The organism is Marinomonas sp. TW1 (assembly GCF_001625355.1).
In the GTDB taxonomy this organism is placed as follows: domain Bacteria; phylum Pseudomonadota; class Gammaproteobacteria; order Pseudomonadales; family Marinomonadaceae; genus Marinomonas.
Genome location: NZ_JSEE01000008.1, coordinates 57,672 through 173,014, shown reverse-complemented (window position 1 = coordinate 173,014; position 115,343 = coordinate 57,672). Strand labels below are relative to the sequence as shown.

The following is a 115,343-nucleotide window of genomic DNA, read 5'->3' as shown; positions in this document are numbered from 1 at the left end:
ACCACGGCGAAACTGGCGACCGCTTGTTCGGTGGTACGATTGCCTACGGACTGTAAGGGCATATTTTGCAGGGCTTTGATGGTCGAGGTAATCACAGTGTCAGACCCGTCCACCAACCATTGTCCAACGGGACGTGTAAACACCTGAGGCGCGATTTTTTGCCCAGAATAATAATTAGGGTGTTGTACTAGGCGGCTGACAAAATCGCTTGGTAGATAAAGAACCGCGCGGACTTCGCCGGTGACTATGGCTTGCTGTGCGCTGTTAATGTTTGGGTATTCTTGTTGAAAATCGATGCTTTGGCTGGCTTCCAAGTCACTAATTAAAGCGCGACTTTCACTGCTTTGACTGAGGTTTACCACACCTACTGGAATGTGTCTGGCGTCTGTATTAATGGCATAACCAAATAACAGCAACTGTACCAATGGAATCATAATCACCATGCCAAAGGTCATCTTGTCTCGCGACAGTTGTTTAAGCTCTTTGCGTAAGACGGCGTAAATCCTAACCCACATGGCGGCCTCCTGTGCTGACCACAAACACATCTTCCAGATTTGGGCGTGTCATGGCGACCTGATGTTGAGGGCACAGTTGCCGCATGAATTCTAATGGCGCGGCTTGGTTGTCCTTTACCAACACTCGTAAGTAAGTACCGACTTGCGCGGCAGAAAGCACACTTGGATGTTGGGTTAATTGTTGTTTAAGAGGACGCAATGCGTCCCCAGACACTTCAATCACACTGGCAGGCAGTTGGGCCATGAGGTCTTGAGGTGAGCCATCGGCACGTTTATGGCCTTTCTCGAGAATCGCTAAGGCATGACAACGTTCTGCTTCGTCCATGTAATGGGTGGACACTAGGATGCTGGTACCTGAGGCACTTAAGTCAAACAAACGTTCCCAAAATTCACGACGATTTTCTGGGTCGACCGCTGACGTAGGCTCATCAAGAAACAGCAGTTCAGGAGAGTGTAAGGTGGCACAAGCTAAGGCTAATCGTTGTTTTTGCCCGCCACTCATAGAGCCTGCATGTTGTTTGTGTTGCGCCGTGAGATCGTACAGAGCCAGCAATTCATCAATGCGCTGTCGAGCGCGTTTACCGGTAAAGCCGTATATAGCCGCTACGAACTGCAGGTTTTCTTTGACACTTAGGGTGTCGTATAAAGAGAATCTTTGCGTCATATAGCCCAAACGACGCTTGAGGTTTTCTTCATTGCCTTTTAAGGATTCCCCTAAAATGTGAACTTCGCCGCTGGAGGCTTCTAATAAGCCTGTGAGTAAGCGAATTGAAGTGGACTTGCCGCAGCCATTCGGACCTAGAAAGCCGTAAATACAGCCTTTGGGAATGCTCAAATCCAGTTGATTAACGGCAATATGTTGACCAAACTGCTTACTCAATCCTTTGGCTTCAATAGCGAGCTGGGTCATGGAATGCGTACCTCCAAGCTCATGCCTGTGGCGAGGTGATCCGCATCATTCAGCCGCACATCGGTCAGGTACATCAAGCGATCTCGATCCCTTTCGTTGAGGGCATAAAAAGGCGTAAAGGCAGGCGTGGCTCGGATATGACTAATTTGCCCTGTTAAAGGAGCGGCTATGCCGTCCACATAGATGTTCACTTGACTGCCTACTTGAACTTTATTGAGTGCCTGTGCAGGTAAATAAACGCGAGCATAAACGCGTTCACTCGATAACAGACTGACCAGTTGCGTGCCATTGGAAACGGTTTCCCCTACGTGCCAGGGTAAGCTATCAATAATGCCATCGTGATTGGCTTTAATGGTTAAGTCCAACAGCACTTGCTGTTGCCAAGTGACCGCAGCCAAAGCATTGGCGACGTCGGCTTGCGCGGCCTGAATGTCTTGTGACTGAGCGCCATTTTGTAACTCGTCTAGTCTTGCTTGTTGAGCTGCCACGGCGGCGCGTTTGGCTTCTAACTGACTCTTTGCTGCGTCTAAATCTGCTTTTCCTATGGCTTTTTTACGAAACAACTCGCTGCTTCTTTGATAGGCTAACGTTGCATTATTGCTCTCAGCTTGTGCCACATTCCGTTCCGCTTGTGCGGCGGCAATCTGTTCATCACGCGTACCCGATAAGAGTTTGTTGAGGGCCGCTTGAGCTTTGGCTAGTTCGGCTTGGCGTTGTTTGAGCAAGGCTCGTGCTTTGCGATCATCGAGTTGTATTAGGGTGTCGCCAGAGTGCACCGTCTGCCCTTCGTTGACCCAAATTTGGCGGATGGTTTCGTTGGCAGTCGCCGACAACAAAATGCGGTCTCTTTCTAGAGTGCCCATGGCGATATGTTCCGCTTCTTGCTGGCAAGCGCTTAGGGTAGATAGGAATGCAAGAGAGATAAGAATACGGCACACTTTCATTGGTCTTCTTCCTCTTGTGGGTTGAATAATCCATGTTGTAATAAAGCATGGTTATGTTCGGCGAGCTGTAACAGCCAGTCTTGGGACAATTCAATGCCAAGCCCTTGCTGAATGTACTTGGGGGCCAGCAAGGGAAAGATCATCAGGCTCAACAGGCTTAGACGAATCCACTCAGGGTTCAGCGCGGGGTTGACCTTATGTTGCTGACGCAGTTGTTGCGCCCAGTGTTGTGAACGCAGCAAGACTTCATCAAATATGTTGGCCAGTATGCTGAAGGCATCGCCACTATCATGATGATTAAAAATTTCTTGAATCAATCTTGGCAAACTTGGATTGGCCGACATCATTCGATAATAAGTTTGCATCAAGGTGAGCGGCGTTAAATCTTCTGCATTGTGGTGGCGCTGACGAAACAAATTGAGTATGGGAGACAGGGTGTCTTTTACCATGGCTTCGAACAGGTTGGCTTTAGAGCCAAAGTAATAACGGATCATGGCCGCATCAACGCCTGCTTGTTGGGCGATATGACGGGTGGAAATCTTACGGTATCCATAACGACTGAAGCTTTCTCGTGCAGCGTCTATGAGCGCTTGGCGTGTATCTTGCTGATCCCCTTTTGGGCGGCCTATCTTACTGGTCATGAAAAGTCCCTGTTGTTATTCATCACTTGATGAATATAGGCCTTTTCGGTGCACTGTGAAACGAATTAAATTCCTCGTATCGCTTGCTTTTGAGGAATTTGTCCACACACTAAGAGGCAAGATCAGACTTGCTGTGCTTCATACTATGAGGCGATGGAATTGGATAATTTGACTATGAATAAATTGGTGTCTTTGTTGTTAAAAGGCTTGGTGGCTGTATTGCCGATCGGCTTAACGCTTTACCTTATCTATTGGTTACTGTCGACTGGCGAGGCGTTGGCGAAACCGCTGATCTTGCTGTTTATCCCAGAGGATTACTACTTTCCAGGTGTTGGCTTAACAATGAGTTTGGCGACCTTGGTATTGGTGGGTTTGCTGGTAAATCTATACGGCATTCGCTATCTGGTGAAACTCAGCCATAACCTGTTGGAGCGTATTCCTTTAGTGAAGTCCATTTATGGTGCCTTTAAAGACATGATGATGGTCTTCAATTTGTCTGAAAAAAAGGACATGAAAAGCGTGGTGTCCTTGGAGTGGAATGGCGCACAGGTGATTGGTTTTGTGACCGGTGAACAAACTGGAAAAAAACTGTTTCCTGATCAAGGGTTAGTGGGCGTGTATGTGCCGCTGAGTTACCAAATTGGTGGCATTACCTTGTATATCGCTCGTGACCGATTAACAGAGCTTGATATCGGAGTAGAGGAAGCCATGCGATTGACATTAACCGCAGGTGTACAAAGTCAGAAAGGGACCTCTGAGTAAGGTGATTATGCTTGATCTCTTGGTGATCTGGGGGAATTTCATTATCATGCTTTTCTTTTTGAATTGAGTGGGTAGTCATGAAGAAAAATGTCATGGTGATTGGCGCCGGTCCAGCCGGATTAATGGCGGCAGAAACAATGGCGGCGGCCGGTCATCAGGTTCATGTATACGATGCCAAACCCAGTGCCTGTCGGAAATTTTTATTGGCGGGTGTGGGGGGGATGAACATTACCCATTCAGAAGCCTATGACGACTTTATTCAACGTTACTACGACAAAGCTGAATGGTTATCCAGTGCGGTACGACAATTTGATAACCAAGCCTTATGTGACTGGATTCATGGCCTAGGAGTCGACACCTTTATAGGCAGTTCCGGCCGCGTCTTCCCAACGGATATGAAAGCCGCGCCTTTACTTCGACAATGGTTGTCGCGCCTGCGTGAAGCGGGTGTGGTATTTCATATGCGCCACAAAATGGTATCGCTAAGTTCGGGTCGAGCGACGTTTGATCACCAAGGTGAGACGGTCATCGCTGATGCGGATGCGATTGTTTTAGCGATGGGGGGCGCCAGTTGGCCAAAACTCGGTTCAGACGGTGCTTGGCAATCTGTACTCGCTGAACAGGAGATTACCTTATCGCCTTTGCGCAGTGCCAACTGTGGTTTTTATAGTCATTGGAGTGAGCATTTGCGTAGCAAATTTGCTGGCAGTCCATTAAAAGGCGTGGCTTTTTCCATGACCCTAGCCAACGGTCAGACAGTCAGCAAAAAAGGTGAGTGCATCGTCACCCAAGATGGCATGGAAGGCAGCTTAATTTACGCTTTTTCAAAGTACCTGCGCGATGACATTGAGGCGCAAGGAGAAGCCAGTTTGTCCATCGATTTACTGGCTGACATCAGTGAGCAGCAGCTGGTGGCCAAGTTGTCCTCTCGAAAAGCCAAAGAATCTTTTAGTAAGTACCTGAAACGCTGCGTAGGCTTAAGTGGTGTTAAAGTAGCTTTATTGCATGAGTTGTTTGCTAAACAGGCGTTATCTTCGCCCAAGGCGTTAGCGCATGCCATTAAACATCTACCGGTTTCTTTTTATCAGACCAAACCCATTGCTGAAGTGATCTCCAGTGCCGGTGGCGTGTGCGAAGCCAGTCTCGACGACGACTTGATGTTATGTCAGATGGAAGGTGTGTTTTGCGCAGGTGAAATGCTGGATTGGGAAGCACCAACGGGTGGTTATCTGCTAACGGCCTGCTTTGCAACAGGACGCCTCGCTGGACAAGGTGTGTGCCGTTGGTTGACAACAAGGCGCTGATAGTCCTACCAGCATTGCATCCTAGAAAAACGCCCAGCATGGCTGGGCGTTGTTGTGTCCATTTAGGTTTAGTTACTGTACTGCAACGCGGGTTCACCAAAGGCGTATTGCACACCAATGGACGCCACATTGTCTAAGTAATTGTCTTCAATGTCTTTTACCAAACGAAAGTCGGCGCGTAGGCTAACATCTTGGTTTAGCGCGTATTTCACACCACCACCGGCATTGATCAACAAGTTAGTGCTGGCATCTGTGCCATCCACATCCGTTAAACCTACCCCAGCCGCTAAGTAAGGCGTTAAGTCCACTTGAGTGAATTTAGGCAAGCTATAAAGACCGTCGACTCGATATTGATCCAAGTCGTGATCACGGCCACGTTTTCTTGCATCAGAGTGCAGGTAAGTGGCTTCGATTGCTAATGGACTATTAAATTGGTAACCAAGGCCAAGAGCGTAAGCATGATCATTGCCTGCATCACGATCGTTATCTGTATTGTAGAAGCCAATACTTGGGGTCAAGGTGAAGCCGGGTTTACTCGGCTCGGCATAAGCCATCGTGGTTAAAGTAGAAGCCATTAGGACTCCGCTGAAAAGAGTACGCTTAGTAAATGAAATCGCCATGTTAATTCTCCTAATGCACTGAATTTAGGAACACAGATGGATGCGCTGCGTTCCGCTTCAGACTTTAGGTTACGCCCATTGAACGAGAAATAAAGAGAGCGAAAAACTAATAAAAACAAAGGGTTGAACTCTATTTATGTATTCCTGACAGAGGCTTTACTTGGCGAGAGAGTTATTTAGCTAAATGGGCAGCAAGTTTGCGTTTAAGGTGTAGGAATTCGGATTTAAATTACAAGAATTTTGCAGTGGTACAGACTTTTTAGAGCGCCATTTAACGTCAATTAGGGAGGAGGGAAATGAATAAAGCGGACAAAAAAAAGCCCAATCTAAGATTGGGCGTGCCTAAATGCGAATCGCTCTGTGGCAATCATTGGGAAGCTTGAATGCCGGTGATTTAAGCCTGATTGTCCGAGATCACAGCGACAACACGACGGTTTGCTTGACGATGCTCGGCCGAGTCATTGTCGAACAATGGCTTATCTTCACCGTATCCGATGGCGCTCACACGATTTTCAGGAATGCCGAAGATTTCCACTAATACATCGGCAATGGCATTGGCTCGTTCTTCCGATACTTTTTGGTTGTAACTGGCGGCACCGGTATCGTCTGTGTGACCTTCAATGACCACAGTGGTATTGGGGTTTTCCATTAGGAACGTGGCCAGTTTTTCAACTTCTGGGTAGAACTTCTGCGGGACCTGAGTTTGGTTACTGGCAAACTGAATATTCAATTTAATGGGTGGTTGTGCTGCGACAACGGCAGCTTGCTCGGACAGGCTTGGTTCCGTGCCGTCAGCCGTCACTGGTGGCTCAGGTAATGGCTCTTCTTGTTCTACCGTGTTTTCCATTGGCGGGTTGTCTTCAGTGATCACAGGCTGCTCTATTTCTGTGATGGTTTCAGGTTCATTTGCTGGCGTTGTATCAGCCATTTCATCTGTTGCTTGATCGACATTTTCGTCATAGTCGATAGGTTGAAAATCCATCTCCTGACTGGCTTCGTGGTTCCCTTTATGGCCAAACGTCATTTGTAAGCCAATAGAAGAGACCTTGTCGACGTGATGATCTTCGACGTCATTTACTAGACGAAAATCGGCGCGTAAAGCAAGCGAATCATTGATGGCGTATTTCAAACCACCACCGGCATTAATCTCCACATTATTGTCTGCGTTGGTGCTAAAGTCCGTTGTGCCAACCCCTGCGGCTAAGTAAGGTGTCAGATTATAGCGAGAGACATTAGGCAAGTGGTACAAACCATCCAAGCGATACTGATCTACGTCGACTTTATTGCCGGTTTGAGCTGATTCTGTGTCAGCATTGAGGTAAACAAATTCGACCGCCCAAGGGTTGTCGAATTGGTAGCCTAAGCCTAAAGAATAAGCGGTGTCATTTTCTTCATCGCGGTCATTGTCCATATCGTAATGACCAATACTTGGGGTGATGGTGAAACCAGATTGCGGTTGTGCCAAAGCGATGGATGAAAAAGAAGCGGCAGCGACTAAGCTGCTGATCAGTGTGCGTTTTGCAAAAGTAAAAGACATGGTTTATCTCCTGATAAGTGTCTGGGGTGTTGGGTGCTTATTGACAATAAGCGTTGTGCTTTTTTTCAGAATAAGCGGGTTTTAAACGCCAGAAAAGACACCCCGTAATCGCTTGAAAAGCCTTTAATTACAGGGGATTGCACTATCATGACGGAGAGTTTACTTAACAGGCATTTTCAACACGTTGAGGTAGAAAGTAAGGTCAGTAATTGGCTAGGAAGGATGGAATTTATTACAGGAATTTTGCACTTAAAAAAGTCGAAAAATGCTATCCGTCGCATTTTTCGGCCAGACTATTAAGTGTCTTGGATTAAGGCGTGATGGGCTCCCACGCCAGCCATCACCCCAGCAGCGGATGCAAAAGTGGCATTTTGCATGGGGTTAACCGTATCTCCTGCAGCGAACAACCCCGTAATATTGGTTTGTTTCATCTCATCGGTTTTGACTACTAACCCTAACGGGCCTTCTTCAAATTCACAGCCGAGTTGCTCGGCTAATGAACTGGCCATATGGGTTTTAGGGGCCACAAAAATGCCACCAATCTGAATGGTGCGACCATCGGCGAGATAGAGACTGGTGATTTTGGGTGGTCGACCAAGGACTTCAATCACTTCAGTACGTTCTATGGTAACGCCGCGTTTGATTAGTAAGGCTAACTGCTCCTCATCTGGCTCAAACTGACCTTGGGTGAAATAGGTGGTTGGTCCCCAGTCTGGCAGCATAGCGGCCTGATGAATGGAATGAGGGCTGGTGGCGATGACGCCCAAGGACTGATTTCTTAACTCATAGCCGTGGCAATAAGGGCAGTGGGCAACAGTGGCTCCCCAGCGTTCTCGTAGGCCGGGAATATCGGGTATTTCATCTTTTAGACCGGTTGCCAGAATCAACTTTTTGCTGTGTATCGTCTGACCATTTCCTAAGGTGACATGAAATAGATCGTCTAGTTTTAAAGCGGTTTTGGCCGTGTCTTCAATCAGGGTCACTGTGGGGTATTTTAGTAATTGGCGCTGTGCTTCTTGTTGAATTTGATGAGGGGATACGCCATCCAGTCCAAAAAATCCGTGAGATTGGTTAGCAAAACGATTACGTGGTTCGCCAGCATCAATAACGGTGATCTTTCTTTGCCCGCGAGCCAACTGCATCGCGGCAGATAACCCCGCGAAACTCCCCCCAATGATAATAACTTCTTCAGACATGCTTTTATCCTCAGTCAAATTTATTTAAGAAACATCATAAGTTACATGAAAATACAAAGTCAACACATGAAACTTTTAATGTTTCGTGAAATCTTGAGGTAGAATGCTCACAGATTTTAAGGCCGAGGTAAGTCATGAGAAAAGACAGTCGTTTATCACGTATGTTGCATGTACTGATTCATATGGATCGTTTGGGAAGTCCTGCGACATCGGAACGCATTGCCAAGATGCTAAACACCAACCCTGTCGTCGTAAGGCGCACCATGGCAGGATTACGGAAACAAGGCTATGTCACCTCTGTCAAAGGGCATGGTGGTGGTTGGTCTTTGGCGATGCCGTTGAATAAGATTAGTTTGCTGGATATCCACAATGCACTAGGTGAAAGCTCTGTGTTTACTATTGGATTGTCTGATGAATATACCCATTGCCCCATTGAGCAAGCCGTTAACAAAGCCATTAGTGACGTTTTAATTGAGGCGGAGTCTCTGTTGTTAGAGCGTTTTGGTGAGGTTTCGTTGGACGTTCTAGCGGAAGGCTTTACTGACTTGCCGTCCCCTTCTTTTGCTAAGGACGAGGGGTGTTAAATGACATGCATATGCAGTCTGCGCCTTGTTGGCAACTGTGGCTCTTATTCTGCCTCGAACCCGCTTAACGACTGCTGACATAAACTAACCATTGTGCTGTTTAGCATAGGGAATAACAGGTATAGGCTGTAAAGCATGCCTGTTTGTGTGTGATTTTAACGAAGGAGAAGCGCGTGGAACTCTCAAATTTTCCAATTTTCTATGTCGATGATGTGCAAACCAGTGTGGATTTTTATCGTCCACTTTTTGAGCGAGATCCAGTGGATCAGCAAGACAGTTTTGCGCTTTTTGTCAGTGAGTCAGGTAATAAATTTGGTTTGTGGGCTTGGTCTGATGTGGAGCCGAAAGCCGATAGCGTGGTGTCTGCAAGTATGGAAATTGCTCTTGAAGTCAGTAATCTGATAACCCTACAAATTCACTACCGTAAATGGTCGGAGCTGGGTGTGGAAATTATCCAAGACATGAGCGTGATGGATTTTGGTACCAGCTTTACCGCACTGGACCCTGATGGACATAGACTCAGAGTCTTTTGTTACGAAAAATAAAATACGAGCAATAAGGCCTGAAATAGCCACTTAAGTGTGGGCTTTTTTTATACCAAAATGAAACGTTTAAAGACTTTAGATAAAAACTATTTCGTATTTGGAAATTATGGATTAACTGAACGCATATTGAACAGCTGGGGCCCCGAGCCTAGACTGAGGGCAATTCCATTGGTTCTTTTTCAATCAGTTTGAACCCATTAAACCCAGTTACGAGGTGTTGTTTATGTTACCGACTTATTTTATTTCTCATGGTGGTGGTCCTTGGCCTTACATGCCTGACATGCGCGCTATGTTGGCAACGTTGGAAACGGCCTTAGCTGACATGCCGAATCAGTTAACCGAGCAGCCAAAAGCCATTTTAATGATTTCCGGACATTGGGAGACCAAAAAGCTGGCGGTCCAGTCGAGTCCGGCTCCTGGCATGGAATACGATTATTATGGTTTTCCAGAGCATACTTACAGCGTTAAATACGCCGCGCCAGGCTCTCCTGAGGTAGCGGCTCGAGTTGCAGAATTGTTGTCAGCGGCAGGCATGCCAGTGGATTTAGATGATAAAAAAGGCTACGACCACGGAGCCTTTACGCCCATGGAGATCATGTACCCTAATAAAAACATGCCACTGATTCAGTTATCCCTGAAGAATAACCTAGATCCAGCCGAGCATTTGGCCATCGGTCGAGCGTTGCGCCCACTTCGTGAAGAAGGTGTGTTGATCGTGGGCAGTGGGTTGAGCTATCACAACTTACGTTTGTTTGGGGCACAAGCGAAAGTCCCTTCGGCTCAATTTGATGAGTGGCTACAAACGACCTTGATGTCTTCTTCTCCCGAGCAGCGTCATGAGCGTATTGTGGCATGGGATAAAGCACCGCAAGCGCGAGTATGTCACCCTAGAGAAGATCACTTTATTCCGCTCATGGTGGCGTTAGGGGCTGCGGAAGAGGCTGAAGCGACAAGGGTTTATCATGATAAAAATGTGTTTGGTGGCGTCACAGCATCCAGTTACCGTTTTGATTGAAGACGCGGTAATGTGACGGTTTTGTTTTTTATTAGCATTTGTTCATGCAAGATCGGATCGGGTTTTAAACTAAAATTACGATTTTTTACACAGACTTTTCTTTTAAATCCGCACAAAACGAAGAAAGCTCAGCTATGGTTACTGGTGTTATAAACAATGTTCGCAAGGAGCACGTCGATGAAGCAGGAAACAGATAAGGATTTAAAGCACCTAACTCAATTGCTGGAAGACCTTGAGCAAATATCCTTAGACGATATTGCTAAATTCCCAGAAGATAAGCAGCACCTGATGGCTGAAACCATTGAAAACCTTCAAGACCAACTAAAAGAAGTGGTGAATGACAGTAAGCTTTTGCACTGATCTGACCGTAGGCGGTTAACGGGTAAGTAAAACATGACAAGGTGCGACTGAATTAGCGAATGCAAGATTAGAAATGAAAAGACCGGCAGGAAGCCGGTCTTTGTGTTTTAGGCGTTAGCTTAACTTATTCCCAAGAACGCAGTAGTTCGTCGTAAGATACCGTGACACCTTGTGGTTTCTCATTCGACAGTTTCGCTTTAGGTGAACCCGGCTGGGCCAACCAATACGCTTCGTCACGAGGCGTATTCAGTTTAGGGCCACAGTTGTCTTGTACTTTCGCACGTTCCAGACGTTGCATCACTTTATCCTGTGCCGCTGCAAGACCATTCAAGGCTTCTTGTGGCGATGCTTCACCACTGGCGGCTTGTGAAATGTACTGCCACCAAAGCTGTGCTAGCTTAGGATAGTCTGGCACGTTAGTACCTGTTGGTGACCATTCTTTACGAGCAGGCCCTTTATAGAACTCAACCAAACCACCTAGTTTCGGTGCGGCTGCGGCCATTTCAGGTGAGTTGATGTCTGACTCACGAATTGGCGTTAGACCCACCAAGGTTTTTTGTAGCGAGACGGTTTTAGACGTAGTGAACTGAGCATACAACCAAGCCGCTAGACGACGATCATCCGGCGTTGAGTTCATGAAGGTCCAAGCACCAACGTCTTGATAGCCTTTTTTCATGCCCTCTTCCCAGTATGGCCCAACTGGCGACGGCGCCATACGCCATTTCGGAGAACCATCTTCGTTCACAACAGGTAGGCCTTTTGCGGTCATGTCTGCAGTGAAAGCGGTATACCAGAAGATTTGCTGAGCCACGCCGCCTTGAGCAGGTACTGGACCGGACTCAGAGAAGGTCATGCCTTGCGCTTCTGGTGGCGCGTACTTACGTAACCAATCGACGTATTTCGTTGTGGCATACACGGCCGCAGGACCATTTGTTGCGCCACCACGAGAAACACTGGAACCCGCTGGGTGACAGCTTTCTACACGAATACCCCATTCATCAACGGGCAAACCATTTGGAATGCCTTTGTCTCCGGCACCCGCCATAGAGAACCAAGCATCGGTGAAACGCCAGCCTAGAGATGGGTCTTTTTTACCGTAATCCATGTGACCGTAAACCGGCTCGCCATCAATGGTTTTCACTTTGTCGGTGAAGAATTCCGCGATGTCCTCATAAGCAGACCAGTTCACTGGTACACCTAGGTCATAGCCATAAATGGATTTGAATTTTGCTTTCAAATCGGCACGTGCAAACCAGTCTGCGCGGAACCAATATAGGTTGGCGAATTGCTGGGTAGGCAGTTGGTATAGTTTACCGTCAGGTCCAGTGGTAAAAGACAGACCAATGAAATCGTCTAGGTCCAATGTTGGTGACGTATAATTTTTTCCGTCGCCTTTCATCATGTCAGAAATCGGCACTACTTTACCGTAACGAAAGTGCGTACCAATGAGGTCTGAGTCATTAACATAAGCATCATAGATGTTACGACCGGATTGCATTTGGGTTTGTAGTTTTTCGACCACGTCCCCTTCTTGAATCAAGTCATGGTTTACCTTGATGCCCGTGATTTCTTCAAAGGCTTTGGCTAAGACTTGTGATTCGTATTTGTGGGTAGTCAGAGTTTCGGATGCGACATTAATTTCCATACCGCGAAACTTCTTCGCGGCTTGAGTAAACCAACTTAACTCATCAAGTTGCTGCTGTTGGGTTAAAGTGGAAACTGAAAATTCGTCCTTCACCCACTTTTCCGCTGCATCTGAATACGCATCTGCCCATAGGCTAGCTGAGTGCAACATAACAGCAAAGGGCAAGGTGGCCAGTGCAATTTTTTTCTTATTGTAGCGCATGATTTACCTCAACAATTTTAGTTTTTTGGCTTCCTGCCAAGTTTTCCATAAGGGCAACCGTTAACCCCAGCGCATTAGGATGATCATCCAAAGAGCGCATAGGACGGTTGCTATCGCAATACTCACACTTGTTAGTGCAACAAATGCAAGGTGGATAAAAGCACTGCTTAGCAGGCCAATAAACAAACGATCTCCTCGGGTGGTGGCCAGTGGTAAAAAGCCACGGCGCTCCACACTAGGTGAGATGATTTGCCAGACGGTCATGCTGACCAAAATGGCCGCAATCCCGATAAAAAACAGAGCGGTTGGTAGTGTCCAAGACATCCAAGCCATGATATTTCTCCTTACACTCGACCAAGGGCAAAGCCCTTAGCGACATGGTTACGAACAAAGTAGATAACAAGCATGCCAGGAATAATGGTGAGCACACCGGCGGCGGCCAACAGCCCCCAATCCATACCGGAGGCGGACACCGTCCGCGTCATAATGGCCGCAATGGGTTTCGCGTCTACGGAGGTTAAGGTTCTTGCTAGCAAGAGTTCGACCCAAGAGAACATAAAACAGAAGAAGGCGGTTACCCCAATGCCTGAACGGATCAAGGGAATAAAGATGCGCACAAAAAAGCGTGGGAAGGTGTAACCATCAATGTAGGCGGTTTCGTCAATTTCTCTTGGCACACCACTCATAAAGCCTTCTAAAATCCATACGGCGAGCGGCACGTTAAATAAGCAATGCGCTAGTGCAACGGCGATGTGGGTGTCGAACAAACCAACCGACGAATACAGTTGGAAGAACGGCAGTAAGAAAACCGCAGGGGGCGCCATACGATTAGAAAGCAGCCAAAAAAACATGTGCTTATCGCCGATGAACTTATAACGACTGAAAGCGTAAGCGGCAGGCAGCGCCACTAAGAGACTGATGATCATGTTCATCGACACATAGAAAATGGAATTGACGTAGCCCATGTACCAGGTCGCATCACCAAAGATTTTGGCGTAATTTTCTAGGGTGAAATTTTCAGGGAAGAAGGATAGCCCGCTGAGAATCTCGGTGTTGGTTTTAAAGGACATATTGACGAGCCAATAGATTGGCAAGAGCAATAGGACAATGTAGAGCACAAGACCGAAACGACCACGCCATTGGGCATGTCGAGCCTTACGTTCGGCGGTGCTATGAACCGGTGCTTGCGTATTAGAAGGTGTCATAGTAGCCCCTATTTATCTTTCTGCATGTTCATGATGGTGGTATAGAAAACCCAGCACACCAACAAGATGATTAAGAAGTAAACCAGTGAGAAGGCCGCCGCTGGGCCTAGGTCAAACTGACCAATGGCTTGCTGCACGAGCGCTTGGCTCAAAAAGGTTGTTGAACTACCTGGACCACCACCGGTTAAGACAAATGGCTCGGTATAAATCATGAAGGAATCCATGAAGCGCAATAACACACCGATAATCAGCACATTGGTTAGCTTGGGTAGTTGGATATAGCGGAACACCGCCCAACGTGAAGCACGATCGATACGCGCCGCTTGATAGTAGACTTCTGGAATGGCTCTTAGGCCTGAGTAGCAGAGTAAAGCGACCAAAGGAGTCCAATGCCAAACGTCCATCAACACAACGGTTAACCAAGCGTCAGTCGGGTCCGATGCGTAGTTGTAGTCAACGCCGATGTAACTCATGAAAGCGCCAAATAAACCGATGTCAGCACGGCCGAAAATTTGCCAGATGGTGCCAACGACGTTCCAAGGGATCAACAAAGGAATGGCCACCAAAATGAGCGCAAGTGAAGCGCCTTTTCCTTTCGTCGGCATCATCAGCGCCACACAGATACCGAGTGGTATCTCAATGGCTAAGACCGTGAAGGAATAGATAAACTGACGTAATAGAGCATCATGCAGACGGCTGTCGAGCATGACTTGTTGGAACCACTCGGTGCCAACAAAGTAGCGCGTTGATGGGTCAAAAATATCTTGTACGGAATAATTCACCACCGTCATCAAGGGGATGATGGCGGAGAAAGCCACAATTAAGAAAACGGGCAGTACAAGAAACCAGGCTTTATTATTTTCGACTTTAGTTTGCATCTTGTGTCTCCTGTTTAGGCTCGACTAGATAGTCATTGACATACACCTTGGTCCATTGCTCAGGGAAGCTGACGTAGACTTGTCCTGATGGGATTTTCTGGTCTTCGCTGAGTCTCGCTTTCATCATTTTTCCGTTAAATAGGAAAGACAAAATTTTGTAGGTGCCAAGGTCTTCTACATAGTCGACTTCTACCAAGAAGGCATCATCACTTTTGCCATCCCAAACGTGTACAAACTCAGGACGGATTCCCAGAGTGACTTTATTAACTTGCATGTCAGAAAGTTGCGAAAGCATGGTTTGGCTGGCGGTGATGTCATATTCACCAAAACGAATCGCAGTAGTGCCATCGGTTTGCTGAATCAGATCGGCCTCGAAGAAATTCATGCCAGGGCTGCCAATGAAATAACCCACAAAGGTATGAGCCGGATTTTCAAATAGCTCTCTTGGGGTGCCAAACTGCACAATTTGGCCGTTATACATGACGGCAATTTTATCGGCGAAGGTAGAGGCTTCTAGCTGATCATGAGTGACGTACACCATGGTGATGTTAAACTGCTCATGAATTTGTTTGAGCTTACGGCGCAGTTTCCATTTCAGCTGAGGGTCAATGACCGTGAGTGGCTCATCAAATAAAATAGCGGAAACGTCATCTCGTACTAAGCCGCGCCCCATTGACACTTTTTGCTTTTGGTCAGCAGACAAACCTTTGGCTTTGCGTTTTAGCTGTTCCGTGAGTTCTAGAATTTCCGCCACTTCATGTACTTTCGAGCGTACTTTGTATTCTGGAACGCCAATGTTGCGTAATGGAAAGGCTAGGTTGTCGTACACGGACATGGTGTCGTACACCACAGGAAACTGAAACACTTGCGCGATATTTCGCTCTTCAGGTTTGAGCTCATTGACGCGTTTACCATCAAATAAGACTTCCCCCTCTGAAGGCTCCAGTAGGCCTGAAATAATATTCAATAAGGTGGATTTACCACAGCCAGAAGGCCCCAGCAGAGCGAAAGCTCCGCCTTGTTCCCACACGTGTGTCATTTCTCGAATGGCGTACTCTTTTTGACCATCTGGTTTTTCGCCATAGCTGTGGGCGAGTGAATTAAGCGTAATTTCTGCCATGATTATTGCTCCCTCATACGTGCTGGAGAATGCACCATTTTACCTTCACTATCAAAGGCATAGAGTTTATGGGTGGGGAAATAGACCTTAATGTCTTGATCCACTTGGTATTCATGAACGCCAGACAGGTGAAGTACCAAATCAAAATGCGAATTGTGAACGTGTAAAAAGGTCTCTGAGCCACTGATCTCGGCGAGATCGACTTTGACAGGAAGCTCTAAGTCGTCATCTGAATGGGGAACCAAACCAATGTGTGAGGCTCTCACTCCGAATTTATAGAGACCTGGCGTTAGGCCCCTTAGGTCACTGTTTAGGCGGAAGTGAACAGTTTCATCAAAGGTGACTTCTTCCTCACTGACGCGACCAGGCACCAGATTGATCGGCGGTTCGGAGAACATTTCGGCGGTGATGATGTCTTTCGGCTGATGATAAACCTGCGCCGTTGGCCCCATTTGCAATAATTTGCCTTCGTGAAGAACGGCGGTGTTGCCGCCAAGGGCAAGGGCTTCGTTGGGTTCCGTGGTGGCGTAGATGGCAATACAGTTACGCGCTTTAAACAAGGCCCTGAGTTCTTGTCTCAGTTCTTCGCGAAGTTTGTAATCTAGGTTCACCAGAGGTTCATCAAATAGAATGATTTGTGAATCTTTTACTAAGGCCCGAGCCATCGCTGTTCGTTGTTGCTGTCCACCAGACAGTTGCAGTGGTAATCGATCTAGAAAAGGGTCGATGCGCAACATGGTGGCTGTTTCCCGAACCCTTTGATCCACCTCAGCTTCATCCATTTTGGCGAGTCGCAAAGGTGAGGCGATGTTCTCGTAGACCGTAAGATTGGGGTAATTGATGAATTGCTGATAGACCATTGAGATATTGCGCTCGCGAACAGGGAGTCCGGTTACGTCAACACCGTTCATAAGAACGCTTCCTGTGGTAGGTCGATCAAGACCTGCCATCAGTCGCATTAACGTCGTTTTACCAGACAAGGTGCGCCCAAGTAACACGTTGAAGGAACCTGGCTCAAGCGTCATGTTGACCTTGTCTATCCAAGTTTCACCCTCAACAACGCGCGAGACATTTTGCAGCGTCAGAGACATGTTTAGAACCTTATTTGTTGTTATTGTTTTCAATGCCGCATGTGTTCAGTGTGAATTGCAAAAGTGAACATGCAAGCTTTGTAAGGACTAATACAAAGCTTGTGCCAAAATACTAAAATTTCTCTTAATGTTTTTAACTTTATGAAATATAAGGAAAAATAATCTGACCTTTAAATCAAGATAACATGTTCATATGTGAAAAAGACTGTTCAGAGGTGTTCAAAGTGTTTAGAGTGGGGAAGAATTGTGAACACCAGATGAACACATTAGCGTCATCTGAGTAAGCTCTAAATAACAATACGGAATGAACTTGGCGAATGCCCCTGACACGTCGGAGCTGGAAATGCCTGAGCAAGAACAACAACAAAAGATGTCATCCAATGCCCTAGCTGAAGGGGCTCAAGTCACTGAAAAAACTCATAAAGAGCAAATTCAAGCCTCTTGGTATCGGTGTGAGCAGTTTGGTTTGGAGCATGGTAGTCGACCGGACTTTGCGAGTTTACCAAGGGGGGAACTGCACGACCTAATGGACCAGCATCGCAGTCTATTAGAGACCACTGAAAACGAAGTATTGCCTTATTACGAGAATATCTTAAGCAATTCGGCCTGTATGATCGTGCTAGCCGATCGCCAAGGCCATGTTTTGAATACCTGGGGGCAACCGCGTTTTGGAACGGCTTCAGAACACGGTCTTGTTGGTGGTAATCAGTGGAGTGAAATTGGTGTGGGCACAAACGCCATCGGCACGGCCTTGATTACTGGCCAAGCCATTCAGGTTGGTCGTGATGAACACTACCTAAGAGCGAATCGCTTCATGGTGGGCTCGGCCTCCCCTATTTATAATACTCAAAACGACTTAGTTGGTGTGTTGGACATCTCATCGGACGCTTATCTGCCTCAGGATCATACCTTTGGTATGGTGAAACTGATGTCTTTGAGTGTGGAAAATCGGCTTATTTTTTCGGCTTTTCAACAAGAACATTTTATCCTCAGTTTCAATACCAATGTGACCAGTTTGGACAGTCATTGGTCAGGTATTCTGGTGCTGGATGAAAATGGCACCATTGTGTCGGCCAATCGGCGTGCCGAAGTGGTGTTGGCGAGGGATTTGGCGCTTCTGAATATTCGTCAGATTTTTGATATTGAAATGCGAGAAATTAAGCATCACCCGGCCAGTTTGCCATTAAAACTGGTGGCGCTGGGGCGTTATCAGTTTTATGTCAAAGTCATACCGCCAGTGCAACAAATTATGCGTGTACCAGATTTTCGTCAAGGCTCTGGGTATGTTCCTCCCACCCCTAAAGATAATAAAAATACTATGCAAAACAAGGGAAAAGATTTGTCTTTTATGGACTTGGAAAGTGCCGATTACGCTCGTCATGATGTGCCGCCTAATGTCATTCCATTAGCCGAATTACAACATGGAGATGCCCATGTCGAGCGTTTAGTGAAACAAGCGCATAAGATCATGGAAAAGGACATTCCGATTTTGATTCATGGTGAAACGGGAGCGGGCAAAGAGATCTTCGTACGCAGCTTGCATTATCACAGCTCTCGTCGTGAAGAGATGCTGGTGGCGGTGAATTGCGCGGCTATCCCGGCTGAATTGGTTGAATCTGAACTTTTTGGTTATGAAAAAGGGGCTTTTACAGGGGCGCAAAATAAAGGCTCAATTGGCCTGATTCGACGAGCCCACAGAGGTACGTTATTTTTGGATGAAATTGGTGAAATGCCAATGGCGGTGCAATCGAGATTATTACGAGTGCTACAAGAAAGGGTGGTGACACCGCTAGGCTCAACCGAGGTGTATCCTGTGGATATTAAATTGATCTCAGCCACGAACCGAGCCTTAAAGGCAGAAGTGAAAGATGGTCGCTTTCGACAGGATTTATATTATCGTATTTCGGGTTTAAACATAGAGTTGCCCCCGTTACGTGAACGACAAGATAAGGTGAAATTGATCGCCTATTTGCATGCAAGGTTAAGTCAAGAAGAACCGAGTCCTCCTTTATCAGATGACATGTTGGCTTTGCTTGAGAAGCACCCTTGGCCTGGAAACATGCGCCAATTAGCGCATACGTTAAAGGTTGGGATGGCCATGGCTGACGGCGACGAGTTGGAAGAGTGGCATTTACCCGATGATTTTTTTGACGATCTGATGATTACGTCTGCAGAAGAGACTGAGAAGAGTGACGCAAGTGCTGTAGCAGAACCGCTTGAGCAGCTGATCCCACGCTTATTGGATGAGCACAAGGGCAATGTGTCACAAACCGCGAAAGCCGCGGGCGTGAGTCGAAATACTGTGTACAAATACACTAAGCTCAAGGCACCAAACTAATGAGGCACCAGTAAGGAGATCGACTTGCCTTTCCAAAAAGGATGAGTCTTGATACCTTGTGAGAGTCAAAAAGATGATTTTGTTTCAAGTGGAGGCTAAGTTTGCTGAGTCGTTCTGTGTTGTTGATTTTATTCACCCTGTGGTTAGCCGGTTGCGCTTCGACGCAGGATAACATGGCACGTTTGCCGATATTTCAGGCTTGGCATGATGGTGAACAAGTGGCTTACATCACCACAGATGTTTCTGATCGTAAGTTAGCAAAGGAAATGCAGGCGAATTATGCGCCGCGTTTACGGGATGCGATTCCTCGTTACCCGAAACCACCTCAAGTTAAAACGGTACTGGAACGGGTATATGGCTTTCCAAATAAAGAGCAACAAAATGTCTTTGCGTCGGCGCCTGTCCCATTAGGTTATTTAAGCCGAGATCGCCATTATTCACCACTTTGGCTCATGTACTGGGTGGTATGGAATAACCCAAAAGAAGCTTATGAATTGACCTCGGAAGAAGCGGTTTTGGCGGCTGAAGAGGCTGGATTCATTCGTATTGAGCGTAGCGATATTGTGGTTAATTGCCCTGTGCTGCCATTTTTGCCGGAATAATTCGTCGCTAACCTGTATATTCTTAATATGAGCTGAAGATCTCTATAAGGTATGTGTATATCTGACTTGTTCGCTTTATATTTATAAACTTTTTGTACAGTCTTTTGTTGGTAGTTTGTTACTTATATGGCATTATTTGTGCCGTTACACTTTATTACAAAAGGTTGAGATACACGATGGATGGTACATATAAAAGAGGGATTTATGCTTCGTAAGTTGAGTGTGCTATTTCCCTCTAGTAAACAAGTCCTATTTTCCTACGCCTTTATATCCGTTGTTTGCTCAATATTGCTTTTCTCCTTGGGTTTGTATTTTTACCTCTTGAAAGACATCTATACTCGAACGGACCTCGCTAAAGCGGCATTAGATTCGCACATGGAGGCGATTTTTGTTGAGCTTAAAAGCATCACAAATGACGCGGATCTTTCATGTAATGCAGAAAGTATTAAGCAGTTGCGCAAAGCAACATTTTATTCCCCTACTTTTAAAGAATTTGGTCTGTTCAATTCGGATTACCAAGTATTTTGTACCAATCTAGGGCCAAGAAAATTCAAGATTTTTAACAGCATTGCTCAGCGCATTGAAGCCAGCCCAGCCCACAGAACTGTGTCACTCGTTAAGTCACATACATTAGGAGACAATGCATTTCTTGTGTTCTATAAAGGCGAGAAAGGCATAGGGGTAAATGGCTTAGCGCCACCGCAGCGTTTAGGAAGCTATGTTGATCGTTGGCTGACATCAGGTTATGCCTATCAATTAACGTTGGGCAAACAAATGGTCGTATCCAATAGTGCGGATATTGAAGGCTCGATATTGGATAAACAGGTTCGTACACTGGATGATTGGGCGATGAGTTTGGCGGTGTACTTGCCAGAGCGTTATTACTGGCAAATATATCAGTCAATGTGGCCCTTTATTTTCCTTTTTAGCGTCTTCTTATTTGTTTTACTCAGCATTTTGCATTGGAGCTTTTTGTATTATCGGCGCTCGTTACCACAATGTATCAAAAGAGCCATTCAAAACAATGCCATGGAAGTGTATTTCCAGCCGATTGTGTCTTTAGATGAAAACAGAACCTATGAACTGGAGGCGTTAATTCGTTGGCATTCTCCCTATCATGGTCAGGTCTCTCCATTATCCATTGTTGAGGTGTCTGAGCGGTTAGGATTAATTGATGAACTCACTTGGATGGTGATTCGAAAAGTGGGGGTGTTCTTTCGTGAAAATGCGGATTTACTCAAAGACATTCGTATCTCAGTGAACGTTGATCGGCACAGTTTAATTCATGAAGACTTTGCTCCAACGTTGGCTAAAGTGATGGACGAATGGCCTGAATTAAAGGGACGGCTAGGGTTAGAGGTGACGGAAACAACGGCGCTAAACTCCATTGAGCTGCCTTTAATGGTGAGTCGTTTCGAGCACATAAAAGCCTTAGACATTCGTTTGTCAGTGGACGATTTCGGTACGGGTTATGCGGGGTTAGATTTTTTACGACGTTTCCCATATGACACACTAAAATTAGATCAAATTTTTATCGCGAGTTTAAAAGAAGATCAATTTACCCGACAGGTCTTAACCTCCGTCACCAAGTTAGCGAAAGAGCTGAATATGGAAGTGGTTGCGGAAGGCGTGGAAAGAGAAGATCAGTTGGAGGCGGTAAGAGAGTTAGGGGTTGAAAGAGTGCAGGGGTATTATTTCTGTCGACCTTTGCCGATTGATCAAGTCATAGAGTGGTTGATGGACGATCAAGCGAGAAAAAGCCATTTGTAGCATTGTATTCCGCTTTGCCTTCTCTTACTCTTTGCTACCTTTTATTTTCAGAGAGCGATTCGCATGGCGACCTTGGTGTTTCGATTAAAATATGTTCCTGAAGAAGAAGCCGACGATATCCGTCAACTTCTCGCGGAGCATGATATTGAGTTTTATGAAACCAGTGCGGGTCGTTGGCAAATATCCATGGCGGGGATTTGGGTTAGAGATAAACAGCAGGCCGAACAAGCACGCGTTCTCATTCGTGAAGATCAGCTTGAACGCAGTCGCGATATGAAAACCCCAAATATCGGTGAATATCTATTGGGCTATTTTCAACATGCTCGTCAAAACCCAGCAGAAGCCTTGTTCACTCTTCTAGCCATAGGTTTGATTTTGAGTGTCTCAATCCTACCTTTCCTATTGTCGTCATGATTTTAACGCTTTTTTAAATGTGCTTTTAGTTGCATTGGCGCGCTGCGAACGAGCGCTCATTTTGAGCGTGTTATAAGGTGCTTCTTGCCAACTGAGGAATTCGGTTATACTTAGCGTTTAGCAATCAACAACGGCGATTCTGTGGCTCATAAAAGCAAGCATACAAAGGGTAAACGTAGTAACAAATTAGAGTTGCATCCTCGCAATCCTCACCGTGCGCGTTATGATTTTGCCTTGCTGGCGGACTCTTGCCCCGAATTATCCCATTACATTCAGCTTAATAAATATGGCAATGAATCGATTGATTTCGCGGACCCAAATGCGGTGAAAACGCTTAATCGTGCTTTGTTGAATCATTTTTATGGGGTGGCGTTTTGGGATATTCCAATGGGCTTTTTATGCCCTCCAATCCCGGGTCGTGCCGATTACATCCATTATTTGGCTGACCTTTTGGCGTCCAGTCACGAGGGTGTTATTCCACGTGGTAAAAATATTAAAGTGTTGGATGTCGGTGTTGGTGCAAATTGTGTGTATCCGATCGTTGGACATCAAGAATATGGCTGGCAATTTGTGGGTTCTGATGTGAATCCCATTGCGGTGGCCACTTGCTCAACCATTATCAAGTCCAATGCTTGTTTGAAAAATGCAGTGAGTGTTCGACAACAGGCGTCGGAGAAAGCAATCTTCGATGGCGTTTGGCAGACCGATGAGCGTTTTGATCTAACCTTGTGTAATCCCCCGTTTCATACCAGTGAATCGGCCATGCTTGAAGAGTCTCAGCGTAAGTGGCGTGGTGTCAAAGGGGCGTCAAATACAGCTCGCACAACCCCCCCTCAAAAAACCACGCTGAATTTTGGCGGAACGGCACCGGAACTCTGGTGTGACGGTGGCGAAGCGGGTTTTATCGTGCGTATGGTTAAGGAAAGCACTCGCTATCGTGATCAATGTTTTTGGTTCACCTCGTTAGTGGCTCGACAGAGCAATTTGGACACCATCCAAAAAGCCCTCAAAAACGTTGGAGCAAGACAAGTTAAGGTGATTGAGATGGCTCAAGGTCAAAAAATCAGTCGATTTGTCGCCTGGAGTTTCCTCGCAGACGACCAAATCGACTATTGGCGAGATCAGTATTGGCAGTCGTAGTGGCCAAGTATGATCTCCACGTCATTTTTCTGAGTCTGGTTACAGAGCCGTGGCGATTTCAGCGGCGAGACGAGCGTTGTTAAACACGAGCTGGATGTTGCTGGCGAGACTGTTGCCACCAGTCAATTCAGCAACACGTGCTAATAAGAAAGGTGTCGACTCTTTACCACCGACACCTTGCTCTTCCATTTCCGCTAAGGCTTGATTGATGGCCGAATCAATGGCCTCTTTGTCCATCGCAAATTCTTCTGGGATCGGATTGGCAATCACGGTACCGCCGTGTAATTGCATGTCCCATTTCGCACTGATGAATTGTGCAATGTCTTTGGCACTTGCCATGTTGTAATCCACCGTATGATCACTTTCACGAGTATAGAACGCAGGCAAGACATCCGTTTTATAGCCTAGCACTGGTACCCCTTGAGTCTCTAAGTATTCGCGAGTTAAGGCCAAATCCAAAATCGACTTTGCGCCAGCACAAACGACCGCCACATTGGTCTTAGCCAGTTCTTGTAAGTCGGCTGAGATATCGAAAGTCTGTTGCGCGCCACGGTGAACGCCGCCAATGCCGCCTGTAGCGAAGACTCGTATGCCCGCCATGGCGGCAATAATCATCGTTGCCGCAACGGTAGTGGCACCGTGTTGCTGCTGAGCAACCACAAAGGGTAAATCACGACGAGAGCATTTGGTGACGGATAAACCGGCTTTCGCCAAAGTGTCGATTTCATCGCTGCTGAGTCCGGCTTTAAGGCGGCCATCGATGATCGCGATGGTCGCCGGAATAGCGCCATTGTCACGAATGACTTGCTCCACTTTTTTGGCGGTTTCTGCGTTCTGTGGCCAAGGCATACCGTGAGAAATAATGGTACTTTCTAAAGCGACAACGGGTTTGCCGGAAGCAATGGCTTCAGCGACTTCTGGGTGAATATCAAGAAATTGATTCATAGTGTTTGCATCCATTGTGTGACAGTTTGAATACTGAGTTCAGGGTGATTGGCGTGAGGACTTTCTAGGGTGATGGCGGCACAAGCCAAGGCAAAAGAAAGTCGTTGTTCTGTTTGTTCGAATTGTTCGCAAGCGGTTAAATAGCCAGCAAGCAGGGCATCGCCTGCACCTGTATCGCTGATTGGTGTCGTTGGGTAGCAGTTTTGCTGATGATGTCCTGATGCATCACAGAGCAGTAAGCCTTGGCTTCCAAGGCTCAGCAGAACGGTTTGGACGCCCTGTTGTCGTAATGCCAGTGCGAGTTGTTTAGGGTCTTCTTCTTGGCTGCTGAGAATGGCTCTGGCTTCGTCCTGATTGACCTTGAGGACATCCAGATGTGCGAGAATAGGCAACAGCTTTGGTGCTTTCGTTGCAGAGACCGCATCGGCAATGAGACTGGCGTTAGTGGTGTGTTGGGCTAGCCAAGTGATGCATTCTTGCGATAGATTGGCGTCTACGATAATGCGTCTCGCACCTTGTAGTAAAGCCGTTTTAGCCGCGAGTCGACTGGTTTCTAATGTGTCGATGATACGCATATCGGCAATCGCTGCTTGCAACTGACCAAGTTCGTTACTGATGGCTAAATACGTACCGGTTGGTAAGGTGTCATGGCGAATCACGTGGTGAGTATCCACCCCGCTGGTGCGAGTCTGCTCGATTAACCAGTCGCCGCGTTGGTCTAAACCAATAGGGGCAATCAGATGGACTTTTTCACCTAGGCGAGCTAGGTTTTCCGCTATGTTGCGGCCAACTCCGCCGGGACTTTGGTTGATTCGACCAGGGTTAGAGTCTTGCGGTAACCATTGAGAAAGACTGTTGCCGTTGATGTCGACGTTGGCGCCACCAATGACCACATAGGCATTTTGTTCAGCTAAAAGGTAGCCTTTACCTAAAATATGGCCTTGTCTTGTCAGCTGCATAATATGACTGGCGACTGACTCACGCGTCATATCGAGTCGATCAGCAAGCGCTTTTTGTGAGGCCAACGGATCTTGTTTAATCGCTTCATAAACGCGCAGGGTTTGTTCTTTCATAATTCATCTTTAACAAAAGTTGAAAATAATAACTTATGTTAAAGCATTGCCAATGACAAGTCTTTTTGTCCGCAGTGGCATAAATATATGATAAGCCCTATTATTCAGACTCGTTAAATGTGGCGAGCTATTTGCTTTGATATTCAAAGGTATCACGCTAGATCAACATGAGGATGTAAGGTGTTCAGCAGCTTTCAGGCGCGATTGATTTTATTTGTTTTGGCTTTATTGGCTCTTGCTCAGTTGGGAACCGCGCTGGCTGTTTTGTCGTCTCTAAAAGAGGATAACTATCGACAGGGTGTGCAATCGATTGATGTGTCTCGAAATGTCTTCGATTTGTTATTAGAAGCGAGGGCAGAGCAGCTTACCAAAGGGGTTGAAATTTTAACCTCAGATTTTGGTTTTAAGCAGGCGGTTGCCACTAAAGAAACGGGCACCATCCGTTCTGTCTTACAAAATCACGGTGCACGCATCAATGCAGATGTGTCTCTTTTGGTCTCTCCGGCGGGTGAAGTCATTACGATGACACAAGAGTTAAATGCCAGTGAGGTGGTCGCGGACCTGGTCTTTGCGGCAAGACGTTCTGGTGGCTCGTCGATCAGTACCATGATTGCGTTTGGCGATCTGGCTTATCAATTGGTGCTAGTGCCAGTGAGATCGCCCAACATTGTGGCTTGGATCGGCATGGCGTTTCTACTTGATCAGTCCTTGGCAGAAGAGATTAAAGGTGTTACTGGGCTTGATATCAGCTTTGTTTATAAAACCCAAGATGAACAAATTCTTTTTGGTGGTACGACCTTACCATCCGCCGAAGGACGGCGTTTGTTGAGCGAAATAGAAACCATCGAAGAGGCATTACAAGACCCGACGTTCTCTAACGATGAGAAGTACTTGTCACTGGCGGTCGATCTGGGCGTGAAAAACCAGTGGGGCATGATTCATTTACCTTATGGCCCTTGGAAAGAAAGTTATAACTCCACCCGCAACCAATTGCTGGGTATTTTTGCTGGTGCGTTAGCCTTAGCGTTGCTGATGGGGCTGGCGTTGGCGCGTAATATGACGCGCCCTATTGGTCACTTGGTTGAATTTGCAACCAGTATAGGGAAAAGCGTACAACAAGCTGAGTTGACCTTGCCAAACATGACGGGTGAGTTTGGTGTTTTGTCCAACACCATGAAAACCATGCAGCATTCCATTTTAATGCGTGAAGAGGAGCTGACCTATCGAGCTTCCCATGACATGTTAACTGGGTTGAATAATCAAAGTGCTGTTGAGCTGTACCTGCAAGAGACCTTACCAGCAAAGGAAGGAGGCCTATTATTATTGAACATTCGTCGTTTTCGCGACATTAATAATATGCTGGGTTTTGATCTGGGAAATATTTTGCTCGGTAAAGTGGCGAATCGACTGCAAGACTGGGCGCATCAGGCTGATATGATTGCGCGTTTAGGCGACGATAAATTTTTATTAATTTTTCAGCGTAACATTACCGCTCAAGATTGCTCTGATCTGAAAGAGGTGATGAATGATGAACTTGAAATCGAGTCAGGTTCAGAACTTCGTATTGACGTGAGTATTGGTGTTTTACCACTAGAGCAAGCAACAGAGAGTGTGAACGCGGCGTTAAGACGACTGGATATCGTCGCTGAAAAGGCGAAGGAAGAAAGTGATGGCTGTGCTTTCTACCAAGTGGGTGAAGATGAAAACCACCGTCGTCAGTTAACCATTATTCGTGATCTCCCTGCGGCGTTAGAGGCAAATCAATTGTTTGTGGTATATCAGCCTAAAGTTGGTTTAGCACAAGATGATTGTCACGAAGCTGAAGCCTTGATTCGATGGATTCATCCTGAATTAGGTTTTATTCCTCCTGATGAATTTATTGCCTTGTTAGAGCATGCCGGCAGCATTCAACTGTTGACGAAATGGGTACTTAATACGGTATTGATGCAGTTGAATGACTGGTGGCAACAAGGTCATACAATTCGTGTCGCCATCAATTTATCAGCACACGATTTGGTGGATGAAGAGTTACCCTTAATTGTCTCGCTTGCATTGGAGGCCAATCAGTTACCAGTGAATGCATTAGCATTAGAAATTACTGAAAGTGCTGTTATGACGGACAGAAACAAGGTCATTAGTATCTTGCAGGCACTACAAAATATGGGCGTTCATTTGGCTATTGATGATTTTGGTACCGGCCAGTCTTCGTTAGCCTATCTACGAGATTTGCCTGTCAATGAAGTGAAGATAGACCGCGCCTTTGTGCAGCACATTGATACCAACAAAGGGGATGCTTCCATTGCCCAAGCCAGTATCAATTTGTCGCACAGTTTGGGATTTCAGGTGACGGCTGAAGGCGCTGAAAACCAAGCTGGGGTGGCACTTTTAAGAGAGCTTCACTGTGATAAAATACAAGGATATTTTTATTCTAAACCATTAAAAGCCGCCGACTTTTTTGCTTGGCGTGCAGAATTTAATGATAAATCGAATGGATCAGTTTAACTGCTAAGGTGGAATCCGCTATGTTGCTTTTGATACGGATGGCATTGCTATTGGTGTTGGTTATATTGGTAACTTTGTTGGGCATTGTTTTTTGTTTATTGACCTTAAAATCCAAAAATCGTGTGTATCACCTTAGTCGAGTCTTTGCGTCGGTTGGGCCTCTATTTGGCCTGACGGTAGAAGGTCGTGTGTCTGAGGCGGCTAAAAAAGTGCCTCAAGCTGTGTATGTCGCTAATCATCAAAACAACTTCGATTTGTTTACGTTAGCGAAGGTGGTGCCAAAAGGCATTGTGACGGTCGGTAAAACCAGTTTACTCTGGATTCCTTTTTTTGGTTTGTTGTATTGGGCCAGTGGTAATATTTTAATCAATCGTAATGATCGCAAAAAAGCCATTGCCACCATAGATCAGGTGGTGAGTGGTATGAAGCGGACTGGCTTTTCCATTTGGATGTTCCCCGAAGGCACGCGCAGTCGAGGACGGGGTTGGTTACCTTTTAAACGTGGGGCATTTCATGCGGCAGTACAGGCTGGTGTGCCTATCATTCCTGTTGTGTGCAGTAGTACACATCGCCAAGTAACGTTAAATCGACTGAATAATGGCAAGGTCATTGTGGAAATGCTGGACCCAATCGATACCACTGGCTTGCATGAAACGGATGTCATCAACATCATGACGGATTGCGAGCAAATAATGCAGGCGACTCAACGACGCCTCGATGATGAGTTAGCTAAAGCGGATTGAGTCATCGCTGAGTTTTGATTGCAGAGCGTGCGTTAAAGTGTCCTCCATTTCGTTTTTAAGGGGATGGGAGGCTTGATACCAATCAGGGTGTTGTCTGGCTTGTCGCCAGAAGTATTGCAGCTTTTGTAAAAAGTCGTTGTCCTGAGAATGATCTTTGCTGAGTTGAAAGAGCTGCTGTGATGCATGTCCTCTCTGGTGCAAATGGCGAATGGCGTCCAATCCGCGTAAACTCAATAGTGTTAAGGTGCTGTTTTCTAAACACAAAAAATGCTTTTTGGTTAATTTGCTTTTAATGGTGTCTTGGTAATGTTTGGCGGTTTTCCAGCCTGCTCCTAAAAGAGCGCCTACACTGGTGGCGGTACCGAGGGTCAGTCCTGCAGACATCATATCAATGCCAGCACCAATGGCTGCGCCAGTCAGTGCGCTGGTGCCGGATTCAATCCCCCATTCTTTCAGTACTTCTTTATCAAACATATCTTGTTGCCAGCGATCTGGTTGGATATGAAATTGACTCTGCACTAAATCGTCGCTTTGAAAATCATAAAGTTTTAATAGGCCTTGAATGTATTGGCCTTCGAGGCTCTTAATGTGCTGCTGAAAATGTTCAGTCTGTGCATTAGATGCTGGGTATTGATCACACAGAAAGCGGAAGCTGGCGGCATTGATTAGCCAGTCAGCCAGTAAACTGATGGCGGCATTGAGCCTCAGTCGAGCGGCTTCTTGTCGGTTGTTTATAAAGTGTTGCAAGGTGTCGTAGTCATCAGGCATGAGACTTTGGATGCTTTGGTATAAGCGTTTTTCGTCTTCGAAGTAAAAAGCAACAGAGTCGTATTTCACCACGGTATGCAGATGGCGTTCTGCTAAAATTTGTCGCCACTTGGTGGTGTGAGGCGTTGGGGTGGCGCTGAAATTTAGAATGGGCACAATGGGTTTGTTAGCACTGGCCAAAATATCTAACTCATTCAAGTACTTGCCAAGTGGAGCCTGACGTACATCGATCACATATAAGATGATGTCAGCGCGTGTTAGTTGAGAGAGGATCTTGGCTTCTTGTTCGAACTCGTTATGAGCATGGTCGCTTTGGCAAAAGATTGTGAGCCAGTCGCTTCCTGTATGGGAACGAAAGGGAGGTTGTTGTCTGAGTTGCCACAACCCGATCGAATCTTCGAAGCCAGGTGTGTCGATTACTTGCATGATGTGCTGATTGTCTAAGGTAATGGCAACACTTTCGACATGACGTGTTGTGCCTGCTTGGTCGGCTACTTCACCAAAATCATGACGACGCAGTAAGGTGCGAATCAAAGAGGTTTTGCCAGTGTTCGCGTGCCCAACCACTAACAGTTTAATAGGCATGGTTTATTCCTCCGGCAAACACTTAAGTGCTGGTAATTTTAATTGTTCTGACAAGGCGATCCAAGCATCATCAAACTGCCCTGACTTAGTTTGCCATAACACCATTTGGACGCGCGGTTGTTGCGTCGCTAAACTGGTTAGAAAGCGAGTTGTACCACGGTCTGGGCTGTGAGCATTACTGACTAATAGATACGTCATTTGCTCTGGAGCCAGCGCTAAAAAGGCGTGTTGTTGTGCTTGGTCATTTAGTAGCTGTGTATTGGTTTTCATGAGCCGTGTGGGGATGTCATCACTCCATTCATAAAGTCCCCATAAGCTATTTGTTTCTACTTGGCAAATTGACAAGATTTTGTTGTGTTCTGAGCCATGATTATGTCGTTGTAGATGATCCGGATCGATAATACGCTTTTGCTGCGTCTCTTGGTGTGCGTATCGATTCAGAATAATGTCTTCTTGTGGCGAGCGTTTACGGGTTATGCGCTTGATGCGATACAGAGCCAAACACATGAGTAACAATAATAACCTAGGTAGAAGGCCATACATGATTAAACTAGCGAGTAAGAAGTTTGCCCAGTGTTGTCGCGTGGCTTGGCTTTGTAGTGTTTGATCAATACGGCTTGAAAGTATGTCAGCTTGAGTCGGTAAGTCCAATCCCAACCAGGTTAAGGGCGTGCTTAACCATTGAGTTAACGCCAAAAATCGGCTGTCACTCAGCAGAGTGGTTTCCCAGATAAAACTCACTTGATTGGTCAACAAAAGTAGTAATGTCATGAATAAGCCAGCACTCAGATAACTTAACCAAGCGCCATGAGAAAGGCTACTGGCAAGCCAAGTTTGGCTTTGTTTTGAACTCTGCCATTGCCAGAATGCCTTACTAACGTTCACATTAATGGCTAACCACTGACTGACTTTATGGTGTAAAAAAGATAATACGCTTAACAGCAAGGGGTTGTTGTTCTGATTGGGTTTAAGGTGTAACCAGATGAGGCTACCCAACCATAAAAGCAGGTTGATTAGGTGAAACCCTAACAAGGTTAACAATAACCAATAAATATTAATGTGTTTGCTTTCGTTGAGTAAAAAGCTACTAGGCGTGACCATGAGTCCAATAACAAAACTCATCAACATTAAGACCAAAATACCGCTAGTAAAATAGCGTTTAAGACGAGCGTATTGATCCGTGTAGCAATGTGCGTTGACGGAGGTTGGTTGGTCGAGCACTTGCAAAGCTTGATCTAAATTGTCGGCCTGTGCGGGCAGTTTTAAATCTGAGTGATGCTCTAAATAAGCGGCGAACGCCAGTTTTTCATTCCTTGATGGAAACGTCATACCTAATACAGTCTCATTGTGCAGTCATAAAAAGAACAGGCTTCTTTTGTACGCGAACTCAAGGGCAAAGGCAAAATTAGGCGGCGAAGGTCTGTGTTAAAAAGGGTGTTCCCATTATTACGTAGAAAAAAGCTATGAATTTTGATGTTGATAAGCCAATTTGCATCCCATTGTTTTCGCTTAAAATTACCTTAATATCAAGATTTATTGATCTAACGCAAGGTCTTATATTTTGTAGGTAAAGTCCTACAGTATTAATGTGTGTATTTGTTAATCCTCATTGAATTGCACAACACCGAAAGCCTACTATTGCCGTAATTGTGGGACGCTTGAATCTAGGAGGTGGGGTATGCGTTTTAATTCAGTCAGGGTGAAGAGTTCTTTACCTGTTGTTGTGATGGCGTTGACATTCGTCGTAGCGCTACTTGCTTTGGGTTTTATTATCAATCAGTTAAAAGCATCGCTAAATGAGCACACTAATCATTACGAAAAGGCGATTTCAGTGATTCTGAATGCCGACCGTGATGCTTACCAAGCCAAACTAGCTGAACAACGTGTTTCGGCTGGCCTTGGTGATGTAAAAAGCGAAGAAGGTGATCGTACAGACAACATTCAACAAGTGAAAGATCGCTTCAACTTATATAAAGAACACATGTCAGTTGCCCCTCAAGTGGTAAACAGTTTGGGTGACTTTGATAACGCCTTTGATGCTTGGGTAAAAGCTTCGGATGCAATGGTACAAACGGATATGAACGCCGCAAATTATTCGGCGGTTGAGAAACAGGCTAACGATACCTTTGGTACCATGCGTGACATTCTTGATGCTGCGGGTGTGGCGGTTTATGAGCATGCTATTGAAAGTAAGAAAGTGCTGGAAGCGCAACTGGCTTCTTCAATACGAGTGGCGATCATTGTGGTGATTATTGGCGTACTGATCGCAGTATGGTTCAGTTATAAAACGCCTAAAACCCTAACGGATCAAGTACGTTACCTTGGTCAACGTATTCGTGAAATTTCCGAGGGTGATGGCGATTTAACGCAGCGTATTGAATTTTCAACGAAAGATGAGCTCGGTGATCTAGCAAATGAGTTCAATAATTTTGTCGAAAACTTACGAGGCATTATTTCCAGTATTCATCAGCAAGCGAATGCCCTGGGCAAGGTGACAGGTCAGTTAAATAATGCCGCATCGCAAACAACGGATATTACTGGCTCTTTGGCAAATGCATCGGCTTCGATTGTCAGTGCGGGCCATCAGATGGACATGTCAAACCAACAAATGGCAGAAGTGGCTCGTGAAGCCGCGAATGAAGCCAATAATTCAAGCAGTTTAACTGAAAGTGGTATTACTGCGGTGAACAAGTCTCACTCTGCGGTAACGGAACTGGTGTCTGACATTGAGTTGGCTCTAGGGCGCTCCGATGAGCTGCAGAAGAGTTCTGAGAGTATTGCATCGGTACTGGAAGTGATTCGTAACATTGCAGAGCAAACCAATTTGTTGGCTTTGAACGCCGCGATTGAGGCTGCTCGTGCCGGTGAACAAGGTCGTGGTTTTGCTGTTGTTGCCGATGAAGTGCGAACGCTTGCGACTCGTACGCAAGACAGCACCAATGAAATTGAAGCCATGATTGAACAGCTGAAAGTGAATGTGGCGGAATCGTCTAAAGCCATTCAAAACAGCCGTAACAATGCTGACTTTACGGTGAACAATTTTGGTGATGTCACTAAGGCTTTCCAAGACCTACAAGAGTCTTTCTCGAAAGTTCAAGAAATGGCCGCGCAGACCGCGCAAGCAACGCAAGAGCAGTCTACGGTGGCTAATGACATTAATCAAAATATGTTGTCGCTAAAAGAGCAAACTGATTCAGTGCAAGTTGTCTCAGACACCATTAAGAAGCAGTCGAGTGATATTTCTGACTTATATAAAGCGCTTGATAAGCAAGTCGGTAGCTTTAAAGTTTAGTCATTAATCGACCCCTTTCCTAAAAAAAACCGCCAAGTGAGTGCTTGGCGGTTTTTTTATATTAATCTGGCATGGGTTTATTCAAAGGTAGCGGTGCTGAGGTTTTCACTGAGCGAATCGCAAAATAGCTTTGAATGTCTTTTACATGTGGCAAAGATTGAATCTGCTTTAGAATGTTTTCGTAATCTGGTAAATCTCTTGCGACGACTTCCAGTTTGTAATCCGCCAAGCCTGATACTAAATGCGCGCTGATGATGTCTTCCATTGCTAAAATCGCTTGCTCAAACTCTAAATGGTAGTCGTCAGCGTGATTTCTGAGCTTTACTTCGACAAATACGGTCATAGAGAAACCGGCTTTTAAACGGTCAATTCTGGCGTGATAACCCTGAATAACACCCTGTCCTTCCAGTTGTTTTACGCGCCTTAGGCAAGGTGACGGTGATAAGTGGATTTCGTCGGCTAACGCCACGTTCGTCAAACGTCCGTCCTCTTGAAGGTGAGCCAGTATTTGCAGATCGGTTTTGTCTATGTTGGCATCTTTCATAACTTTGTGGTCTTGTGGTTGGTATATATGCTAAAAAATAGAGGATAAATAGGTGAAATAGCAAGGACATGCTTGCATATTTGCAGAGATAATATAATTTAATATTCTCTGGCGAGGTGCGTATGGCTCATTCTGCAACACAAGACTACTCTGAACCTACTTCCAATCCTCAACCTGACTACAAAGTGTACGCAACGGGTTGGGGTTTTAAATTGGGATTATTGGCAGCGTTTGTCAGTATTTTGATTTGGTCATCTTGGTTGGTTAGTATGCGCGCGGGTGTGACGAATACGCTAACGCCTTTTGACCTTGGTCTGTTACGTTTTACACCGCCAGCACTTTTGTTGTTGCCTATTTTGTGGCGTGGTCGAGCAAAGATCAAAGCCGTGTCGCCTATTTTGCTATTAGGCATTGTCTGTGGCGCTGGTGTTCCTTTCTTCTTTTTGAGTGCTACTGGTTTGAAGTATGCACCAGCATCCCATGCTGGCTTGCTGATTCTCGGTGCGTACCCTTTTTTCGTTACCTTACTCGCTGTGTTGTTTTATCAGGAAAAAGTGACGCGAGCGCGAAAAATGGGTTTGGGGCTTGTGTGTACCGGAGTGGTGGTGTTGCTGAGCTTGTCCATGTTGACGGCCGCTGAAGGGACTTGGAAAGGCGACTTGTTGCTTCTAGCGGCCAGTATGTTTTGGGCGATTTATACCGTGAGTTTACGCATTGCAGGCTTACCGCCTTTGTTGTCTACCTCATTGATGGGCTTTGTGTCTTTCGTTGTTTTACTGGTGCTATGGTCAACTGGCTTAGTATCAAGTGGGCTTGCGCAAACGTCTTGGGACATGATTGCAGTGCAGCTGGTGGTACAAAGCTTGTTAGTGGGCTTAATGACCGGTTTTACTTATGGTTATGCAGTGCAACAACTGGGTGCTGAAAATATGGCCGCGATTGGTGCTTTTACCCCAGTGTTAGCCTCTATTATTGCCATTCCTATCTTGGGTGAAACCTTGGAAGCATATTCTATCGTGGGATTAGGTTTGGTGGCCACGGGTGTATTACTGGCCAGTGGTATTCTGAAAAAGCGTTAGCCCCACGGTATTGACCGTACGACTCCTTCTGTTTTGATAGGATACTGAAAAGTGTCCTATCCGCTCCTTTTCTTTTACTCATTGTTTTTGCAATTGACGTTCGTCAAATCGCTTATTCTATCTTTACGTGTTCGTTCAGTGACTCAAATCTTCCCTACTTGAACTCAGCTCAAGGTGATCGAATAGCGTCCATTGTTTTCTATTCTGAAAACGAAAAAATTACAAAAAGCCGTACAAAAAAGCTTCATTTTATTTTTTTATATGTCATTATACGGAAATAGAGTTGATATTTATTTCGCAATGCGGAATTTAAGGTTTAGGCTCTCTAACGAAATAAGCTAAATAATGACCAATATAAATATAAAAAAATGAAACCATTGGAGATACCGCCAATGAGTTCATAGAGGTTTTATGGCATGAAAAAAATACTTAATTGGATGTGGCAGAGTATTGATATTCTGATTACAACGATTTTGGCTGTGATGGTGGTGTTGGTTTTCACCAATGTCGTCTTAAGATATGGCTTTTCTTCCGGTATTCGAGCTTCAGTTGAGCTATCTCGTCTTGGACTAGTTTGGATCGTTCTATTAGGTGCGGCGGTGGTGCTACGTCGTGGTGAGCATCTCGCTGTAACAGAGTTCTCTGAGCGTTTCTTCCCTTCCGCTGTGCCCATTTTAAACCGCCTTATCTGGCTGGTTATTTTGATTTCCTCCAGCATGCTGTTCATTGGTGCCATCAATCAAACCGTTGCTAACTGGAACAATATATCCCCACTAACTGGATTGCCTACGGCATTGTTTGCTCTCGCTGGCGTCGTATCAGGGTTACTCATCATATTGATTTCTTTAGTCCGAATTTTTAACCCTAACTGGCTTGCTGACCAGGAGAATGACGAATGACATTGATTATTTTTCTGGGGGTATTGATCGCCTCTATTTTGTTGGGCTTGCCTGTTTCTTTTGCGCTGTTACTTTCTTCCATGGCGCTCATGCTGCACATGGATTTATTTAGTGCCGATATATTGTCTCAGGCATTAATCGGTGGGGTAGACAGTTTTACCTTGTTGGCGATTCCTTTTTTCCTGATCGCAGGAGAAGTCATGGCAACCGGTGGCTTGTCTGAGCGTATTGTGCGTCTCGCCAATACCTTCGTTGGTCATCGAAAAGGTGGCTTGGGTTATGTTGCGATTTTCACTTCTATTTTGTTAGCTGGTTTATCAGGCTCTGCTGTAGCAGATGCGGCGGCGCTGGTTAGTATTTTGTATCCGATGATGAAAAAAGCCAATTACCCTGAAGGCTCATCCATTGGTTTGTTGGCTTCCGGCGGCATTATCGCGCCAGTGATTCCGCCTTCCATTCCACTGATTTTGATTGGTGTCGCAGGTGGAATATCCATTAAAAATCTCTTTATCGGCGGTATTGTCCCTGGTTTGTTGATGGGGATGACGTTGATGTTCTTATGGGGATTCATTGTCCGCAAAGAAAACTTGGAGCTAGAAAAGAAAGCGACGTTTGCAGAGAAAATGGCTGCTCTTAAAGACGGCATCTGGGCACTGTTCTTACCTATCATCATTTTGGGCGGCATTCGTTTCGGTATTTTTACGCCCACGGAAGCCGCCGTTGTGGCCGCGGTGTACGCGATCCTTGTGTCGTCGTTTATCTATAAAGAATTGAGCTTTAAGCGTTTGTATTATGTGCTCGGACGAGCAGGCCGTTCTACGGCTATGGTGATGTTCCTGGTGGGTTGTGCCATGGTCGCGGCATGGTTGATTACCATTGCGCAATTGCCTCAACAATTAGCTGAAATGCTTGCTCCCTTAGTCGACAGCCCGCGCCTATTGATGGCGGTTATTATGCTGTTGGTCTTCATGGTCGGCATGGTGATGGATTTAAGTCCGACGATTCTGATTCTTGTTCCTTTACTGATGCCTATTGTCAAAATGGCTGGCATTGATCCTGTCTATTTCGGGTTGATGTTTGTCATTAATACCTCGATTGGTCTGATTACACCGCCTGTCGGCACTGTTTTAAACGTGGTGTGTGGTGTTTCACGAGTCTCTATTTCTACTTCTGTGAAGGGTGTATTGCCCTTTATAGGTGCCTATGTCGTTCTGTTAATACTCTTCATAGTATTTCCCGACATCATTACTGTCCCGATGAAATTTATTATTGGATAACCCAAGGAGAAAAATAATGAAAAAAATGACACGGTTATTTAAAAGTGTGGGCCTTGTGTCTGTTGTTTCTTGTGCTGTTTTGTCAAATTCAGCCCTAGCCGCGACGACACTGAAGTTGGCTCATGCCGCACCAGAATCTGATTTACAGCAGGATATGTCTCTCTTCTTTAAGAAAGAAGTAGAAGCACGTACCAATGGGGATGTGAAGATCAATATCTTCCCTCAAGGGCAGCTCGGAAATGATCAGCAGATGATCCAAAGTACGCGTTTTGGCTTAGTGGATTTTTCCATTGTTGGTTTGAATAACTACTCTGGATTATTACCAGAATCCGCTGCTTTTACTTTGCCTTTTATGTTTCCTAACCGTGATGCAGCCTACAAGGTGCTAGACGGTGAAGTGGGGCAGTCAGTCTCTAAGCAGATGGAGCAATTCGACCTTAAAGGATTAGGCTATCCAGAAAACGGCTATCGTAATATGACCAATAGTCGCGGGCCAATCCGTACGCCAAGCGATGTTGATGGTTTGCGTATGCGCGTTAATGGTTCAAAAGCATTGAATGACATGTTTAACCTATTGGGTGCGAACCCAGCTCAAATCCCAGTAGCTGAGCTGTATACCGCATTGGAAACCGGTGTGGTAGATGCCCAAGATCACCCAATTGGTGTCACCTTATCGTTTAAATTCTATGAAGTGCAAAAGTACTTGAGCCTAACGCAACATGCTTACTCTCCTCTTGCCTTTACTATGAACCTAAAAACGTTCAATAAGCTAAGTCCTGCCAATCAGACGATCATTACTCAGGTGGCCAAAGAGTCTGTCGAAATGCAGCGTAAGCTGAGCATAGAGAAAGAAGACTCTATGATTGCGGCGCTAGAAAAAGACGGCATGAAGGTCAATCGTGATGTGGACGGTGCAGCCTTCCAAGAAGCGGTTAAACCTGTTTGGGAAGCCTTTATTAAAGAGCATGGCGACAAAATGGTGAATGACATTCTAGCGGCATCTAAGTAGCAGAATGATTCGATGCACTTTGCTGGTCAAAGTGCATCGGATGTTTCATTTTACCGTGTTTTTATTGCAGACTGACTGTCGAGAAACATCATGTATCAGACATTAAAAGAAAGAGTGTTGAAGGCCAATTTGCAGTTGCCTGAATATGGTCTGGTGACCTTTACATGGGGTAATGTGTCAGAAATTGACCGTGAAAAAAAAGTGATCGCCATTAAGCCTTCTGGCGTGAAATATACAGATATGACAGTGGATGACATTGTCGTTATCGACTTAGATGGTAATACGGTCGAAGGTCGTTTGAACCCCTCCAGTGATACCGCAACTCACATAGAATTGTATAAGGCGTTCCCTGCGATAGGGGGGATTGTTCATACTCATTCTCGTCACGCCACGATCTGGGCGCAAGCTGGCTTGGATATTCCGGCATTAGGTACCACGCACGCAGATTATTTCTATGGTGATATTCCCTGTACTCGAATGCTGACCGCAGACGAGATTGCCACCGAGTATGAGAAAAATACCGGTACGGTCATTATTGAAGAATTCCGTAAACGCGGATTAAGTGAAACCGCAGTGCCTGGGGCGATCATCTCTGGTCACGCGCCTTTTGCTTGGGGGAAAGATGGGTTTGATGCAGTTCATAACGCGGTTGTTTTAGAAGAAATATCGGCGATGGCAATCGGAACTCGAAGCTTGAATCAGCAAATTAAGGTGCAAGACGAATTACTGGATAAGCATTATTTGCGTAAGCATGGTGAGAATGCTTATTACGGGCAAAAGAAGTAAGGCGCACGATTATGTACGAACTGTTAGCCCTTGACTTAGATGGTACGGTACTTAAATCGGATCGAAGCATCAGTCCTTTTCTGATTGAACAAATTCGCCAGCTTTCTGAGACGACACCAGTGATGATTGTGACCGGACGTCATCATACGGCGGCACGACCTTACTATCAGCAATTGGGATTGAAGACCCCCATTATTTGTTGCAACGGTGCTTACCTTTACGATTATCAAACTGAGCAGGTCTTGCAGCATAACGCCTTATCAACAGACGTTGCTAAGCAATTCATTACTCTGGCAGAGCAACATGATGTGACGGCCGTGATGTATGTGACTCAAGCCATGTTGCATTCAAAACATCGACCATTGCCCTATGTTGAAGCCTTATCAGATTGGGCCAATTCCTTGCCTGAGCTCAATCGCCCTCAGATTTATAAGGTAGACAGTCTGTTCGACGAAGTTGAGCAACATCCGCATGTTTGGAAGTTTGTATTAGAAGGTCAAGAGGTTGAGCATTTCGCGCAATTGCCTTTCGTTAAACAGTATTTTAACGGGGAATACTCTTGGGCGAATCGAATGGATTTTGCGGGCATCGGGAACACTAAGGGCGCAGCACTCACTGAGTATCTTAAAACACAAGGTATTGAGGCTGACCGTGTCGTGGCAGTGGGAGATCATCATAATGACATTTCTATGCTCACGTTGGCAGGCATGGGTGTGGCCATGCTGAATGCAGATGATGCCATTCAACACATAGCAGACAGAGTAACCAGCGGCACGAATGATGATGATATGGCGCTGGCCAGTTTAATTGGCGAATTATTTTTCGTTCAGGGGGAGGGCCGATGAATTACTTTATAGGCTTAGACTCAGGTGGCACTTTTATGAAAGCCGCTTTGCTCGACAGTTATGGCCAGCAGATAGCGATAGCCAAAGTGTCGGCACAAGTGCTCAATGAGCAGCAAGGCTGGGTTGAACGAGAACTGGATGATTTATGGGGAGACGCCAAATCCGCCATTTCTAAATTACTGGCTTCAGTTGATGTTGATGCCAGCGACATTAAAGGCTTGAGTATTTCAGCTCAGGGCAAAGGCGCGTATCTATTAGACAAAAACGGCAACAATCTTCGTAATGGGATTATGTCATCGGATTCTCGTTCTTTGGATATTGTAAAGCAATGGCAGCAGCAAGGTACGCCGAGCGCCATTTATCCAATTACCCGTCAAACCTTATGGACTGGGCATCCTGTGTCTATCATTCGCTGGCTAAAGGACAATGAGCCACATCATTATCAAAATATTGGTGCGGTCTTAATGGCGCATGACTATTTACGATATCGATTGACTGGCAACATTGCCGCTGAGTTAACGAACATATCCGAAAGCAACTTTTATAATATGGTCACAGGTCAATATGACCCAGAGCTACTGAACGTCTTTGATATTGCTGAAGTATGGTCTGCTTTACCACCCATAATCAAACCGGATGAATTGGCCGGTCATGTTACTGACGCCGTGGCTCAGGAAACGGGTTTAAAAGCTGGTACACCGGTGTTCGGTGGCTTGTTTGATGTGGTTTCTACTGCCGTTTGCTCTGGTATTAATGCGACGGAAAACACCCTGAATTATGTCACAGGTACTTGGTCTGTGACGTCTGGGATCGCCACCGATATCCCGACGGAATCTAGTGATACGTCAAATCAATATAATTATGTCTATGGACATTATGTACTGGATAAACAATACATCATTCATGATGCCAGCCCCACTTCTGCCAGCAATTACGAATGGTTTCAGGACTATCTCAGTCAAAATGGCGAATTTGATCACTTGGAAAATCAAGCCTTAGTCTCCGCTTTACCTGTGGCTGAAAGTTCACTGTTTTTTGTGCCCTTTCTGTATGGCTCAAATATGGGGTTAGGGATTAAATCGGGGTTTTATGGGCTGCAATCACATCATACTAAAGGCCATTTAATACAAGCGATTTGGGAAGGTATTTTGTTTTGTCACAATGTGCACTTGGATCGCATGCGTGCGCGATTCCCTCAAGCCAGTGTACTGAGGGTGACAGGTGGCACGACCTCTTCTGATGTGTGGATGCAAATGTTAGCCGACTTAACGGGGATGTCGGTGGATATCCCTAGTATTGATGAAACGGGTTCACTTGGTGCGGCCTTAGTGGCGATGGTCGGCGTGGGACAATATGACAGCATTGAGTCTGGCTTAGCGGCCATGGCGATTAGCAGCAAACGGGTTGAACCCAATCCTGAGCATTTCCAAGCTTATCAGCGTAAATATCAGCGTTATTTGAAGCTAGTGAGCCTATTCAAAGAATTTGAGGAGTCCATATGACTAAACCGTTATTACAAATCGCCTTAGACGCTACGGATATTGATACCGCATTAGCATCCGTAGAAAACATTGCTGAACATGTTGATGTTATTGAAGTTGGTACCATTTTAGCGTTTGCCAACGGAGTAAAAAGTGTGAGCTTGTTGCGCGAAAAGTACCCGCAACATGTTATTGTTTGTGATATGAAAATTACCGACGCCAGTAGCATTTTGACTAAAATGGCGCTATCAGCTGGTGCAAACTGGGTCACAGTCAGTGCCGCGGCACACATTGAAACAATTCGTGCGGCACAAACTGTTGCAAAGGAATTTTCGGGCGAAATTCAAATTGAGCTATACGGCCACTGGACATTAGAGGATGCCAAAGCCTGGGTAGCCATGGGAATTACTCAAGCCATTTATCACCGCTCACGTGACGCCGAGTTAGCGGGGGTAACATGGACCGACGAAGACTTATTGAAAATGAAGGCGTTATCAGATTTGGGAATCGAATTATCCATAACGGGTGGAATAGTACCCGAAGATCTGCCTCTCTTTAAAGATCTTAAAGTGAAGTCCTTTATTGCTGGTCGTGCCTTGGCCAGTGACAAAGGTCGATCGATTGCTGAATCATTCCATAATGAAATAGCAAAATACTGGTAGGTAGACATGAGTGAACAAATAAAGTCACTTCTTAAATCATTAAGTGTATTAGAGTTTTTAGGTCAATTTCCAAATGGTGCTTCGTTGCAAACCATTGCTCAACAAACGGGAATGACTAAGTCCTCTGCTCACCGTATTCTGTCCACTTATGAAAGTGCGGGATACGTCAGTCAATTGTCGAGTGGACGCGATTATCGTCTGACGATGAAGTTACTGCATGTGGGTCAAGTGGCTTTAAACTCGGATGTGACTGGTTTTGTGAAACCTTACCTAACTCAGCTATTGAACAGTGTTGATGAAACCATCAACTTTCTGGCATTCGATGGCGACAACATCTTATTCAAAGACAAACTTGAACCGAGTAATGCCTCTTTCCGAACTCGTACCTACGTTGGTCTGCACGCACCTGCCTATTGTTCCGCTGCCGGAAAGTGCTTTTTAGCGTATGCGTCGGATCAAATACGAGAAGCCTATTGGCAGCGTAATCACCCCATTATGAAGCAGCTGACCGAAAACACCATTTTAGATAAAGATGCTTTTTTCAACGAGTTAGAGCGAGTCAAAGAGCGTGGTTACGCTGTTGATGATGAAGAGAATGAGGCCGGGATCTCCTGTGTGTCTGTGCCGGTTTTTAATAAAGACGGTATGCCAATTTATGCGATTAGCGTTTCATCATTGACGCCCAAAATGGTTCGTCTCGGGTTCGATGCATTGGCAGACACTATTTCGCAATCCGCCAAATTGATAGAAGCAAAGTTGTTTTAAAGAGCAATCTTCTGAGGTAAATAATGATCGAATTTTCAAAGACATTTCGTTTAGGCATTTATGAGAAAGCACTACCGGCTGAGTTAAGTTGGCGTGAGCGTTTAACCCATGCCAAAGCTTTAGGTTTCGACTTTCTGGAAATTTCGGTGGATGAAACCGATGAGCGACAAGCTCGTCTTGATTGGACTGATCAGGAAATTTACGCACTTCGAGATTTGTGTATAGAACTGGATATGCCGCTGCAATCTATGTGTCTGAGCGCCCATCGGAAATACCCTTTTGGTTCGATGGATGACAAGGTTAGAGCCCGTGCTTTTGACATTATGGAGAAGGCCATTGCGTTAGCTTATAAGCTTGGTGTGCGATGTATTCAGATGGCGGGTTATGACGTCTATTACGAACCTCAATCTGCTGAAACACACCAGCGTTTCATTGATGGCATGCAGCGTGCGACGAAAATGGCTGAGCGAGCAGGTGTTTTGCTCGGGGTAGAGATCATGGATACGCCTTACCTAAATTCGTTGAGTAAATTTGAAGTGTTGAAGCGCGAGATTCCCTCTCCCTTTTTTATGGCCTACCCAGATGTGGGTAACATTTCTGGCTGGAACCATGATGTACCGACTGAGCTAAAGCTTGGTCAAGATCATATCGTTCAAATACATCTAAAGGATACTTTACGAGTGTCTCCGGACAGCAAAGGGCAGTTCCGCGATTTGGTCATCGGTGAAGGGGAAGTGGACTTTCATGCGATTTTTAATACCTTAAAAGAAATCGATTACGCTGCGCCATTTGTGATTGAAATGTGGGCTCAAAATGATCATTGGTATGAGGATATTGCTCATGCTAAGGCAAAATTAGAGAGCATTGCGAATGAATGCGGTTTACCGCTTTAAGGTATCGCTATACCTTGTCTATCATGGGCTAAGACATTGAGTTATGTTCCATAGACGTTTTTATGGCGAGGGCGGTACCTGCGAAGGCGGTGCCGTCTGTTACTGGTTGTTTTTATTCTCCCCCTTTTCTGTTTTTCCTCTATGCAAATAAACCAAATAATTCCTGATTGGCATGATTATGTATTTTTTCTTAAAAATTAAATAATTAGCTCGGCCTGCCTTTCCTTTTTATAAAATTTTTAAAAATACTGATCAAAAAAGCTTCACATATTCTTACTTTGTGTCATTATACGGAAATACAATAATAATATATTCCGCATAGTGGAATTAAGGTTGAGTTTATTATGCCTATCGTTTCTGTAGAACTGCTTCAAAGTACCTATGAGAAAGCCCTACTGGCTCGTAACATGTCGCCTGACATGGCTAAGCGTTTAGCTAAGGGGTTCGCTGATATGGGAAATGAAGGGGTGTATTCACACGGAATTAATCGCTTTCCTGTCTTCATCGGCCAAGTAGATAAAGGTCAAATCCAATTGAACGCGGTTCCAGAGTGCGTTAATCGCATGGGCGCACTAGAGCAATGGGACTGCCATTACGGGCCTGGTGTATTAAATGGTTTGATTTGTGCTGACCGCGCGATGGAATTAGCACGTGAATTTGGCATTGGTATGGTGGGGATGCGTAACTCCAACCATTGGATGCGAGGCGGTGCCTATGTACTGGAAATGGCTCGTCAGGGCTTTGCTGGTATTGCGGCTACCAATTCTATTGCCGTTATGCCGGCTTGGGGTGGGAAAGACCATCGTGTTGGTACGAATCCTTTGATCATGGCCATAGCGGGTGATCCTCCAGTCTTAGTGGACTGCTCAATGTCACAATTTTCGTATGGCCAGCTGCAAAACCATGTGCTTGCCGATAAGGAGTTGCCGGTAGTGGGTGGCTATGACAATGAGGGGAATTTAACGAAAGATCCTCATGTGCTTTGGGAGAACAAGCGCGTTTTGCCAATGGGCTTCTGGAAAGGTTCTTCTATGTCGATTGTACTCGACATGATGTTGACCGCCATTACGGGAGGACGATCTGTACCGGCCATTACAGAAGATCAAGAAGGCGAATTTGGTGTCTCACAGTTTTTGATTGCCATTGACCTAAGTAAGACCATTGAGAAAACGCAGTTTGCCGCAGAGATGCAGCGAATTCGTGATTATGTCTTGTCTTCGGAACCAGCTGAAAGCGGTGAAGTGTCGATCGCAGGCTCAAAAATACAGAGCTTTATTGATAAACATGAAAAAGCGGGCGGCATCGACATTCACCCAGACATTTGGGATCAGATCCAACAATTGGCGCAATAGTATTTATAAAGATCAGCATTAATAGACATCGATTACTTAACAATAAAAATAATGTTAGTGAGGTGGGGTTATGTTGGAAACCAGTGAGCTGCAAACGCCAAACGCATCGCTTTTGCAGTTTAAGAATGTCACCAAAAGATTTGGCAATAGCATTGCCGTGAACGACGTGTCTTTTAATGTGGGCTCCCATTCTGTGGTCGCTCTATTAGGAGAAAATGGCGCTGGAAAATCGACCTTGATCAAAACCTTAGCTGGTATTTATCAAGAAGATCAAGGCGAGATCCTTTACCAAGGAACGCTGTTAGATCAAAAAAATAGACATCATGATGACATTGCCTTTATCCATCAGGATTTAGGTTTAGTCGATTGGATGACGGTGTCGGAAAACATGGCGCTTGCCATGGGCTATTGTAAAAAGTTCGGCTTAATAGATTGGCAAGCCACGGATGCCCGAGCCGCCGAAGCGCTGGCCAGCGTAAATGCCAATATTGACCCACGCACTCGCGTATTCCGCCTATCTCGAGCAGAGCAATCGCTGATTGCCATTGCCCGAGCCGTATACTGCAAAGCCAAAATTCTTGTCCTAGATGAACCTACGGCCAGTTTACCTGCCGCTGATGTGGAGCGCTTATTTGGCGTGATTCGTGATCTTCGTCAAAAAGGGGTGGGCATGATTTATGTTTCCCACCGCTTAGACGAAGTAATGGAAATTTCCGACAGCATGGTCATCATGCGCGATGGTCTGTTGGTGGCAGAATGCCCTACTAAAGGCATGCAAGCAAAAGATCTCGTTGAGCTTATCGTCGGCAATGCTCAGAAAGACTTTCATCGCCAGAGAGTTGACACTAATGCTGCGACTGTACTTGACGTCACAGATTTTGAAGCTGGCAATGTAGGCCCCGTCTCCTTTCATGTTAAGCAAGGTGAAATCCTCGGTCTGATTGGCTTGCGTGGTGGCGGTCAGGGGGAAGTAGGCCGTGCGCTTTTTGGAGACTACCCGATTTTTAATGGTCAAGTTCGGCTAGATGGTCAATTGCTGAATTTGAATTCGACTACTGCTGCCATTCAGGCTGGTATTGGTTATGTCGCCGGCGAGCGGGGAGAGAACCTCGCGATGTCCATGTCGGTTCAAGATAATTTTTTCATTAACCCTTTGCTGGGTGAGACGTCTTTCTTTGCGCTGAATGCGTTATCCAAAGAGCAAGGTGTCGCAGAGGATTTGATTGATCGTTTTGATGTTCGTCCTAGAAATCCAAATCAAACCATCGAAAACTTAAGTGGCGGTAATCAACAGAAGGTCATTATGGCTCGCTGGTTGAACTTGAATAAGCGTGTCTTGATTTTGGATGAACCGACAGCTGGGGTTGATGTAGGGGCTAAGGCTGAAATCTACAACTTGCTTAAAACAGCAGTTAGTAATGGCCTAACGGTCATTTTAGTGTCGACAGATTTTGAAGAAATAGAAAAAATTTGCAATCGCTGTTACGTGTTCAGTAAGGGGTTTATCCACAAGGAATTGGCGGAAGAAGACATGACCTTTGCCAATATGCTGAAAGTGGCTTCGGCGGATGGTGACTAGCAGCAATGAATAATTGACAGAGATTTTCTAGCTAAAAAAACAAAAATATAGAGAGCAGCAGACAATGACGACTTCTATTAAATCTACGGCCCTAGAGCCGGACCATAATGATAAAAAATCAGAGAACGAGGGACCATTATCTCATCTTGGTCGTTACCTTCCGGTGTTTGGTTTGCCCATTTTAACCCTGTTATTGATTCTGTTTTTTTCAGTGCTATTGCCGGATACCTTTCCGACCATGCTGAATTTACGGTCAATCTTAAGTGATAAGTCCATCATTGCTATTTTAGCCTTGGCTGCCATGGTGCCTATGTTAACTGGGAAGATGGATCTGACCGTCGGTTACGGCATAGTGCTGTGGCATATTTTGGCGATCAGTTTGCAAACTAAGTTTGGCATGAGCTGGCAAATGGCGGTTTTCGTCGTTTTAGTCTGTGGCATGTTGTTTGGTTTGTTAAATGGTTTACTGGTCGAAATGGCGAAAATTGATTCCTTCATCGCCACGCTAGGTACCGGCACGGTGATTTATTCGGTTGCTCTTTGGTACACCGGAGGGCGTCAAGTAATCGGGTCGCTAGATGCCGATTTCTATGCACTTTCTAATGCCTTTTTCTTTGGTTTGCCTGCACCTGCCTTCTATGTGTTGGGTATTGCTATCTTGTTGTGGATTATGACTGAACGTCTGCCTCTAGGGCGCTGTTTATATGCCATTGGCGCTAACCCAAGAGCCGCTGACTTAAATGGTATCCCGGCTAGAAAATATGTCATCGGTGCTTTTGTCACATCCGGTTTATTGACGGCTTTTGCAGGGGTTCTCTTGGCGGCAAAGCTGCGCATAGGACAAGCCAATGTCGGTTTGGAATTCCTATTGCCTGCACTGGTTGGTGCTTTCCTCGGTTCAACCACCATCAGACCAGGACGAGTCAATGTGTTGGGGACCATTATTGGTGTCTCTATTTTGGCGGTGGGTATTTCCGGGATTCAACAGCTTGGCGGTGCCTTTTACATTGAACCTTTATTTAATGGCGCGACGTTATTGATTTCTATCGGCATTGCCGGATACGCCCAACGCCGTGGAGGTCGCATAAAACGAATTAGTAAAAAAAATGAGTAGTACGACAAACGAAATGAGTGAATGGTTTTGTAGTTTCATGTCTAGAAATAAAAACAAAAAACAGCGATGAGGTTACCATGAAAAAATATCAATCGATCTTAAAATTCAGTTCTTTAAGTGTATCTATATTATTGGCCATCGGTTCTGGAAGTGCTAACGCCGATGATTTTTTAAGCGAAGCTAAAGCTAAGGTTCAAGCTGCAACAGCGCCTTATAATAAGTGGGATGGACCCACTTCAGGCCCAACAGCAGAAGCGGATAAAACGATTGTATTTTTAGCTTCAGATATGCGAAATGGAGGCGTACTTGGGGTCAGTAATGGTGTTAGAGAAGCGGCAGGATGGACAGGGTGGAATGTTCGATTACTCGATGGGCAAGGCACTGTGTCTGGTCGTACTGCGGCTTTTAATCAGGCGATAGCGTTAAAACCAGATGGCATTGTATTAGGCGGTTTTGATGTTAATGAACAAGCGGCGGCGCTTGAAATGGCGACGAAGCAAGGTATCAAAGTAGTTGGGTGGCACTCTGCACCAAATCCAGGTCCAATTCCGAGCAAAAATGTCTTTTCAAATATTACGACTAGCGCAGATGATGTCGCTGAAATTGCTGCGTTAGCGGCTGTGGCAGGGTCTGATGGTAAAGCTGGAGTTGTGATATTTACTGACTCTGCTTATGCTGTCGCCATTGCAAAGTCTGATGCTATGGCTAAGGTCATTAAGCAATGTAGTGGTTGTACCTTGATTTCGGTTGAGGATACGCCTTTATCCGATACGTCTACTCGTATGCCGCAATTAACAACCTCTTTGCTCCAACGCTATCAAAATAAATGGACTTATTCTTTAGGGATTAATGATCTTTATTTTGATTACATAGGCTCAGCTCTAAACGCGTCAGGTTTACCGGAAGACAAGCTTCCTCGCAATATTTCAGCCGGAGACGGAAGCCAATCTGCTTACTCGCGTATTCGATCTAACTTTAATCAAGTAGGTACCGTGCCAGAGCCATTGAATATGCATGGTTGGCAAATCGTTGATGAATTAAATCGATCGTTTGCGGGTGTGGCTGACAGTGGCTTTTCGACTCCTGTTCATTTAGTCACGCCTGGTAATATTCAATTTGACGGTGGTCAAAACGATATTTTCGATCCTGATAATAACTATCGTGAACATTATAAAGCTATTTGGAAGTAGCCTCTGTGTAAATCGTGAAGCCCTTTTGTATGTGAAAGGGCTTGTTATTTGAGTCTCTACGTTATTTTGGAGATAGAGTATGGCAGGCATCGAAAAGTTCGATAATAGATTGGAACGTATTTTATTGGCGGACTCTGTTCTAGAGAAAGTCTATACGGGCGGGAAATGGTTTGAAGGCCCTGTTTGGTTAGAAGCATCACAAACCTTATTGTGGAGTGACATTCCGAATAATCGAATATTAAGCTGGAATAGCGAACAAGGGGCAAGCATTTGGCGCTCTCCTGCCAACTTTACCAATGGTCATTATTTAGATTTACAAGGTAATTTATTGCATTGTAGTCATGGTGCTCGAGCGATAGAGAAAACGAATTTACAGACAGATGAAACCACAACCTTGGTAGACCGTTATCTTGGTAAACGCTTTAATTCTCCAAATGACTTAGTTGTTAAATCAGACGGTACTATTTGGTTTACCGATCCGCCTTATGGCATTTTATCTAATGTCGAAGGTTATAAAGCTGAGTCTGAGCAGGAGGGGAATTTCGTTTTCCGCTTCGATCCTGCTAACAATGAGTTATCTGTCGTTTGTCGTACGATTGAAGAACCTAATGGACTGGCTTTTTCCCCTGATGAGTCTCAACTTTATATTGCTGATACTTCTGCAGCATTAAGACAAGATGGCTCGGGAAACCATCATATCAAAGTGTTTGATGTTGAGCAGGGGGCGACATTAACGAATGAAAGACTGTTTGCCACAGTATCCCCCGGTTTAGCCGATGGTTTTCGTGTGGATGTGCAGGGTTGGATCTACACGTCGTCAGAAGACAGTATTCAGGTTTATCATGATGACGGGACATTATTAGGCAAAATTTTTGTCCCTGAAACAGTCTCTAACTGTACTTTTGCTGTTGATCGATCTTCGGATCATCAGGGCGAGACATTATACATTACTGCTTCTACTTCTATTTATCGTATTAGACTGAATACCAAAGGAGCCCGTCCGAGGAATTTAAGTGTTTGATATTGAATTTTTTTAAGGAATTATTAGATGAATTTTACAGAATACTCGGCCATTGTTCGTACTTTTGACGGTGGTGCTTTCACCTCGATTACGGACAGTTATGATGATATTTGTCATGCGCAAGATCAGTTAATTGCTGAGTTAATAAGCAAAGGGGCGGTTATCAAAGGCTGGAAGGTCGTAGAAGACTCCGGTTTGTTTATCCTCTCCCCTATTTTTGACTTTCAAGTTTTGTCGAATCAAAGTACCGAGATTGCGAGCCGTGATATATCTGGCATAGAAGTTGAAATTTGCTATCAGTGCCGTGTGCCTCTTTTAGCTCATGATATTGAATATGCGGTTAATCAAAGCAAGCCTCTTGTAGCAATTGAAGTCTTACGCCCCAAGATCAATGAGCAGAGCTATCAGTCTTGTGACTTTTATTACCATTACGGCATGCTGGTGTCAGATCAGCCTATTGCGAGTGATTTTTCTTTGAAAAGTGGCCAAGAGTATCATTACTCAACCAGTTCCCCTGATTTCTTTGAGCAAAAGCAAGCTGTGTTGTTAAAAGGCGTTCAAGAATGTGTTCGCCGAGGCTACATTGATGATTTTTTCTTCATGACGGGCAGTTTAAATGGCCTTATCGAAACCGATATTTGCTTGGGGAAAAACGAAGTCGTAGGTGACAGTGGCACACTGATTCGTGTGGATGTTGTGTAGCGCCTGACACTGTTTTTTGAAGCCGCTTACTGAAAGGTAAGCGGTTTTTTTTATAGTGTTGTTGCCATTCACTTCAAGAGTTATTGGAGTTATAGTTTATTCAATTTAGAAATTACTGATTGGTACTTTCAATAGTATAAAGAAACAAGCTTAGCTCAACTAAATTCATTAGTGGCTTTAGCAAAGGTACGAACAATGAAATACCCAATTGTATTACATACCGATAATGGCGTTAGCTACGGCGTTACTGTGCCAGATGTGCCCGGCTGTTTTTCTGCTGGCGATACATTTGATGAAGCACTAGAAATGGCAGAAGAAGCAATTTTCAGCCATTTAGAATTGATGCTGGAAGATGGCGAGGAGATTCCCGTGGCGAGTCCGATTGCCGAGTTAAAAGACAACCCTGACTTCAGCAATGGTGTTTGGGCAATCGTGAATGTCGACATCACGCCACTGCTTGGTAAAAGCGAGAAGATCAACGTCACTTTGCCACACTTATTAATCACCAAGATTGATAAGGTCGTCGCCGCCAATCCAAAATACAAATCCCGATCTGGCTTCTTAGCTGAGGCGTCTAAGAAAGTGCTACAGTTGGTATAGATAATTAAGGAAGCATTAGATGGATCATAAAGTAATTTTAGATACCAATATTTTTCACAATACTCGTACAGATACATCTGGTATACAGGTGCTCTTAAGGCTTGTTAAATCAGGTATCTTAAAGCTTGTCATACCTGAAGTTGTAGCGAGAGAATATTTAACTAAACGGGTTGAGGAGTCTGAGGTTTCTAAAAAAAATACTCTTTCAGCGTTAAGGAAGCTTAAAAATAGTAAGGTTTATGGCAGTGAATATAGTCTTGCTGGTTTAGAGTCTTCAATTTCAAGCGCTATTAAAAAAATTGAGCCTGATTTTTATGGTTGGGCCAGCCAAGAGGGTATAGAAACCTATAAAATAAATAACTCCTCAATAGAGGAGATTTTTGATGACTACTTTCTTGGAGAAGGAGCTTTTAAAAAGCCTAAAAGTCGTGATGACTTTCCTGACGCAGTAATCTTTGATTGCATAAAGAAAGTCTCTTTAGAGTCTATTGTTACAGTAATCACGAAAGATCAACACCTAATTGAATGCTGTAATAGCTTAGATAGCGTTAGGACATATAGCTCGCTGGATAGTTTGTTTGAAGAGCAAGATATTAAGAAAGCAATCATAGATCTAGATAGTCTAGATGGACGAATTAACGGGATTCTAAAAACTTTAGGATCTTCCTCTGTGAGCGTATTAGTCGAAGATTTTATAAGAGATTTTAAAAAAGAAGAATATCTTGAAAAGCAATTCTATTATGACTCTATTAGGTTGCCTACTGATCTTGATGTTTGCTTTTCTGACTTAAGAAATGACTCTGTACAAGCTGTATTTTCTGGTGAACCAGATCTCTACAGCCTGTTTGTTTCTAAAGCAAAGTATTTAGGTGAAAATAAATTCAGTCTATCTATTAATATGGAGTGTTTATTTGAATTACATATTTTTTGTTCGCCTGAAACGTATGAGAAGCTTGCGTATCCATATAGGAAAGAGCTTTTTTGTGACGAAGAGCTAATTGCTGGTGAAGAACATATTTATGGAAAACTAAAAGGGTATCTAGAAAGTAATATTGTGATAGACGGGATAGACCTTAATATCAACCCTCAGGCGCTAGAGGTGCATTTAGGTTATCTTGGACAAGATAGATGTATGCTTGAACCTGAAATAGAAAATGCCACAATAGATATCATTGACCTATAAAGAAAAGCCGCTTCCTCTGAAGCGGCTTTTTGGTTTCTAGACGATATTGAACTGATTAAGCATCAATGCGTTTGTACTTGATACGCGTTGGTGTCGCTTCGTTACCGGTACGTTGTTTGTAGTCGGCTTCGTATTCTGCGTAGTTACCTTCGAAGAAGACGGCTTTTGAATCGCCTTCGTACGCTAGGATGTGTGTCGCGATACGGTCTAGGAACCAACGGTCATGGGAAATAACAATCGCGGCGCCTGGGAAGGCCAATAGCGCGTCTTCCAGTGCTCGTAATGTTTCCACATCAAGGTCGTTGGTCGGCTCATCCAGTAGTAATACGTTGCCGCCTTCTTTAAGCAATTTCGCAAGGTGCAAACGGTTACGCTCACCACCAGACAAGTGCTTAACCAATTTTTGTTGATCCGATCCTTTGAAGTTAAAGCGACCAATGTAAGCACGAGACGGTACTTTGTAGTTGTGAACCGTGATCATGTCTTGGCCGTCGGCGATCTCTTCGAAGACGGTTTTGTCGCCATCCAGTTCACGCATTTGGTCAACGTAAGCAAGCTGTACGGTTTCGCCTATGGTCACTGTGCCTGTGTCGGGTTGTTCGATGCCTGCGATCATTTTGAACAGCGTCGATTTACCGGCACCGTTACCACCAACCACACCAACGATCGCGCCTTGCGGTACCACCATGTTGAAGTCTTCTAGTAGCATCTTATGTTCGAAGCTCTTGCTCACGCCTTCGATTTCGATGACTTTCGAGCCAAGACGTGGTCCTGGTGGAATGTACAATTCGTTGGTTTCGTTACGATCTTGGAACTCTTGCGAGTTCATTTCTTCGAATCGAGCCAAACGGGCCTTGGATTTAGACTGACGACCTTTGGCGTTTTGGCGAACCCACTCAAGTTCCGATTTAATGGCTTTTTGGTGAGAGGCTTGTTGTTTCGTTTCTGTTTGTAGTCGAGCGTCTTTTTGCTCCAACCAAGAAGAGTAGTTACCTTCGTATGGAATACCGTGGCCACGGTCAAGTTCCAGAATCCAGCCAGCGGCGTTGTCTAGGAAATAACGGTCATGGGTAATTGCCACAACAGTGCCTGGGTAGTCTTTCAAGAAGCGTTCTAGCCAAGCCACGGATTCCGCATCCAAATGGTTGGTAGGCTCGTCGAGAAGGATCATGTCAGGCTTGTTTAGCAATAGACGACAAAGGGCAACACGGCGACGTTCACCACCGGAAAGGTGTTCAACGCTGGCTTCCCAAGGTGGAAGGCGTAGCGCATCGGCGGCCACTTCAAGCGCACGCTCTAGGTTGTGACCCTCTTTGGCTTCGATCAAGGCTTCCAGTTGGCCTTGTTCTTTTGCTAGGGCATCGAAGTCTGCATCTGGCTCGGCGTATTCAGCGTAAACCGCATCCAAACGTGCCATGGCTTCGATAACGTCAGTAAAGGCTTCTTCAACAATGCCGCGCACGTTCTTCGTTGGGTCAAGATGAGGTTCTTGTTCCAAATAGCCGATTTTAATGCCCGGCATCGGACGTGCTTCACCATTATGCTCGGTATCAACCCCCGCCATGATGCGCAATAGCGTGGACTTACCAGAACCGTTCAGGCCCAATACACCGATCTTTGCGCCCGGGAAGAATGAAAGAGAAATGTCTTTTAGAATTTCGCGTTTAGGTGGAACAACTTTTCCAACGCGATTCATGCTGTATACAAACTGAGCCATAACAGAGCCAACTTATTCCTGAGATTGATAATACGCGCCTGACCATCATTAATAAAAACAGGCTTAATGATGGGATAGCGCGCTGATATATAAGTGCGCTAAGAATAGCACATGGGAACAAGGGGCAAAATATGACCACAGATAAGAAAGGCAAATTCCATATTATTTTATGGGGGGCATTGTAAGTAAGCCTTATGATTGACTGAATTGAACAATCAAAGCGGCGCCAATCACCACCAGAATGGCACCCAACCAAGCGCCAAATGCTGGCCGTTGTCCCGTGGTGATCCATAAGCCAGGGAGAATGAGCACTGGCACCACCGCTGATAAGGTGGTGACAATACCGACATTGGCATTACCGACGCCCCACACTAACACGCTCATGCCAATGACCATGCCGATGGTTGCCAGAGCGCTGATGCCAATAAAGTCACGTTTTGTTAGCTGTGAAAAAGGGATAGCGTCGACGGGTAGTTTGTGACGGTAGTACAAACTGTAGGCCAGAATAAGGGCGATTGCCCCCGTGGTGACACGTAGACCAGAGACGGCAATTGGATCGGCACCGCTGAGCAAAGCGGGTTTACTCAATAAAGCACCACTGGCCTGACCAAGCGCACCGCCAAGGGCCATGACAATGCCAAACCCTAGATGACCGCGAGTTTGTTCCCACGCATGGGCATTATCGCGTTTGCCAAATAAGATGGCGATGATGACACCGGTTAGTACCAATCCACAGGCGAATAATTGCAGAATGGACAGGTGTTCATTGAGAAAGAGCCAGCCTAATACAATGGAAATGGGCGCGTTCATTGAGAATAAAACGCCAGCTCGTCTTGGACCGAGGCGATGAACGGCAGTGAACAGCATAGTATCGCCTAAGAAAATACCCAGTACGCCAGATAGCATGACCAGTTCGGCATGTTGCCAGAGCGTGTCGTCAAAGCGGTCGGTGGCCAAACAGAGTATTAATAAAATGCTGCTGGCGATGGTGATTCGACAGGTATTAAAGCGCATGGTGCCAAAGCGCAGGATCAGTCGTGGTGCCATCAAACTGGACAAGGTCCAACAGAGGGCAGCAACCAGACCGGATAATTCAGCAAAAGCCATTAGATTCCTTATTAATGTATTTACTGGGCGAGCAAACAGCGCGCTTAGTGGCTATCTAAGAATGGGGTTGGTATCATCTGAGCCAGAAATAATAAGCAAACATTCTTACATCAAACCTGTGATATTGGAAGCACTATGCGATGCCCTTTTTGTGGAACTCAAGAGACTAAAGTAGTGGATTCTCGACTTGTGTCAGAAGGCGCACAGGTTCGACGTCGACGTACTTGCATACATTGTCAGGAGCGCTTCACCACCTTTGAAGTGGCCGAATTGCAAATGCCAAAACTGATCAAAAGTGATGGCAGTCGAGAGTCATTCGACGATGATAAATTACGCAATGGCATACTCAAAGCCATTGAAAAACGCCCTGTGAGCATGGAAGCGGTGGAAACCGCAATTACGCGTATTAAAGAAAAAATGCAGGCGACAGGTGAGCGGGAATTGCCATCTCGATGGACGGGTGAAGCGGTTATGGAAGAACTTCAGCGACTGGATCAAGTTGCTTATGTTCGCTTTGCTTCCGTGTATCGGAGCTTTAAAGACATCAGCGAATTCCGTGAGGCCATTGATCGCCTTGAAAGCCATAGTATGGCATTGCCAGCTGCCATTGAAGAAGACAAAGATGATGCATAACCACGAATATTGGATGACCAAAGCGTTGCAACTCGCTCAAAAGGGCCTGTTTACCACACATCCAAACCCTAGAGTGGGTTGCGTGTTAGTGAAACAAGATGAATTGATTGGACAAGGCTACCATGTGAAAGCTGGCGAAGGTCATGCTGAAGTCAATGCGTTAGCGGATGCCAAGCAAGATGTGAGTGGCGCGACCGCGTATGTCACCTTAGAGCCTTGTAGTCATCAGGGCAAAACACCACCTTGTGCCGACGCACTCATTAAAGCGGGAGTGGCGCGTGTTGTGTACGGTATGCAAGACCCGAACCCAGAGGTTGCGGGCAATGGTTTAGCGAAACTCAAAGCCGCAGGCATAGAGGTCGTTGGCCCCATTCTAGACGCTGAATGCGAGGCTTTAAACCCAGGCTTCAATAAACGCATGCGTGAAGGTCTCCCCTTTGTTCGAGTGAAATTGGCCATGAGTCTAGATGGTCGAACGGCGATGGAATCTGGTGAAAGTCAGTGGATAACGGGGCCTGATGCGCGCTTGGATGTACAGAAATGGCGAGCTCAAAGTGATGCCATTGTGACCGGCATTGGCTCGGTATTAGCGGATAATCCGAGTATGACAGTGCGCATTGATGAACAGGGTCAGCAAGTGGATGCTAAGACAGTTCGTCAACCTTTGCGTGTCATTATGGACACGGCGCTTTCGATCGTGCCAGAAGCAAAAATTCTTTACCCTAGTTCACAGGCGTGTGTGTTTGCCATTGAAAAGGAAGTGGAAGCAGAGCATCTTGAAGTGTTGCAACAAAAAGGGGTGCAGGTGAAATTTTCACCGTCCGGAGACGATGGTCGTTTGGATCTGATTGATGCGATGGAACAATTGGCGGACATGGGCATTAATGAAGTTTTGTTGGAAACGGGGGCTGAGCTGGCGGGTGGCTTTCTACAAGCCGGCTTGATCGATGAAATTGTGGTTTACATGGCACCGAAATTACTGGGATCCAGTGCTCGTGCTTTATTCCAGCTACCCTTAGAAGTGATGGCCGATGCGGTCGATTTACAGTTAAAGTCTGTACGTCAGGTAGGGCAAGATCTACGCTTGGTATATCAACCGATTTATCTTGATGAGTCAGAAGACGCGCTGGAATGAGTGTGTGTTGATCACTGAGTCATTGCTTTTACTCGCTTTTTTGAGGAAAGCAGAAAAACCTTAAAAACTTGGTGAAATTTCGATAACTTTGCCGAGAAACCTAGCGTAAATGTTGCTATAATCGCCCGCCAAGATAAAGCGTATTCTCGTGCTCTTGGCCATAACGGTTTAGAGCACAATAAAACAGACTGAACACACATACCCAAAAGGTCGTGTAGTCTGGATAACTGAGGCAAAAAATGAGCGAAGTGGAAACTACAAACGAACAAAACCCAGCACCGCAACGTAAGGATAAAAAACCTTCACGTTCACAAATGCGCAGTGCGTCGCGTCGTTTGGCATTGCAGGCTGTCTACCAATGGCAGATGAATCACACTGCGGTAAGTGAAATTGAGACCCAATTTGTGATGGATCAAGACATGGGAGCTTGTGATAAAGCTTACTTCCGTGAAGTGCTACAAGGTGTCACGTCTGGTACGAAAAAACTGGATGGCTTGTTTGAAGAGCTATTAGATCGCCCATTCTCAGAACTTGATCCGATCGAATTGGCTGTATTGCGTATTGGTGCGTTTGAATTGTCTGAGCGTTTGGACGTGCCATATCGAGTAGCGATCAACGAAAGCGTTGAATTAGCAAAAGGCTTTGGCGCAACAGAAAGTCATAAGTATGTAAATGGTATTTTGGACAAGTTAGCACAACGTGTTCGCCGTGAAGAAATTGCCGCACGTCGTAATAAATAAGCCTGTTCATCGCTTTTAGACATCGAAAAAGCCCCCGTTTATGGCTCATTGCCAATGAACGGGGGCTTTTTTATGGCGAGCAATGGTTTGCTGGTTTCTAGCATAAATAGGCGTAGCCTCTTGATATCGATGGCTGGTTGATGGCTAACCCGTTATCATAGGTGCATCAAGGTGGCTAGAACGCAGCCTTACTCAATAATTTTAGGATCATAATGAAAAAGAACTTTGTGTTATCTCATCCCAAAAAAAACTACCCGCGCCTCATTGAAGAAGCAAAAAACGAAGTTAAGAAATACATTAAGCAGGAGCGCGCTAAAGCCTTACCAGAAGGGGCTGATTTTTGGGGATTTAACTGTAAGTTTGGACAGGTTGAAAGCAAAGCCCGCGAGATTCATGAAGGGGATATCAAGGTTAATATCAGTACTGCACAGAGTCAAAACTGGAAGTCTTTTTATCTGGAAGTGGTACCAACGCCTAAGACGCGAATGAAACGCCCGAAAGACGATTAATCTCGCGGTAGAGAACCATTTATTAGTGATTAACAAGGCTGATCAGCGATAAGTGGTCGGCCTTGTTTGTTTTGCAACGCTTGATCCTGCCCCACCGTTTTGCTTCTGACATCTTTCTGACAATACGGTATCCTCTTAATGCGTAAATTGATTTTCCTCAATCCCTCTTTGGTGGGCTTGGCTGGGGAATAAAAGGACATTCTGTTGAAAGAATTTGAGTTGATACAAAACATCTTTCAGACCTCTGAAATGGCAAGCATTCGAGGTCGTGACGATCTTTTATTGGGCATCGGTGATGATTGCGCTCAGGTGCAAGTGCCAACGGGTCAGAGTTTGGTATTTTCAATGGATACCTTGGTTGAAGGTCGTCATTTTCCCTATGATGCTGATCCTGTTGATATTGGTTATCGGGCGGTGGCCACTTGCGTCAGCGATTTAGCGGCAATGGGAGCGAAACCTGCCTTTTTTACCCTGGCCTTAACGTTACCTCACTCGGACCCACAATGGCTTGCTGGGTTAGCGCAAGGTATGGCGGAACTGGCGGAGCCCATTGGTCTGATATTGGTCGGCGGGGACACCACCAAAGGTCCTTTAACCATCAGTTTACAAGTTCATGGTTATGTTGAGCACAATCAAACCCCTCGGCGTGCTAATGCGAAAGTGGGAGATGACATTTATGTCACTGGCTGCTTGGGAGATGCGGCGGCGGCCGTGGCGATTGTGACTGGACAAACACAGGTATCCAGTGAGCGTTTTGACTATTTCTATGAACGCTACTGGCGTCCGTCACCGCGTTTGATTGCAGGTATGGCGTTGAAGCGAGTAGTGAATGCGATGATGGATATTTCGGATGGTTTAGCGCAAGATATTCAGCACATTTTATCCGCGTCAAAGGTGGGGGCCAACTTGGATGCGAGTCGCATACCAATGTCCTATGAGTTGAGGCAATGGCAACCAGAGCAAGCGTTGAATTTGGCGTTAACCGGTGGTGATGATTACGAACTGTGCTTTACCGCAGAGCCTTCTCAGGCCGCCGAAATTGCTTTGATCACCCAAACGCTGGGCTTGCCTTGTGTCAAAGTGGGTGAAGTGACGACGTCTGGGTTCTCCATTCAAGGGTATGATGGCGAGGTGTCCGGTTGGCAACATTTTTAACAGTACAATACATTTAATTTTTTAGAAGGTTAATCGCGTTATGGCAAATTCTGCCCCTGCCTCTGTATGGCGAAATCCAATTCATTTTCTGGCGTTTGGTCTCGGTTCCGGTGCCGCGCCTAAAGCTCCTGGGACATTTGGCACCTTGGCGGCGGTGCCGCTATTTATTTGGTTCCTCCAAGACCTGTCCAATATGGCATACTTGGTGGTCTTAGTGCTTACGTCGCTGCTGGGTATTTATCTGTGTGGCAAGACCTCCAAAGACATGGGAGTACATGATCATGCGGGTATTGTGTGGGATGAATTCGTCGGTTTCTGGATCACCATGTGGATGGCCCCCGCTGGTTGGCTTTATATCGTCTTAGGGTTCATCTTGTTTCGTCTGTTCGACATTTTGAAGCCTTGGCCGATTTCATGGGTTGATAAAAAAATCCATGGCGGTTTTGGTATTATGCTCGACGACATCCTCGCTGGTGTCATGTCTTTTGTGGTACTGCAAGCCATTGTGCACTTTGTTATCGAACGTTTCTAATGCTCTTCCTAATGACCTCAATTAGGACATCAAAAAAGCGATGTGAGTGATCACATCGCTTTTTTGTGCGTCGTATTTTGGGCACCAAAGTGCGTTGAATTAACGTGCCACTGCGACCGGCTTATTCAATTCTTTGCGCTTACGTAGAGCTTCATAAAAGGGAGCGTAGGCGGGTCGATCTATGTATTTCCCTTCACCTGATTTGGCGATAAGGGTGTTGTTATGCCAAGCCAACTTGCCATTACAAATGGTCGTCTCTGGTACACCGTTTATTTCCATCCCTTCGAAAATACTGTGTTCAATTTTTGAGTGATGGGTCTTCGCGGAAATAATTTTTTTCGCGGCAGGGTTCCAAATAACCAAATCGGCATCTGCGCCCACTCGAATACAGCCTTTGTTCGGGTAGATGTTGAATATTTTGGCTGTGTTGGTCGAGGTCAACGCGACAAATTCGTTGGCGGTGATCTTGCCTTCATTTACCCCTTTTTCCCACAATACCATCATACGTTCTTCGACACCGGCAGTGCCATTTGGGATCTGGGCAAAGTTGTCTTTCCCCATGGCTTTTTGATCCGCACAAAAAGCACAATGGTCAGTAGCGGTGGTCTGTAAGGTTCCCCCTTGTACCCCTTTCCAAAGCGCATCTTGGTGATGTTTAGGGCGAAATGGTGGGCTCATTACGTGGGCGGCCGCGGTGGCCCAGTCAGGATGTTGGTAAACACTGTCATCTACCGTTAAATGACCCGCGAGTACTTCGCCAAATACCGTTTGGCCATGGTCTTTGGCATAGCGAATGGCATCAACGGCTTCTTCAGTGGAGACGTGAACCAAATAAATAGGCGCGCCTAGTGTGTTGGCGATACTAATGGCGCGATTCGCAGCTTCGCCTTCTACGGAGGATGGACGAGATAGAGGGTGAGCTTCTGGTCCGGTCATGCCTTCAGCAAGCAGTTTGTTTTGTAGGTGATACACCAGTTCCCCATTTTCGGCGTGAACGGTAGGAATGGCGCCCAGTTCAAGGCATTTTGTGAAGCTGGACACCAGAATGTCGTCTGTTGCCATGATGGCATTTTTATACGCCATAAAGTGTTTAAAACTGTTCACCCCATGTTGATCAACCAGAACTTTCATTTCTTCCGCGACGGAATCGTCCCACCAGGTAATGGCCACGTGAAAGGTATAGTTTGAATGGGCTTTTTCTGCCCAACCACGCCATTGATGGTAAGCGTCTAAAAGTGATTGTTGTGGATTTGGAATCACAAAATCAATGATGCTGGTGGTTCCTCCAGCTAACGCTGCGGCCGTGCCTGAGGCGAAATCATCTTTTGCCACTGTGCCCATAAAAGGTAATTGCATGTGGGTATGGGGATCAATGCCGCCAGGCATGATGAGTTTACCCGTTGCATCAATGGTTTCTACATCATTGGGTAGTTGACTGATGCTGCCAATTTCGACAATTTTATTGTCTTTACAGAGAATGTCGGCTTGAAAGGTTTCTTCATGGGTGACAATGGTTCCGCCTTTGATTAATAGACTCATATGCCGTCCTTTTTTCTACAGGTTTTTTGTTAAATTTGGGCAAGCGCGACCGACCAGCAAGAATGGATCTTGCTCGTTCACGAGTTGCCAGCGTTGAAGAATGGCATTGCTCTGTCTCCGTTCTAGACGGAAACAGGCAACGCCAGTGCGGTTAAATTAGATTTTATGAGGCCACAGCATCGGTTTGGTTCGCTGATGCGCTTTGTAGATTGGCTAAGATGAAGTACAGCAAAGCGCCAGTGAAAGCACCGGTAAACCAGCCATAGTTATAGAACCAGCCTAATGACGGCACATTCAAAGCAATCAGGGTGATCAATACCGGGGCAGCAAAAGCGATGAGACCTGCGTTGTTGAACGCTGGATACAAGCTACTTGGAGTATACAAGGCCACCAGATCTAAATGCTGACGTTTGATTAAGAAATAATCGACAATCATGATGCCAGCAATGGGGCCAAGTAAGCTGGAGTAACCCAATAGCCAGTTAGAGTACATACTTTCCACACTGACATCCGATTCCAACATGCCCATTTTTTTGAGCAATTCCCAGCCCATCAAGAGAATGCCGATAAGTCCTGTCAATAAGGCACCGCGAGTATGGTTGATGAGTTTCGGTGCAATGTTCTGGAAGTCATTGGTAGGCGATACTACGTTGGCCGCCGTGTTGGTTGATAACGTCGCAATCACGATTAATACCATGGCAACGGCTACCCAAACAGGGCTGTCAATTTTACCAATTAACGAAATCGGATCGGAAATGGTTTCACCGACTAATGTGCTAGAAGCAGCCGTTAGTACAACACCTAACGCCGCGAAGAAAAACATGGTGACAGGCAGACCAATAATTTGCCCTATCACCTGATCTTTTTGCGTTTTGGCATAACGACTGAAGTCAGGAATATTGAGTGACAGTGTCGCCCAAAAACCGACCATCGCGGTCAAGCCACCTAAAAAATAACCCATAAAGCCAGCGTCTTCTGGACGGTTAGCGGGTGTGGCTAAAATCTCTGTAAAGGATACCTTGCCGCCAGCCCAAACCATTAAGCCAATGCCAACAATAAGGAGCAAAGGTGCGGCCAATGTTTCAAGCCATTTGATGGATTCCGCCCCCTTGATGACGACGTACATGTTCAGTGCCCAGAAAATGAAGAAGCCAATGACTTCGCCCACGCCACCTAAGCTAGCCCAACCATCTGAGATGGCAGAGAGAAATAAGTGAATGGCCAAACCACCAAACATGGTTTGAATTCCAAACCAGCCACAAGCGACAATGGCTCGAATCAAGCAGGGGATGTTGGAGCCCACCATGCCAAAGGAAGAGCGTAATAGGACAGGGAAAGGAATGCCAAATTTTGTACCCGGGTAGGCATTCAATGTGAGTGGCACCAGCAAGATAATATTCGCAATCAAAATGGTGAACAGGGCTTCGGTAACAGATAAGCCGAAGTAAGCGGTCAGTACGCCGCCTAGGGTGTAAGTTGGCACACAAATGGACATCCCAACCCAAAGGGCGGCGATGTTCCATTTGCTCCAAGTGCGATCCTTGATCTTAGTCGGAGCAAGGTCGTCATTATAGGCTGTGCTGTTTTGCAGGTCGCTGTCGACCTCTAACTCATAAAACTCACCTTGCTTAACAGACTTGCTGGTCATTTTTGCCACCTCTTCTATTCTTGGGTTGATCGTTATTATGGAATTATTGTTTCATTCAAGGTGGGCGCTCAGTTTATTAAGCGCCCTTTCTTCATCTTGTCTCTTACGGACAAGGTTTATGCTTTTGTATGCTCTTGGGCAATTCGGTCACTGGCTTCTAACATGGTATGCAGCAGCACGTTGGCACCAGCGGCACATTCTTCTGGCGAACTGTACTCGGCTTCGTTATGACTGATGCCGTTTAAACAAGGGGTAAAAATCATCCCTGTTGGGACCAAATCCGCCATATAGCAGGCATCATGTCCGGCGCCAGCATAGATGTCCATATGGCTATAACCTAATTTCTCGGTGGCAGCTTTGACATCATCAGAAGCATTAAACTCCACCGGTGCGAAATACCAGAAGTGATCTAGATTAACGTCAAGCTCATGCTCTTTGGCAATCTTTTTACAAAAGGCTTCCAGTTCTTCATGCATGGTCAATAACACATCAGGTAGTGGGTTACGTAAATCCGCACTAAAGGTTACCTTACCCGGAATCGTATTGCGTGAATTTGGCCACACATCCATATAACCAACAGTCCCCAAACCATTTTCGTGACGATGAGCGATATTATTCATCTCTGTAACAATGGCTGAGGCCGCTAACATGGCATCCTTACGTAAATGCATGGGGGTTGTGCCGGAGTGCGAAGGACGACCGACCACCTCTACGTTATACCAGCGAATGCCTTGACCTAAGCGCACAATACCAATGGCCTTTTTTTCATCTTCCAGTATAGGGCCTTGTTCAATATGTGCTTCGAAAAATGCACCCATATGACGACTGCCTAATTCCATGTCGCCTAAGTAGCCAATGCGTTCCAACTCATCGCCGAGACGAATGCCATTCACATCAGTTTTATTCAATTCCGCGTCTAAGTCGAAGCGACCGACATAAGTGCCAGAACCTTGCATAGCGGGCTGGAAACGAGAGCCTTCTTCGTTAGTCCAAACAGAGAACTCCATCGCCGTTGGTGTCTCTATCTGGTTTTCATGAAGGGTTCGTAATACCTCAACGCCCGATAGCACACCAAAGACACCGTCGAACTTACCGCCAGTGGGTTGAGTATCAAGGTGGCTACCCGTACCGACGGCTGGTAAATCGTTATGGATACCAGGTCTACGAGCAAAAATGTTGCCAATTTTGTCTATTTCCACAGTACAGCCACAGGCTTCACACCAAGACACAAAAAGATCACGGGCTTGTTTATCTAAATCCGTTCCGGCTAAACGATTACAGCCGCCTTTTTCGGTGCCGCCAATTTCCCCCATTTCCATTAACGTATCCCAAAGGCGTTGTTCGTTAATTCGAAGGTCTTGCATGGCCGTCTCCTATTACCGTTAAATACATTTACCAAAAGGTAAAAAAGCTGAATAAAAAATTTTGAACTTGTCTTTTCGGTCAGCAATAACTAGGCCAAGTTTTTAAATGACACTGTCTTGATTCAGTGAAACAAAGCCATATTAATAGCCATAAGCGTTCTCAAAATAACGCTGATAAATTAAAAATTAACCTTTAAAAACATATATTTGTGATATTTTAGAAAAGCGGTTAAAGACAAATAAAAGGTGGAATAAAGTTTGGTAGTGAAAAAACAGAAACAAACGAAGCAGTCTATTAATCGACAAGAATTGGAAGCGAGAATTTTACGCTCAGCGGAAATTGTTTTTGCTGAGAAAGGCTATAACGGATCGTCTATGGAAGCCATCGCCGCGGTTGCTAAAATATCCAAGCAAAATCTAATTTATTACTTTTCAAACAAAGAGTTACTCTATAAACGAGTGCTCAAAGAGATGCTTGATATTTGGATTGAAAAGCTGTCTTTTCTTGAAAAAGACGGCGATACACCAGAGCAGGTTATTCGTCGCTACGTCCATGAAAAAATGCAGTTATCTCGCCTTTATCCGAACGGTTCGAAAGTGTTCGCTCATGAAATTATTAGCGGTGCACCAATGCTAAAGGACTATCTAGTGAGCCATTTAAAACCACAGTTTGAACGTGATGTTAAATTGGTTAAGTCTTGGATTAGTAAAGGATTAATCGCTGATATTGACGCTGAACATTTGTTTTTTACCATCTGGGCTGCAACACAAACCTATGCAGATTTTTCCCTGCAAATGGAAGTGTTATTGGTGAAGACATCATTAGACGAAGATGATTTTGAGCGAGCCGAGTCAGCGGTCACTGAGTTTGTAATGCGCGCTCTTGGTGCCAAAAAAATAAATTAAAATTCTTTCTTACTTCATTTCTTTCACATTCCCACTCGGCTGGTGAAAAAATAGTCAGCCTAAAACCTTCAAAAAAGTACGTCTTTTCATGATCTTAACCATTTAGTTAACTTTTTGTTTAACTAAACTTTAATTTAATGGCGCAATTTTAGTGCGCAATTTGCACTAAAAAAAACAATTTACTACCACCAAAATGCTTGTTATTAATTTTTATACCAAATGGTAAAAAAGTTAATTTCCTGACCTAGAGTGGAGTGAATATGATCTCTGTTACCGAAGCCATATCTTATGAGTTTGCGACTGGGCCAGACTTATACGCACTCTGCCAACAGGCGGCAAATACCCGTGATCAAGCTTGGGGAAACGCCATCAGTTATTCGAAAAAAGTCTTTATTCCTTTGACGAATATGTGTCGAGACACTTGCGGCTACTGCACTTTTGTTCAATCACCAGATTCCATTCACGCGAACTATATGACGCCTGAGCAAGTATTGAAAACCGCACAAGAAGGCGCGGCTTTAGATTGCAAAGAGGCGTTATTCAGTTTGGGTGAGCGTCCTGAACTGCGTTATCAAAAGGCGCGCGATAAACTGGCTGAGTTGGGATACGACAACACCCTAGACTACCTCCATGATCAATGTGCCAATGTGCTTGATAACACCAGTCTATTGCCTCATGTGAACGCAGGGGCTTTAACTTATGCTGAATTGAAACGTCTAAAACCCGTGGCCGCGAGTATGGGGATGATGTTGGAAAACGTCACAACAGAGTTACTCAAACAAGGCCAAGCCCATTACGCCTGCCCGGATAAAACGCCAAAGCGGCGTTTAAATACTCTGGAATATGCAGGCCGTTTAGACATCGCCTTTACGACGGGGATTTTGATTGGCATAGGGGAAAGTTGGGAAGACCGAGTACGCAGTCTGGCGGCCATTCGTGACTGTCATCTGGCATACGGCCATATTCAAGAAGTCATTATTCAAAACTTTCGTGCCAAGCCAGGGACGCAAATGGCGGGTTGCCAAGAACCGGATCTGGATGACATGAAGCGAACCATTGCTGTGGCGCGACTCATTCTGCCGAGTGAGATTAGCCTACAGGCACCGCCCAATTTAGAAGAAGAATATGGCAGCTACCTTCATGCAGGCATCAATGATTGGGGGGGCATCTCTCCATTGACCAAAGATTTCATTAACCCTGAAAGAGCTTGGCCGCAAATCAGTAGTGTCGCGAAAGCCTGTGAAGGCTTGGGGTATTCATTACATGAGCGACTGACCATCTACCCTCGCTATCAGCAAGCGCAGGGCAAATACCTGACTGAAAACCTAATACAACGAGTGGCGTCCATGTCGGCGTCATCTTCGTCATCTGCTCACTCTCTTTGTGCTACAGGAGGACTTGTCGCATGAGTCTAAATACCATCAATGAAACCCCGACCCCTGAGGCGATTGTTAGATCCCACCCGCTGAATTTGGCGGTTCAGACGATTTTGAATAAAGCGATTTTGGGCGAGGAGCTGAGTGTCGACGAAGCCTGTGTGTTATTTGCAACCGAAGGTGACGAAGCGCAAGCTGTGTTAGCGGCGGCCGACCAGGTGCGAGAACGACGTGTTGGTAATACCGGTAGCTTTGTGGTGACTCGCAATATTAATTTTACCAATGTCTGTTACATGGGTTGTCGTTTTTGTAACTTTGCGACGGAAAAAGGCAGTAAAGACGCGGAATTTTTAACGGTTAAGCAAGTGGCAGACCGTGCTGAAGAGGCTTGGCAGCGTGGCGCTACCGAGGTTTGTATTCAAGGCGGTTTGCACCCAGACATAGACGCAGATTATTACCGGAATTTGGTCATTGCCGTCAAAAAACGTGTACCAGAAATTCATATCCATGCCTTTTCACCGTTTGAGATTTGGTATGGCTGTAAAAAAGCCCGTCTTGAGCCGGAAGTGTTTTTGTCCGAGTTAAAAGCCTTAGGCCTGGGTTCTATGCCGGGTACCGCTGCAGAAATTCTGGATACGGAAGTACGTAAACAGCTGACCAAGAACAAACTGACCACAGAAGAGTGGGTGCGCATTATCCGTGCTGCGCATTCAGTGGGTGTGCCGACGACGTCGACGATTATGTACGGTCATGTGGATCAGCCGATTCATTGGGCGAATCACCTCAAATTGCTGCGCGATATTCAAAAAGACACCCGCGGTTTTACTGAGTTTGTGCCACTTGGTTTCATCCATTATGAAACCCGTTTATATAAGGATAATCCAGACAAGGTTCGTCCCGGACCAACTCGAGATGAACATTTCAAAATGCACGCCATTGCTCGTCTTATGTTGCAAGGCTACATCGACAATATCCAAGCTTCGTGGGTGAAAATGGGACCGGATGTTGCGGCTCAAATGTTACGTTCCGGCGCCAACGATCTGGGCGGTACCTTGATGAATGAAAGCATTTCCCGTGCGGCTGGCGCGACGCATGGTCAGGAAGTGATGCCAGAAGACATGGTGGCCAATATTGAAGCGGCGGGGCTAACTGCGATTCAGCGTAATACCAAGTATCAGACGGTGAGAGATTATAGCCAAGATCCAGTGCAACCGAATCGTATTGCGATCCAAGGAGTGGCGTAATGGCTGGGTTAAATATCACCTTGTTAGCTGGTGGAGTGGGTGGCGCTAAAGCAGCAGAAGGGCTGGCATTTGGACACTATTCACAAGCGGTAAAAGTGATTGGAAACGTCGCCGATGACGATGAATTTCATGGTCTTTGGGTCTCTCCAGACATTGATACTTTGATTTATTCTCTGGGTGATCAAATTGATCGTCAGCAAGGTTGGGGACGCAAAGGCGAAAGCCACCAAACCTTAAAAGAGCTTGCGGCGTTGGGCCAAGATACTTGGATGACCTTGGGGGATTTGGATCTGGCGACGCATATTTACCGCTCTCAGCTAAGAAAGCAAGGCGTCAGCATGAGTGACATTACGCAAAGGCTCGCAACGCGACATGGGGTGAATCTGCCGATTTTATTACCAACAGACGATACGTTGCAGACTCGTGTTAAGACACCCGCTGGTTGGTTGTCTTTCCAAGAATTCTTTGTTCGCGAGCACTGTCTGCCGGAGGTGATTGAAGTGGCTTATCAAGGGGCGGATCAAGCGACCCCCAATGCCGCGGCCTTAGCTCAATTATCCGCCAGTGATGTCATTGTTATTGCCCCCAGTAACCCTGTGGTTAGCATCGGAGCGATTCTGTCTATTCCCGATATTCGTCAAGCGGTTATCGACAGTGATGCCTATGTTGTGGCGGTGTCGCCCTTGATCGGAGGAAAAACGGTTAAAGGTCCCGCAGACAAAATGCTGGCAAGCGAAGGGAAGAGTGTCGATTCAAAAGGCATTTACGATTCTTATCAGGGCTTTTTAGATGGCATGGTGATTGACCCGCAAGATGCACAAGAAGCGGATTGGCTGCTTGCGCAAGGCGTGGATGTCTTAGTAACGCCAAGCTTGATGAAAGAACGTGATGACAAAGTGAGTTTGCTCGATCAAGTAGTGGCTTTTGCATTAGATAAACAGGCAAAGAGGGCCGCTTGATGAAACCAAAAGTGAACAATCTTTGTGTGGTGATTCCGATGAAATCACCTGCTAAAGGGAAGCAGCGTTTGTCGTCGAACTTGCCTGCGGAGGCACGCGAGAGCTTGTCTCTAAGCTTGTTTGAAACGACATTGCAGTTTTTCCAGCGCCATTTTCCTGAGTTGGACATGTTGGTGGTAAGTGAGTCATTGGATGTCCTTCGGTTGGCGCAAGATTACCAAGCCAACAGCTTATTTGATGACGGTGAAAAGGGCTTGAATGGGGCCTTACGGTTTGCCTGTGATTGGGTGAAGCAGTCTGGCTACGATGGTCAGTTGATCATCCCGAGTGACATTGCCATGCTGGAAAAATCTGAGATTCAGGCCTTGTTAAACGCAGGGTTAGAAGCCCATGTGGTCATTGCTGTGGCCAAAGATGGTGGTACCAATGCCTTATTCACTTCTCCGCCGGATGCCATTGAATTTGAGTACGGTTGTCACTCTGCGGTAGCTCATCAAACCAATGCACAAATGCAACAACTCAGTTGTCGAAGTCTGCATTTGACCCACCTGTCGTTGGACATTGATCAAAAGGAAGATTTGTCGCTGGCGTCACGTCGTCAACCCGAACGTTTCCAGTTTTGGCATAAGTCACTCATTGCTCCCGTTAAGGAGGCCCGATATGCCTGATTCTATGAGCATGTCTCGTTTGATGGGGTTACCGGATTACCAAGCAGGTGATGATCTGGCGCAGAGCATTATTGATACCTTATCGACACAAAATCAAAGCTTGCAGCAGGGCGATATTCTGGTGATTGCACATAAGGTGGTATCCAAAACAGAAGGGGCTTGTGTCTATCTATCTGATGTAACGCCCAGTAATGACGCCATTGAACTGGCGAAAACCGTGAATAAAGACCCACGCAAAGTAGAAGTCATCTTATCTCAGTCGAATCGTATCGTTCGAGCAATGAAACGACCAGATCAGCAAGAAGGCGTGCTGATTGCAGAACATAAAAAAGGCTATATCTGTGCCAATGCCGCTGTGGATGAATCCAATGCGGATCAACCTGATCAGCTGATTTTATTACCTGAAGATCCAGATAAAAGTGCGACCGTATTATGCCAACGTTTGGAAGCACATTTTCAATGTGAGTTAGGCGTGGTGATCAGCGATACCTTTGGTCGCCCTTGGCGCTTAGGTCAAACCAATGTGGCAATTGGTTTAGCCAATGTTCCTGGGGTCATGTCTATGTTGGGAGAAGTCGATGCTTTTGGTCGTCCGTTGAGTGTTACCGCTCCGGCGTTTGCCGACGAGCTGGCGGCTGCGTCCGGTCTTTTGATGGAAAAAAGTGCTAAGTCTCCAGTGATTCTTTTTCGAGGCTTAAATTGGCCAAAAACACAGAGCTCAAGTCGAGACCTTATCCGTTCACATAACGAGGATTTATTTAGATGAGTGAAAAAAACACAGTCGCTATTTTAGGTGGCACCGGTCCACAAGGTAAGGGATTAGCCCTGCGTTTAGCCCAGGCTGGTGTGCATATTGTGCTTGGGTCGAGAGACGCCAGCAAAGCTCAACAGACCGCCATTGAATTAACGGAACAGCTCAATGGGCTGGGCGTAACCGCTCAGATAACCGGCGCCGATATGGTAAAAGCCACTGAAACGGCTGATGATTTGGTGATTCTATCTGTGCCGTATGCGGGGCATGATGAGACCTTAACAGCATTGGCTTCGTCATTAATCGGCAAAACCCTAGTGGACATTGTTGTGCCTCTGGCACCGGGCAACCCAAAAGCCGTAGAGATGCCGGTTGAAGGTTCGGTGACGGAAGCTGCGCAAGCCTTGTTAGGCGATGACATACCGGTGGTCGGTGCGCTGCATAATGTGTCTGCCATTACGCTAAACGATTTATCGCGTCCCATTAATTGCGACATTCTAGTCTGTGGCAATGATTTGGCCGCGAAGAAGCGGGTGATTCAATTATGCCAAACCATGGGCACGCAAGCCTATAACGCAGGATTGGCTGAGAGCGCTCGATGCATCGAGGCGTTAACGCCCATTCTGATTCGTCTGAACATTTCAAAGGATGTGCCTTTTTCCCATGCAGGGGTGCGCATTTGCCCACCAGAGCAGGCGCATTAAGGTTTTATCTTACAAAAAACTCATACTAAAAATGATCACAAGAGGAACTTACTATGGAATTCGGCATCACCTTTAAAGGCTTTGTCAGCCCAGATCGGGCACGCAGTTTGGTACGTCAGGCTGAGGAAGCCGGTTTTACTTACTGTTGGTTTTACGATTCTCACATTTTATGGCGTGAATCATTTGTCGCCATGGCCATGTGTATGGAACACACGACAAACATGCGATTTGGCCCTTGTGTGACCAACCCTAATATTCGTGATTGGTCTTTGTCTGCTAGCTTATACGCCAGCTTAGCGCATCAAAGTAATGGGCGTTTTGATATCGGTTTAGGACGTGGTGATTCATCCATGCGGGTGATGGGAAAAAAACCGGCCACATTGGCTCGTTTGGCGGAATTTACCACGAAAGTTAAAGCCATGGTCCGAGGGGAAGAAGTGGAATACGGCGAATGCCCAGAGCCGGTCAAATTGCCTTGGGCGACAGGTTATGAATTGCCTGTTTGGATTGGTGCTTATGGGCCAAAAGCCTTAGCAACCGCAGGGCAAGTAGGAGATGGTTTGATCCTGCAGATTGGTGATCCAGACTTGGTGAAATGGTTTAAAGATCAGGCCATTGCAGCGGGTAATGAAGCGGGGCGTGATATGTCTAACTTTAAAGTTCAAGCTGCCGCTCCCGCTTACTTTGGTGACATGGACTACTGCATTGAACACACCAAATGGTTCCCTGCTATGGTGGGTAACCATGTGGCAGATATTGTTGAGAAATACGGCAGCGATTCAGGCTTAGTGCCAAAAAGCTTAACGGATTACATCGAAAAACGTCGTGGCTACGATTACTCGAAACATGGTCAAAGCGACAACCCATTCTTAGATTTCATCACCGAAGATATCGTGAAAAGCTTCTGTGTATTAGGTACACCAGAAGATCACATCGCTAAGATCAAAGATCTTGAAGCGGCGGGAACCACGCAGTTCAACATCTATCTAGACAGCGGCGACGAAGAAGACATTATTGCCAAATACGGTGCTGAGATTATTCCAAAATTTCGTTAATGAATGACCTTAAAAGGCGAAAATGGCCAACTCATGGAGTTGGCTTTTTTTGTTTTACCAACATGCCTCTTATCTTGAACTTGTTTGTGTGGACGTTCTAAAGCCTTTTTAAGATCAATGAATAACGAGGTCTTTAGTGGATAAAGATTCAGTTTACGGCTGGCTTGTGTTGTATCGGGGTGTTTAAAAAATAGTCAAAATGGCGGAAAACTTAGCTGTTTCTACTAATATTTAGAAAGAATGGCCGTGTATGCCGTGATTGGAAAGTAAAACTTTGGGAGAGCTTATGTCATTCAACCTTAATCAAATTGATGAATATATGCTGGCTCTCATCGTAAATGCTAAGGCGTTATTAAAAGAGTCTGAAGTTTTGTTTGAGCATAAAGCCTTTGCTCGTTCTTACACGCTTTCTCATATTGCCAGGGAAGAAATTGTGATGAGCAAGATTTTGTATGCCACGGCGCTTAGGATGGCATCGGGAATAGACGTGGATTGGAAAATGACGATGAAGAGATTACAAGATCATCAATTAAAACTTAAACAAGAGATCACCGAAAATTCCATTTTAGCGGCGCTGTTAGAAGGGCAAGGCGATTTTATTAAAATGGCTGGGAGTATGACGGTATTGCCACATCAAGCACATAATATGAAGAGTCACTCTCTTTATGTTGATATTGCTGTGGATGGCGAAATGAGTGATCCCAGAAAAGTGATTAGTAAACGTTTGGCCGAGCGTAATATTGAGTTGGCGTGTCACGCGATTGATGAAGAGGCTTCCGCCCAAGCTAAAATAAGAAAATTATCCACGTTAAAAGACCGCAAGAGAGCCGATTCTCCCGCAGCTAATAATATGAGCTTCGAAGATAAAAAAGCATTGATTAAAAATGTGGTGTCTTTTTTAGTGAAGCATTCTGAGCAATGACATAAACAAGATGGTTCGCCTGCTTATCTGAATAGGGCCGTATGAGAGTGTTTGCATCTTTGCGAGCGGTTTCCATGGTTTAATGATGATCGTTGCGCCTCAGGTGGGCTTCAAAAGCTCGAATTAAGAGGGATAAACTGAGGGTCAGGGTTAAGTACATGAAAGCGACGACGTTATAGGTCTCAAAGAACTGAAAAGTAGATGAGCTATAGACCTTAGCGAGCTGAGTGATGTCTTGAACACCTAGTACGGACACCAAGGCAGAGTCTTTGATCATGGCGACAAAGTCATTGCCTAATGGCGGCAATATCTTGCGCATGGCTTGTGGCAAGATGATTAGGCGAAATCGCATCCAGCTGGATAAACCAAGAGACTGTGCGGCTTCAATTTGGCCTTTGCTGACCTCTTGAATACCGGCACGAAAGACTTCCGCAATAAAGGCACTGTAACTGATGGATAACGCTATAATAGCGCGCCAGAGCATATTGAAATCACGCGTTCTAGCGGTTTCCAACCAGCCAGCTTCAATGGGCCATTGTAATAGCCAATTGTAGAGGTGGACCATTTCGCTTGCGCCAACAAAGGCGATGTAAAACAGCAATACCAATACCGGAATGCCACGAAAAATTTCCACATAAAAACGAGCGAACTCTCGCAGAATACGCCATTTCGAAAAACCGGCTAGGGCGATGAGCAAGCCTATGGCGCTGGCTAATAGGAAAGCGACTAAGGTGACGCCAATGGTGGTCAATAATCCGTTACTTAATGCGCCTGCGATCTTTTGATAGCTGTGGTTTGCCACCATGTTCCAGAGCAAGACTATGCCTATGATAATAGTAGCAATAAGCCACCAAGGAGTGCGATCTAAGGTCTTTTTAAGGGGCATCATATTTCAGTTGTTGATCATAATAAAACCTCACCGACAAAGGGTTTTAGCCGATGATTGGTGAGGTGTTGGTCATGTTACGGCGGCGTCATAGTCGCTTAAACGATAACAGGTGGATTATTGGTTATAGTCGAAAAACCATTTCTTGTTTAATGCATCTAAAGTGCCATCTGTCTTCATGCTTCGAATTGCCGCATTCACCGGCTCGACTAGGTCCGATCCAGGTGTGAAAATAAAACCGAAATCTTCTGTGCCGAGTGGGCCGCCGACAATTTTAAACGCGCCAGGGTTAGCGCCTATGTATCCGCGTGCCGATGTGGCATCCATTAGGACACTGTCAACGTCACCGGATTTCAAGGCTTGAACGGAAGCCCCAAACGTTTCTAATAAAGTGATGCGAGGGTTGTCTTCATTACCATCTAACACATCGTATACGGCCACATAGAAGTTCGTGGTGCCAGCTTGTGCTCCAAAGTGTAGGTCGTCATTAGCAGCAAAACTTTTGGCATCGCTAAATCGATCTTCGTCCGCTCTGACTAACATGAACTGTTGTGAGGTCATGTAGGGAATGGAGAAATTAATTTGCTGAGCTCGTTCGGCATTAATGGTAATGCCATCCATGCCGATGTCGTATTGACCTTGTTTCACGGCTTGGATCATGGCGTCCCAGCTGCTTAAATGCCACTCAATATTCGCGTTCAAGCGTTTTCCTATCTCATTCATGGCATCGTATTCCCAGCCTATGCCTTGCCCTGTGTTGGCATCGACAAAATTCAGCGGTGTATAGGCGTTTTCGGTAACGGCTAGAATAGTACGGCCTTGAAGATCGGGGAGAGCAGCAGCTTGACTTGCACTGGCGATAAATAAGCTAGCCACTAAAGCCAAACGGGACAGCAAAGAATGCATGATGATTACCTTTTAGAGAAACGGTTGAAAGGGCACTATCGATTTGATATTCGTTGAAGATTATACACCTTTGTCCCATTCGACACTATGCGGAACCGCCTGTTCGGTAGCATCTAAGCAAGGAAACGCGTATATTCTGGTTATTCTAAATAGTCCTAATTTACCACCGCCACGGATGAGTCATTCCTATTATGAGTAATCGCTTACGCGAATTATCGTCACAGCATGCGTTTCAAACCCAGTGCCTTGCACAAATGGGGGTGGTGACTTGGCTGAATGGTGTGGAAGATGTTGTGGGGCAAGTGTATCTCCCTGCGCAACCTTGGCAAGCTCAAGGCAATGTGTTGACGGACTCTAAAACCCTAGACGAGACGCTGTCGCCTGTTTCTGAGCATGATAAGGTGTCCGGCTTCTCGGCCAAAGCGGCTCAGCCTCCTGTGATGTTAGATCCGCAAGAGAAACAACAGTCTGTTTCCAATTTGCGTGAGCAGTTAAATGCAGCGCCTGAAATCATTGTGGAAGACTTGCAGCCGATTGAAGAGTTGGCGGTCGATATCGAGGTGGCGACGGACATTCATTTGACCCAGGTATCGTCGATTGAGCTTAGAGCGTATGCCTTGTCGAGTAAGTTGTTAATTTTGAGTGATGTGCCGGCGGTATTTTCGCAGCAAGAAGAAGTGGATCAGTTGGCGTTGAAAATGGCGCAAGCCTTATTAAAAGACCCTGTTGAAAACTGGCAGCGCTATGCATTTACTTGGCCGGGCACATTGAAAAATCCGCACTTTTTAAATCGAACCGATTGGTTGATTGGCGCGTTGGAATCCTCAGTCCAGCGTTGGACTCAAGACTTTTTACCTGAGGCTAAGTTGGTGTTAGCGGGCAGTAAAATTGCCCAGTTAATGGACGATTTACCGAACAGCAGTCCTTTAAAATCCTATCCAACGGCTAGGATTGTGAGTTTATCTGAGTTACATCGAATTCCTGAGTTACGGAAGGAAGCTTGGAATAGCATGCAAACGAGTTTCTTTTCGTCCCATTAATACAATGAAATGTGGCGTCTATCTATGAATTCTACCTATATGATTCGTCCAGCTGTTGAATCTGATGTATTAGGTCTCGAACACTTGGACAAACATTCAAACCCTCATCCTTGGGGCCCCACCTTAGTGGCTGATGCTTTGGAAGTTCGCATAAATTGGGTGATGTGCCAAGCACAAAGTCCCAGCACCATCCTTGCTTGGCTGACCGCCTCTAGATGTGTGGATCAATCTGAGCTGGAGCTGATTTTGGTGGATTCCAGTGTGCGTCGACAAGGGATCGCTAAGCAACTGGTGGGGCATTGGCTAGACAGTTTGAACCAACAAGGCGTTGCGGAATTTTTATTAGAAGTTCGGGAATCAAACTTGGCGGCGATGCATTTGTATGAGGCTCTGGGTTTTGAGTTAGTTGGGCGCCGTAAACACTATTATCAAACAGAGACGGGTCGTGAAGCGGCTTGCTTGTATACATTAGTTACCCCTGTTGGAAGAGGATAAAAAAATGACCCAAGTATTGGTACCAGTCGCCAATGGCAGCGAAGACATTGAAGCCATTACTATTATTGATGTGCTGAGGCGTGGCGGTGTAGAGGTAACGGTTGCCAGTGTCCACGAAACAACGGATGTGACCTTGGCGCATGGTTGTCAGTTGACGGCGGACTCTCTGTTGAGTGAGCACGCCGAAAAAATGTTCGATGCCATCGCTTTACCCGGTGGCATGCCAGGGGCTGAGCACCTTCGTGATTGTAAGATGCTGGTGGATTTGTTGGAAAAACACGATATTCAAGATGCCCTATTGGCGGCGATTTGTGCATCGCCAGCATTGGTCTTAGGCACGCATGGTTTTGTCGTGGACAAACAAGCGACGTGTTACCCAGGTTTTGAATCGGGTTTAACCGGCGCAGAATATTTAGCGGACGAACCTGTGGTGATGGATGGCAATATTTTAACCGCGAAAGGACCAGCCGTTTCCATGGCGTTTGCACTGACTTTGTTGGCAAATCTCAAAGGCTATGAAGAGGCACAAAAAGTCGCTGATGGTCTGTTGTGTTAAAGAATATTTATTCTTGACCAAAGGGTTAGTTAAAAACCGTAAAAATAGGCTGTTTTTCACCATATCAGCCCCATTCTTAGGTGGACGGTTAAGCCAGTTCAGAGTAAAATTAGGCAGATTTTTTGAACGCGAGATCCATCTACATTTTGACGATGGATAGACGGCAAAAACGCAATTTCTTAAAAGCGAGATGGGCCGCCGGTTCGTCTCGCTTTTTTGCAACCTGATAGGCTCTAAACGGGAGGTTCCTTTGGCAACATCAGCGATTCTAGCTCTGGAAGACGGCACAATTTTTAAGGGCGTGTCGATCGGAGCGGATGGCTCCTCAACCGCAGAGGTGGTATTCAACACCTCAATGACTGGTTATCAAGAAATTCTTACTGATCCTTCCTATGCTCGACAAATGGTCACTTTGACCTATCCACATATTGGTAATACAGGTGTTAACTCTGAAGATGAAGAGTCCAACCAAGTGTGGTGTTCGGGTTTAATTATTCGTGATTTACCTTTAATGGCCAGCAGCTGGCGTAAAGAAGAGACGTTGTCTGACTACTTAACTCGCAAGGGTGTGGTTGGTATCGCGGATATTGATACTCGTAAATTAACACGTATTCTTCGCGAAAAAGGTGCACAAGCTGGTTGTATCATGGCTGGTGATAACATCAACGAAGAAGAAGCCATTGCAGCGGCACGTGCCTTCCCTGGTCTAAAGGGAATGGATTTGGCAAAAGAAGTGACGGTACAAGAAGCTTACCAGTGGACTGAGTCTACTTGGGATCTTGTTAAAGGTCACACCACACCAGAAAACTCCGAATTTCATGTTGTTGCCTATGACTTCGGTGTAAAACGAAATATTCTACGCATGCTGGTTGAGCGTGGTTGCCGCTTGACAGTTGTACCAGCGAAAACACCAGCCAGTGATGTGTTGGCTCTGAACCCAGATGGCGTTTTCCTATCAAACGGACCTGGTGACCCAGAGCCATGTGATTACGCAATCACCGCAATTAAAGCGATTTTAGAAACCGATGTGCCTGTCTTCGGTATTTGTCTTGGTCACCAATTGTTGGCGCTGGCCAGTGGAGCTAAGACGAAGAAAATGAAGTTTGGTCACCACGGTGCCAACCACCCAGTTCAAGACATCAAACAAGGTACTGTGATGATCACTAGTCAAAACCACGGTTTTGCAGTGGATGAAGACAGCTTGCCTGCCAACTTGGAGATGACTCATAAGTCTCTGTTTGATGGCTCTTTGCAGGGAATTAGTCGAACCGATAAGAAAGCGTTCAGCTTCCAAGGTCACCCAGAAGCGAGCCCAGGGCCACATGACGTTGCGCCTTTGTTCGACCAATTTATTGACAACATCAAAGCCTCAAAAGCCTAAAAGGAGCGGAACGAAAGATTATGCCAAAACGTACTGACATAAAAAGCGTCTTAATTTTAGGTGCCGGCCCAATTGTAATCGGTCAAGCCTGTGAGTTTGATTACTCAGGTGCGCAAGCCTGTAAAGCCCTGCGCGAAGAAGGTTTCCGCGTTATCTTGGTGAACTCTAACCCAGCTACCATCATGACGGATCCAGTGATGGCGGATGCCACTTACATCGAACCGATTGAGTGGAAAACCGTTGAAAAAATCATTGAAAAAGAGCGTCCAGATGCGGTGTTGCCAACCATGGGTGGGCAAACGGCATTGAACTGTGCGCTGGATTTAGAGCGTCATGGTGTTTTAGAAAAATACAATGTTGAAATGATTGGTGCGACCGCGGATGCGATCGACAAAGCAGAAGACCGCAATCGTTTTGACCAAGCGATGAAATCAATTGGCCTAGAATGTCCTCGTGCTGGCATCGCTCATAACATGGAAGAGGCCTTGAAAGTACAAAGTGAAGTAGGCTTCCCTTGTATCATTCGTCCTTCTTTCACCATGGGCGGTACCGGTGGTGGTATCGCTTACAACATGGAAGAGTTTGAAGAAATTTGTACTCGTGGTTTGGATTTGTCGCCAACCAATGAATTGCTAATCGATGAATCTTTGATCGGTTGGAAAGAATACGAAATGGAAGTGGTACGAGACAAAAAAGACAATTGTATTATTGTTTGTGCCATTGAAAACTTCGATGCCATGGGGGTTCACACGGGTGACTCCATCACAGTGGCACCAGCACAAACTTTGACGGACAAAGAATACCAAATCATGCGTAACGCTTCTCTAGCGGTATTGCGTGAAATTGGTGTTGAAACCGGTGGTTCGAACGTACAGTTTGGTATGGACCCGCAAACGGGTCGCCTCGTGGTCATCGAAATGAACCCTCGTGTGTCTCGTTCATCGGCTTTGGCATCCAAAGCGACGGGTTTCCCGATTGCCAAGATCGCGGCGAAATTGGCCATTGGTTACACGCTGGATGAGTTGCAGAACGACATCACTGGCGGTCAAACACCAGCGAGCTTTGAGCCTGCGATTGACTATGTTGTGACTAAGATTCCTCGCTTTACCTTTGAGAAATTCCCAACGGCGAACGATCGACTTACGACGCAAATGAAGTCAGTGGGTGAAGTGATGGCGATTGGCCGTAGCTTCCAAGAGTCTTTGCAGAAAGCCCTACGTGGTTTGGAAACCGGCTCTGACGGTTTTAATCCTCAGTTGGACATGGCAGAAGAAAACAGCAAAGAGAAATTGTCTCATGAGCTGCAATCTCCTGGCGCTGACCGCATTTGGTACATTGGCGATGGTTTCCGTGCAGGTATGACGGTTGACGAATTGTATGCCGTGACAGGCGTGGATCCTTGGTTCTTGGTACAGATCGAAGACTTGATCAAAGAAGAAATGACCTTGTCTAACAAAGGTTTGTCGGACATGACGTTTGACGTGATGCGTCGCTTGAAGCGTAAGGGCTTCTCGGATGCGCGTCTTGCGGATTTGCTGCAAGTGACTGAAAAATCCTTGCGTGAGCGTCGTTATTTGTTGGATGTGCATCCGGTTTACAAGCGAGTTGATACTTGTGCCGCTGAGTTCGCGACAAATACCGCCTACATGTATTCTTCTTATGAAGACGAGTGTGAAGCCGCCCCAAGTGACAAAGACAAGGTCATCATTTTAGGTGGTGGGCCTAACCGTATCGGTCAAGGTATCGAATTTGATTACTGTTGTGTGCACGCGGCGCTTGGTTTGCGTGAAGACGGTTACGAAACCATTATGGTGAACTGTAACCCAGAGACAGTATCAACGGATTACGACACATCGGATCGTTTGTACTTTGAGCCGGTTACCTTGGAAGACGTATTGGAAATCGTGCGTACTGAGAAGCCAAAAGGTGTGATTGTACAGTTCGGTGGACAAACGCCATTGAAGATTGCTCGTGCTTTGCAAAACGAAGGTGTGCCAATTATTGGTACCACTCCAGAAGCCATTGACCGTGCGGAAGATCGTGAGCGTTTCCAAAGCATGATCCAGCGTCTTGGTTACAAACAGCCTAACAATGCAACGGTTCGTTCTACAGAGCAAGCCATTGTGAAAGCGGCTGAAATCGGTTACCCATTAGTGGTTCGCCCATCTTATGTTTTGGGCGGTCGCGCAATGGAAATCGTCTACAACGAGAAAGAACTGACTCGTTATATGACAACGGCCGTGAAAGTGTCTAATGACAGCCCAGTATTGCTTGATCACTTTCTAAATGCGGCCATCGAAATCGACATCGACTGTGTGTCTGACGGTGAGCAAGTGGTGATTGGCGGTATTATGCAGCACATCGAACAAGCTGGGGTTCACTCTGGTGATTCGGCCTGTTCATTGCCACCTTACTCGCTGCCTGCTGAGACACAAGATCGCATTCGCGAGATGATTAAGAACATGGCGCTTGAGTTAGGTGTGATCGGTTTGATGAACACTCAGCTAGCGGTTCAAGACGGAGAGATTTACGTCATCGAGGTCAACCCTCGTGCATCACGTACTGTGCCATTCGTGTCTAAGTGTATCGGTCGTTCTTTGGCGCAAGTTGCAGCCTTGGTGATGGCAGGTAAAACTCTTGTTGAACTAGGTTTCACTGAAGAGATTATTCCTTCTTATTACAGTGTTAAAGAAGCGGTATTCCCATTTAATAAGTTCCAAGGGGTAGACCCAATTCTTGGGCCTGAAATGAAATCCACTGGTGAAGTCATGGGGGTTGGCGATACATTTGCTGAAGCCTTTGGCAAAGCGGTATTGGGTGGTGGTACAGAATTGCCAACATCAGGACGCGCATTTATCAGTGTTCGTGACATGGACAAAGAAGGTGCCGTCGCAGTTGCTCAACGTCTTGCTGAGCTGGGCTTTGATCTAGTGGGTACAGAAGGCACGGCGAAATATTTGACGGAACATGGCGTCGAAGTGCGCAAAGTTAATAAAGTGAATGAAGGTCGCCCTCACATTGTTGATATGATGAAGAACGGCGAAATTGATTACATTATTAACACCACGTCAGGCACTCAAGCGATTACGGATTCTTCTTTGATTCGTCGTACAGCATTACAGCGCAAGGTTTGTTACACTACGACATTGGCTGGCGCTGAGGCGACGAGTTTGGCTATTGGCCTAACCGGCGAAACCAAAGTCAGAAGATTACAAGATTTGCACTTGGGGAAATGATGAAAAAAGTTCCAATGACAGTAGAGGGTGAAGCTCGTCTTAGAGAAGAGCTGAATCACTTGAAAGCTGTTGTCCGTCCTCGCGTTATTGCAGACATTGCAACAGCGCGAGAGCATGGCGACTTAAAAGAAAACGCGGAATATCATGCTGCTCGTGAAGAGCAAGGCTTTACGGAAGGTCGTATTAAAGAGATCGAAGGTAAGCTGTCTGATTCACAAGTGATTGATGTTAAGTCGATTCCTGCAACTGGTAAGGTTGTCTTTGGCACAACCGTTACGCTGTATAATGTTGATACAGAAGATACGGTGACTTATCAGATCGTTGGGGATGACGAAGCGGATGTGAAAGTGAAGAAAATTTCATATGCGTCTCCTATTGCCAAAGCCATTATCGGCAAGGAAGAAGGCGACGAAGTGGCTGTTAAAATTCCTAGCGGCGAAGCGGTATATGAAATTGAGAAGGTTGAGTACATTTAAATTGCGTTAATGTGGCTGATCTTTAAAAAACCACCCTTATGGGTGGTTTTTTTGTGCTTTAAGAAGGGCAATCAGATGAAAGGGTTGTTGTCACCATTCAGTAAATGCGTATTGCTCGTCATGAATGTCTTTAAGTCATCAAGTTTTAATGGTTTAGAGAAATGATAGCCTTGGAAAATATCGCATTGTAAGTCAGCCAAGACCTGTCTCTGTTCATCATTTTCCACGCCTTCCACTACGGTGGTGATGTTTAATCTTCTAGCAATCGCAATGATGCCTTCAACCATCGCAAGGGTGTTGCTATTGGTGGTGATATCATCCACAAAACTTTTGTCTATTTTAAGCTCATCAATCGGCAACTGATTTAACAAGCTCAATGACGAGTAGCCTGTACCAAAATCGTCTAAGGAGATGCGAATGCCTTTCTCACGTATTTTCTTCATTAGGTTTTGAATGTCGATGACATCGTCAATAAAGAGGTTCTCTGTTACCTCAAGTACTAATTCAACGTGAATAAAGGTGTGTTTTTCCATCAACTCAATCAATCTATCAAAGAATTCATTGTGCTGGAATTGCCGTACTGAAATATTGATCGACACGGTCACAGGTAAGCCTGTTTCTTTTTGGATTTCCGTCATGTCGGTAAACGTTTTATCAATGATAAATTCACCAATGGGTAACATCAGGCCACAGGCTTCGGCAACGGCAATGAATTTATCTGGTGGCACAAAACCTAGTAATTTGTTTTCCCAACGAACTAAGGCTTCTACACCAAAAGAGCTACCATCACGACGAATTTGCGGTTGATACATCATGTACAGCTCATTCTGCAATAAAGCCTTTTTAAGTTCTTGTTCCATTTGTGCGCGATATTGATAAGCTTGTTTGAAGTCCTCTCGGAAGAAGGTGATGGTGTTGCGTGTTTTCTTCGCTTCATACATAGCGAGATCGGCATAGCGTTTTAATTCATCTAGATCTTGGCCGTCTTCAGGGAAGGCCGCGATACCGATACTCGCGCTTAAAACAAAGCGATAATCTCCAATTTGTGCTGGTAACGCCAAATTCTTCTGAATGGCTTTGCAGAATAGATTTATGCTGCTCTCATCTTGGTTAAACACCACAATGATGAATTCATCACCACTGTAACGCACCAGTACATCTTCTGAGTTTACTAAGCTCTGCAATCTTTCAGCAACGAGGCAAAGTACTTTGTCTCCGACTTCGTGACCGTAGCCATCATTGATGGCCTTGAAATTATCTAAGTCAATGAAGATAAGGTAATACAGGGAGTCTCTTTTCATTAAAGAGAGTTGTTGATCCAAATAGAAACGATTGTGAAGTGCCGTTAAATAGTCATGGCTTGCTTGATGTTCTAAAGCGTTTTTAATGCGTTTTTCATTGCTCGCTACGCTTCTGAATAACAAAAAAATGAGAAATAAAGAACTTGCGAAAATGCCAATGAGTACTTGTAGTTCTTTGAAAAACAAGCCCATTACATAACTTGTGTCTAATTTAAGTTCCGCCCACAAATCGTACTTGGCAATGTAGCGACTGACCGCTTTACCAGTTGGTCCTGGCTGGACACTGGTTGTGATAATTTCTAATTCGGTTTGTTTTATTTCCTGTCTACGCAGGCCTTTTTTCTGCTCTAATGTGTTGAAAGCGTGATCAAGATCGGCCTGAGGGATCTGGTAATTGTAAATATCTGAATCTATTTCATGATGAGATAGTACCATTTGGAAATAACGGTCACTGTCTCGATAGAGGTAGAGGTTACTGTTGCTTTGATTGCTCTCACCGTCGAAGAAAAAGCGGAAGCCTTTTGGGATGTTGATCACAGTAGATAAGACAAACAGAACGTTGCCATCTTGGTCCACTACCGATTTTCGTAAAGGAAAAACGACGGATTTCAGTACGTCACTTTGATAGGTTCGTCCCAACACCATTCTATTGGTTTCTAGCGTTTGCTGGAAACTGTCACGGTTTTCAGGCTGAGACAGTATGTTGAAACTCGGCGGAAGTTTCACCCCAGATGAGGCAACATACACATCACCATGAGGTAGAAAAAGACCAACCCCCAGCATGGAGTTGTCCACTTCCACAACTGAGTCCATCACATTTTGAATGGTTTCCTTGTCTGCAAGATCGCCATAGGCAATGACTTCCTTGGCAACTAAGTCGAGTAATACCTCGTACTGACGTAAAATGGACTGTATGGAATTGGCAGTAAGTGCCATGAGTCTTTTTTGTTCGGAGGTGTATTCTTCGTAGACGGTTTGATAGCTAACAAAAGTCGCCGCCCCAAAAAACACCAACCAAATGGCAGCGGTCAGATAAAAGGCCGCCCAGATATTTTTTTTGATTAAAGCCATTCATGCCTCACTCAGAATGATCAATCGACGAATACATGATACAAGTGACTGAATGGAAATTTGATGCTGGAGTAGCTGCAGCATCATCGAGTGCTTTAGCCTCCTTACTGGTATTTCACGAAATCAACAAAGTCACAAAACAAATGGCGCTGTTGATCTCACTGTCACTTCTAAAAATAACGATATTCTTGGATACGAAAAATATAGAAGCTTGGACTTGAAACGGCCACTTTATTTGGTTGCTTGTTGTGTTTTTTGTGTCGTTAAATAGTTACCTTTGGTAAGTGTGGCGAATAATACGATGGTGGTTAGAGAGGGTGCCTGTCTTGCTGATGGGTCAGTAGAACCTTTTCTGTTTTTCTATTCGAATCGTGGCTTGGAAAAACGAACTTGAAGAAAATAAGCTTTGATGAGTGTTTGGGGGAAGTTTGTTATATGGTTTATGTCATAAAAAAACACCAGCCGAGGCTGGTGTTTTTAAATCGCATTAGCTGTCCACTTTCTATTAGGCTTGAGCTTTCTTAAACGCTGTGATCAGTGCTTGGGTAGAAGCATCCAGTGCGCTGTTGTCGCTGTTGCTGACTAAGCGGTTATAGATGTCTGTGCCCAACACTTTACCCAGTTCTACACCCCATTGGTCGAATGAGTTAATCCCCCAAATGGTACCTTGAACAAAGGTGCGGTGCTCGTAAAGCGCGATTAACGCACCAACGGTCGCAGGGGTCATCTTGTCGGTTAATAGGGTGTTGCTTGGACGATTGCCCTTGATGACTTTGTGCGGTGCAATCTTGGCGATTTGTTCGTCGGTTGCTCCTGCCTCTTTTAGCTCTTGTTGAGCTTGTTCAAGGGTTTTGCCCACCATTAGCGCTTGCGACTGACTTAGGCAGTTAGCAAACAAGTGTGTGTGGTGTTCAGCAATTGGATTGTGGCTGGTTAATGGTGCGATGAAGTCAACAGGAACAAGACGAGTACCTTGGTGCAACAATTGGTGGTAAGCATGTTGGCCGTTGGTACCAGCGCCCCCCCAAATGATTGGGCCTGTATCGGTTTCTACGCCGTCACCATTCAATAGATTCGCTTTACCATTACTTTCCATGTCGAGCTGCTGAATGTGAGCAGGCATGGCGCGTAGGTAATGATCGTAAGGGATCAAGGCGTGAGTTTGAGCATTATGGAAGTTGATATACCACACGCCAAGGGCACCCATTATGACGGGTAGATTTTCTTCTAACGGTGCGGTGCGGAAATGCTCATCCATTTGGTGAGCGCCGTCTAGCAATTCGTAGAAGTTGTCCATGCCAACCGCAATGGCTACCGGTAAACCAATCGCCGACCAAAGAGAGTAGCGTCCGCCAACCCAATCCCACATTGGGAAAATGTTTTCTTCAGCCATGCCAAAATCAACCGCTTTTTTAACGTTTGAGCTGACGGCGGCGAAGTGTTTGCTTACTGACTCTTTAGAGCCTCCGTTGCTTAGGAACCAATCACGCGCTGCGTTAGCGTTAGATAAGGTTTCTAACGTACCAAAGGTTTTGGATGAGATGACAAACACGGTGGTTTCTGGGTTTACTTGTTTGAGTTTACCTGTGATGTCTGAACCATCGATGTTGGCGACGAAGTGAACTTTGATGCCGTCTTTTTTGTACGGCGTGAGTGCTTCAGCAACGACTTTAGGGCCAAGGTAAGAGCCACCGATACCGATCGATACGACGTCAGTAATCGTTTTTCCTGTATGTCCTTTCCATTCGCCGCTGTGTAATTGCGCAACAAATTTTTCCATTTGTTTTAGCGTGGCACGAACTTCCGCAAGCACGTTGACGCCATCTACCATGAGGGTGTCCTGTGCTTGGCTGGCACGCAAGGCGATATGCAGTACTGAACGATCTTCCGTATTGTTGATATGAGCACCGCTAAACATGCCATCGATGGCGTTTTTCATGCCCGCTTCATTGACCAGTTCGGTTAACAAAGACAGGGTGGTGTCATTCGCTCGGTTTTTTGCATAATCAAGGGTCCAGCCAGCCGCTTGCGCTTGATACTTTTCTGCACGCTTAGGGTCTGTTTGGAAAAGTGATGTCATATCAACAGAGGTCATTTCCTGTTGATGTTCTGCGAGTTTCTTCCAGGCAGAAAATTCAGTGGGTGAACGCATTACAATCTCCCTCGTATTTGAAAGTGAATTAGGTTATGGGGTTGAGCTTAACGACTCAACTTACCCAAGTTCTACGCGCAGGTTGTCAATAAGACGTGCGCTCCCTAGATGTGCCGCAGCCAAGATGACTAGGCTCTTCTCTTCCTCTGTTGGCATTTGTAAATTATCTTGCGCGCGGATTTCAAAATAATCACGACGGAAACCGACCGCTTCAAGCTTCTGTTGAGCTTGTTCGCGGATGTCCTCGTGACTCGCGCTGTTTGCTAAGAGCTGTTCTTTTGCCCAGAGCAATGTTTTGTACATTGTCGGTGCAATGTCTCGTTCTTGTTCTGTTAAATAGCCGTTGCGAGAACTCATTGCTAAGCCATCTTCATTTCGGGCTGTATCTATCCCTATAATGCGGACGTTGGAACTGAGATCTCGAGTCATGTCTTCGATGACTTTTAATTGTTGGAAATCTTTATTACCAAAAATAGCGCAATCAGGCTGCACTATGTTGAATAATTTCGTAACAACGGTCGCCACGCCAACAAAATGGCCTGGGCGAGAAGCGCCGCAAAGTATGTCGGATAGGCCAACGACTTCAATCTGTGTCTGACTGCGTTTGCCATCTGGGTACATTTCTAAGGCATCGGGTGCGAAGACATAGTCACAACCGTTGGCTTTGAGTACCTTTTTGTCTTCCTCTAATGTTTTCGGGTAGCGCTCTAAATCTTCGTTAGCGGAAAACTGCATTGGGTTGACGAAAATGGATGAAACAACAATGTCGGCTTCTGTTGAGGCTCGACGAATTAATGACATGTGGCCATCGTGTAGATTGCCCATCGTCGGAACAAACGCGATGCTTTTATCTTGAAGGCGTAAGGTTTTAAGTGCTGCTCGTAATTCAGCTATGGTATGAAACGTCTGCATTATTGGAATCCGTGTTCTGGACCAGGGAAACTGGCACTTTTTACTTCGTCTACATAGGCTTCAAAGGCCTGGCTAACATTACGGCCATCCACTAAGAAGTTTTTGACAAAACGTGGCACATGGCCAAGGTTAATGCCCAGCATGTCATACATGACCAACACTTGACCGTCTGTATGGTGGCCAGCACCAATGCCGATGGTCGGGACGGGAACGGCTTCAGTTAAGCTTTTGCCAAGTTCAGTGGGGATGCATTCATACAATAAAATATCGGCACCCGCTTCGACTAAATCCAACGACTCTTGCAATAACAGTTCGGCGGCATCTTGGCTTTTGCCTTGTACTTTATAGCCACCTAGCTTATGAACTGATTGTGGTGTTAAACCTAAATGTGCGCAAACGGGAATGCCGCGTTGGCTTAACAGTTTAATGGTGTCCGCCAGCCAGCTGCCACCTTCTAGCTTGACCATGTTCGCGCCAGCTTGCATCAGCTTAGCGGCATTGTCTAAAGCCTGCTCTGGCTTACTGTAACTCATGAAAGACATGTCTGACATGATGAAGGCATTTGTGTTGCCACGCTTCACTGCGGCAGTGTGATAGCACATGTCCTCGATGGTGACGGGTAAGGTGCTGTCTTTGCCTTGAACGACCATGCCAAGTGAGTCACCCACCAAGATGGTTTCAACACCAGCCGCATTCATGACGTTCGTGAAAGAAGCATCATATGAGGTTAGGCAGGTGATTTTTTCTTTGTCGATTTTCATTTTTTTGAGTGTCGATAAAGTTACGGGTTTGGTCAGTTTTTTTTGTGAGTTGTCTGAATACATATCTTATTCTTCTGTGATAATAACCAAGTCGTTGGTATCAAGTTGGTGTAACTGCTCGGTAACGGTTTTGCCATTTACCAAGAGCATATCGGGAGCAAGATCATGAAGAGGTTGGATGACAAAACCTCGCTCAAGCATAAAAGGGTGTGGCACGGTCAATCTTGGTAAATCAATCTGCTCTTTGCCATACAATAACAGATCTAAATCTAAGGTGCGCGGTCCCCAGTGACGTTCGCGACGCCGATGATGATCTTGTTCGATGGATTGCAGTAAATCCAATAATTCGATACCGGATAATGCGGTTTCGAATGACGCAACCGCATTGACATAGTCCGGTTGATCTTGTGGGCCAACCGGTTTGCTGGCGTACAGATTAGATACTCTAAAATGATTCAAACTCGGCTGAGAGGCAAGAGTTTGAATGGCTTGGCGAATCTGCTCAAGTGGCTGATCAAGATTGCTGCCAAGACCAATATAAGCTGTCATCATTGGCCTGTCTCTTATGAGTCGCTTGCATCGTCTCTTTGTGGGGCATTGCTTTTACGGCGTCGACGAGGGCGACGTTTTTTTGGCCCTTCATTATTAGAACGACTGTCAATTTGTTTAATGAGATCTCGTTGTTGATTCTCGTTGCCGTGTTGGAATGCTTCCCACCAAGTGCCAAGATCATTCAATTCTGTGCCGCTTTGTTCACGTATTAATAAGAAATCAAAGCCAGCGCGAAACCTAGGGTGCTCTAATAGTTGGAAAGCACGTTTGCCGTAGCGTTTCGGTAATCTGAGTTGCATGTCCCAAATTTCACGCATAGGCGTTGAGAATCGACGTGGGATGGCCGTCGAAGCGACCTGATTATCAAGTACCATATTGGCGGCTTGGTGAAGTGCTGGTGTAACCGGCATGCCTTGCGCCTGAAACTCTTCGTGTCTTAGTACAACACTTGGCCACAGTAGAATGGCGTATAAAAAATAAGGCGCGGTACTTTTACCACTTTGAATGCGGTCATCCGTGTTTTTTAGGCCGCGTAGAATGAAGGCTTCAGGGTCTATGTCATCCCGCTTCCAGCCACTTTGCAGTAAAGCGTCTGTGTCTGGAAATAAATAACGAAACAGGCCAAATTCACGCAGTAACGCAAAGGTCTTAATGCCGTTACCGCTGCCCAGTAATTTCAATACTTCTTCAAATAGGCGGGCGGGCGGGATATGGTCCAGTAAGTGCGCCATTTCTTTAATGGGAGCAGCTGTACTGGCTTCAATCTCAAAGCCAAGCTTACCGGCAAAGCGAATTGCTCGAAGCATTCGAACAGGGTCTTCTTGGTAACGTTGCTTAGGATCCCCAATGATGCGAATCTGTTTGTTTTTAATGTCGGCAAGACCACCACAATAATCGTGAATACTAAAGTCTTGAACATTGTAGTAAAGGGCGTTGAAGGTAAAGTCGCGACGCTCGGCGTCTTCTTCTATGCTGCCATAAACATTGTCACGCAGAATGATGCCATGGGTTGAGCGAGCTGAATCTTTATTTTTTAGTGACGTTTGAGTCGCGCTGGGACTTGGCGTCTCTTCTTGTGCTGTATTGGCTCGAAAAGTAGAGACTTCAATGATTTCTCGACCAAAAGTAACATGCACTAAGCGAAAGCGTCGACCAATCAATCGAGAGTTGGAAAAAATGGCATGAACTTCTTCGGGCGTGGCATTGGTAACGACGTCAAAGTCTTTGGGCTCTATGTCTATCAAGTGATCTCGTATGCAACCACCCACCAAATAAGCATCGTAACCTGCTTTATTAAGACGATATAAAACCTTAACAGCATTTGGACTCATGTCCTGTCTTGATAGACTGTGTTGTTTACGAGGTATGATAATGGGGTAAGTCTGTGTTTTATTAGGTGTGAACACAGAAGAGGCTTTACGTACCAGAGATTTGAATCCTGTAAGCATTAGACAACAAATTTAAAAGTTAACGAAAATGGCATTCTACACGTGATGGCGAAAAGTTACACGATTTATGAGGCAGTTTCAGTGAAAATGGTGAAGATCGGAAATCAAAGAGATGAATCAAGAAATAAAATAATCGCTTTGGATACATGAAGATACTAGTTCCGAAAACAAAGTCAGTGCTGCTTCTGCAGTTCTACTTGGGTCTTATTTTTATTATTGCATTGTTTTCATCGCCCGAGGGCTTGTATATCTAAAAAAATCAATTATCCAAAGCGATTTTCCATCCATGGCCTCAAATTTTATTTTTATTTGAAGAGGCCACGGTGTTCCTAATTGTTATTGTTATTTTTAAGAACTTAACATACGACGATTAACTTATTTTTATTCTTGGTCAATCTTATTATCGTTGTGCCATATATAAGGCATTAGTTGTGCCAAAAAACATAATATACTGATTTTATTGGTTTTTAGTAAAATGCTGTACACTTTTTTTACAATATCTTTCTCTTTTTTTGGGTATTTTGGTATCAAGTGTTACTTTTCGGTTGTTACTTTTTTGGGTATTGCCAGCTTTTGTCTTCTTTCCCATAAACTTTTGCGCGATATGCCCAACGAATGTGCAAGTTGGGTTTCTGTCATCTTGTGCTGGTGCGTGAGTACAAAGTGTTTAAAGTAATCGTCAAGAGTCGTCCCTTGTGGAAGAGTGGCGTTAATCTTGCCATCAGTAGGGGCTTGCGATCCTTGTTGCTTGGTGTGATGTTGGCTGGCTAATTTGAGATTAGCGGCTTCCACTCTGTCCGTAGGGCTAAGTATGATGGCTCGTTCTATGGCGTTTTCCAATTCCCGAACGTTACCTGGCCAGTTGTGTGAGCGAATGGCTTTGTCAAATGTTCTGTTGTAAGGAACGGGTGGACGACGATGTTTTAAGCAAGTTTTTTCCAATAAGGCTTTCGCCAATATGGAAATGTCTTCGCCACGATCTCGTAACGGCGGTAACAGTAATTCCATGACATATAAGCGGTAGTATAAATCCTCCCGAAATTGGCCATTTTTGACCATTTCAAAGAGGTTTCTATGGGTGGCTGTAATAAGGCGAATATTAACATAAGTCGATTGCGTGGCACCGACGCGACGAATCTCGCCCTCTTGTAATACCCTAAGTAATCTCGCTTGCGCTTCGAGCGGCAGTTCGCCAATTTCATCCAGAAATAGTGTGCCTTTGTTTGCGGCAACGATTAGGCCGTCGTGCGCTGTGGTAGCCCCCGTGAAAGCGCCTTTTTCATGGCCGAATAGCTCTGATTCTATTAGGTTTTCGGGAATGGCGGCGCAGTTGACGCTGATGATAGGGTGGTCGTGTCGTTGGCTTAGGTTGTGGAGTGCTTTGGCCACGAGTTCTTTACCTGTTCCAGACTCACCTCTTATCAGAACGGTAACGTCGGTTGCGGCTACTTTGCGCATATCGCTGAATAACTCGAGCATAGGTGGGCATTGCCCAATAATGCCACTACCAGGTGTGCCAAGAGGAAGGGCTTCTTCGCGCTCGCTGGCCGCAAACAAGACAGGTTTTGAGGATAACGTGTCGGCGGTTGGGGTGGTTTTTTCTTGATCACCTTGTTCCAGCGTATTGACGACATGTTTGAGCAGCGTTTCTGTGTCTGTAGGTAAGGGTAAATAATAGACTGCGCCCTCTGCCATACTGTTTACCCCAGTACTTAGACTGGGTTTGGCATCCAACACAATGTGTTTTGGTGTTTCGGGGATCTCGTTAGCGGGATTGTCTAGTGATTCGATGGCCGCTTGATCCACGAGCATTAAGTCGAATGCTGAGAGGTCATAATATTTGTTGGCCTGCTCAAAAGATTGGCTGGTGTTAATTTGAAAACCGTATTTCGATAGCCATCTTTCCGACTCTTTCAATAGGGAGTTGTCGGGGCAGATAATCATAATGCTGTGCATGTGATGTCACCTCTTGTAACCAGTGTAACGATTATACACACGGATGAAGAGAGGTTGGAATAGAGAAGGGTTATTGAATAAGGTGCCAGTCTTGCGGTTGGATCGGCAGAGCGCTTTGTCCCTGTAGGCGTTTTATGTCCCACAATTGGATGGCTTGGTCTAAGGCGGCTTGAATGCTTGAGGCTTGAATCTGAAGCCCAAGATACTTAAGGGCACACAGTAAGGTGGTGATGTCGCCATCAGCAATGGCTTTAGCATGATTCTGTTTACTGATTTTATCGCCTCTTTGATTCACGATAAGAGGGATGTGGCACAGTTTTGGTGGTGTCCAATTAAACAATGAATACAGATGCAATTGTTGAGCGGTGGTGTCGATTAGGTCGGCACCACGAACAAGGTGGGTGATGTTTTGTCTATGGTCATCCACCACCACGGCTAATTGATAGGAAAAGTAGCCATCTTTGCGTTTTAAAACAGGGCAGGTGTTTTTAAGATCATCTGTAAAAGTGAGCATCCCTTGAATGGGATCTAGGTATTGATAAACCAATTCACTGCTCTTTAAGCGCCAAGAGTGCGGAGTGTCAGTATGGCTATTGCAAATGTGTGGATGACGACCTTGGTATGGTTGCAGCGATTGACGCGTGCAGTTGCAGGGAAAAAGTTGCCCTTGCTGTTCTAATTGCTCTAAATGATTTTGATAAGATTGGTGGTGTTGGCTTTGTACTTCAACGTTGTCGTCTGAAATAAGTTGATAGCTTTGAAGTGTGGTCAGGATTTGTTCGGCAAACATGGGTTTGCAGCGGGTTCCATCCACATCTTCAATGCGAATAAGCCATTTACCTTGTCGCTGCTTAGCTTCTAAATAGCTCGCTAAAGCACTCACTAGCGAGCCAAAATGGAGCGGACCGGTTGGCGATGGCGCAAACCGGCCTATGTAACAACTTGTCACGGATTAACCGCCGACTTGCTTCTCTTTGATTTCAGCAAGTGTTTTACAGTCAATGCACATGGTCGCCGTGGGGCGAGCTTCTAAGCGACGAATACCAATTTCGATACCGCACTCTTCACAAAAACCGTAATCATCGTTGTCGATTAGCTCAATGGTTTGAGAAATTTTCTTGACCAATTTGCGTTCGCGATCACGAGCGCGCAATTCAAGACTAAACTCTTCTTCTTGGCTAGCTCGGTCATTTGGATCTGCATAGTTTACCGCCTCTTCTTTAAGGTGGTGAACAGTGCGATCGACTTCTTCCATTAAGTTTTGTTTCCAGTTGAGTAGGATGCTTTTAAAATGCGCCAACTGGTTCTCGTTCATGTATTCTTCGCCTTCCTTAGCTACATAAGGGGTGAAGTCTTTCATTAATGAATCTGGGTTCATATTTGGCATACGCATTGCCTCACTTCGCAGGTATCCGTTGTGGTAACCTGTAACCAATAAAATTAGGTGGTTTATTTTTCGGCCGGAAACTTACCAGATTATTCGGTTGTTCACCACTTTTTTTGCGCAAAATATGACGAAATTTTTCAATTAGGCAGAGAACTCCGGATGAAACAGCATAAAATGGCGGCTCGAGTTGAGCAAATTTCTCCTTTTCAAGTGATGGCGGTACTGGAAAAAGCCAAGGCATTAGAAGCAGAAGGAAAGCCGGTTATCCATTTGGAAATAGGTGAGCCAGATTTTTCGGCGGTGGCTCAAGTTGAACAAGCCGGTATGCAGGCTATTGCACAGCATCAGACAGGTTATACGGCGGCCACTGGGTTGCCCGAATTAAAGCAGGCGATTAGCCATTATTATGCTTCACGATATCAGGTTGAGGTGGCGTCTGAGCGGATTATTGTGACGCCGGGGGCGTCAGGGGCGTTACTATTAATGGCGTCCTTAATGGTTGATGCCGGTGATGAAGTGCTTATGCCGGATCCCTGCTACCCCTGTAATCGACATTTTGTGATGCAAGTTGGCGCTCGTGCAAGATTGTTGGCGACGCAGGCAGAAGAGACTTTTGCCATGACGCCAGAGGCGGTTGAAGCCGCATGGCAAGCAACGACGTCAGGTGTGTGGTTGGCCTCGCCTTCCAATCCAACTGGGGCGGTGCTGAGTCGATCTTATGTGGAATCTATGTATGACACAGTGCGTCGCTTAGGTGGCCATTTGTTGGTCGATGAAATTTATCAAGGCTTGGTGTACGAAGGAGAGGATTTTTCCGCGTTATCCATTGCCGACGATGTGTTTGTGATTAACAGTTTCTCAAAATATTTTGCCATGACCGGCTGGCGGTTAGGGTGGTTAGTGGTACCTGAGTGGGCTATCGAAGGGGCGACCAAGTTGGCGCAAAATCTGTTTATTTCGGCTCCCAGTGTGTCTCAACACGCTGCAATACGAGCGTTTGGTCAAGATGTATTGGACGAATGTGAGCAACGTCGACAAACGTTGAACGCTCGTCGTTTGGTTCTACTAGAGGGGCTTGAGAGGCTTGGTTTACCTGTCGCCTCGCCAGCTCAGGGTGCGTTTTATGTCTATGTGGATGTTTCCAGTGTGACTCAAGATGCGATGGCTTGGTGTCTGGCCTTGTTGGAGACGGAATATGTAGCATTGACCCCAGGAGCCGATTTTGGCAGCAAAGACGCCAATCTTTATGTGCGCTTTGCTTACGCATCTGATGAAACGGATTTGCTGGAGGCCTTGTCTCGAATTGAGCGCTTCATCAACAAATAATGCCATTGATTCCGTTTGAAGAGAGAGGGTTAACCTCTTCTCTTCATTAGTAAGACGCCAGCGCAAAGACAAATGGCAATTGGGATGCTCACGCCAATGGCGGGTGGAAAATCTAAGGCGACACTCATGCGTCCAAATAGGTTAAGTGCATTTTGAAACGCTAAGCCAATCAAGACGCCGGAGAAAATGCGTCCTCCCATGGTGGAGGATCTCAGAGGGCCAAAGACACTCGACAAGGCGACTAGAACCAAGGCCATCGCTGCAATCGGCCTTAGCATGGTGATCCAGAACTCCAGTTCGTATTGTGACGCGTCCAAATTTTGTTGGCTTAAGTAATTCTGATAGCTGATGGATTGACTCAGCGATAAGGTTTCAGGGTCCTGTGAAGCCAGATAGAGATGTTCTGGCTTGATGCTCATGTTCCAGTCTTGTGTTTCAGCTTGTTTGATATCGATTCGATCAGGGAAAAAGAGGGTTTCCGAAACTTGATGCAGTTGCCATAGGGAATCGTCCACATAGGTTGCCGTTGCGGCTTTTGTAACACTTTTTAGTTGTTGACCTTGTGGCTCAAAAATTTCAATGCCATACAGTTTGCCGGTATTGTCCGCCGCATCTATGTAGATAAAGCGATTGTCTGCTTTTAGCCACACGCCACCCGTAAGAGAAAATTCGCCACTTTTTTGATTGCGGAATTTTTCAATGAGATTGGCTTTCTGTTCGCTCACCGGAGACACAAATTCAGAGACCCCGAGACCGATTAGAGACACCAATAAAATCGGCTGGCAGGCCGCAAATCCGATGCGCCAAATGGGCATGCCCGCAGCTCTCATAACCGTCAGTTCGGATGTTGCAGCAAGGGTGCCTAATCCCATCAGGGTGCCAATCAGAGAGGCAATGGGAACGTATTCAGCGAATTTTCCCGGTAAACGAAAGAGAATGACCTGTAGTAATGACGAGACGGTATAGTGGTCATTAACCTTTTTGATTTGCTCTATGAACGTGAGGGCAAAGTCGAGCCCGAGTAACACGAGAACCACAATCAAAAACGCCCACAACACACTACTGGCAATGTACTTGTCTATTTTGTTCATGACTTACGGTTCAACCTCTGTGGTGCTTGGTAAGCGTGCTTTACGGCGATGAAATACCTGGTTGTACTGGGCGAACAGCAATGCCGCCAAGAGTAAGAAAATGCCATGAATCCACCATAATCCGTATTGCATTGGAAGCTTGCCTTTCTCTAGTCCTGTGCGTCCCCAGATCAGCAGTGCGAGATACAGAATCATAATAAGAATGGCGGGCAGCATTTTGAAGAAGCGTCCTTGTCTTGGGTTTACCTGACTCAGAGACAAACCAATGATGGCTAGAATTGGAATGATAATGACTAGGGATAAACGCCATTGCAGTTCAATTTTGTCAATTTTACGATCACTGTTAATCAACGTGAGTGTGCTTTGGGTGAACGGATCATCGATGGGGCCGCTGGCCTGATTTTCCATTCGAATGGCGTAGGTGTCGAATTGCGTCACACGATATTCTGCTGTACCTGGTTGACCTTCGTAGCGAGTGCCATTTTTAAAGACGAGGTAGTTTTGATCGCCTCTGTCACTGATACGGATCTGTTCGGCATTCGCAGCAAAAGTTTGCACGGGCAGGCTTTGCCCTTTTTTGCGAATAACGTCAGAGATGAAGAGGTTATTCATCCAACCTTCTTCCGGTGTGAAACTGTCAACATAGGTAGTACGTTGACCGCTGCCTTCAAAGCGCCCTGGAATCAAAAAATCGAAAGTAGAGAGCTGGTTCTGCTGTTCTGAAGCCTCGGCGGCTTTGTATTCACTGGCTGGGGCTAACCAAAGATTGATGGTGGCACTGAACAGGCTGATTAAACAGGCAATGCCGAGGGTATAACCCGCTAGTTTGACTTTACTGATGCCGCTGGAAAATAAAATCGACATTTCATTTTCAATGTACAAGCGACCAAACGCGAGCAGCAAGGAAAGAAAAAAGGCCAATGGAATGATCATTTGTACAAAACTGGGAATGTGATAACCCAAGATAACAAAGAGAAATTCGAAGGACATTTTGCCTTCCGCAATGCGTCCTAAGTAATAGGAAAAGCGGCCGCTCAAAATCACCAATAATAAAATTAGCGTGACGCCAGCAGTTGACACCAGCACTTCTTTCGCTAAGTATCTGAATAGTCTCAAAGTCACCTCTGATGATTAATGCTTCTAAGCCGAGAGTTGATTACACTTCTAAAGCCCCCATTATCTCGTGGTAAGAAGGACATTATCCAGTATTTTTTTAAAGTTATTTTATTGAGGGTTCTTTCATGAATATGGCGTTATTTGATCGCCTGCCTAATGTAGAGGCAGATTTGTTGGTCGTGTTTGTACCAAGTGAAGGCGACTTGCCTGAGTCGACGGCTTGGGTGGATGAAAATGCCGCTGGGCACATTTCTCAATTGCGTGAAACCAGTGTTTTCAAAGGTGGTGTTGCTCAGACTTTATTGCTGCCTTCTTTAAGTCAAGATTTTGCGCAAGCCGTATTGTTGGTCGGCGTCGGTAAAAGCGATGCTTTAAGTGATATGCAGTCACGTAAAGTGGTGGCGGCGGTGGCAGCACAAATTAAAGGATTGCCGTTCGCGAAGGTCGCGGTGGCGAGCCAAGGTTTGGTCATGAAAGACCGTTCGGAATCTGAAGTCATTGCCTTAGTAGCGCAATGGTTGAATGAAGGTTTCTACAGCTTTATTGGTTTCAAACAAGACGATGCTGAAAAAGCCACAAAAGTGGAGACGTTATTGCTTCAAGGCAGTGATGAATCCGCGTTGGCAATTGGTAAAGCCACTGCTAGTGGTTCGGCTTTTGCGCGTCAGCTAGGCAATTTGCCGGGCAATGTGTGTACGCCAAGTTACCTTGCTTCAAAAGCGCAACAGTTGGCCGAAGATTTCTCCATTGAGGTTGAGCTGCTTGATGAAACCAAAATGGACGAACTCGGCATGCATTGTTTATTGTCTGTTGGTCGCGGCAGTGATCAGCCGAGTTACTTGATTGTCATGCATTATCGTGGCGGTGAAGAAGGCGATGCACCACACGTTCTATTAGGTAAAGGCATCACTTTTGATACCGGTGGTATTTCATTGAAACCTGGTCCGAAAATGGATGAGATGAAGTACGACATGTGTGGCGCAGCAAGTGTCTTTGGCACCATGAAAGCCATTTGTGAATTGAAGCCTAAAATGAATTTTACGGCGGTCATTGCCGCTGCGGAAAACATGCCAAGTGGCCATGCGACTAAGCCGGGTGACATTGTGAAAACCATGTCTGGCAAAACCGTGGAAATTCTGAATACCGATGCAGAAGGTCGTTTGGTGTTGTGTGATGCTCTGTCTTACATTGAACGCTTTGAGCCTAAGTCTGTGGTCGACATTGCGACTCTGACGGGGGCTTGTGTGGTGGCTTTGGGTAGCGTGAATTCTGGTATGTATGCGAACAATGATACGTTGGCGGCGGAATTGAAAACGGCTGGAAAAGTGTCGGCGGATAAGCTCTGGCAGATGCCATTGGATGAAGAATATCAACAGCAGTTAGACAGTAACTTTGCTGACATTGCCAACATTGGCGGCCCTGAAGCGGGTTCTGTAACGGCTGCTTGCTTCTTGTCTCGTTTTACGGAATCTTACCCTTGGGCACATTTAGACATTGCGGGTACGGCTTGGTCGGGTGGCGCGAATAAAGGGGCAAGTGGTCGACCGGTTGCCTTGTTGACGCGTTACTTGCTTAGTAAGGCTTAAGCGACTTTCTCAGCTAGTGAAAAACGTAGATTCTAGTGATCATAAAGCGGCGATATTTTTATCGCCGCTTTTTTTTGATAAACCCATTAGGAATCAATATTTTAGTTTTCAATTGAACGGTTTCTATCCGCGTTTTGTGTGTTTGGCAGACTAGACTTTTGAGGTCTTCAATGCGAAAGTGGAGAGAATACGTGGCCTGTTTAATCTGGTTACAAACAATTTCATTTAGCATTTCAACGATTGGTTTTATATGTCAGATCTTGCGACGAATCAAAATGAAGAGACTCATGAGCCGGATGAAGAAGCGCTCATTTCTGCGCTACGCAATCAGGACGACATTCCTATTCTTATGGATGTTGTGACGGACCCAGATTCAGAAGACGATGGGGTCAGTCAGGAAGCGCATTTTGTGCATTCTGTTGAGGACATCACTGAGCAAGTTGAGTCTTCAGTTGAGGCGGTTGTCTCTCACCCCCCATCACGAGAAGCGTTAGAAGAAGCCATTGCTTCAGTCTTGCAGAAACGCTTGCCTGAGCTGGTTGCCGAAGTGATTCAGGTCATGCAGACGACTGAGACACAAAACGAAAACTAAGTTATCACGCTGTTTTTGTAGGATGTTTATTGAAACCGAACCCTATAGTTCTTTATCTGGCTATGACAGGGTATAATTCCACCCAATTAATTTTGACCGCGACATTACAAAGAGCTTTAAGACACCATAATGGAAAAAACTTACCAACCTCAAAGTATCGAACAACCTATTTATAAACGTTGGGAAGAGAGTGGCTATTTTTCACCTCAAGGCAACGGCACTCCTTTTTCGATCATGATTCCCCCGCCAAACGTCACAGGTAGTCTGCATATGGGGCATGCTTTCCAGCATAGCTTGATGGACGCCATGATTCGTCGTGAACGTATGAAAGGCAGTCGTACATTATGGCAACCAGGTTGTGACCATGCGGGTATCGCTACTCAGATGGTCGTCGAGCGTCAATTGGCAGCACAAAATGTCACTCGTCATGATTTGGGGCGTGCGAAATTTCTAGACAAGGTCTGGGAGTGGAAAGGCCAATCGGGGGGTACCATTTCTGACCAGATGCGTGTGTTGGGTGACTCTGTCGCTTGGGATAAAGAACGTTTTACCATGGACCCAGGCATGTCTGCGGCGGTACAGGAAGTGTTTGTTCGTTTGTTTGACGAAGACATCATTTACCGTGGTCAGCGTCTGGTGAATTGGGACCCAGTTTTACATACAGCGATCTCTGATCTTGAAGTCATCTCGGAAGAAGAAAACGGCTTCATGTGGTATTTCCGCTACCCACTAGCGGATGGCGTTAAAACCTCCGATGGTAAAGATCATATTGTGGTCGCGACAACGCGTCCTGAAACCATGTTTGGTGATGCCGCTGTAGCAGTGGCACCAGACGATGAGCGCTTTGCTTCCTTGGTGGGTAAAGAAGTTGAATTGCCTTTGGTCGGGCGTCGTATTCCTATTGTTGCTGACGAATACGTAGACAAAGAATTCGGCACAGGCTGTGTGAAAATCACGCCGGCTCACGACTTCAATGACTATGAAGTAGGTAAGCGTCATGACATGCCGTTGATCAATATTTTCAATGATGACGCGGCAATTAACGACAATGCCCCGGAAAAATATCGTGGTATGGATCGTTTTGATGCTCGTAAAGCCGTGGTCGCCGATTTTGATGCTCTGGGCTTGTTAGAGAAAGTGGCTGATCACAAGCTCAAAGTGCCTCGTGGTGAACGTGGCAACACCATTATCGAACCTTATTTGACACAACAATGGTATGTGGCGGTGGAAAGCCTCGCCAAGCCTGCCATCGAAGCGGTTGAAAATGGCGACATCCAATTTGTGCCAAAGCAGTGGGAAAACACCTACTTTGCTTGGATGCGAGACCTACAAGACTGGTGCATCTCTCGTCAGTTGTGGTGGGGTCATCAAATTCCAGCTTGGTACGACGCTGATGGCAAGGTGTATGTTGGTAAAGACGAAGCTAGCGTACGTGCTAAATACGGTTTGGCAGCAGATCTTGAATTAACGCAAGACGAAGACGTTCTAGACACTTGGTTCTCATCCGCATTATGGACCTTCGCGACGCAAGGTTGGCCGGAAGAAACACAAGACTTTATGGATTTCAGTGAGTCTGATGTTTTGGTAACCGGCTTTGACATCATTTTCTTCTGGGTCGCTCGTATGATCATGATGACCTTGAAGTTCACTAACAAAGTGCCTTTCAAAACCGTCTATATTACGGGCTTGATTCGTGATGAACGTGGCGACAAAATGTCGAAATCCAAAGGTAACGTCATTGATCCATTGGACTTGATTAACGGTATCGATATCGAGTCTTTAGTCGCAAAACGTACTTACGGCATGATGCAACCACGCTTGGCGGAAAAAGTTGAGAAAAATACTCGTGAGACTTATCCAGAAGGGATTCAGGCTTACGGTACGGACGCTTTGCGTTTCACCTTGTGCTCTTTGGCCTCCGGTGGTCGTGACATCAAGTTTGACCTAAACCGTTTGGAAGGTTACCGCAACTTCTGTAACAAAATCTGGAACGCCACACGTTATGTGTTGATGAACACAGAAGAACAAGACTGTGGACAAAATGGCGCGGATGTTGAGTTGTCGCTTGCTGATAAATGGATTATCTCTCGTTTGCAGCATGCTGAAGACGCCGTCAATCGTGCCTTCGAAACACATCGCTATGACCTTGCGGCACAAGCTTTGTACGAGTTTATGTGGCATGAATACTGTGATTGGTACTTGGAGTTGTCTAAGCCGGTACTATGGGATGAGAATGCCACAGCGGCTCAGTTAACGGGGACGCGTCGCACCTTGGTTCGTGTGTTGGAGGCTTTCTTGCGTCTGGCACACCCAATGATGCCATTCCTAACGGAAGAAATCTGGCAGCGCATTGCGCCGCTGGCAGGCGTTGAAGGCGACACTATTATGTTGGCGCAATACCCTGAAGCGGAAGAAACCAAAAAAGATACGCAAGCTGAAGCCGATGTGGAATGGCTTAAAGGAGTGATTCTAGGCGTTCGTAACATCCGTGGTGAAATGGACATTGCGCCTTCTAAACCGCTAACGGTGTTGTTCCGTAATGGATCTGAGCAAGATAAAGCGCGCTTAGAAGCGAACCTGACTTTCTTGCAAAAATTGGCGAAACTGGAGTCTGTGACTTGGTTGAACGCGGGTGACGAAGCGCCGATGTCGGCGACCGCTTTGGTCGGTGATATGGAAGTCTTGGTGCCGATGGCTGGTTTGATCGATAAAGATGCGGAATTAGCACGTTTGCAAAAAGAAATTGATAAGGCATCTAAAGACCTACAGCGTATTGAAGGTAAGTTGTCGAATGAAAGTTTTGTGGCGAAGGCACCTGAAGCCGTTGTCGCAAAAGAAAGAGCGAAATGCGATGACCTTAAGTTGGCGGTCAGTAAGTTAGAAGATCAAAAAGCCAGCATAGAGTCATTGTAAAAAAATGAGAGGTCAGGGCAGGTGTCCTGACTTCGCGCTTACTTTAATAAAAATAAAAAAAGAGGCGATCTAAATGCAACGACTGACGGGAAGTGTTAAGTGGTTTAATGATGCGAAGGGCATCGGCTTTATTAAACGAGAAGCGGATACTGACGTGTTTGTACATTATAAATCCATTTCTTGCACTGGACATAAAACCCTTAAGAAGGGGCAAAGTGTGAGCTTTGTCTTAACGAAAACAGATTTCGGTTTACAAGCGATGGATGTTCAAGTGGAAACGGGCTTAACTCAGCCTGTTCAAAAAGACATCAATGAACAGGCTGTAGGTCACTAGCTGTTTAACATTTTATGAGCCAGTTTGACAAAGTCGACTGGGGTTAAAATACCCACCAGTGTGTTGTTTGCGATGACTGGCAAGCAACCATACTTATTGTCAATGAAGAACTCGGCGGCTGTGTCGAGCGGCATTTCTGGGCTGATGGTCAAAATGTCCTTGTTCATGGCGTTGGAAATAGGTGTTTGTTGTTCTTTTTTGGACAGTTGCTGAGTGCCAAATTGACTCACAAGGTGGAAGGCATGACGCAAGTATTCCCGTTGAGTTAACATGCCCACGCATTCATTCTCATCATTGATGATGGGAATGTTGCGAATGTTCTTTTCCTGCATAATGGTTTTGGCGGTCGCCAGAGAGTCGTTCTCTCTCAATGTAATCAGCTTAGTAACCATTAAATCTGCGACGGTTTGCATTCTAGCTATCTCCTTGTACGACTGATAGGTTTGCATTGAGTTTGGGTGAAGAATGAGTAAAACGCAATGCGCAGCAATTGAGGTAGATCAATGATGACAGAAGAAGACTGGATGGCGCTGGCGATTAAACAAGCTGAAAAAGCGGCAGGCGAGAGCGAAATTCCAGTGGGTGCCATTATTGTGCAAAATGGCAAGGTGATCGGGGAAGGCTACAATTCGCCTATTTCGAGATGCGATCCGACGGCTCATGCTGAGATTCAAGCGATCCGAGATGCTTGTCAGCGAGTGGGAAATTATCGCCTTCCAGATGCGACCCTTTATGTCACGCTTGAACCTTGTTCTATGTGTGCTGGCGCCATTGTTCATGCTCGTATAGGGCGTGTTGTGTATGCGGCAACGGAGCCCAAAAGTGGCATTATTGAAAGCCAAGGGCAGTTTTTCGATGCGCCTTTTTTGAATCACTCTGTCACTGCCCAAGGTGGGGTGTTGGCCGAAGTGGCGTCGGAACAGCTGACACGATTTTTTCAGTATCGTCGAGCACAAAAGAAAAAGCTTAAAGCGTTGTCTAATCCCCCTACTTACTAATTAATTTGCCCCTTTTTTTGCAGAAAAGTCAGACTCTGCTGGCCTCTATTTGCCTCATTGATTTAAAATACCCGCACCATTTCCCCCAAAACTACAAATGAGGCAATAACCAACATGCTAACCCTGCATGGTTCCGCAGCGCTATCAGCGTTTCGTAAGGCAAAGTTATTAGCGAATATGACTGCATCTGTTCCGTCTGTTATCGACGTTGACGCTCAGTTTATTCATTTTGTTGAACTGGCTGATGATCAGTCTCTTACGTCTGAACAAGAGGTTGTTTTACAACGAGCACTTGAATACGGCCCTAAGTCGGCAGACATTCAATCGTCTGATCAGAGTGTTTTAGTTGTCCCTCGTTTGGGCACTATTTCTCCTTGGTCTTCAAAAGCAACGGATATTCTTCATAACTGTGGTTTGACCGCTGTGTCTCGTGTTGAACGTGGTGTTGAATATTTTATTCACAGCAGCAAGCCACTGACGTTAGAAGAGTTGGATTTGTTATCGGCCATGTTGCATGACCGTATGACAGAAAGCGTGCTCCCGGCATTGAGCGACGCTGCGCAAATGTTCTCCCATGCAGAACCGGCTCCGATGACCAGTGTTGATGTGTTAGGTGGTGGTCGTGCCGCTTTGGTTGAGGCAAACCGAAGCTTAGGCTTGGCATTGGCTGACGATGAAATTGATTATTTGGTTGAATCATTTATCGCTTTGGGGCGTAACCCAATTGACGTTGAACTAATGATGTTTGCCCAAGCAAACTCAGAGCATTGCCGTCATAAAATTTTCAACGCGTCTTGGACCATTGATGGCGAAGAGCAAGCGCGCTCTTTGTTTAAAATGATCAAAAATACCCATGAACATAATCCTCATGGCACCTTGTCGGCTTACAAAGACAATGCCGCCGTGATGGAAGGTCATCATGCGGGTCGTTTCTTCCCTTCTCCAGAATCTCGTGAATACGATTTCAGTCAAGAAAACATCGATATCTTGATGAAGGTGGAAACCCATAACCACCCAACGGCGATCTCACCTTTCTCTGGTGCGGCAACCGGTTCTGGTGGTGAAATTCGTGATGAAGGGGCGACGGGGATTGGTTCAAAACCCAAGGCGGGGTTGAGCGGTTACACCGTCTCTGACCTTAAAATTCCAGGTTACGAGCAACCATGGGAAAGCCATTACGGCAAACCTGCCCGTATCGTCACGCCATTGGATATTATGATCGAAGGTCCAATTGGTGGCGCGGCGTTTAACAATGAATTCGGGCGTCCAAACCTATTGGGTTATTTCCGAACTTACGAACAAAAAATCCAAGGTGCTTCACAAGAAGAAGTACGTGGTTATCACAAGCCAATCATGTTGGCGGGTGGTCTTGGTAACATTCGCCGTGAACACGTCGAAAAAGATGAAATCAAGGTAGGCGCTAAGCTTATCGTGCTGGGTGGACCAGCGATGTTGATTGGTCTTGGTGGTGGTGCCGCGTCTTCTATGGCCTCGTCTGATGGTAACGAAGACCTCGATTTCGCTTCTGTACAGCGCGGTAATCCAGAAATGGAACGTCGTTGTCAGGAAGTCATCGACCGTTGCTGGCAACTGGGGGATAAGAACCCAATCAGCTTTATCCATGATGTGGGTGCGGGTGGTCTATCGAATGCCTTGCCTGAGCTAGTCAAAGACGGTGAGCGTGGCGGTAATTTCGACCTTCGTAAGGTGTTGAATGATGAACCTGGCATGTCACCACTGGAGATTTGGTGTAACGAGTCGCAAGAACGTTACGTCATGGCGGTATCCGCGGATCGAGTGGATGAGTTCCGCGAAATCTGTGAACGTGAGCGTTGTCCGTTTGCCATTGTGGGTGAAGCCAAAGAAGAAATGCATTTGCAGGTAGAAGATGGCCATTTTGGTAACAAACCTGTGGATCTTCCAATGTCTGTGTTGTTTGGCAAGCCGCCGAAGATGCATCGTGAAGCCACCAAAGCGGTAATTGCAGGTGATGACTTCACCGCAATGGGTGTGGATCTGGCGGATGCGGCGAAGCGTGTATTGAGTTTGCCGACAGTGGCGAGTAAAAACTTCCTGATTACCATTGGCGATCGTACCATTACTGGTATGGTGGCGCGTGATCAAATGGTCGGTCCTTGGCAAGTGCCAGTCGCCGATGTAGCGGTCACTACGTCTTCTTTAGACAGCTACACAGGCGAAGCCATGACCATGGGTGAGCGTACACCTGTTGCTCTATTGGATGCGCCAGCGTCTGGTCGTATGGCGGTTGGTGAAGCCTTGACCAACTTAGCGGCGGCTCAGATTACTCAGCGTAGCCAGATTAAGTTGTCAGCAAACTGGATGGCCGCAGCAGGTCATGAAGGGGAAGACGAGAAACTTTATCAAACGGTTAAAGCCGTTGGTATGGAACTGTGTCCGGCATTGGATATTGCGATTCCAGTGGGTAAAGATTCCATGTCGATGAAGACTGTTTGGAAAGAGGGCGAGCAAGAAAAAGCCGTCACGTCGCCATTGTCTTTGGTAATTTCGGCGTTTGCGCCGGTTGCTGATGCTCGTAAAACCTTAACACCAGAATTGCAAAATAAAGCCGATACCCAGCTTTTATTGATTGACTTGGGTGCCGGTAAAAATCGTCTGGGCGGTTCTGTTATTGCTCAAGTATACAACAAGTTAGGTCAGCAGGCGCCAGATGTGGATGATGCTGCTGCACTGGCTGGCTTCTTCGATACCACGCAAGCGTTAAACGCAGAAGGTAAATTGTTGGCTTACCATGACCGTTCTGACGGTGGTGTGTTCGCAACCTTGACGGAAATGTCTTTTGCTAGTCATTTAGGACTGAACATCGACTTAGATGCTGTAGTTAACTCTGCCGAGCAAGTCGCGCCAGCCTTATTCAATGAAGAGTTAGGTGCGGTGGTTCAAGTTAATCAAGCGGATGTTGATGCGGTTGTGGCGGCTTATGCCAACGCTGGCGTTGCGGTGGCGGCGATTGCCACGCTATCGGGTGACGATCAAATTCGTGTGCGTTTCGCTGGCGAAACACTGTTAGAAGAAACTCGTATTAACTGGCAGCGAGTCTGGTCAGAAACCAGTTATCGTATTCAGGCGATGCGTGATAACCCAGAATTAGCACAACAAGAGTTCGACAATCTGTTGGATGCTAAGGACCCTGGTTTGTCCGCTAAGGTGACCTTTGATCACAACGAAGACATTGCCGCGCCTTTCATCGCCACAGGTGTGAAGCCTCGTATGGCCGTGTTGCGTGAACAAGGAGTCAACGGCCAAGTAGAAATGGCAGCGGCTTTCCATAAATCGGGCTTTACGCCAGTCGATGTTCACATGAGCGATGTACTGTCAGGTCGAATTGATTTGGCGGAATTCCATGGTTTGGTTGCTTGTGGTGGTTTCTCTTACGGTGACGTATTGGGAGCGGGTGAAGGTTGGGCGAAGTCCATTCTTTTCAATGCTCGTGCTCGTGATCAGTTCGAAGCTTTCTTCAACCGTCAAGACACTTTCAGTTTAGGTGTGTGTAATGGTTGTCAGATGTTGTCTAACTTGCATGAACTGATTCCAGGTGCGCAAAATTGGCCGAAATTTGTCCGTAACCAATCGGCACAATTTGAAGCACGTTTGGTGCAAGTGGCTGTGCAAAAATCCAACTCTATTCTGTTGGCAGGAATGGAAGGTTCTCGTCTGCCAATCGCTGTGGCACACGGTGAAGGTCAAACGGAATACCGTGATGACGCACATCAAGCACTGTTGCAAGCCAATCAACAAGTGGCACTGCAATACGTAGATAACTATGGTCAAGCGACGGAACGTTATCCGTTCAATCCGAACGGTTCTGCACAAGGCATCACTGGATTAACGTCTGAAGATGGTCGTGTGACCATTATGATGCCTCACCCAGAGCGTGTTTATCGTACGGTTCAGCATAGCTGGCACCCAAGTGACTGGGAAGAGCAAGCACCTTGGCTTCGCTTGTTCCAAAACGGTCGTAAATGGTTAGGCTAATCGGCTAATGGCTTAAACGAAAAGGCCTGATATTCAATAGAATATCAGGCCTTTTTTTGTCATCGGCTTAATCATGAGTCTGGTCTTAATTAGGTCATATCAAAGCCGCATTGTTAACGTCATTTACTGAACGTGTTGTGATTACTTGTGATTATCAAATGCTTCCGCTTCGTGCTTCATAATGAAGCGAATCAGACCCACTACGATACCAGCCACACCTAGGCTAAAGAGCATCAGAGCAAGTGGATTATCAGCAAAGGTAAAATACGCTGAGACATTTTCCCAAGAGGTAATAGAAGTACCCATAATTAAGCTCCTTTCGCTTCTAGATCGCCGACATTCGTTGTTGTACCACTTTTCGCTGGTACGGTTTCTGGGTATGGGTGAGCCAAGATTTCGACTTCGTCTAGACCCAATACTTCTACATTTTCTGGCACGCGTAGCATGTTGAATTTCTTCAATAGGTAAGAAACAGTGTAGCCAGGAACAAAGCCAAGTACCGCCATGATGATGGCGCAAATGGTTTGACCGTAAAGGCTGATTGCAGGGTTACCACCAACGTTTGGTGTACCACCTGCGAACACACCCACTAGGATAACGGCTACCACACCGGTTACACCGTGAACGGCAACGGCGCCAACGGCATCGTCAATGCCTTTTTTCTCAAGCAATTTCGCTGCGCCAACGGCAATGAAGCTGACACAAGTGGCGATGATGAAAGCCAAACCTGGATCGTATAAATCAAGGCCTGCTGCCACAGAGATGATACCCACTAGGCCACCAGACATGGTCCAGAAAGGGTCGCGAGTCGCAATGTAACAACCGATCACACCACCAGCAAAGCCCATTAGGGTGTTGAAAGCGAAAGCGGAAAGGTTCGTTGGGTTGTTGTAGATGGTTGTCCAGCCAGTGTCACCACCGTTAAAGATGATACAGCCACCTAGGAAACCGAAGAAGCCGAAGATGATCATCATCAAACCAATTAAGGTCATGGGTAGGTTGTGAGCACGAATTTGCTGTGGCACGCCATTGATGAACTTGCCGACACGAGGCCCTAGGTTAATAAGAACACCCAAGGTGAAGAAACCAGCAATAGCGTGCACCACACCAGATGCCCCTACGTCATGGTAACCCATTTCGGTGAGCATCCAGCCGTCTGGGTGCCAGCCCCAAGCGCCTGCAAGAATCCACACACCGCTACCCAGAATAACCGTTAGGATAAGGAAGGCACTAACGCGAATACGCTCGATAACCGCACCAGACATGATAGAACCTGTTGTTGCTCCGAATAGAGCGAAGGCGGCCCAGAAGATGCCTGTGCCCATGTCTTGTACGTCAGGTCCCATACTTTGTGCCCAAGGAAGGGCGGCAGACGCTTCTACTGGCATCAAACCACCAGGGAAAGCGTTGTAAATCCACCAGCCGAACAGGTAGAAAGTTGGGATGATAACGGCCAAAGCAAGAATGTTTTTCACCCCTGCGGCAAGGGCGTTCTTACTGCGCGACGCCCCCATTTCGTAGGCTAGGAAGCCTGCGTGAATCATTACCATGATAGCGGTACACCACCAGTAGAAAACTTCTACGTTCATCGCTTGGTGCATGTTGAAAATCGCTTGCTGAGCATCGAGGGATGCTTGCAAGGATTCCAGGGTTGGGGTTTCTGTAGCCATAGTTTGGTTCCTTTTTGTGAAAGTGGTTAGCTTTTAAGTGACCGAGGTCGTTATTTACACAGCGTCTTAGCGCGCTGTTTTTTTATGAAATTAAAAAGTTCTCAGTGGTTTGGCTGTCATGTTCAAGCAAATCGTCATCCGATCTGTCTTTTAACTTCACACCCGATAATTTCAGTGTTCGTGCTTCGCTTAATAGGTAAAAAGCCTTGCGTGCGGCTTCTGGATAGATCAAACCCGCTGGACGAATGTTAGAAATACAGTTACGAAAAGCGTCTGTATAGCCGACTTTTCCGCCCCAAGTTAAATACAGTCCTAAACTGTCGGGAGAGCTTAATCCTGGGCGCTCTCCAATCAGTACCAGCACACATTTGGCGTTGAGCCTTTCGCAAATATCGTCGCCAATGGCCACGCGACCTTGTTCGACAAAACAAATGGGGGCGACTGACCAAGCTGGTTGGTTTAATGGATTTTCTGTCGATAAATAACCAAACAGCGCCGCTAAAAAAGGCAAGGTATTTTGTTCAACCGCCAAGGATGACAGACCATCCACGACGGCAATGGCCAAGTCGTATTCTGTTGTTACGCTTTGGGCGTGTTGATCCAAGCGATTTGCTGAGGCTTGATCTAAGCGACGACCAAAATCCGGTCGTTGTAAGTAGGTTGCGCGGTCCGTCGCGCGGCTGTGCAAAAATAGGGGGGCACAGTTTGGGGCCCAATCCTGGGCCATAATTTGTTGTGCAAGCTGATGTGCATCGAGCTGAGTATGCACCGCATCGATGGCTTGCGCATGGGCCAGCTGAAAGGCCAATAAATGCTGGGTTGGCGTACTGACACCGGAGCGACCAAGACCAACACGGGCGTCAGTAAAGGCCTTTAGCTTTTGCCAGCTGTTCTTGGTGACGGCATCTTGTTGAGGCGATGTGTCTTGCGCCATTATCGGCCTCCAAGTAAACGTTGTAGCGAGGACTGAAAGGCCGAAGGCAACTGAGAATTCAACGTAAATTGTTCGTTGTTTTTGAAAATTTCCATCTTCGCCAACCAAGCATCGAATTCCGGTGCAGGCTTTAGCCCCAGTACGCGTCTGGCATACAGAGCATCATGGAACGAAGTGGTTTGATAGTTGAGCATGATGTCGTCAGAGCCAGGAATGCCCATAATGAACGTACAGCCTGCGACGCCCAATAAGGTCAGCAAGTTGTCCATATCATTCTGATCGGCTTGCGCATGGTTGGTATAACAAACATCACAACCCATTGGTAGGCCAAGTAACTTGCCACAAAAATGATCTTCTAGGCCGGCTCGAGTAATCTCTTTGCCATCGTACAAATATTCCGGTCCGATGAAACCAACGACGGTGTTAACCAATAATGGATTAAATTTGCGTGCCACCGCATAAGCTCGAACTTCACAGGTTTGTTGATCTAAGCCGTGATTGGCGTTTGCCGACAAGGCGCTGCCTTGGCCTGTTTCAAAATACATGACATTGTTGCCAACCGTACCACGCTTCAAAGACAAGGCGGCGTCTTGAGCTTCGGCCAAGGTGGCGAGGTTGAAACCAAAGCTGTCATTGGTCGCTTGGGTGCCGCCAATGGACTGAAACACCAAATCCACAGGAGCGCCTTGTTCAACGCACTCAATGGTATTGGTGACATGAGTCAGCACGCAGGACTGCGTTGGAATCTCGTAATGCTGGATAACTTCATCCATCATCTTGATGAGTCGTGTGGCCTGCTGAACATTGTCGGTCGCTGGGTTGATGCCTATCACAGCATCGCCATTGGCATACAACAAACCGTCTAACATACTGGCAGCAATACCGGTTAAATCGTCGGTTGGGTGATTAGGTTGCAAGCGAGTGGAAAGGTGGCCTGGTAAACCTATGGTGTTACGAAACGCCGTACGAACATGGCATTTCTTCGCAACCAAAATCAGATCTTGGTTGCGCATGATCTTACTTACTGCCGCCGCCATTTCAGGGGTCACCCCAGCACGGATGGATTTCAACACTTCTGGGCTGGCTAAGTCGCTTAATAACCAATCGCGAAAACCGCCTACAGTAAGATGAGAAATAGGCGCAAAGGCGGCTTTATCATGCTCGTCTATAATTAAGCGTGTGACTTCATCGTCTTCGTAGGGAACCAGAGGCTGCTCAAGAAATAACGGTAATGGCACGTCGGCTAACGTCATTTGTGCCACCGCACGCTGCTCAGCGGTTTCTGCTGCCACGCCAGCTAAACGATCACCAGAACGCGCAGGAGTCGCTTTGGCCATAAGGTCTGCAAGGTCTGCGAAGGTAAAGGTTCGCTCTCCCAGAATATGACGAAATTGCGGTGTGTTGCGGTTTGGACTCATGTGTTAGCTCTTTAAATGGTTTTACTCATACAGTGAAACGACACATCGTGCTTTCTATGATGAGGTGTAAAAAAGGCATAGGTTTTGCTGTTATCTACTTTATGAAAATTACCGAAGAAGCGTTATCGAATAATGGCAAACTTTAAAAAACCTTATATATCATTGCTTTATGGTTTTATAAGGCTGAGGCGGGTGACATTAATATGTTAAATGCAAATCAAAATGCACCAAGGTGGGGCGGAGAGTTTCAGTTTTCTGAAGCTCATGATGCCGATTTGCATGCCAACAATCTGACCAATTGGCAGCAAGAGTATGATCAAACCAGTCGAGGCAGTTTTTATGGCAGTATTGTTGAGCTGTCTTTTGATGGTTTACAGGTATTTAGTGAACATACCAGTCAAGCGTTACAACAAAAGTGCGTCGTCTGGCCTGATTCTGTGTGGCTGGGCATTCCATTTGAAGGCCAGCAGGCCAGTCGTATTAATGGCTTAACCATTCGCCCTGATACTATTATGTGTCGCCCTGGCAGCTGTGAGTTTCAGTTATCCACACCGGAAGAATACGATTTGTTTGGTTTAGTGGTAGATCAAGGTAACCTTATGAAGGTTGCTGACATTCATGGCTTGGATTTGAACTGGAAAGAGCTTACTGAACACGGTCGCCTTGGCGTGCCGGACAAAACCTTGGAAGAGGTTCGTTTTTTGCTGCATCGTTTGTTGTCGGTAAAGCAGAATGAAACCCCGTCGCGTCTGCAAAAAGACATTGTTCTGATGGCGCTTTTAGAGGTACTAAAAGTCGAGACACCACAACCGGCCCGAACACAAAGCTATTATCATCGTAAAAAAGTCGTGGACTGCGCTCGATGCTTTTTGGATCAACACATGGATGCACCAGTAACGGTGACGCAACTTTGTGAAGTCGCCAGCGTAAGTCGTCGTACCTTACAGTACAGTTTTGAGAGCATTCTTGGGGTAAGTCCGATTCAATATCTGCGTTTTACTCGTTTAAACGGTGTGCGTCGTGATCTGGTTAAAGCCAGTTTTGATGGAACATCGAATACGATCAATGTCGGCCAAATTGCTGCGCAATGGGGATTTTGGCATCTGAGTCAATTTGCTAAAGATTATAAACAACTGTTTGGTGAACAGCCTTCTCAAACGCTTGATTGGCACTGTTAATCTTGTCGTTAGCTTGCCTCTTTTGGTCTGCATTTTCTCTTTATTCTACTCAGTTATAAACAATTTTTATAAACCAATAGATTTTTTTCATTAAGAGAAAATAAGAATCAATAGTATCTTTGTTCCTTCGTGCGATTTTTTTGCATCTTTCAAAACAACAAAGTACTCAGCGCGAGTATGACTAGAGGTTCAATATGAAAAATAAATGGGTTTTATCTTTGCTGATGTTAAGTATGGCGGGGGCCACACAGGCGGCAGAACCAACCTATGAATTTGGCATTACTTTAAAGGACTATCAGGGCGACAAAACAAGCTCAGTGTCATATGGCGGACAAATTGCGCGTCATGCATTGCACAACTCAATCAAAGTATTGAGCAAGCAAGGTAACGGCAAAGACAATCAAGCTTTGCTTGATGAATTAAACCTATACTTTTCAGGCTCGGCTGCAGGTCGCGATATTATCGACCCGGTTTCTAAGCAAGGTTTTGCGATCAAACAAAACGAAATTGATGAACTGTCATCCGGTAAAGACTTAGCAACCAGCGCTTACAAAGGTGTGGTAACTGGCTGGCCAGGAAACATGACGGCGGCTGAAGTGCTTAACAGCATGATTGCTAAAGCGGCGAAAACTAAAGGCGGGTTTGATCCAGTTAATGGCTACGACTACATCCAGTTGATTTCGAAATTCTCAATGGGTGCGGTTTTCTACAACAAAGCGGTAAACCATTATCTAGATGAAAAGTTAGGTGCCGATGTGCATCCTAATGATAAAGCCTACAAAGACGGTGTGGCCTACACAGGTAAAGAGCATGTTTGGGATGAAGCCTTTGGTTACTTCGGTGCGCCTATCCATGCTTTAAACTTAACGCCCAAAGACATCGTTGATATTACAAAAATGAAGCCGGATGTGTTTGCTAAGGCGGATTTCAACAAAGATGGTGTGGTAGATCTGAAATCTGAAATGGCATTTGCACACGCTTATTATGCAGCAAGTGTTGATGCCTCAGGTGGCACACAATATTTCCACACCATCATGAAAGCTTTTTACGATGGTCGTAAGTTGATCCAAGACGCACAAGGTGAAAAGCTGTCGACAGCTGAGCGTCAAAAGCTACAGGCTTATGCTAAGGTGATTGCGGATAACTGGCAGAAAGTTATTGCTGAAGCCGCGTTCAAATACGCTGGCAGTGTCTACAAAGACATTGAAACCCTGCAAAAAGCGGAAAAATCCAATGGCGACATCGCAAAGCCTTACCGCAACTATGTGAAGCATTGGGGTGAATTGAAAGGGTTCACTCTGTCATTGCAAGCGGCGGGTCGTGAATTGGGGGAAACGCAAGTTCAATTGAATCGTTTAACCGGTTTCAGCCCAGTGTTGTTTGGTGACTCTCAAGTGGTTGCCGTTGGCGCTGACGGTACATTCATTCAAGCTAAGAGTATTTCTATGAATGAGTACAAGTTGAACATGCTAAAACTGCAAGTGCATTTGGCTGAGAAGTTTGCACTGAAAGCCAAACTGAATGATCGTACGGCTGGTATTTCTGATTTAATGGAAAACCTGAATACAGGTGTGAGTGCTGAAAACGACTAATGTCTGAGCCTATAATATGAGAAGGCCATGTGCCTTCTCATATATTTTGGGCTTTCTTTGAGTGTGTATGACGTATCTTGATTGGTTGCTGAGTGTACTACAACAGACGCTTGTGGATTTGCAGAGCGCGCAGAAGCGAGTGTCGATATGGTATCTGGCATCGGCTTTTATTGTCGCGGTAGGCTTTTACGCTTGGCGCTATCCTAGTCAAATTAAACCGCATCTTAAAATTCTTTTCTCGCCTAACGTCTGGTGGCATCAATCTGCTCGACTCGACTATGTTATTTTTTTCGCAAATCGCTTTATTATGGCGTTGTTGTCACCACGGTTACCCAGTAGCGTTCTGCTGACGACTTGGCTCTATTATCAGAGTCAGAATTGGTTGCCCAGCTTGGGTGAACTAAGTTTGCCAACAGCTTATGTTATTGCTTTGTTCACCTTGTGCTATTTTTTGCTGGACGACTTCAGCCGCTTCTATTTGCATCGTCTGCTGCATAAATGGCCTATTTTATGGGCGTTTCATCGGGTGCATCACAGTGCAAAAGTTCTGACGCCTATTACGGTGTTTCGTACTCACCCTGTAGAAGGGGTTCTTTTCTTTTTTCGTTCCGCTTTGGTTCAAGCGATGTGCATTACTTTCTTTGTTAGCGTGTTCCCAGGGCAGGTGTCCTTGTACACAGTGTGGGGCGTTTCCATCTTTACTTTTGTATTTAATGTGTTGGGTGCTAATCTGCGTCATTCTCATGTGGTATTGAGCTACGGACGCTGGGAAAAATGGTTGATTTCACCAGCGCAACATCAGCGTCATCACTCTTCAGCGATAGAAGATTATGATTGTAATTTTGGTGTGGTACTCGCGCTTTGGGACAGAGTGTTCGGCTCTTGGAAACAAGCCGATTGGCAGCAAAAACTGGTGTTTGGGACTAACACACGTTTTGATGAAAAGGGTTTACTAAATATGTATTTAGAGCCCTTTCAATATGCATTCGAGAGTATGAAGCGTCGTCTTTTTGCTAAAATGCCAGCCATTATTATGATTCTGGTGTCCACCACTTCTCTTTTTTATACCACTTAACCTAGGTTAATTCTTCTAACGGTAATTCAGTGTACTCTGCTGGCCATAGTGAAACACAGAGGAAAATACGAATGTCTGATTTACATGCTTACTTAACAGA

Annotated in this window: 105 protein-coding genes (2 of these 105 cut by a window edge); 64 read left to right on the top strand and 41 right to left on the bottom strand. The window is 45.8% G+C overall.

What is annotated here, in order from left to right:
* The 4 genes in view from OA79_RS09230 to OA79_RS09215 are tightly spaced (each overlapping or abutting the next) and all read right to left on the bottom strand, a layout consistent with a single transcriptional unit that may run on beyond the window.
* Positions 1-515, bottom strand: partial view of an ABC transporter permease gene (locus tag OA79_RS09230; RefSeq protein WP_063332942.1) — the 5' portion only. Its footprint begins 622 nt before the window's first position; 515 of the gene's 1,137 nt are visible here — the first part of the coding sequence; the start codon lies at positions 513-515; its stop codon lies off the left edge, out of view.
* A complete protein-coding gene (locus OA79_RS09225; RefSeq protein ID WP_063332941.1) occupies positions 505-1,425 on the bottom strand; it encodes an ABC transporter ATP-binding protein in 921 nt (306 codons plus the stop codon). Before OA79_RS09225 ends, OA79_RS09230 begins: the two co-directional genes overlap by 11 nt.
* Positions 1,422-2,369 (bottom strand): HlyD family secretion protein, encoded by a 948-nt coding sequence (locus OA79_RS09220; RefSeq protein WP_063332940.1) that lies wholly within the window; start codon positions 2,367-2,369, stop codon positions 1,422-1,424. The genes OA79_RS09225 and OA79_RS09220 overlap by 4 nt, the downstream gene beginning before the upstream one ends.
* The gene (locus OA79_RS09215; RefSeq protein ID WP_063332939.1) at positions 2,366-3,010 is read right to left on the bottom strand and encodes a TetR/AcrR family transcriptional regulator; all 645 of its coding nucleotides are present in this window, start codon (positions 3,008-3,010) and stop codon (positions 2,366-2,368) included. Before OA79_RS09215 ends, OA79_RS09220 begins: the two co-directional genes overlap by 4 nt.
* A gap of 159 nt (positions 3,011-3,169) precedes the next feature.
* On the opposite strand from OA79_RS09215, the gene OA79_RS09210 reads away from it, so the two are divergent.
* Both OA79_RS09210 and OA79_RS09205 read left to right on the top strand, forming a co-directional pair.
* Entirely contained in the window at positions 3,170-3,772 is a 603-nt protein-coding gene (locus OA79_RS09210; protein WP_231908841.1) for a DUF502 domain-containing protein, read from the top strand.
* 77 nt (positions 3,773-3,849) lie between these two features.
* The gene (locus tag OA79_RS09205) at positions 3,850-5,076 is read left to right on the top strand and encodes a TIGR03862 family flavoprotein (RefSeq protein WP_063332937.1); all 1,227 of its coding nucleotides are present in this window, start codon (positions 3,850-3,852) and stop codon (positions 5,074-5,076) included.
* A 68-nt stretch (positions 5,077-5,144) separates the two neighbouring features.
* Here OA79_RS09205 and OA79_RS09200 read toward each other — a convergent pair whose 3' ends face one another.
* The 3 genes from OA79_RS09200 to OA79_RS09190 all read right to left on the bottom strand — a co-directional run bounded on the left by OA79_RS09200 (position 5,145) and on the right by OA79_RS09190 (position 8,429).
* A complete protein-coding gene (locus OA79_RS09200) occupies positions 5,145-5,696 on the bottom strand; it encodes a porin family protein (protein WP_063332936.1) in 552 nt (183 codons plus the stop codon).
* 394 nt (positions 5,697-6,090) lie between these two features.
* Positions 6,091-7,233, bottom strand: a complete 1,143-nt coding sequence (locus OA79_RS09195; protein WP_063332935.1) for an OmpA family protein — start codon at positions 7,231-7,233, stop codon at positions 6,091-6,093.
* A gap of 296 nt (positions 7,234-7,529) precedes the next feature.
* Positions 7,530-8,429: an NAD(P)/FAD-dependent oxidoreductase gene (locus tag OA79_RS09190; protein WP_063332934.1), complete on the bottom strand. Its 900-nt coding sequence runs from the start codon at positions 8,427-8,429 to the stop codon at positions 7,530-7,532.
* Between the two features lie 134 nt (positions 8,430-8,563).
* Here OA79_RS09190 and OA79_RS09185 point away from each other — a divergent pair, with 134 nt between their 5' ends.
* The 4 genes from OA79_RS09185 to OA79_RS09170 all read left to right on the top strand — a co-directional run bounded on the left by OA79_RS09185 (position 8,564) and on the right by OA79_RS09170 (position 10,933).
* Complete coding sequence (locus OA79_RS09185) at positions 8,564-9,013, top strand: Rrf2 family transcriptional regulator (protein WP_063332933.1); 450 nt, start codon at positions 8,564-8,566, stop codon at positions 9,011-9,013.
* 173 nt (positions 9,014-9,186) lie between these two features.
* Positions 9,187-9,558, top strand: a complete 372-nt coding sequence (locus OA79_RS09180; RefSeq protein ID WP_063332932.1) for a VOC family protein — start codon at positions 9,187-9,189, stop codon at positions 9,556-9,558.
* A gap of 223 nt (positions 9,559-9,781) precedes the next feature.
* Complete coding sequence (locus OA79_RS09175) at positions 9,782-10,573, top strand: DODA-type extradiol aromatic ring-opening family dioxygenase (RefSeq protein ID WP_063332931.1); 792 nt, start codon at positions 9,782-9,784, stop codon at positions 10,571-10,573.
* A 177-nt stretch (positions 10,574-10,750) separates the two neighbouring features.
* Positions 10,751-10,933 (top strand): hypothetical protein, encoded by a 183-nt coding sequence (locus tag OA79_RS09170; RefSeq protein WP_063332930.1) that lies wholly within the window; start codon positions 10,751-10,753, stop codon positions 10,931-10,933.
* Positions 10,934-11,057: 124 nt separating this feature from the next.
* Here OA79_RS09170 and OA79_RS09165 read toward each other — a convergent pair whose 3' ends face one another.
* Genes OA79_RS09165 through OA79_RS09140 form a run of 6 tightly spaced genes read right to left on the bottom strand, consistent with a single transcriptional unit; the run spans position 11,058 to position 17,073 of the window.
* The gene (locus OA79_RS09165; RefSeq protein ID WP_063332929.1) at positions 11,058-12,779 is read right to left on the bottom strand and encodes an ABC transporter substrate-binding protein; all 1,722 of its coding nucleotides are present in this window, start codon (positions 12,777-12,779) and stop codon (positions 11,058-11,060) included.
* Between the two features lie 60 nt (positions 12,780-12,839).
* Positions 12,840-13,112, bottom strand: a complete 273-nt coding sequence (locus OA79_RS09160) for a DUF2160 domain-containing protein (protein WP_063332928.1) — start codon at positions 13,110-13,112, stop codon at positions 12,840-12,842.
* An 11-nt stretch (positions 13,113-13,123) separates the two neighbouring features.
* Positions 13,124-13,984: a carbohydrate ABC transporter permease gene (locus tag OA79_RS09155; RefSeq protein ID WP_063332927.1), complete on the bottom strand. Its 861-nt coding sequence runs from the start codon at positions 13,982-13,984 to the stop codon at positions 13,124-13,126.
* Between the two features lie 8 nt (positions 13,985-13,992).
* Complete coding sequence (locus OA79_RS09150) at positions 13,993-14,862, bottom strand: carbohydrate ABC transporter permease (RefSeq protein ID WP_063332926.1); 870 nt, start codon at positions 14,860-14,862, stop codon at positions 13,993-13,995.
* Positions 14,852-15,982: an ABC transporter ATP-binding protein gene (locus OA79_RS09145; RefSeq protein WP_063332925.1), complete on the bottom strand. Its 1,131-nt coding sequence runs from the start codon at positions 15,980-15,982 to the stop codon at positions 14,852-14,854. The genes OA79_RS09150 and OA79_RS09145 overlap by 11 nt, the downstream gene beginning before the upstream one ends.
* 2 nt (positions 15,983-15,984) lie before the next feature.
* Entirely contained in the window at positions 15,985-17,073 is a 1,089-nt protein-coding gene (locus OA79_RS09140; protein WP_063332924.1) for an ABC transporter ATP-binding protein, read from the bottom strand.
* Between the two features lie 343 nt (positions 17,074-17,416).
* On the opposite strand from OA79_RS09140, the gene OA79_RS09135 reads away from it, so the two are divergent.
* The 5 genes from OA79_RS09135 to rlmF all read left to right on the top strand — a co-directional run bounded on the left by OA79_RS09135 (position 17,417) and on the right by rlmF (position 23,337).
* Positions 17,417-19,411, top strand: coding sequence for a sigma-54-dependent Fis family transcriptional regulator (locus OA79_RS09135; RefSeq protein WP_063332923.1), 1,995 nt, complete (start codon positions 17,417-17,419; stop codon positions 19,409-19,411).
* Between the two features lie 101 nt (positions 19,412-19,512).
* Complete coding sequence (locus OA79_RS09130) at positions 19,513-20,013, top strand: DUF7482 domain-containing protein (RefSeq protein WP_063332922.1); 501 nt, start codon at positions 19,513-19,515, stop codon at positions 20,011-20,013.
* 204 nt (positions 20,014-20,217) lie between these two features.
* Positions 20,218-21,783 carry an EAL domain-containing protein gene (locus OA79_RS09125; protein WP_063332921.1) on the top strand — a complete coding sequence of 522 codons (1,566 nt, stop codon included), beginning with the start codon at positions 20,218-20,220 and terminating at the stop codon, positions 21,781-21,783.
* 75 nt (positions 21,784-21,858) lie between these two features.
* On the top strand, positions 21,859-22,197 hold the full coding sequence (locus tag OA79_RS09120; protein ID WP_231908840.1) for a DUF6164 family protein: 339 nt from the start codon (positions 21,859-21,861) through the stop codon (positions 22,195-22,197).
* 141 nt (positions 22,198-22,338) lie between these two features.
* Positions 22,339-23,337 carry a 23S rRNA (adenine(1618)-N(6))-methyltransferase RlmF gene (gene rlmF / locus OA79_RS09115; protein ID WP_063332919.1) on the top strand — a complete coding sequence of 333 codons (999 nt, stop codon included), beginning with the start codon at positions 22,339-22,341 and terminating at the stop codon, positions 23,335-23,337.
* 39 nt (positions 23,338-23,376) lie between these two features.
* On the opposite strand, the gene OA79_RS09110 is transcribed toward rlmF, so the two are convergent.
* Both OA79_RS09110 and OA79_RS09105 read right to left on the bottom strand, forming a co-directional pair.
* Entirely contained in the window at positions 23,377-24,282 is a 906-nt protein-coding gene (locus OA79_RS09110) for a pseudouridine-5'-phosphate glycosidase (RefSeq protein ID WP_063332918.1), read from the bottom strand.
* Positions 24,279-25,355 (bottom strand): carbohydrate kinase, encoded by a 1,077-nt coding sequence (locus tag OA79_RS09105; RefSeq protein ID WP_063332917.1) that lies wholly within the window; start codon positions 25,353-25,355, stop codon positions 24,279-24,281. The genes OA79_RS09110 and OA79_RS09105 overlap by 4 nt, the downstream gene beginning before the upstream one ends.
* A 180-nt stretch (positions 25,356-25,535) precedes the next feature.
* Between OA79_RS09105 and OA79_RS09100 the strand changes: the two genes are divergently transcribed.
* Both OA79_RS09100 and OA79_RS09095 read left to right on the top strand, forming a co-directional pair.
* On the top strand, positions 25,536-27,857 hold the full coding sequence (locus tag OA79_RS09100; protein WP_063332916.1) for a putative bifunctional diguanylate cyclase/phosphodiesterase: 2,322 nt from the start codon (positions 25,536-25,538) through the stop codon (positions 27,855-27,857).
* Between the two features lie 20 nt (positions 27,858-27,877).
* Positions 27,878-28,600, top strand: a complete 723-nt coding sequence (locus OA79_RS09095; protein WP_063332915.1) for a 1-acylglycerol-3-phosphate O-acyltransferase — start codon at positions 27,878-27,880, stop codon at positions 28,598-28,600.
* Here OA79_RS09095 and OA79_RS09090 read toward each other — a convergent pair.
* Together OA79_RS09090 and OA79_RS09085 are read right to left on the bottom strand one after the other, a co-directional pair.
* Complete coding sequence (locus tag OA79_RS09090) at positions 28,583-29,953, bottom strand: GTPase/DUF3482 domain-containing protein (protein WP_063332914.1); 1,371 nt, start codon at positions 29,951-29,953, stop codon at positions 28,583-28,585. The two genes, OA79_RS09095 and OA79_RS09090, sit on opposite strands and share 18 nt — an antisense overlap.
* A 3-nt stretch (positions 29,954-29,956) precedes the next feature.
* The gene (locus tag OA79_RS09085) at positions 29,957-31,282 is read right to left on the bottom strand and encodes a DUF2868 domain-containing protein (RefSeq protein ID WP_063332913.1); all 1,326 of its coding nucleotides are present in this window, start codon (positions 31,280-31,282) and stop codon (positions 29,957-29,959) included.
* Positions 31,283-31,631: 349 nt separating this feature from the next.
* On the opposite strand from OA79_RS09085, the gene OA79_RS09080 reads away from it, so the two are divergent.
* A complete protein-coding gene (locus OA79_RS09080; protein ID WP_063332912.1) occupies positions 31,632-33,245 on the top strand; it encodes a methyl-accepting chemotaxis protein in 1,614 nt (537 codons plus the stop codon).
* Between the two features lie 61 nt (positions 33,246-33,306).
* Here OA79_RS09080 and OA79_RS09075 read toward each other — a convergent pair whose 3' ends face one another.
* A complete protein-coding gene (locus OA79_RS09075; protein ID WP_063332911.1) occupies positions 33,307-33,789 on the bottom strand; it encodes an Lrp/AsnC family transcriptional regulator in 483 nt (160 codons plus the stop codon).
* A gap of 122 nt (positions 33,790-33,911) precedes the next feature.
* Between OA79_RS09075 and OA79_RS09070 the strand changes: the two genes are divergently transcribed.
* From OA79_RS09070 to OA79_RS08985, 18 genes are all read left to right on the top strand, one after another.
* Positions 33,912-34,868: a DMT family transporter gene (locus OA79_RS09070; protein ID WP_082825430.1), complete on the top strand. Its 957-nt coding sequence runs from the start codon at positions 33,912-33,914 to the stop codon at positions 34,866-34,868.
* Positions 34,869-35,284: 416 nt separating this feature from the next.
* The gene (locus tag OA79_RS09065) at positions 35,285-35,767 is read left to right on the top strand and encodes a TRAP transporter small permease (RefSeq protein WP_063332910.1); all 483 of its coding nucleotides are present in this window, start codon (positions 35,285-35,287) and stop codon (positions 35,765-35,767) included.
* Entirely contained in the window at positions 35,764-37,044 is a 1,281-nt protein-coding gene (locus OA79_RS09060) for a TRAP transporter large permease subunit (protein WP_063332909.1), read from the top strand. The genes OA79_RS09065 and OA79_RS09060 overlap by 4 nt, the downstream gene beginning before the upstream one ends.
* A gap of 16 nt (positions 37,045-37,060) precedes the next feature.
* Complete coding sequence (locus tag OA79_RS09055) at positions 37,061-38,053, top strand: TRAP transporter substrate-binding protein (protein WP_197465379.1); 993 nt, start codon at positions 37,061-37,063, stop codon at positions 38,051-38,053.
* A 90-nt stretch (positions 38,054-38,143) separates the two neighbouring features.
* A complete protein-coding gene (locus tag OA79_RS09050) occupies positions 38,144-38,839 on the top strand; it encodes an L-ribulose-5-phosphate 4-epimerase (protein WP_063332908.1) in 696 nt (231 codons plus the stop codon).
* Between the two features lie 11 nt (positions 38,840-38,850).
* Positions 38,851-39,684, top strand: coding sequence for a Cof-type HAD-IIB family hydrolase (locus OA79_RS09045; protein WP_063332907.1), 834 nt, complete (start codon positions 38,851-38,853; stop codon positions 39,682-39,684).
* Entirely contained in the window at positions 39,681-41,186 is a 1,506-nt protein-coding gene (locus OA79_RS09040; protein WP_063332906.1) for an FGGY-family carbohydrate kinase, read from the top strand. The genes OA79_RS09045 and OA79_RS09040 overlap by 4 nt, the downstream gene beginning before the upstream one ends.
* Positions 41,183-41,827, top strand: coding sequence for a 3-keto-L-gulonate-6-phosphate decarboxylase UlaD (locus tag OA79_RS09035; RefSeq protein ID WP_063332905.1), 645 nt, complete (start codon positions 41,183-41,185; stop codon positions 41,825-41,827). The genes OA79_RS09040 and OA79_RS09035 overlap by 4 nt, the downstream gene beginning before the upstream one ends.
* Before the next feature lie 6 nt (positions 41,828-41,833).
* Positions 41,834-42,592, top strand: coding sequence for an IclR family transcriptional regulator (locus OA79_RS09030; protein WP_063332904.1), 759 nt, complete (start codon positions 41,834-41,836; stop codon positions 42,590-42,592).
* A gap of 23 nt (positions 42,593-42,615) precedes the next feature.
* Positions 42,616-43,485, top strand: coding sequence for an L-ribulose-5-phosphate 3-epimerase (locus OA79_RS09025; protein ID WP_063332903.1), 870 nt, complete (start codon positions 42,616-42,618; stop codon positions 43,483-43,485).
* 344 nt (positions 43,486-43,829) lie between these two features.
* A complete protein-coding gene (gene yiaK / locus OA79_RS09020; RefSeq protein WP_063332902.1) occupies positions 43,830-44,837 on the top strand; it encodes a 3-dehydro-L-gulonate 2-dehydrogenase in 1,008 nt (335 codons plus the stop codon).
* A 70-nt stretch (positions 44,838-44,907) separates the two neighbouring features.
* The gene (locus OA79_RS09015) at positions 44,908-46,416 is read left to right on the top strand and encodes a sugar ABC transporter ATP-binding protein (RefSeq protein WP_063332901.1); all 1,509 of its coding nucleotides are present in this window, start codon (positions 44,908-44,910) and stop codon (positions 46,414-46,416) included.
* Between the two features lie 64 nt (positions 46,417-46,480).
* A complete protein-coding gene (locus tag OA79_RS09010; protein ID WP_063332900.1) occupies positions 46,481-47,530 on the top strand; it encodes an ABC transporter permease in 1,050 nt (349 codons plus the stop codon).
* 77 nt (positions 47,531-47,607) lie between these two features.
* Positions 47,608-48,720, top strand: a complete 1,113-nt coding sequence (locus OA79_RS09005) for a substrate-binding domain-containing protein (RefSeq protein WP_063332899.1) — start codon at positions 47,608-47,610, stop codon at positions 48,718-48,720.
* A 79-nt stretch (positions 48,721-48,799) separates the two neighbouring features.
* Positions 48,800-49,741, top strand: a complete 942-nt coding sequence (locus tag OA79_RS09000) for an SMP-30/gluconolactonase/LRE family protein (RefSeq protein WP_063332898.1) — start codon at positions 48,800-48,802, stop codon at positions 49,739-49,741.
* A 27-nt stretch (positions 49,742-49,768) separates the two neighbouring features.
* On the top strand, positions 49,769-50,443 hold the full coding sequence (locus OA79_RS08995; RefSeq protein ID WP_063332897.1) for a hypothetical protein: 675 nt from the start codon (positions 49,769-49,771) through the stop codon (positions 50,441-50,443).
* Positions 50,444-50,638: 195 nt separating this feature from the next.
* Positions 50,639-51,043 carry a type II toxin-antitoxin system HicB family antitoxin gene (locus OA79_RS08990; protein WP_063332896.1) on the top strand — a complete coding sequence of 135 codons (405 nt, stop codon included), beginning with the start codon at positions 50,639-50,641 and terminating at the stop codon, positions 51,041-51,043.
* 19 nt (positions 51,044-51,062) lie between these two features.
* Positions 51,063-52,226, top strand: a complete 1,164-nt coding sequence (locus OA79_RS08985; RefSeq protein WP_063332895.1) for a PIN domain-containing protein — start codon at positions 51,063-51,065, stop codon at positions 52,224-52,226.
* Positions 52,227-52,281: 55 nt separating this feature from the next.
* Here OA79_RS08985 and ettA read toward each other — a convergent pair whose 3' ends face one another.
* The gene (ettA, locus tag OA79_RS08980) at positions 52,282-53,943 is read right to left on the bottom strand and encodes an energy-dependent translational throttle protein EttA (RefSeq protein WP_063332894.1); all 1,662 of its coding nucleotides are present in this window, start codon (positions 53,941-53,943) and stop codon (positions 52,282-52,284) included.
* Between the two features lie 192 nt (positions 53,944-54,135).
* Positions 54,136-55,050, bottom strand: a complete 915-nt coding sequence (locus OA79_RS08975; RefSeq protein WP_063332893.1) for a DMT family transporter — start codon at positions 55,048-55,050, stop codon at positions 54,136-54,138.
* Positions 55,051-55,185: 135 nt separating this feature from the next.
* On the opposite strand from OA79_RS08975, the gene nrdR reads away from it, so the two are divergent.
* From nrdR to OA79_RS08945, 6 genes are all read left to right on the top strand, one after another.
* The gene (gene nrdR, locus OA79_RS08970) at positions 55,186-55,683 is read left to right on the top strand and encodes a transcriptional regulator NrdR (RefSeq protein ID WP_063332892.1); all 498 of its coding nucleotides are present in this window, start codon (positions 55,186-55,188) and stop codon (positions 55,681-55,683) included.
* Positions 55,673-56,818 carry a bifunctional diaminohydroxyphosphoribosylaminopyrimidine deaminase/5-amino-6-(5-phosphoribosylamino)uracil reductase RibD gene (ribD, locus tag OA79_RS08965; protein WP_082825429.1) on the top strand — a complete coding sequence of 382 codons (1,146 nt, stop codon included), beginning with the start codon at positions 55,673-55,675 and terminating at the stop codon, positions 56,816-56,818. Before nrdR ends, ribD begins: the two co-directional genes overlap by 11 nt.
* Before the next feature lie 239 nt (positions 56,819-57,057).
* Positions 57,058-57,558 (top strand): transcription antitermination factor NusB, encoded by a 501-nt coding sequence (gene nusB / locus OA79_RS08960; RefSeq protein WP_063332891.1) that lies wholly within the window; start codon positions 57,058-57,060, stop codon positions 57,556-57,558.
* Between the two features lie 212 nt (positions 57,559-57,770).
* Positions 57,771-58,067, top strand: coding sequence for a DUF6172 family protein (locus OA79_RS08955; protein WP_063332890.1), 297 nt, complete (start codon positions 57,771-57,773; stop codon positions 58,065-58,067).
* Positions 58,068-58,271: 204 nt separating this feature from the next.
* Positions 58,272-59,222, top strand: a complete 951-nt coding sequence (gene thiL, locus OA79_RS08950) for a thiamine-phosphate kinase (RefSeq protein ID WP_063332889.1) — start codon at positions 58,272-58,274, stop codon at positions 59,220-59,222.
* 40 nt (positions 59,223-59,262) lie between these two features.
* Positions 59,263-59,754 carry a phosphatidylglycerophosphatase A family protein gene (locus tag OA79_RS08945; RefSeq protein ID WP_063332888.1) on the top strand — a complete coding sequence of 164 codons (492 nt, stop codon included), beginning with the start codon at positions 59,263-59,265 and terminating at the stop codon, positions 59,752-59,754.
* A 99-nt stretch (positions 59,755-59,853) separates the two neighbouring features.
* Here OA79_RS08945 and hydA read toward each other — a convergent pair whose 3' ends face one another.
* From hydA to OA79_RS08930, 3 genes are all read right to left on the bottom strand, one after another.
* Complete coding sequence (gene hydA, locus OA79_RS08940; protein WP_063332887.1) at positions 59,854-61,293, bottom strand: dihydropyrimidinase; 1,440 nt, start codon at positions 61,291-61,293, stop codon at positions 59,854-59,856.
* A 163-nt stretch (positions 61,294-61,456) separates the two neighbouring features.
* Positions 61,457-62,941 (bottom strand): NCS1 family nucleobase:cation symporter-1, encoded by a 1,485-nt coding sequence (locus OA79_RS08935; protein WP_197465378.1) that lies wholly within the window; start codon positions 62,939-62,941, stop codon positions 61,457-61,459.
* Positions 62,942-63,057: 116 nt separating this feature from the next.
* Entirely contained in the window at positions 63,058-64,305 is a 1,248-nt protein-coding gene (locus OA79_RS08930) for a Zn-dependent hydrolase (protein WP_063332885.1), read from the bottom strand.
* Positions 64,306-64,569: 264 nt separating this feature from the next.
* Here OA79_RS08930 and OA79_RS08925 point away from each other — a divergent pair, with 264 nt between their 5' ends.
* The 9 genes from OA79_RS08925 (at position 64,570) to OA79_RS08885 (ending at position 72,890) form a co-directional block, all read left to right on the top strand.
* Positions 64,570-65,211 carry a TetR/AcrR family transcriptional regulator gene (locus tag OA79_RS08925; RefSeq protein WP_231908844.1) on the top strand — a complete coding sequence of 214 codons (642 nt, stop codon included), beginning with the start codon at positions 64,570-64,572 and terminating at the stop codon, positions 65,209-65,211.
* A 260-nt stretch (positions 65,212-65,471) separates the two neighbouring features.
* A complete protein-coding gene (gene cofG / locus OA79_RS08920) occupies positions 65,472-66,620 on the top strand; it encodes a 7,8-didemethyl-8-hydroxy-5-deazariboflavin synthase CofG (protein ID WP_156486242.1) in 1,149 nt (382 codons plus the stop codon).
* Complete coding sequence (gene cofH / locus OA79_RS08915) at positions 66,617-67,831, top strand: 5-amino-6-(D-ribitylamino)uracil--L-tyrosine 4-hydroxyphenyl transferase CofH (protein WP_063332882.1); 1,215 nt, start codon at positions 66,617-66,619, stop codon at positions 67,829-67,831. Before cofG ends, cofH begins: the two co-directional genes overlap by 4 nt.
* Positions 67,831-68,790, top strand: coding sequence for a 2-phospho-L-lactate transferase (cofD, locus tag OA79_RS08910; RefSeq protein WP_063332881.1), 960 nt, complete (start codon positions 67,831-67,833; stop codon positions 68,788-68,790). Before cofH ends, cofD begins: the two co-directional genes overlap by 1 nt.
* Positions 68,790-69,458, top strand: a complete 669-nt coding sequence (cofC, locus tag OA79_RS08905; protein ID WP_063332880.1) for a 2-phospho-L-lactate guanylyltransferase — start codon at positions 68,790-68,792, stop codon at positions 69,456-69,458. The genes cofD and cofC overlap by 1 nt, the downstream gene beginning before the upstream one ends.
* Positions 69,451-70,224, top strand: coding sequence for a coenzyme F420-0:L-glutamate ligase (gene cofE / locus OA79_RS08900; protein ID WP_063332879.1), 774 nt, complete (start codon positions 69,451-69,453; stop codon positions 70,222-70,224). Before cofC ends, cofE begins: the two co-directional genes overlap by 8 nt.
* Complete coding sequence (npdG, locus tag OA79_RS08895; RefSeq protein WP_063332878.1) at positions 70,221-70,913, top strand: NADPH-dependent F420 reductase; 693 nt, start codon at positions 70,221-70,223, stop codon at positions 70,911-70,913. Before cofE ends, npdG begins: the two co-directional genes overlap by 4 nt.
* A 53-nt stretch (positions 70,914-70,966) precedes the next feature.
* A complete protein-coding gene (locus OA79_RS08890) occupies positions 70,967-71,968 on the top strand; it encodes a TIGR03842 family LLM class F420-dependent oxidoreductase (RefSeq protein ID WP_063332877.1) in 1,002 nt (333 codons plus the stop codon).
* Positions 71,969-72,227: 259 nt separating this feature from the next.
* The gene (locus tag OA79_RS08885) at positions 72,228-72,890 is read left to right on the top strand and encodes an AbiV family abortive infection protein (protein WP_156486241.1); all 663 of its coding nucleotides are present in this window, start codon (positions 72,228-72,230) and stop codon (positions 72,888-72,890) included.
* 79 nt (positions 72,891-72,969) lie between these two features.
* Here OA79_RS08885 and OA79_RS08880 read toward each other — a convergent pair whose 3' ends face one another.
* Together OA79_RS08880 and OA79_RS08875 are read right to left on the bottom strand one after the other, a co-directional pair.
* The gene (locus tag OA79_RS08880; RefSeq protein ID WP_063332875.1) at positions 72,970-73,779 is read right to left on the bottom strand and encodes an amino acid ABC transporter permease; all 810 of its coding nucleotides are present in this window, start codon (positions 73,777-73,779) and stop codon (positions 72,970-72,972) included.
* Positions 73,780-73,893: 114 nt separating this feature from the next.
* Complete coding sequence (locus tag OA79_RS08875; protein ID WP_063332874.1) at positions 73,894-74,682, bottom strand: transporter substrate-binding domain-containing protein; 789 nt, start codon at positions 74,680-74,682, stop codon at positions 73,894-73,896.
* A gap of 191 nt (positions 74,683-74,873) precedes the next feature.
* Between OA79_RS08875 and OA79_RS08870 the strand changes: the two genes are divergently transcribed.
* The 6 genes from OA79_RS08870 to greA all read left to right on the top strand — a co-directional run bounded on the left by OA79_RS08870 (position 74,874) and on the right by greA (position 81,866).
* Positions 74,874-75,722: a hypothetical protein gene (locus tag OA79_RS08870; protein ID WP_063332873.1), complete on the top strand. Its 849-nt coding sequence runs from the start codon at positions 74,874-74,876 to the stop codon at positions 75,720-75,722.
* A 24-nt stretch (positions 75,723-75,746) separates the two neighbouring features.
* Positions 75,747-76,217, top strand: coding sequence for a GNAT family N-acetyltransferase (locus OA79_RS08865; protein WP_063332872.1), 471 nt, complete (start codon positions 75,747-75,749; stop codon positions 76,215-76,217).
* Positions 76,218-76,221: 4 nt separating this feature from the next.
* Complete coding sequence (locus tag OA79_RS08860) at positions 76,222-76,773, top strand: DJ-1 family glyoxalase III (protein WP_063332871.1); 552 nt, start codon at positions 76,222-76,224, stop codon at positions 76,771-76,773.
* Positions 76,774-77,023: 250 nt separating this feature from the next.
* Positions 77,024-78,154, top strand: coding sequence for a glutamine-hydrolyzing carbamoyl-phosphate synthase small subunit (gene carA / locus OA79_RS08855; protein WP_063332870.1), 1,131 nt, complete (start codon positions 77,024-77,026; stop codon positions 78,152-78,154).
* A gap of 20 nt (positions 78,155-78,174) precedes the next feature.
* The gene (gene carB / locus OA79_RS08850; protein WP_063332869.1) at positions 78,175-81,390 is read left to right on the top strand and encodes a carbamoyl-phosphate synthase large subunit; all 3,216 of its coding nucleotides are present in this window, start codon (positions 78,175-78,177) and stop codon (positions 81,388-81,390) included.
* A complete protein-coding gene (gene greA, locus OA79_RS08845; RefSeq protein WP_063332868.1) occupies positions 81,390-81,866 on the top strand; it encodes a transcription elongation factor GreA in 477 nt (158 codons plus the stop codon). Before carB ends, greA begins: the two co-directional genes overlap by 1 nt.
* 71 nt (positions 81,867-81,937) lie before the next feature.
* Here greA and OA79_RS08840 read toward each other — a convergent pair whose 3' ends face one another.
* The 9 genes from OA79_RS08840 to dksA all read right to left on the bottom strand — a co-directional run bounded on the left by OA79_RS08840 (position 81,938) and on the right by dksA (position 93,406).
* Positions 81,938-84,238: a bifunctional diguanylate cyclase/phosphodiesterase gene (locus OA79_RS08840; RefSeq protein ID WP_063332867.1), complete on the bottom strand. Its 2,301-nt coding sequence runs from the start codon at positions 84,236-84,238 to the stop codon at positions 81,938-81,940.
* 505 nt (positions 84,239-84,743) lie between these two features.
* Complete coding sequence (gene pgi, locus OA79_RS08830; RefSeq protein WP_063332865.1) at positions 84,744-86,390, bottom strand: glucose-6-phosphate isomerase; 1,647 nt, start codon at positions 86,388-86,390, stop codon at positions 84,744-84,746.
* A gap of 60 nt (positions 86,391-86,450) precedes the next feature.
* Positions 86,451-87,302 carry a pantoate--beta-alanine ligase gene (panC, locus tag OA79_RS08825; protein WP_063332864.1) on the bottom strand — a complete coding sequence of 284 codons (852 nt, stop codon included), beginning with the start codon at positions 87,300-87,302 and terminating at the stop codon, positions 86,451-86,453.
* The gene (gene panB / locus OA79_RS08820; RefSeq protein WP_063332863.1) at positions 87,302-88,126 is read right to left on the bottom strand and encodes a 3-methyl-2-oxobutanoate hydroxymethyltransferase; all 825 of its coding nucleotides are present in this window, start codon (positions 88,124-88,126) and stop codon (positions 87,302-87,304) included. The genes panC and panB overlap by 1 nt, the downstream gene beginning before the upstream one ends.
* Before the next feature lie 3 nt (positions 88,127-88,129).
* The gene (gene folK, locus OA79_RS08815; RefSeq protein WP_063332973.1) at positions 88,130-88,612 is read right to left on the bottom strand and encodes a 2-amino-4-hydroxy-6-hydroxymethyldihydropteridine diphosphokinase; all 483 of its coding nucleotides are present in this window, start codon (positions 88,610-88,612) and stop codon (positions 88,130-88,132) included.
* 14 nt (positions 88,613-88,626) lie between these two features.
* Entirely contained in the window at positions 88,627-90,063 is a 1,437-nt protein-coding gene (gene pcnB, locus OA79_RS08810) for a polynucleotide adenylyltransferase PcnB (protein WP_063332862.1), read from the bottom strand.
* 534 nt (positions 90,064-90,597) lie between these two features.
* The gene (locus OA79_RS08805) at positions 90,598-92,019 is read right to left on the bottom strand and encodes a sigma-54-dependent transcriptional regulator (RefSeq protein ID WP_063332861.1); all 1,422 of its coding nucleotides are present in this window, start codon (positions 92,017-92,019) and stop codon (positions 90,598-90,600) included.
* 70 nt (positions 92,020-92,089) lie between these two features.
* Positions 92,090-92,968 (bottom strand): tRNA glutamyl-Q(34) synthetase GluQRS, encoded by an 879-nt coding sequence (gluQRS, locus tag OA79_RS08800; protein WP_063332860.1) that lies wholly within the window; start codon positions 92,966-92,968, stop codon positions 92,090-92,092.
* 3 nt (positions 92,969-92,971) lie between these two features.
* The gene (gene dksA, locus OA79_RS08795; RefSeq protein WP_013794852.1) at positions 92,972-93,406 is read right to left on the bottom strand and encodes an RNA polymerase-binding protein DksA; all 435 of its coding nucleotides are present in this window, start codon (positions 93,404-93,406) and stop codon (positions 92,972-92,974) included.
* Between the two features lie 159 nt (positions 93,407-93,565).
* On the opposite strand from dksA, the gene OA79_RS08790 reads away from it, so the two are divergent.
* Positions 93,566-94,732 (top strand): aminotransferase class I/II-fold pyridoxal phosphate-dependent enzyme, encoded by a 1,167-nt coding sequence (locus tag OA79_RS08790; RefSeq protein ID WP_063332859.1) that lies wholly within the window; start codon positions 93,566-93,568, stop codon positions 94,730-94,732.
* A gap of 29 nt (positions 94,733-94,761) precedes the next feature.
* Here the strand turns inward: OA79_RS08790 and lptG are convergent, their stop codons facing one another.
* Together lptG and lptF are read right to left on the bottom strand one after the other, a co-directional pair.
* Positions 94,762-95,823 (bottom strand): LPS export ABC transporter permease LptG, encoded by a 1,062-nt coding sequence (gene lptG / locus OA79_RS08785; RefSeq protein WP_063332858.1) that lies wholly within the window; start codon positions 95,821-95,823, stop codon positions 94,762-94,764.
* Positions 95,824-95,826: 3 nt separating this feature from the next.
* Positions 95,827-96,945 carry an LPS export ABC transporter permease LptF gene (gene lptF / locus OA79_RS08780; protein ID WP_231908838.1) on the bottom strand — a complete coding sequence of 373 codons (1,119 nt, stop codon included), beginning with the start codon at positions 96,943-96,945 and terminating at the stop codon, positions 95,827-95,829.
* Between the two features lie 119 nt (positions 96,946-97,064).
* Between lptF and OA79_RS08775 the strand changes: the two genes are divergently transcribed.
* From OA79_RS08775 to OA79_RS08760, 4 genes are all read left to right on the top strand, one after another.
* On the top strand, positions 97,065-98,525 hold the full coding sequence (locus OA79_RS08775; RefSeq protein WP_063332856.1) for a leucyl aminopeptidase: 1,461 nt from the start codon (positions 97,065-97,067) through the stop codon (positions 98,523-98,525).
* A gap of 250 nt (positions 98,526-98,775) precedes the next feature.
* Positions 98,776-99,117, top strand: a complete 342-nt coding sequence (locus tag OA79_RS08770) for a hypothetical protein (RefSeq protein WP_063332855.1) — start codon at positions 98,776-98,778, stop codon at positions 99,115-99,117.
* Between the two features lie 129 nt (positions 99,118-99,246).
* Positions 99,247-102,030, top strand: coding sequence for a valine--tRNA ligase (locus OA79_RS08765; protein WP_063332854.1), 2,784 nt, complete (start codon positions 99,247-99,249; stop codon positions 102,028-102,030).
* A 73-nt stretch (positions 102,031-102,103) separates the two neighbouring features.
* Positions 102,104-102,364, top strand: a complete 261-nt coding sequence (locus OA79_RS08760) for a cold-shock protein (protein WP_063332853.1) — start codon at positions 102,104-102,106, stop codon at positions 102,362-102,364.
* Here the strand turns inward: OA79_RS08760 and OA79_RS08755 are convergent.
* Complete coding sequence (locus OA79_RS08755; RefSeq protein ID WP_063332852.1) at positions 102,361-102,777, bottom strand: CBS domain-containing protein; 417 nt, start codon at positions 102,775-102,777, stop codon at positions 102,361-102,363. The two genes, OA79_RS08760 and OA79_RS08755, sit on opposite strands and share 4 nt — an antisense overlap.
* 93 nt (positions 102,778-102,870) lie before the next feature.
* Here OA79_RS08755 and tadA point away from each other — a divergent pair, with 93 nt between their 5' ends.
* Positions 102,871-103,362, top strand: coding sequence for a tRNA adenosine(34) deaminase TadA (gene tadA, locus OA79_RS08750; RefSeq protein ID WP_063332972.1), 492 nt, complete (start codon positions 102,871-102,873; stop codon positions 103,360-103,362).
* Between the two features lie 114 nt (positions 103,363-103,476).
* Positions 103,477-107,376, top strand: a complete 3,900-nt coding sequence (purL, locus tag OA79_RS08745) for a phosphoribosylformylglycinamidine synthase (protein ID WP_063332851.1) — start codon at positions 103,477-103,479, stop codon at positions 107,374-107,376.
* A 141-nt stretch (positions 107,377-107,517) separates the two neighbouring features.
* On the opposite strand, the gene OA79_RS18355 is transcribed toward purL, so the two are convergent.
* The 4 genes from OA79_RS18355 to OA79_RS08730 form a co-directional block, all read right to left on the bottom strand.
* Entirely contained in the window at positions 107,518-107,682 is a 165-nt protein-coding gene (locus OA79_RS18355) for a hypothetical protein (RefSeq protein WP_181799770.1), read from the bottom strand.
* 2 nt (positions 107,683-107,684) lie between these two features.
* On the bottom strand, positions 107,685-109,046 hold the full coding sequence (locus OA79_RS08740) for an ammonium transporter (protein ID WP_063332850.1): 1,362 nt from the start codon (positions 109,044-109,046) through the stop codon (positions 107,685-107,687).
* A gap of 82 nt (positions 109,047-109,128) precedes the next feature.
* Positions 109,129-109,980, bottom strand: coding sequence for an ethanolamine ammonia-lyase subunit EutC (gene eutC / locus OA79_RS08735; RefSeq protein ID WP_063332849.1), 852 nt, complete (start codon positions 109,978-109,980; stop codon positions 109,129-109,131).
* Positions 109,980-111,398 carry an ethanolamine ammonia-lyase subunit EutB gene (locus OA79_RS08730; protein ID WP_063332848.1) on the bottom strand — a complete coding sequence of 473 codons (1,419 nt, stop codon included), beginning with the start codon at positions 111,396-111,398 and terminating at the stop codon, positions 109,980-109,982. Before OA79_RS08730 ends, eutC begins: the two co-directional genes overlap by 1 nt.
* A 203-nt stretch (positions 111,399-111,601) precedes the next feature.
* Here OA79_RS08730 and OA79_RS08725 point away from each other — a divergent pair, with 203 nt between their 5' ends.
* The 4 genes from OA79_RS08725 to OA79_RS08710 form a co-directional block, all read left to right on the top strand.
* Entirely contained in the window at positions 111,602-112,576 is a 975-nt protein-coding gene (locus tag OA79_RS08725; protein WP_063332847.1) for a helix-turn-helix domain-containing protein, read from the top strand.
* 194 nt (positions 112,577-112,770) lie between these two features.
* Positions 112,771-114,168 carry a DUF4856 domain-containing protein gene (locus OA79_RS08720; RefSeq protein ID WP_063332846.1) on the top strand — a complete coding sequence of 466 codons (1,398 nt, stop codon included), beginning with the start codon at positions 112,771-112,773 and terminating at the stop codon, positions 114,166-114,168.
* 67 nt (positions 114,169-114,235) lie between these two features.
* On the top strand, positions 114,236-115,243 hold the full coding sequence (locus OA79_RS08715; protein WP_063332845.1) for a sterol desaturase family protein: 1,008 nt from the start codon (positions 114,236-114,238) through the stop codon (positions 115,241-115,243).
* 71 nt (positions 115,244-115,314) lie between these two features.
* Positions 115,315-115,343, top strand: partial view of an arylamine N-acetyltransferase family protein gene (locus OA79_RS08710; protein WP_063332844.1) — the 5' portion only. Its footprint extends 811 nt past the window's final position; only the first 29 of its 840 coding nucleotides appear in the window; its start codon is at positions 115,315-115,317; its stop codon lies beyond the right edge, outside the window.

Excerpts from the sequence above, each read along its gene's own strand:
- OA79_RS09225 (WP_063332941.1), bottom strand. The coding sequence starts at position 1,425 with ATGACCCAGCTCGCTATTGAAGCCAAAGGATTGAGTAAGCAGTTTGGT.
- OA79_RS09220 (WP_063332940.1), bottom strand. The coding sequence starts at position 2,369 with ATGAAAGTGTGCCGTATTCTTATCTCTCTTGCATTCCTATCTACCCTA.
- OA79_RS09215 (WP_063332939.1), bottom strand. The coding sequence starts at position 3,010 with ATGACCAGTAAGATAGGCCGCCCAAAAGGGGATCAGCAAGATACACGC.
- OA79_RS09205 (WP_063332937.1), top strand. The coding sequence starts at position 3,850 with ATGAAGAAAAATGTCATGGTGATTGGCGCCGGTCCAGCCGGATTAATG.
- OA79_RS09200 (WP_063332936.1), bottom strand. The coding sequence starts at position 5,696 with ATGGCGATTTCATTTACTAAGCGTACTCTTTTCAGCGGAGTCCTAATG.
- OA79_RS09195 (WP_063332935.1), bottom strand. The coding sequence starts at position 7,233 with ATGTCTTTTACTTTTGCAAAACGCACACTGATCAGCAGCTTAGTCGCT.
- OA79_RS09190 (WP_063332934.1), bottom strand. The coding sequence starts at position 8,429 with ATGTCTGAAGAAGTTATTATCATTGGGGGGAGTTTCGCGGGGTTATCT.
- OA79_RS09185 (WP_063332933.1), top strand. The coding sequence starts at position 8,564 with ATGAGAAAAGACAGTCGTTTATCACGTATGTTGCATGTACTGATTCAT.
- OA79_RS09175 (WP_063332931.1), top strand. The coding sequence starts at position 9,782 with ATGTTACCGACTTATTTTATTTCTCATGGTGGTGGTCCTTGGCCTTAC.
- OA79_RS09170 (WP_063332930.1), top strand. The coding sequence starts at position 10,751 with ATGAAGCAGGAAACAGATAAGGATTTAAAGCACCTAACTCAATTGCTG.
- OA79_RS09165 (WP_063332929.1), bottom strand. The coding sequence starts at position 12,779 with ATGCGCTACAATAAGAAAAAAATTGCACTGGCCACCTTGCCCTTTGCT.
- OA79_RS09160 (WP_063332928.1), bottom strand. The coding sequence starts at position 13,112 with ATGGCTTGGATGTCTTGGACACTACCAACCGCTCTGTTTTTTATCGGG.
- OA79_RS09155 (WP_063332927.1), bottom strand. The coding sequence starts at position 13,984 with ATGACACCTTCTAATACGCAAGCACCGGTTCATAGCACCGCCGAACGT.
- OA79_RS09150 (WP_063332926.1), bottom strand. The coding sequence starts at position 14,862 with ATGCAAACTAAAGTCGAAAATAATAAAGCCTGGTTTCTTGTACTGCCC.
- OA79_RS09145 (WP_063332925.1), bottom strand. The coding sequence starts at position 15,982 with ATGGCAGAAATTACGCTTAATTCACTCGCCCACAGCTATGGCGAAAAA.
- OA79_RS09140 (WP_063332924.1), bottom strand. The coding sequence starts at position 17,073 with ATGTCTCTGACGCTGCAAAATGTCTCGCGCGTTGTTGAGGGTGAAACT.
- OA79_RS09135 (WP_063332923.1), top strand. The coding sequence starts at position 17,417 with ATGCCTGAGCAAGAACAACAACAAAAGATGTCATCCAATGCCCTAGCT.
- OA79_RS09125 (WP_063332921.1), top strand. The coding sequence starts at position 20,218 with ATGCTTCGTAAGTTGAGTGTGCTATTTCCCTCTAGTAAACAAGTCCTA.
- OA79_RS09110 (WP_063332918.1), bottom strand. The coding sequence starts at position 24,282 with ATGAATCAATTTCTTGATATTCACCCAGAAGTCGCTGAAGCCATTGCT.
- OA79_RS09105 (WP_063332917.1), bottom strand. The coding sequence starts at position 25,355 with ATGAAAGAACAAACCCTGCGCGTTTATGAAGCGATTAAACAAGATCCG.
- OA79_RS09095 (WP_063332915.1), top strand. The coding sequence starts at position 27,878 with ATGTTGCTTTTGATACGGATGGCATTGCTATTGGTGTTGGTTATATTG.
- OA79_RS09090 (WP_063332914.1), bottom strand. The coding sequence starts at position 29,953 with ATGCCTATTAAACTGTTAGTGGTTGGGCACGCGAACACTGGCAAAACC.
- OA79_RS09085 (WP_063332913.1), bottom strand. The coding sequence starts at position 31,282 with ATGACGTTTCCATCAAGGAATGAAAAACTGGCGTTCGCCGCTTATTTA.
- OA79_RS09080 (WP_063332912.1), top strand. The coding sequence starts at position 31,632 with ATGCGTTTTAATTCAGTCAGGGTGAAGAGTTCTTTACCTGTTGTTGTG.
- OA79_RS09075 (WP_063332911.1), bottom strand. The coding sequence starts at position 33,789 with ATGAAAGATGCCAACATAGACAAAACCGATCTGCAAATACTGGCTCAC.
- OA79_RS09070 (WP_082825430.1), top strand. The coding sequence starts at position 33,912 with ATGGCTCATTCTGCAACACAAGACTACTCTGAACCTACTTCCAATCCT.
- OA79_RS09065 (WP_063332910.1), top strand. The coding sequence starts at position 35,285 with ATGAAAAAAATACTTAATTGGATGTGGCAGAGTATTGATATTCTGATT.
- OA79_RS09060 (WP_063332909.1), top strand. The coding sequence starts at position 35,764 with ATGACATTGATTATTTTTCTGGGGGTATTGATCGCCTCTATTTTGTTG.
- OA79_RS09055 (WP_197465379.1), top strand. The coding sequence starts at position 37,061 with ATGAAAAAAATGACACGGTTATTTAAAAGTGTGGGCCTTGTGTCTGTT.
- OA79_RS09050 (WP_063332908.1), top strand. The coding sequence starts at position 38,144 with ATGTATCAGACATTAAAAGAAAGAGTGTTGAAGGCCAATTTGCAGTTG.
- OA79_RS09045 (WP_063332907.1), top strand. The coding sequence starts at position 38,851 with ATGTACGAACTGTTAGCCCTTGACTTAGATGGTACGGTACTTAAATCG.
- OA79_RS09040 (WP_063332906.1), top strand. The coding sequence starts at position 39,681 with ATGAATTACTTTATAGGCTTAGACTCAGGTGGCACTTTTATGAAAGCC.
- OA79_RS09035 (WP_063332905.1), top strand. The coding sequence starts at position 41,183 with ATGACTAAACCGTTATTACAAATCGCCTTAGACGCTACGGATATTGAT.
- OA79_RS09030 (WP_063332904.1), top strand. The coding sequence starts at position 41,834 with ATGAGTGAACAAATAAAGTCACTTCTTAAATCATTAAGTGTATTAGAG.
- OA79_RS09025 (WP_063332903.1), top strand. The coding sequence starts at position 42,616 with ATGATCGAATTTTCAAAGACATTTCGTTTAGGCATTTATGAGAAAGCA.
- yiaK (WP_063332902.1), top strand. The coding sequence starts at position 43,830 with ATGCCTATCGTTTCTGTAGAACTGCTTCAAAGTACCTATGAGAAAGCC.
- OA79_RS09015 (WP_063332901.1), top strand. The coding sequence starts at position 44,908 with ATGTTGGAAACCAGTGAGCTGCAAACGCCAAACGCATCGCTTTTGCAG.
- OA79_RS09010 (WP_063332900.1), top strand. The coding sequence starts at position 46,481 with ATGACGACTTCTATTAAATCTACGGCCCTAGAGCCGGACCATAATGAT.
- OA79_RS09005 (WP_063332899.1), top strand. The coding sequence starts at position 47,608 with ATGAAAAAATATCAATCGATCTTAAAATTCAGTTCTTTAAGTGTATCT.
- OA79_RS09000 (WP_063332898.1), top strand. The coding sequence starts at position 48,800 with ATGGCAGGCATCGAAAAGTTCGATAATAGATTGGAACGTATTTTATTG.
- OA79_RS08995 (WP_063332897.1), top strand. The coding sequence starts at position 49,769 with ATGAATTTTACAGAATACTCGGCCATTGTTCGTACTTTTGACGGTGGT.
- OA79_RS08990 (WP_063332896.1), top strand. The coding sequence starts at position 50,639 with ATGAAATACCCAATTGTATTACATACCGATAATGGCGTTAGCTACGGC.
- OA79_RS08985 (WP_063332895.1), top strand. The coding sequence starts at position 51,063 with ATGGATCATAAAGTAATTTTAGATACCAATATTTTTCACAATACTCGT.
- ettA (WP_063332894.1), bottom strand. The coding sequence starts at position 53,943 with ATGGCTCAGTTTGTATACAGCATGAATCGCGTTGGAAAAGTTGTTCCA.
- OA79_RS08975 (WP_063332893.1), bottom strand. The coding sequence starts at position 55,050 with ATGGCTTTTGCTGAATTATCCGGTCTGGTTGCTGCCCTCTGTTGGACC.
- nrdR (WP_063332892.1), top strand. The coding sequence starts at position 55,186 with ATGCGATGCCCTTTTTGTGGAACTCAAGAGACTAAAGTAGTGGATTCT.
- ribD (WP_082825429.1), top strand. The coding sequence starts at position 55,673 with ATGATGCATAACCACGAATATTGGATGACCAAAGCGTTGCAACTCGCT.
- nusB (WP_063332891.1), top strand. The coding sequence starts at position 57,058 with ATGAGCGAAGTGGAAACTACAAACGAACAAAACCCAGCACCGCAACGT.
- OA79_RS08955 (WP_063332890.1), top strand. The coding sequence starts at position 57,771 with ATGAAAAAGAACTTTGTGTTATCTCATCCCAAAAAAAACTACCCGCGC.
- OA79_RS08945 (WP_063332888.1), top strand. The coding sequence starts at position 59,263 with ATGGCAAATTCTGCCCCTGCCTCTGTATGGCGAAATCCAATTCATTTT.
- hydA (WP_063332887.1), bottom strand. The coding sequence starts at position 61,293 with ATGAGTCTATTAATCAAAGGCGGAACCATTGTCACCCATGAAGAAACC.
- OA79_RS08935 (WP_197465378.1), bottom strand. The coding sequence starts at position 62,941 with ATGACCAGCAAGTCTGTTAAGCAAGGTGAGTTTTATGAGTTAGAGGTC.
- OA79_RS08930 (WP_063332885.1), bottom strand. The coding sequence starts at position 64,305 with ATGCAAGACCTTCGAATTAACGAACAACGCCTTTGGGATACGTTAATG.
- cofG (WP_156486242.1), top strand. The coding sequence starts at position 65,472 with ATGATCTCTGTTACCGAAGCCATATCTTATGAGTTTGCGACTGGGCCA.
- cofH (WP_063332882.1), top strand. The coding sequence starts at position 66,617 with ATGAGTCTAAATACCATCAATGAAACCCCGACCCCTGAGGCGATTGTT.
- cofD (WP_063332881.1), top strand. The coding sequence starts at position 67,831 with ATGGCTGGGTTAAATATCACCTTGTTAGCTGGTGGAGTGGGTGGCGCT.
- cofC (WP_063332880.1), top strand. The coding sequence starts at position 68,790 with ATGAAACCAAAAGTGAACAATCTTTGTGTGGTGATTCCGATGAAATCA.
- cofE (WP_063332879.1), top strand. The coding sequence starts at position 69,451 with ATGCCTGATTCTATGAGCATGTCTCGTTTGATGGGGTTACCGGATTAC.
- npdG (WP_063332878.1), top strand. The coding sequence starts at position 70,221 with ATGAGTGAAAAAAACACAGTCGCTATTTTAGGTGGCACCGGTCCACAA.
- OA79_RS08890 (WP_063332877.1), top strand. The coding sequence starts at position 70,967 with ATGGAATTCGGCATCACCTTTAAAGGCTTTGTCAGCCCAGATCGGGCA.
- OA79_RS08880 (WP_063332875.1), bottom strand. The coding sequence starts at position 73,779 with ATGATGCCCCTTAAAAAGACCTTAGATCGCACTCCTTGGTGGCTTATT.
- OA79_RS08875 (WP_063332874.1), bottom strand. The coding sequence starts at position 74,682 with ATGCATTCTTTGCTGTCCCGTTTGGCTTTAGTGGCTAGCTTATTTATC.
- OA79_RS08870 (WP_063332873.1), top strand. The coding sequence starts at position 74,874 with ATGAGTAATCGCTTACGCGAATTATCGTCACAGCATGCGTTTCAAACC.
- OA79_RS08865 (WP_063332872.1), top strand. The coding sequence starts at position 75,747 with ATGAATTCTACCTATATGATTCGTCCAGCTGTTGAATCTGATGTATTA.
- OA79_RS08860 (WP_063332871.1), top strand. The coding sequence starts at position 76,222 with ATGACCCAAGTATTGGTACCAGTCGCCAATGGCAGCGAAGACATTGAA.
- carB (WP_063332869.1), top strand. The coding sequence starts at position 78,175 with ATGCCAAAACGTACTGACATAAAAAGCGTCTTAATTTTAGGTGCCGGC.
- greA (WP_063332868.1), top strand. The coding sequence starts at position 81,390 with ATGAAAAAAGTTCCAATGACAGTAGAGGGTGAAGCTCGTCTTAGAGAA.
- OA79_RS08840 (WP_063332867.1), bottom strand. The coding sequence starts at position 84,238 with ATGGCTTTAATCAAAAAAAATATCTGGGCGGCCTTTTATCTGACCGCT.
- pgi (WP_063332865.1), bottom strand. The coding sequence starts at position 86,390 with ATGCGTTCACCCACTGAATTTTCTGCCTGGAAGAAACTCGCAGAACAT.
- panC (WP_063332864.1), bottom strand. The coding sequence starts at position 87,302 with ATGCAGACGTTTCATACCATAGCTGAATTACGAGCAGCACTTAAAACC.
- panB (WP_063332863.1), bottom strand. The coding sequence starts at position 88,126 with ATGTATTCAGACAACTCACAAAAAAAACTGACCAAACCCGTAACTTTA.
- folK (WP_063332973.1), bottom strand. The coding sequence starts at position 88,612 with ATGACAGCTTATATTGGTCTTGGCAGCAATCTTGATCAGCCACTTGAG.
- pcnB (WP_063332862.1), bottom strand. The coding sequence starts at position 90,063 with ATGCTTACAGGATTCAAATCTCTGGTACGTAAAGCCTCTTCTGTGTTC.
- OA79_RS08805 (WP_063332861.1), bottom strand. The coding sequence starts at position 92,019 with ATGCACAGCATTATGATTATCTGCCCCGACAACTCCCTATTGAAAGAG.
- dksA (WP_013794852.1), bottom strand. The coding sequence starts at position 93,406 with ATGCCAAATATGAACCCAGATTCATTAATGAAAGACTTCACCCCTTAT.
- OA79_RS08790 (WP_063332859.1), top strand. The coding sequence starts at position 93,566 with ATGAAACAGCATAAAATGGCGGCTCGAGTTGAGCAAATTTCTCCTTTT.
- lptG (WP_063332858.1), bottom strand. The coding sequence starts at position 95,823 with ATGAACAAAATAGACAAGTACATTGCCAGTAGTGTGTTGTGGGCGTTT.
- OA79_RS08775 (WP_063332856.1), top strand. The coding sequence starts at position 97,065 with ATGAATATGGCGTTATTTGATCGCCTGCCTAATGTAGAGGCAGATTTG.
- OA79_RS08770 (WP_063332855.1), top strand. The coding sequence starts at position 98,776 with ATGTCAGATCTTGCGACGAATCAAAATGAAGAGACTCATGAGCCGGAT.
- OA79_RS08765 (WP_063332854.1), top strand. The coding sequence starts at position 99,247 with ATGGAAAAAACTTACCAACCTCAAAGTATCGAACAACCTATTTATAAA.
- OA79_RS08760 (WP_063332853.1), top strand. The coding sequence starts at position 102,104 with ATGCAACGACTGACGGGAAGTGTTAAGTGGTTTAATGATGCGAAGGGC.
- OA79_RS08755 (WP_063332852.1), bottom strand. The coding sequence starts at position 102,777 with ATGCAAACCGTCGCAGATTTAATGGTTACTAAGCTGATTACATTGAGA.
- tadA (WP_063332972.1), top strand. The coding sequence starts at position 102,871 with ATGACAGAAGAAGACTGGATGGCGCTGGCGATTAAACAAGCTGAAAAA.
- purL (WP_063332851.1), top strand. The coding sequence starts at position 103,477 with ATGCTAACCCTGCATGGTTCCGCAGCGCTATCAGCGTTTCGTAAGGCA.
- OA79_RS18355 (WP_181799770.1), bottom strand. The coding sequence starts at position 107,682 with ATGGGTACTTCTATTACCTCTTGGGAAAATGTCTCAGCGTATTTTACC.
- OA79_RS08740 (WP_063332850.1), bottom strand. The coding sequence starts at position 109,046 with ATGGCTACAGAAACCCCAACCCTGGAATCCTTGCAAGCATCCCTCGAT.
- eutC (WP_063332849.1), bottom strand. The coding sequence starts at position 109,980 with ATGGCGCAAGACACATCGCCTCAACAAGATGCCGTCACCAAGAACAGC.
- OA79_RS08730 (WP_063332848.1), bottom strand. The coding sequence starts at position 111,398 with ATGAGTCCAAACCGCAACACACCGCAATTTCGTCATATTCTGGGAGAG.
- OA79_RS08725 (WP_063332847.1), top strand. The coding sequence starts at position 111,602 with ATGTTAAATGCAAATCAAAATGCACCAAGGTGGGGCGGAGAGTTTCAG.
- OA79_RS08720 (WP_063332846.1), top strand. The coding sequence starts at position 112,771 with ATGAAAAATAAATGGGTTTTATCTTTGCTGATGTTAAGTATGGCGGGG.
- OA79_RS08715 (WP_063332845.1), top strand. The coding sequence starts at position 114,236 with ATGACGTATCTTGATTGGTTGCTGAGTGTACTACAACAGACGCTTGTG.